The organism is Devosia sp. (assembly GCF_036563435.1).
Taxonomy (GTDB): domain Bacteria; phylum Pseudomonadota; class Alphaproteobacteria; order Rhizobiales; family Devosiaceae; genus Devosia.
The window spans coordinates 1-115,343 of the sequence record NZ_DATCMJ010000018.1 but is presented as its reverse complement, the minus strand read 5'-3'; the positions used below and the strand labels follow the sequence as shown (position 1 = coordinate 115,343).

The 115,343-nt window shown below is 62.1% G+C and carries 84 protein-coding genes, 3 tRNA genes and 2 pseudogenes (1 of these 89 running past the window's edge); 55 read left to right on the top strand and 34 right to left on the bottom strand.

Features of this window, described 5'->3' with window-relative positions; all coding sequences use genetic code 11:
• The 4 genes from VIL88_RS13065 to VIL88_RS13050 form a co-directional block, all read left to right on the top strand.
• A protein-coding gene (locus VIL88_RS13065) for an ABC transporter substrate-binding protein (RefSeq protein WP_331989530.1) crosses the window boundary here: on the top strand, positions 1-795 show its 3' portion. 483 nt of this gene lie to the left of the window's left edge; only the last 795 of its 1,278 coding nucleotides appear in the window; the start codon falls outside the window, past its left edge; it ends in the stop codon at positions 793-795.
• A gap of 179 nt (positions 796-974) precedes the next feature.
• Positions 975-1,048 (top strand) — tRNA-Cys (locus VIL88_RS13060).
• 286 nt (positions 1,049-1,334) lie between these two features.
• Positions 1,335-1,916 carry a DUF4145 domain-containing protein gene (locus VIL88_RS13055; protein WP_331989528.1) on the top strand — a complete coding sequence of 194 codons (582 nt, stop codon included), beginning with the start codon at positions 1,335-1,337 and terminating at the stop codon, positions 1,914-1,916.
• 415 nt (positions 1,917-2,331) lie between these two features.
• Entirely contained in the window at positions 2,332-2,541 is a 210-nt protein-coding gene (locus VIL88_RS13050; RefSeq protein ID WP_331989526.1) for a hypothetical protein, read from the top strand.
• 129 nt (positions 2,542-2,670) lie between these two features.
• Here the strand turns inward: VIL88_RS13050 and VIL88_RS13045 are convergent, their stop codons facing one another.
• On the bottom strand, positions 2,671-2,856 hold the full coding sequence (locus tag VIL88_RS13045) for a hypothetical protein (RefSeq protein WP_331989524.1): 186 nt from the start codon (positions 2,854-2,856) through the stop codon (positions 2,671-2,673).
• 284 nt (positions 2,857-3,140) lie between these two features.
• Here VIL88_RS13045 and VIL88_RS13040 point away from each other — a divergent pair, with 284 nt between their 5' ends.
• The 3 genes from VIL88_RS13040 to VIL88_RS13030 all read left to right on the top strand — a co-directional run bounded on the left by VIL88_RS13040 (position 3,141) and on the right by VIL88_RS13030 (position 6,280).
• The gene (locus tag VIL88_RS13040) at positions 3,141-3,794 is read left to right on the top strand and encodes a protein-L-isoaspartate O-methyltransferase family protein (RefSeq protein ID WP_331990695.1); all 654 of its coding nucleotides are present in this window, start codon (positions 3,141-3,143) and stop codon (positions 3,792-3,794) included.
• 133 nt (positions 3,795-3,927) lie between these two features.
• Positions 3,928-5,307 carry a TolC family outer membrane protein gene (locus tag VIL88_RS13035; RefSeq protein WP_331989522.1) on the top strand — a complete coding sequence of 460 codons (1,380 nt, stop codon included), beginning with the start codon at positions 3,928-3,930 and terminating at the stop codon, positions 5,305-5,307.
• 193 nt (positions 5,308-5,500) lie between these two features.
• A complete protein-coding gene (locus VIL88_RS13030) occupies positions 5,501-6,280 on the top strand; it encodes a DUF2497 domain-containing protein (protein ID WP_331989520.1) in 780 nt (259 codons plus the stop codon).
• 55 nt (positions 6,281-6,335) lie between these two features.
• Here VIL88_RS13030 and VIL88_RS13025 read toward each other — a convergent pair whose 3' ends face one another.
• Entirely contained in the window at positions 6,336-6,644 is a 309-nt protein-coding gene (locus VIL88_RS13025) for a hypothetical protein (RefSeq protein ID WP_331989518.1), read from the bottom strand.
• A gap of 186 nt (positions 6,645-6,830) precedes the next feature.
• Here VIL88_RS13025 and VIL88_RS13020 point away from each other — a divergent pair, with 186 nt between their 5' ends.
• Both VIL88_RS13020 and VIL88_RS13015 read left to right on the top strand, forming a co-directional pair.
• On the top strand, positions 6,831-9,587 hold the full coding sequence (locus VIL88_RS13020) for a valine--tRNA ligase (RefSeq protein ID WP_331989516.1): 2,757 nt from the start codon (positions 6,831-6,833) through the stop codon (positions 9,585-9,587).
• A gap of 36 nt (positions 9,588-9,623) precedes the next feature.
• Positions 9,624-10,631: a CorA family divalent cation transporter gene (locus VIL88_RS13015; RefSeq protein ID WP_331989514.1), complete on the top strand. Its 1,008-nt coding sequence runs from the start codon at positions 9,624-9,626 to the stop codon at positions 10,629-10,631.
• A gap of 15 nt (positions 10,632-10,646) precedes the next feature.
• On the opposite strand, the gene VIL88_RS13010 is transcribed toward VIL88_RS13015, so the two are convergent.
• Positions 10,647-12,494, bottom strand: coding sequence for an ABC transporter ATP-binding protein (locus VIL88_RS13010; protein ID WP_331989512.1), 1,848 nt, complete (start codon positions 12,492-12,494; stop codon positions 10,647-10,649).
• A 548-nt stretch (positions 12,495-13,042) separates the two neighbouring features.
• Here VIL88_RS13010 and VIL88_RS13005 point away from each other — a divergent pair.
• Positions 13,043-13,849 (top strand): tetratricopeptide repeat protein, encoded by an 807-nt coding sequence (locus VIL88_RS13005; RefSeq protein ID WP_331989510.1) that lies wholly within the window; start codon positions 13,043-13,045, stop codon positions 13,847-13,849.
• Between the two features lies 1 nt (position 13,850).
• Here VIL88_RS13005 and xth read toward each other — a convergent pair whose 3' ends face one another.
• From xth to VIL88_RS12990, 3 genes are all read right to left on the bottom strand, one after another.
• Positions 13,851-14,630 (bottom strand): exodeoxyribonuclease III, encoded by a 780-nt coding sequence (gene xth / locus VIL88_RS13000; RefSeq protein ID WP_331989508.1) that lies wholly within the window; start codon positions 14,628-14,630, stop codon positions 13,851-13,853.
• Positions 14,631-14,680: 50 nt separating this feature from the next.
• The gene (locus VIL88_RS12995; RefSeq protein WP_331989506.1) at positions 14,681-15,799 is read right to left on the bottom strand and encodes a serine hydrolase domain-containing protein; all 1,119 of its coding nucleotides are present in this window, start codon (positions 15,797-15,799) and stop codon (positions 14,681-14,683) included.
• Between the two features lie 77 nt (positions 15,800-15,876).
• Complete coding sequence (locus VIL88_RS12990; RefSeq protein WP_331989504.1) at positions 15,877-16,227, bottom strand: iron-sulfur cluster assembly accessory protein; 351 nt, start codon at positions 16,225-16,227, stop codon at positions 15,877-15,879.
• Positions 16,228-16,308: 81 nt separating this feature from the next.
• Here VIL88_RS12990 and VIL88_RS12985 point away from each other — a divergent pair, with 81 nt between their 5' ends.
• The 11 genes from VIL88_RS12985 (at position 16,309) to VIL88_RS12935 (ending at position 28,725) form a co-directional block, all read left to right on the top strand.
• Positions 16,309-17,499, top strand: coding sequence for a deoxyguanosinetriphosphate triphosphohydrolase (locus VIL88_RS12985; RefSeq protein WP_331989502.1), 1,191 nt, complete (start codon positions 16,309-16,311; stop codon positions 17,497-17,499).
• 30 nt (positions 17,500-17,529) lie between these two features.
• Positions 17,530-19,275: an arginine--tRNA ligase gene (argS, locus tag VIL88_RS12980; protein ID WP_331989501.1), complete on the top strand. Its 1,746-nt coding sequence runs from the start codon at positions 17,530-17,532 to the stop codon at positions 19,273-19,275.
• A 100-nt stretch (positions 19,276-19,375) separates the two neighbouring features.
• The gene (locus VIL88_RS12975; protein ID WP_331989499.1) at positions 19,376-21,610 is read left to right on the top strand and encodes a hypothetical protein; all 2,235 of its coding nucleotides are present in this window, start codon (positions 19,376-19,378) and stop codon (positions 21,608-21,610) included.
• A gap of 86 nt (positions 21,611-21,696) precedes the next feature.
• Positions 21,697-22,485: a ScpA family protein gene (locus VIL88_RS12970; protein ID WP_331989497.1), complete on the top strand. Its 789-nt coding sequence runs from the start codon at positions 21,697-21,699 to the stop codon at positions 22,483-22,485.
• Positions 22,478-23,134: an SMC-Scp complex subunit ScpB gene (scpB, locus tag VIL88_RS12965; RefSeq protein WP_331989495.1), complete on the top strand. Its 657-nt coding sequence runs from the start codon at positions 22,478-22,480 to the stop codon at positions 23,132-23,134. The genes VIL88_RS12970 and scpB overlap by 8 nt, the downstream gene beginning before the upstream one ends.
• Positions 23,135-23,288: 154 nt before the next feature.
• Positions 23,289-23,498: a twin-arginine translocase TatA/TatE family subunit gene (gene tatA, locus VIL88_RS12960; protein ID WP_331989493.1), complete on the top strand. Its 210-nt coding sequence runs from the start codon at positions 23,289-23,291 to the stop codon at positions 23,496-23,498.
• A gap of 46 nt (positions 23,499-23,544) precedes the next feature.
• The gene (gene tatB, locus VIL88_RS12955) at positions 23,545-24,228 is read left to right on the top strand and encodes a Sec-independent protein translocase protein TatB (protein WP_331989491.1); all 684 of its coding nucleotides are present in this window, start codon (positions 23,545-23,547) and stop codon (positions 24,226-24,228) included.
• Between the two features lie 2 nt (positions 24,229-24,230).
• Positions 24,231-25,052 (top strand): twin-arginine translocase subunit TatC, encoded by an 822-nt coding sequence (gene tatC, locus VIL88_RS12950; protein ID WP_331989489.1) that lies wholly within the window; start codon positions 24,231-24,233, stop codon positions 25,050-25,052.
• A 119-nt stretch (positions 25,053-25,171) separates the two neighbouring features.
• Positions 25,172-26,503, top strand: coding sequence for a serine--tRNA ligase (gene serS / locus VIL88_RS12945; RefSeq protein ID WP_331989486.1), 1,332 nt, complete (start codon positions 25,172-25,174; stop codon positions 26,501-26,503).
• A complete protein-coding gene (gene surE, locus VIL88_RS12940; protein WP_331989484.1) occupies positions 26,500-27,267 on the top strand; it encodes a 5'/3'-nucleotidase SurE in 768 nt (255 codons plus the stop codon). The genes serS and surE overlap by 4 nt, the downstream gene beginning before the upstream one ends.
• 162 nt (positions 27,268-27,429) lie before the next feature.
• The gene (locus VIL88_RS12935) at positions 27,430-28,725 is read left to right on the top strand and encodes a peptidoglycan DD-metalloendopeptidase family protein (protein WP_331989482.1); all 1,296 of its coding nucleotides are present in this window, start codon (positions 27,430-27,432) and stop codon (positions 28,723-28,725) included.
• Positions 28,726-28,873: 148 nt separating this feature from the next.
• Here the strand turns inward: VIL88_RS12935 and VIL88_RS12930 are convergent, their stop codons facing one another.
• Positions 28,874-29,752 (bottom strand): ATP-binding protein, encoded by an 879-nt coding sequence (locus VIL88_RS12930; protein ID WP_331989480.1) that lies wholly within the window; start codon positions 29,750-29,752, stop codon positions 28,874-28,876.
• 205 nt (positions 29,753-29,957) lie between these two features.
• Between VIL88_RS12930 and yajC the strand changes: the two genes are divergently transcribed.
• The 4 genes from yajC (at position 29,958) to VIL88_RS12910 (ending at position 34,168) form a co-directional block, all read left to right on the top strand.
• On the top strand, positions 29,958-30,311 hold the full coding sequence (gene yajC, locus VIL88_RS12925; protein ID WP_331989478.1) for a preprotein translocase subunit YajC: 354 nt from the start codon (positions 29,958-29,960) through the stop codon (positions 30,309-30,311).
• Between the two features lie 63 nt (positions 30,312-30,374).
• Positions 30,375-32,921 (top strand): protein translocase subunit SecD, encoded by a 2,547-nt coding sequence (gene secD, locus VIL88_RS12920; RefSeq protein ID WP_331989476.1) that lies wholly within the window; start codon positions 30,375-30,377, stop codon positions 32,919-32,921.
• Between the two features lie 14 nt (positions 32,922-32,935).
• Positions 32,936-33,319 (top strand): Mth938-like domain-containing protein, encoded by a 384-nt coding sequence (locus VIL88_RS12915; RefSeq protein WP_331989474.1) that lies wholly within the window; start codon positions 32,936-32,938, stop codon positions 33,317-33,319.
• A complete protein-coding gene (locus tag VIL88_RS12910) occupies positions 33,320-34,168 on the top strand; it encodes a phytoene/squalene synthase family protein (protein WP_331989472.1) in 849 nt (282 codons plus the stop codon).
• 285 nt (positions 34,169-34,453) lie between these two features.
• On the opposite strand, the gene trmFO is transcribed toward VIL88_RS12910, so the two are convergent.
• From trmFO to VIL88_RS12885, 5 genes are all read right to left on the bottom strand, one after another.
• Positions 34,454-35,836 carry a methylenetetrahydrofolate--tRNA-(uracil(54)-C(5))-methyltransferase (FADH(2)-oxidizing) TrmFO gene (trmFO, locus tag VIL88_RS12905; RefSeq protein WP_331989470.1) on the bottom strand — a complete coding sequence of 461 codons (1,383 nt, stop codon included), beginning with the start codon at positions 35,834-35,836 and terminating at the stop codon, positions 34,454-34,456.
• Between the two features lie 144 nt (positions 35,837-35,980).
• Complete coding sequence (locus VIL88_RS12900) at positions 35,981-36,130, bottom strand: DUF1127 domain-containing protein (protein WP_074797262.1); 150 nt, start codon at positions 36,128-36,130, stop codon at positions 35,981-35,983.
• Positions 36,131-36,326: 196 nt separating this feature from the next.
• Complete coding sequence (locus VIL88_RS12895; protein WP_331989464.1) at positions 36,327-36,479, bottom strand: hypothetical protein; 153 nt, start codon at positions 36,477-36,479, stop codon at positions 36,327-36,329.
• 750 nt (positions 36,480-37,229) lie between these two features.
• Positions 37,230-40,124, bottom strand: coding sequence for an excinuclease ABC subunit UvrA (uvrA, locus tag VIL88_RS12890; RefSeq protein WP_331989462.1), 2,895 nt, complete (start codon positions 40,122-40,124; stop codon positions 37,230-37,232).
• A gap of 212 nt (positions 40,125-40,336) precedes the next feature.
• Positions 40,337-40,981 carry a LysE family translocator gene (locus VIL88_RS12885; RefSeq protein WP_331989460.1) on the bottom strand — a complete coding sequence of 215 codons (645 nt, stop codon included), beginning with the start codon at positions 40,979-40,981 and terminating at the stop codon, positions 40,337-40,339.
• Positions 40,982-41,195: 214 nt separating this feature from the next.
• Here VIL88_RS12885 and ssb point away from each other — a divergent pair, with 214 nt between their 5' ends.
• On the top strand, positions 41,196-41,714 hold the full coding sequence (ssb, locus tag VIL88_RS12880; RefSeq protein WP_331989458.1) for a single-stranded DNA-binding protein: 519 nt from the start codon (positions 41,196-41,198) through the stop codon (positions 41,712-41,714).
• Between the two features lie 55 nt (positions 41,715-41,769).
• Here the strand turns inward: ssb and VIL88_RS12875 are convergent, their stop codons facing one another.
• The 3 genes from VIL88_RS12875 to VIL88_RS12865 form a co-directional block, all read right to left on the bottom strand.
• Entirely contained in the window at positions 41,770-42,294 is a 525-nt protein-coding gene (locus tag VIL88_RS12875) for a hypothetical protein (RefSeq protein WP_331989456.1), read from the bottom strand.
• 82 nt (positions 42,295-42,376) lie between these two features.
• Complete coding sequence (locus VIL88_RS12870) at positions 42,377-44,764, bottom strand: efflux RND transporter permease subunit (RefSeq protein ID WP_331989454.1); 2,388 nt, start codon at positions 44,762-44,764, stop codon at positions 42,377-42,379.
• 108 nt (positions 44,765-44,872) lie between these two features.
• Positions 44,873-45,751 carry an NAD(P)H-binding protein gene (locus VIL88_RS12865; protein ID WP_331989452.1) on the bottom strand — a complete coding sequence of 293 codons (879 nt, stop codon included), beginning with the start codon at positions 45,749-45,751 and terminating at the stop codon, positions 44,873-44,875.
• A 144-nt stretch (positions 45,752-45,895) separates the two neighbouring features.
• Between VIL88_RS12865 and VIL88_RS12860 the strand changes: the two genes are divergently transcribed.
• Complete coding sequence (locus tag VIL88_RS12860; RefSeq protein WP_331989450.1) at positions 45,896-46,300, top strand: helix-turn-helix domain-containing protein; 405 nt, start codon at positions 45,896-45,898, stop codon at positions 46,298-46,300.
• On the opposite strand, the gene VIL88_RS12855 is transcribed toward VIL88_RS12860, so the two are convergent.
• Positions 46,297-46,590, bottom strand: a complete 294-nt coding sequence (locus VIL88_RS12855) for a hypothetical protein (RefSeq protein ID WP_331989448.1) — start codon at positions 46,588-46,590, stop codon at positions 46,297-46,299. The genes VIL88_RS12860 and VIL88_RS12855 overlap by 4 nt on opposite strands.
• A gap of 128 nt (positions 46,591-46,718) precedes the next feature.
• Here VIL88_RS12855 and VIL88_RS12850 point away from each other — a divergent pair, with 128 nt between their 5' ends.
• From VIL88_RS12850 to gyrA, 3 genes are all read left to right on the top strand, one after another.
• Entirely contained in the window at positions 46,719-47,306 is a 588-nt protein-coding gene (locus VIL88_RS12850; RefSeq protein ID WP_331989446.1) for a helix-turn-helix domain-containing protein, read from the top strand.
• Positions 47,307-47,317: 11 nt separating this feature from the next.
• The gene (locus tag VIL88_RS12845; RefSeq protein WP_331989444.1) at positions 47,318-48,538 is read left to right on the top strand and encodes an MFS transporter; all 1,221 of its coding nucleotides are present in this window, start codon (positions 47,318-47,320) and stop codon (positions 48,536-48,538) included.
• Positions 48,539-48,624: 86 nt separating this feature from the next.
• Positions 48,625-51,384 carry a DNA gyrase subunit A gene (gene gyrA, locus VIL88_RS12840; RefSeq protein ID WP_331989442.1) on the top strand — a complete coding sequence of 920 codons (2,760 nt, stop codon included), beginning with the start codon at positions 48,625-48,627 and terminating at the stop codon, positions 51,382-51,384.
• A 44-nt stretch (positions 51,385-51,428) separates the two neighbouring features.
• Here the strand turns inward: gyrA and VIL88_RS12835 are convergent, their stop codons facing one another.
• On the bottom strand, positions 51,429-51,686 hold the full coding sequence (locus VIL88_RS12835; RefSeq protein WP_331989440.1) for a DUF2171 domain-containing protein: 258 nt from the start codon (positions 51,684-51,686) through the stop codon (positions 51,429-51,431).
• A 124-nt stretch (positions 51,687-51,810) separates the two neighbouring features.
• On the opposite strand from VIL88_RS12835, the gene coaD reads away from it, so the two are divergent.
• The 4 genes from coaD (at position 51,811) to VIL88_RS12815 (ending at position 54,137) form a co-directional block, all read left to right on the top strand.
• A complete protein-coding gene (gene coaD, locus VIL88_RS12830; protein WP_331989438.1) occupies positions 51,811-52,305 on the top strand; it encodes a pantetheine-phosphate adenylyltransferase in 495 nt (164 codons plus the stop codon).
• The gene (locus VIL88_RS12825) at positions 52,302-52,889 is read left to right on the top strand and encodes a peptidylprolyl isomerase (RefSeq protein ID WP_331989436.1); all 588 of its coding nucleotides are present in this window, start codon (positions 52,302-52,304) and stop codon (positions 52,887-52,889) included. The genes coaD and VIL88_RS12825 overlap by 4 nt, the downstream gene beginning before the upstream one ends.
• Positions 52,890-53,098: 209 nt before the next feature.
• Positions 53,099-53,611: a peptidylprolyl isomerase gene (locus VIL88_RS12820; protein WP_331989434.1), complete on the top strand. Its 513-nt coding sequence runs from the start codon at positions 53,099-53,101 to the stop codon at positions 53,609-53,611.
• 76 nt (positions 53,612-53,687) lie between these two features.
• A complete protein-coding gene (locus VIL88_RS12815) occupies positions 53,688-54,137 on the top strand; it encodes a DMT family transporter (RefSeq protein ID WP_331989432.1) in 450 nt (149 codons plus the stop codon).
• On the opposite strand, the gene uvsE is transcribed toward VIL88_RS12815, so the two are convergent.
• A complete protein-coding gene (gene uvsE / locus VIL88_RS12810; RefSeq protein ID WP_331989430.1) occupies positions 54,134-55,171 on the bottom strand; it encodes a UV DNA damage repair endonuclease UvsE in 1,038 nt (345 codons plus the stop codon). The genes VIL88_RS12815 and uvsE overlap by 4 nt on opposite strands.
• Positions 55,172-55,266: 95 nt before the next feature.
• On the opposite strand from uvsE, the gene queA reads away from it, so the two are divergent.
• The 4 genes from queA (at position 55,267) to map (ending at position 60,010) form a co-directional block, all read left to right on the top strand.
• Positions 55,267-56,325, top strand: a complete 1,059-nt coding sequence (gene queA, locus VIL88_RS12805; protein WP_331989428.1) for a tRNA preQ1(34) S-adenosylmethionine ribosyltransferase-isomerase QueA — start codon at positions 55,267-55,269, stop codon at positions 56,323-56,325.
• A gap of 135 nt (positions 56,326-56,460) precedes the next feature.
• Positions 56,461-57,600, top strand: a complete 1,140-nt coding sequence (gene tgt / locus VIL88_RS12800; RefSeq protein WP_331989426.1) for a tRNA guanosine(34) transglycosylase Tgt — start codon at positions 56,461-56,463, stop codon at positions 57,598-57,600.
• 20 nt (positions 57,601-57,620) lie between these two features.
• On the top strand, positions 57,621-59,258 hold the full coding sequence (pgi, locus tag VIL88_RS12795) for a glucose-6-phosphate isomerase (protein WP_414650138.1): 1,638 nt from the start codon (positions 57,621-57,623) through the stop codon (positions 59,256-59,258).
• Positions 59,255-60,010 carry a type I methionyl aminopeptidase gene (gene map, locus VIL88_RS12790; RefSeq protein ID WP_331989424.1) on the top strand — a complete coding sequence of 252 codons (756 nt, stop codon included), beginning with the start codon at positions 59,255-59,257 and terminating at the stop codon, positions 60,008-60,010. The genes pgi and map overlap by 4 nt, the downstream gene beginning before the upstream one ends.
• Here map and VIL88_RS12785 read toward each other — a convergent pair.
• The 3 genes from VIL88_RS12785 to VIL88_RS12775 all read right to left on the bottom strand — a co-directional run bounded on the left by VIL88_RS12785 (position 60,007) and on the right by VIL88_RS12775 (position 61,488).
• A complete protein-coding gene (locus VIL88_RS12785; RefSeq protein WP_331989422.1) occupies positions 60,007-60,534 on the bottom strand; it encodes a hypothetical protein in 528 nt (175 codons plus the stop codon). The genes map and VIL88_RS12785 overlap by 4 nt on opposite strands.
• A gap of 27 nt (positions 60,535-60,561) precedes the next feature.
• A tRNA-Lys gene (locus VIL88_RS12780) sits at positions 60,562-60,636 on the bottom strand.
• A gap of 81 nt (positions 60,637-60,717) precedes the next feature.
• The gene (locus tag VIL88_RS12775; RefSeq protein ID WP_331989420.1) at positions 60,718-61,488 is read right to left on the bottom strand and encodes a hypothetical protein; all 771 of its coding nucleotides are present in this window, start codon (positions 61,486-61,488) and stop codon (positions 60,718-60,720) included.
• Positions 61,489-61,627: 139 nt separating this feature from the next.
• On the opposite strand from VIL88_RS12775, the gene glmU reads away from it, so the two are divergent.
• Positions 61,628-62,980, top strand: a complete 1,353-nt coding sequence (gene glmU, locus VIL88_RS12770; RefSeq protein ID WP_331989418.1) for a bifunctional UDP-N-acetylglucosamine diphosphorylase/glucosamine-1-phosphate N-acetyltransferase GlmU — start codon at positions 61,628-61,630, stop codon at positions 62,978-62,980.
• 3 nt (positions 62,981-62,983) lie between these two features.
• Positions 62,984-64,810: a glutamine--fructose-6-phosphate transaminase (isomerizing) gene (gene glmS / locus VIL88_RS12765; RefSeq protein WP_331989416.1), complete on the top strand. Its 1,827-nt coding sequence runs from the start codon at positions 62,984-62,986 to the stop codon at positions 64,808-64,810.
• Between the two features lie 140 nt (positions 64,811-64,950).
• Here the strand turns inward: glmS and recG are convergent, their stop codons facing one another.
• Positions 64,951-67,059 (bottom strand): ATP-dependent DNA helicase RecG, encoded by a 2,109-nt coding sequence (gene recG / locus VIL88_RS12760; RefSeq protein ID WP_331989414.1) that lies wholly within the window; start codon positions 67,057-67,059, stop codon positions 64,951-64,953.
• Between the two features lie 301 nt (positions 67,060-67,360).
• On the opposite strand from recG, the gene VIL88_RS12755 reads away from it, so the two are divergent.
• From VIL88_RS12755 to VIL88_RS12745, 3 genes are all read left to right on the top strand, one after another.
• Positions 67,361-67,639, top strand: a complete 279-nt coding sequence (locus VIL88_RS12755) for a succinate dehydrogenase assembly factor 2 (protein ID WP_331989413.1) — start codon at positions 67,361-67,363, stop codon at positions 67,637-67,639.
• Positions 67,636-71,121 carry a transcription-repair coupling factor gene (gene mfd / locus VIL88_RS12750; RefSeq protein ID WP_331989411.1) on the top strand — a complete coding sequence of 1,162 codons (3,486 nt, stop codon included), beginning with the start codon at positions 67,636-67,638 and terminating at the stop codon, positions 71,119-71,121. The genes VIL88_RS12755 and mfd overlap by 4 nt, the downstream gene beginning before the upstream one ends.
• Before the next feature lie 146 nt (positions 71,122-71,267).
• Positions 71,268-72,023 carry an invasion associated locus B family protein gene (locus VIL88_RS12745; RefSeq protein WP_331989409.1) on the top strand — a complete coding sequence of 252 codons (756 nt, stop codon included), beginning with the start codon at positions 71,268-71,270 and terminating at the stop codon, positions 72,021-72,023.
• A gap of 71 nt (positions 72,024-72,094) precedes the next feature.
• Here VIL88_RS12745 and VIL88_RS12740 read toward each other — a convergent pair whose 3' ends face one another.
• Entirely contained in the window at positions 72,095-73,246 is a 1,152-nt protein-coding gene (locus tag VIL88_RS12740) for an FAD-dependent monooxygenase (RefSeq protein ID WP_331989407.1), read from the bottom strand.
• 177 nt (positions 73,247-73,423) lie between these two features.
• On the opposite strand from VIL88_RS12740, the gene VIL88_RS12735 reads away from it, so the two are divergent.
• The 5 genes from VIL88_RS12735 (at position 73,424) to VIL88_RS12715 (ending at position 76,891) form a co-directional block, all read left to right on the top strand.
• Positions 73,424-74,359: a TerC family protein gene (locus VIL88_RS12735; protein WP_331989405.1), complete on the top strand. Its 936-nt coding sequence runs from the start codon at positions 73,424-73,426 to the stop codon at positions 74,357-74,359.
• Complete coding sequence (locus tag VIL88_RS12730; protein ID WP_331989403.1) at positions 74,356-75,327, top strand: quinone oxidoreductase; 972 nt, start codon at positions 74,356-74,358, stop codon at positions 75,325-75,327. The genes VIL88_RS12735 and VIL88_RS12730 overlap by 4 nt, the downstream gene beginning before the upstream one ends.
• A 51-nt stretch (positions 75,328-75,378) precedes the next feature.
• A tRNA-Ser gene (locus VIL88_RS12725) sits at positions 75,379-75,468 on the top strand.
• A gap of 373 nt (positions 75,469-75,841) precedes the next feature.
• The gene (locus VIL88_RS12720) at positions 75,842-76,111 is read left to right on the top strand and encodes a DUF2312 domain-containing protein (RefSeq protein ID WP_331989401.1); all 270 of its coding nucleotides are present in this window, start codon (positions 75,842-75,844) and stop codon (positions 76,109-76,111) included.
• Between the two features lie 513 nt (positions 76,112-76,624).
• Positions 76,625-76,891, top strand: a complete 267-nt coding sequence (locus VIL88_RS12715) for a hypothetical protein (protein ID WP_331989399.1) — start codon at positions 76,625-76,627, stop codon at positions 76,889-76,891.
• 384 nt (positions 76,892-77,275) lie between these two features.
• Here the strand turns inward: VIL88_RS12715 and VIL88_RS12710 are convergent.
• The 3 genes and pseudogenes from VIL88_RS12710 to VIL88_RS12700 form a co-directional block, all read right to left on the bottom strand.
• Positions 77,276-77,896: pseudogene (locus VIL88_RS12710) on the bottom strand (IS3 family transposase); the annotation flags it as partial.
• Positions 77,897-78,107: 211 nt separating this feature from the next.
• Complete coding sequence (locus VIL88_RS12705) at positions 78,108-87,812, bottom strand: calcium-binding protein (RefSeq protein ID WP_331989397.1); 9,705 nt, start codon at positions 87,810-87,812, stop codon at positions 78,108-78,110.
• 443 nt (positions 87,813-88,255) lie between these two features.
• Entirely contained in the window at positions 88,256-88,744 is a 489-nt protein-coding gene (locus tag VIL88_RS12700; protein ID WP_331989395.1) for a hypothetical protein, read from the bottom strand.
• A gap of 1,124 nt (positions 88,745-89,868) precedes the next feature.
• Here VIL88_RS12700 and VIL88_RS12695 point away from each other — a divergent pair.
• A complete protein-coding gene (locus VIL88_RS12695) occupies positions 89,869-90,153 on the top strand; it encodes a hypothetical protein (RefSeq protein ID WP_331989393.1) in 285 nt (94 codons plus the stop codon).
• A gap of 848 nt (positions 90,154-91,001) precedes the next feature.
• Here the strand turns inward: VIL88_RS12695 and VIL88_RS12690 are convergent.
• Positions 91,002-91,187 (bottom strand): hypothetical protein, encoded by a 186-nt coding sequence (locus VIL88_RS12690; protein WP_331989391.1) that lies wholly within the window; start codon positions 91,185-91,187, stop codon positions 91,002-91,004.
• 82 nt (positions 91,188-91,269) lie between these two features.
• Between VIL88_RS12690 and VIL88_RS12685 the strand changes: the two genes are divergently transcribed.
• Complete coding sequence (locus VIL88_RS12685; protein ID WP_331989389.1) at positions 91,270-91,551, top strand: hypothetical protein; 282 nt, start codon at positions 91,270-91,272, stop codon at positions 91,549-91,551.
• Positions 91,552-91,586: 35 nt separating this feature from the next.
• On the opposite strand, the gene VIL88_RS12680 is transcribed toward VIL88_RS12685, so the two are convergent.
• Genes VIL88_RS12680 through VIL88_RS12670 form a run of 3 tightly spaced genes read right to left on the bottom strand, consistent with a single transcriptional unit; the run spans position 91,587 to position 93,801 of the window.
• Positions 91,587-92,003 (bottom strand): hypothetical protein, encoded by a 417-nt coding sequence (locus tag VIL88_RS12680; RefSeq protein ID WP_331989387.1) that lies wholly within the window; start codon positions 92,001-92,003, stop codon positions 91,587-91,589.
• Positions 92,000-93,316 (bottom strand): recombinase family protein, encoded by a 1,317-nt coding sequence (locus tag VIL88_RS12675; protein WP_331989385.1) that lies wholly within the window; start codon positions 93,314-93,316, stop codon positions 92,000-92,002. Before VIL88_RS12675 ends, VIL88_RS12680 begins: the two co-directional genes overlap by 4 nt.
• Positions 93,313-93,801, bottom strand: coding sequence for a DUF2924 domain-containing protein (locus VIL88_RS12670; RefSeq protein WP_331989383.1), 489 nt, complete (start codon positions 93,799-93,801; stop codon positions 93,313-93,315). The genes VIL88_RS12675 and VIL88_RS12670 overlap by 4 nt, the downstream gene beginning before the upstream one ends.
• A gap of 369 nt (positions 93,802-94,170) precedes the next feature.
• Here VIL88_RS12670 and VIL88_RS12665 point away from each other — a divergent pair, with 369 nt between their 5' ends.
• The 4 genes from VIL88_RS12665 to VIL88_RS12650 all read left to right on the top strand — a co-directional run bounded on the left by VIL88_RS12665 (position 94,171) and on the right by VIL88_RS12650 (position 97,041).
• Entirely contained in the window at positions 94,171-94,902 is a 732-nt protein-coding gene (locus tag VIL88_RS12665) for a hypothetical protein (RefSeq protein ID WP_331989381.1), read from the top strand.
• A 134-nt stretch (positions 94,903-95,036) separates the two neighbouring features.
• A complete protein-coding gene (locus VIL88_RS12660; RefSeq protein WP_331989379.1) occupies positions 95,037-95,252 on the top strand; it encodes a helix-turn-helix transcriptional regulator in 216 nt (71 codons plus the stop codon).
• Entirely contained in the window at positions 95,249-95,821 is a 573-nt protein-coding gene (locus VIL88_RS12655; protein ID WP_331989377.1) for a hypothetical protein, read from the top strand. Before VIL88_RS12660 ends, VIL88_RS12655 begins: the two co-directional genes overlap by 4 nt.
• Complete coding sequence (locus tag VIL88_RS12650) at positions 95,818-97,041, top strand: AAA family ATPase (protein WP_331989375.1); 1,224 nt, start codon at positions 95,818-95,820, stop codon at positions 97,039-97,041. Before VIL88_RS12655 ends, VIL88_RS12650 begins: the two co-directional genes overlap by 4 nt.
• A gap of 1,243 nt (positions 97,042-98,284) precedes the next feature.
• On the opposite strand, the gene VIL88_RS12645 is transcribed toward VIL88_RS12650, so the two are convergent.
• The 3 genes from VIL88_RS12645 to VIL88_RS12635 form a co-directional block, all read right to left on the bottom strand.
• A complete protein-coding gene (locus VIL88_RS12645; protein ID WP_331989373.1) occupies positions 98,285-101,731 on the bottom strand; it encodes a TonB-dependent receptor in 3,447 nt (1,148 codons plus the stop codon).
• A 2-nt stretch (positions 101,732-101,733) separates the two neighbouring features.
• Positions 101,734-110,004 (bottom strand): DUF7507 domain-containing protein, encoded by an 8,271-nt coding sequence (locus VIL88_RS12640; RefSeq protein ID WP_331989371.1) that lies wholly within the window; start codon positions 110,002-110,004, stop codon positions 101,734-101,736.
• Positions 110,005-110,221: 217 nt separating this feature from the next.
• Positions 110,222-111,049, bottom strand: coding sequence for an AraC family transcriptional regulator (locus tag VIL88_RS12635; RefSeq protein ID WP_331989369.1), 828 nt, complete (start codon positions 111,047-111,049; stop codon positions 110,222-110,224).
• A 508-nt stretch (positions 111,050-111,557) separates the two neighbouring features.
• On the opposite strand from VIL88_RS12635, the gene VIL88_RS12630 reads away from it, so the two are divergent.
• The gene (locus tag VIL88_RS12630; RefSeq protein ID WP_331989367.1) at positions 111,558-114,512 is read left to right on the top strand and encodes a PAS domain-containing protein; all 2,955 of its coding nucleotides are present in this window, start codon (positions 111,558-111,560) and stop codon (positions 114,510-114,512) included.
• A 580-nt stretch (positions 114,513-115,092) separates the two neighbouring features.
• On the opposite strand, the pseudogene VIL88_RS12625 reads toward VIL88_RS12630, so the two are convergent.
• Positions 115,093-115,343, bottom strand: a pseudogene (locus tag VIL88_RS12625) (response regulator); the annotation flags it as partial.

The window sequence follows — 115,343 nt, the reverse complement described above, 5'->3', positions numbered from 1 at the left end:
GAGTTCATGGCCAACAACGAGAAGATCAAGGAATCGGGCAAGGCTGCTGTTATTCAGACCCTGGGCACCACCTGGACCAGCCAGCTCTTTGTGCTCGGCGATTTCTACAACGTGCTGGCTGCCAATCCGACCTTTGCCGAGGACTACACGGCCGGCAAGGCCAAGTATGCCACGACGCCTGCAGCCGTGAAGGGCTTCGAGCACCAGGCCGAGATCTTCAATGGCGGCTTCCTCAACGAGGACTTCCAGGCCGCCACTATGGAAGAGGGCATCGTCAAGGTCGCGACCGGCGAGGGCGCGCATTATCCGATGCTCACGTTCGCCATCTCCAACATTACCGAGCTGGCACCCGAACATATCCAGGACGTCGGCTTCTTCGCCATTCCCGGCGACGACCCGGAAAAGAACGGCCTGACGGTATGGATGCCCAACGGCTATTACATCCCCAAGACCAGCCAGAACGTCGAAGCGGCCAAGCGCTTCATCGCGTTCATCCAGTCGCCTGAAGGTTGCAAGATCGACATGGAGTCATCCGGCATCTCCGGTCCCTATCTGATCTCGGGCTGCGACCTTCCTGCCGATATTCCGCCCTCGGTCGCCGATCTTCAGAGCTACTTTCAGCAGGAGGGCACCACGGCACCAGCCCTGGAATTCCTCTCGCCCGTCAAGGGACCGGCGCTGGAACAGATCACGGTGGAAGTCGCCTCCGGCGCGCGTACGCCGGCTGACGCGGCCGCTCTCTATGACGAGGACGTCCGCAAGCAGGCACAGCAACTGGGCCTCCCAGGCTGGTAGCTGATCACCGCCTGGTGCCGGGACGTGTGAGCTGAAGTCAAGGCAATAGCTTCGACAATGGTGTGGTGGGAAACGTTCCACCGCACCGCCGGCAGGCATAGGAGGACTGGAGAAAGTTTCCCCTCCACAACGTGGGGTCTTGCATAGGCCTGCTCACTTCAATAGTTACACAGCGGTGAGGCCTCGTGGCGGAGTGGTGACGCAGCGGATTGCAAATCCGTGTACTCCGGTTCAATTCCGGACGAGGCCTCCAACAAATCACTCTTCAAAATCGAAGCGTTGTGCGATTCAGTAGGTCGGCAAACCTGCTGTTTGCCATTTTATGTGCCGGTAAATCTCCAGCATTTCCGGGCGTTTCTCGACAGTTCCGGCGAATCCATGGCACATGAGACGGCACATCAATAAGGGTGGCCAATGTCTAGGATCGTTGCAGAGTGCCCGCGCTGCGGCTCGTCTCGGATGACGTTCAGTGCTCTTGAGGCCGTCCACATAGGAACAGATACGGCTGGAAAGAGAGATACGAACTGTTCTGCATGTGCATGAACTGCTTTCGCTCAACCACATTTGTCGTCAGCCTTAAGGGCCCTGAGTTCGACCAGGTAGTCGTTGAGAAGAAGTTCCTCAAGGTGCCGGCCTCGTTGAACAACTTCTTCGAGGTAGAGCGTTTTTTATCGCTTCGAGATAAGAAGTCAGTCTCCCCCCCGGAACACGTGCCATCTGAAATTGCTGCGGTCTTTCGCGAGGGCGCAACGTGCATGCAGGTGGAATGCTGGAATGCTGCCGGCGTCATGTTTCGCATGTGCCTAGACCTGGCGACACGAGCTATGCTTCCGCGGGCTGGGGAGGAAGGCGGACCCAACCACAGGCAGCGTCGAGACCTAGGTCAGCGACTGCCTTGGCTCTTTGACAACGGCTACCTGCCGGAGGCACTGCGCGAGCTTTCTACTTCTGTTCAGCAGGATGGAAACGATGGCGCCCACCAAGGAACCCTGACCAAGGCGGACAGCGAAGATTTGCTCGACTTCACTGTTGCGCTGCTTGAGCGGCTGTACACGGAGCCGGAACGGCTTCGACTTGCGGCCGAACGCAGAGCGGAGCGAAGGGCACCAAAAGAGCAGTAGTGCGCACTGGCTCTCCCCTGCGTACGAAGTAGAAAACCTTGGCGTTATCCTGCAACTGCGTACCCCGCAAAAGCCCGGAAACGCTCGTGGGTCGCCAATGCGGCCCCGATGGTTCGCATGCAAAATTATCATATAGGAAAAAATCTGCGCGTGAGGTCGCCACGGGTTTAGGCTGAGAGGGGGCTGCGAACTTTGATGCCGCCCCCCGTGCCTTAGTTGATAGCAGTCGGGGTCTGGATGTATGCGCTGCTCAGGTTCTCTGTGATCAGCTCTGCCGTCATGGGGAAGCCCGATGCGTTCGCCACGTTCAAGCGGATCACGTCACCGGCCGTCGATGTTGTCCAGGTCAGCGTTATGCACGCGGTAATAGCACCGCCGATTTGGTTTCGGCCGCTCGAGGGCCTGGCGTTCCATAATGGACGCTCTCGATGAAGCCCTGCTGCCCATCACTGAGGTTGCCAGTAGTGTTACTAAGAAGACCACGCTTGTCGTGGTTGGGGACGACCGCTTTTCTCGTGGTGAGCGCTCAGGCAAATGGGCGCGGGCTGAGCAGCTAATCAGCGAAGGTTACCGGCTCCGTGTGATCTCTGAGACATATTTTCGCGAGTTGATTGCAGACTGCTAGCTTTGTCGGGCCGCACGTGCGTCTGCATGGCTGGGGGGGCGATGGCTCACTTAGTCCCGGTGATTTCCGGGAGAGAGTGTCCATCTACTCCGGTACAACCCAGACGAGGCTTTCATCTCACATTTGTTGTCAGGCTTGTGCCAAGTCGCGCTTGCGGGTGGACTGTTCCGACTCGACCCGGTCAGCCGTCTCCTCGAGGGCTGCGATAAGTCGCACGGCGGTGAGGGCGTTTTCCGGGTGTTCGATCGCTAGAGTCGCCAGCGAGCGGCTTTCGCTGCGCAGGAGGCGCGCAAGTTCATACGGGCGCTCGGACATGAGCGCCATTCCCCTCCAATGCTGCAGAAGCTGGCGCGCCTGGCTTATCCGCTCTTGAGGATGCATGATTGCCTCCACGAGGTTCTTCCGGGACAACAGCGCTGCGATCGGGTTGTTGCGGCCTCTCGGCTGTTATGGTTGCCAATCTCTTGTGGCGATAAGGGGCGTTGAAGCGACCGTGCTATTGGCAAAATGCCGCGCTCGGTACGTCACGACTTGCCAGTGCGGTCCTGCATCGATATTCACGGCCAGCATATGGTTTGGGGCAGGGCGCCGGTTTGAACATGGATTTCGGTCGGGCTAGACAGGCAATGGTGGACGGGCAGCTCCGCCCGGCGGGCATCACGGAAGCCAAACTGCTGTCTCGTTTTGCCACCGTGCCACGCGAGCGGTTCGTGCCGGACCACCGTGAGTCGCTGGCCTATGTCGACGACATTCACTGGTTTGGCCGCGCCGGCGCGAGCCGCTTCATGCCCGCCACGGTGGTGCTCGCGCGGCTGCTGCGGCTGGCCGAGATCGGCGAAAGCGACACCGTCCTCGATCTTGGCGCCACCACGGGCTACGCCACGGCAGTCATTGCCGGACTTGCAGCGGCGGTCACGGGGCTGGAATCGGAGCCGGATCTCGCTGCGCGCGGACAACGGCTGCTGAGCGAACTTGAACTTTCGAACGCCAGCATGAGCAGCGGTGATCTCGCCCAGGTGGCGTCAGATCGCTTCAGCGTCATCTTTGTGCAAGGTATGCTTGATACGGTACCTGCGGCCTTTCTTGGCCTGCTCAAGGAGGGTGGACGGCTGGTTGCGCTGGTGCGCAACGGCCCGGTGGGGCTTGCCAGCGTGATGGTCAAAATGGGCGGTCATGTAACGGCCCGGACGGAGTTCAACGCTTTTCTTCCGCCGCTTCCTGGGATGCAGCGCGAGGAAGAGTTCGTGTTCTGATGCAGATGGTCTTCTGTGTTGCTGAGGAAGCACCATAGCAGATTAAATGCATGCATATGATTGTATCTATTGCCGCGGCTGGTTGTGTACCCCATGTGCCGCGCTTAGAGTTTCGGGGTTATTGGAGGCGGCAATGAGTTTTCGCGTCAAGTTGGTCGCTAGTGCGGTAGCGCTGGGCATGGCAGCGGTGTCGGTAGGCGGGGCGCACGCCCAGTCGATCACCCAGGCGCTGACCATTGCCTATGACCACGCACCGGACCTCCAGGCGGCGCTGCTCGAGGCCAAGTCCTCGGCCGAAAACGTCGCACTCGCCAATGCGGGCAAACGCCCGACCATCGGCGCCTCCGTGGGCGGCACCTATTCGTGGTCTGCCGGCCAGGCCAGTCCCTCCAATCCCAGCGGCGCCTTCACCGGCAGCCAGACCTATACGGCGGGCCTGAGCTACAACCAGACCGTCTTCGACAACTTCCAGACCGAAGCGCAGATCGAACAGGCGCGTGCTGCTGCCGAAGCGGCCGAGCACCAGATCCGCAACACCGAGCAGAACGTGCTGCTGTCGGTCGTCGACGCCTATATGTCCGTGCTGAGCGGCCGCCAGCTGGTGGCGCTCCGGCGCGAGAACGTCGATTTCTTTCAGGCGCAGCTGCAGTCGGCACAGGACCGACTCGATGTTGGCGAAGGCACGCGTATCGACGTTGCCCAGGCGCAGGCGCGACTGGCGCAGGGCGAAGCAGCCTTCCGTGCTGCCCAGAGCAGCCTCGAAATCAGCCAGGCGACCTTCCAGCGCTACGTTGGCGTTGCGCCGCAGAACCTTGACTCGTCACACAATTACGGCCGGCTGATCCCGAACAGCCTGCAGGCCGCGATTGCGGAAGCCGAGGCTGGACACCCGGCGATTCTCTTGGCCAAGGCATCAATCCGCGCGGCCCAGGCCGGCAGTGACGCTGCACAGGCCGGGTTTGGTCCGACCGCAACCGTTACCGGCGATGTAGGGACGGCTTACAACAGCACCGCCGGTTCGCAGGGGCTGAGCGGCAGCCTGGGCTTCCGCATCACCGTGCCGCTCTATGCCGGTGGCGCGTTGGGCGCCAATGTCCGCAAGGCCAACATCGAACAGATCCGGTCGGAAGTAACGGCCATGTCCTCCTATGACCAGATCCGCGAAGCGGTGATCTCGGCCTGGGCGGGCATGCAGAGTGCGGACGCACAGATCGCGGCCGCCAATGCGGCGGTGTCTGCGGGCACCACCGTGCTGGAAGGCGTGATCCAGGAGCGTGACCTCGGTACGCGCACCACGCTCGATGTCCTCAACTCACAGGCCGAACTGGTGACAGCGCGCGAGAGCCTGATCAACGCCTCGTCCAACAAGGTCATGGCGACCTTCTCGCTGCTATCGGCTATGGGGCATCTGACGGCCACCGACCTCGGCTTGGCGGTGGAGGTCAAGACCGCCGTTCCATACAACCAGGCCGTTGAAGACGTCTGGCAGGAACTGCGCACCGTCGCCGAGTAGAGGTCAGCAGCTTTCATCCATCTGTGGTGGCCGGGATTTTCCCGGCTACAACTTTTAGTGGAAGACCCTCTTGCAGGCTCTATGGGCGATTCCTTATCCCGGCCGCTGCGGTTAAGGTAGTGCTAACGAATCAAGGTGGCCGAGTGCGGATGGCTGCCAATGTGGTTTGGGCGCGCATGAGTAAGAGGCACCGATGAACAAGCCGGCAACTAAAGAACCGTCGATGGACGAGATCCTGTCCTCCATCCGGCAGATCATTGCTGACGATGATGCAGCCGGTGCGCCGCGCCGCCCCAGCATCCAGGCCGCGCCGCCACCGATGGAAGCAACGCCTGCCGCCAATTCGCTTGATCGCGACTTGAGCGACATGCTCGATGACATCGAGCCGCTCGCCCTGTCGCCGTCGCAAATCGTCGACAGCGCAGCCGATGACGACGTGGGCGGCTTCAGCTTCGACTCGATCCTTGCCGATACGGCGGTCGAGGAAGAACCTGCGGCACCGGCGCTTGTGGAGCCCGAGGACATTTCGTTCGCGCCCAGCGAACCGGAAGAGGAAGAAGAGCTCCCCGCTTTCGATCCGCCGCCAATGGCGCGCATCATGCCCGAGCCAGAACCCGAGCCCGAGCCGATGCCGCTGCGCATTCCCGAGCCCGCCCCGGAGCCGGCTTTTACGCCGCGGATCGTGCCGCCCGCGCCCGAACCTGCGCCGGTAGCACAGGTGGCACCGCTTCCCGATCCCAAGCTCACCAGCGACATGGCCGACCAGCTGCTGGAGCCAGCCACGCAGGCTGCCGTGCGCAGCTCCATCACCCGGTTGCAGGGCATGGGCATCGGCAATCCCGGTGCGACCATCGAGTCGCTGATGCGCGACATGCTCCGGCCCATGCTCAAGGAATGGCTGGATGAAAACCTGCCATCCGTAGTGGAGCGCATGGTGGAAAAGGAAATCGCCCGCGTGTCGCGCGGCGAATGAGCTGAAGTATATTGCGATTTCAAGGCCCGGCATCGTGCCGGGCTTTGTTTTTGCGCTATGGCGCCTGGTAGGGAACCACAGGCACGGGTCTCGGAAACTGCCAGTTGTCACCGACTTGCGGCAGGCTGTTGAGCCGCTGCTGCAGTTCGAGGTTTTGCAGCCGGCGTTCCATGCCATCGATGTCGAGCTGAAGCTTCTGGCGATTGGTCTCCATCGCCAGTTCCTGCTGCAGGCAGGTGACGCGCAGCTCGTTGATCTTGATTTCTTCGGCCGTGTTGCCCGCAGTCGCCGGCGGACATGCGGCATGCGCGTGGAAGGGGACCAATAGCAGGGGAGCCAGCATCGAGAGAGTGAGCTTTTTCATGGCGCCATGGTGCGCTTTTTGCGCGCTGTAGCAAATCAAAACAACACGACCAGCTGCCGCCGAGGCGTTGCCAAGCTCTAGCTGTTGACCGCGAAGGCGGCATTTGCTTGAAGTCTGCCAATTCTTTTATCCGGCCCGCCCAGCGCAGAGCTGCCCTCGGCGGTGTCTGCTGTTGCGAGTGACCCCATGCTTGAAAAGTCCTATGAGCCCAGCGCTGTCGAAGACCGCGTCTATGCCGACTGGCTCAAGGCCAATGCCTTTGCCGCAGGAGCCGGGGCGGCGCCGGGGGCCGAGACCTTCACCATCGTCATCCCGCCGCCCAACGTGACGGGTTCGCTCCATATCGGGCACGCGCTCAACAACACGATCCAGGACATCCTGGTGCGGTTCAACCGCATGCTGAAAAAGGACGTGCTGTGGCAGCCCGGCACCGACCATGCCGGCATCGCCACGCAGATGATCGTCGAGCGGCAACTGATGGAGCGCCAGCAGCCCGGCCGGCGCGAAATGGGCCGCGACAGGTTCGTCGAACGCGTGTGGGAATGGAAGGCCGAGAGCGGCGGCACGATCATGAACCAGCTCAAGCGTCTCGGCGCTTCGGCCGATTTCAGCCGTGAGCGCTTCACCATGGGGGAGAACGGCGCCGGCGACGACCAGATGGTGCGGGCCGTCATCAAGGTGTTCGTCGAGCTGCACAAGCGGGGGCTGATCTACCGGGCCAAGCGCCTGGTGAACTGGCATCCGGGCCTTGAGACCGCGATTTCGGACCTCGAGGTCGAGAACATCGAGGTCAAGGGCCATATGTGGCACCTGCGCTACCCGCTGGCCGATGGCGTAACCTACGAGTTTCCGATCAAGGACGAGGACGGCAACGTCACCGGCCACGAGACGCGCGACTACATCGTCGTGGCGACGACCCGCCCCGAAACCATGCTGGGCGATAGCGGCATCGCCGTGCATCCGGAGGACGAGCGCTATGCCCCATTGGTGGGCAAGTTCGTGGACCTGCCGCTTGTTGGCCGGCGTATCCCGATCGTTGCCGATGAGTACGCCGACCCCACGCTCGGTACCGGCGCCGTCAAGATCACGCCAGCCCATGACTTCAACGACTTCGAAGTGGGTGTTCGCAACAAGCTTGAACAGATCAACGTCTTCACCACCCGTGCCGCGATCATCGACGCAGACTTCATTCCCGCCAAGTACCGGGGCATGGACCGCTTCGAGGCCCGCAAGGCAATCGTGGCCGACTTGACGGCACTGGCGGAGGAAAATCCGGCGCGCGGCCTCGACCATGTCGAAGACAAGAAGATCATGGTGCCCCACGACGAGAAGAGCAAGCTCGTCGTAATCGAACCGTTCCTGACCGACCAGTGGTGGGTCAAGGCCGATGTGCTGGCACAGCCGGCACTGGCAGCGGTGCGCGAGGGCCGCACCAAGTTCGTACCGCAGCAATACGAGAACACCTATTTCGCCTGGCTCGAGAACATCAAGCCGTGGTGCATCTCGCGCCAGCTCTGGTGGGGCCACCAGATTCCGGCCTGGTATGGACCGGACAACGAGGCCTTTGTCGCTTATGACGAAGCCGATGCTCAGGCACTGGCTGACTCGCATTACGGCAAGCCAACAGCGCTCAAGCGCGACGAGGACGTGCTCGACACCTGGTTCTCGTCGGCGCTGTGGCCCTTCTCGACCCTCGGCTGGCCGGACGAGACTGCCGAGCTCAAGCGCTACTACCCAACCGACGTTCTCGTCACCGGATTCGACATCATCTTCTTCTGGGTCGCCCGGATGATGATGATGGGCCTCGAATTTCTCGACGAGGAGCCCTTCCATACGGTCTACATGCACGCCCTGGTCCGCGACGAAAAGGGCCAGAAGATGAGCAAGACCAAGGGCAACGTCATCGACCCGCTCAAGCTCATCGACGAATACGGCGCCGATGCCACCCGGTTCACCCTGGCGGCCATGGCGGCGCAAGGCCGTGACCTCAAGCTCTCGATTCAGCGCGTCGAGGGCTACCGCAACTTCGTCACCAAGATCTGGAACGCCGCGCGGTTCCTGGAGATGAACGAGTGTCGCCGCGTTGAGGGCTATGATCCCAGGGCCAACCGGCTGCCGCTCAACCGCTGGATCGTCGGCGCCACTGCGCGCGCCGCGGCCGCTGTTACGCAGGGCATCGTCGACTACAAGTTCAATGAAGCCGCCAACTCGGCCTATGACTTCGTCTGGGGCACGTTCTGCGACTGGTATGTGGAATTCGCCAAGCCCGTCTTCATGGGCGAGGACGAGGCGGCGAAGGCTGAAACGCGCGCCACGGCTGCCTGGGCGCTCGACCAGATTCTCACCATCCTCCACCCCTTCATGCCCTTCGTCACCGAAGAGCTCTGGGCCGAGACCGGCAAGTTCGGTGCGCCGCGCACCAGCATGTTGATCCTCAGCGAATGGCCCAAGCTCGACGGCCTAGAAGACGCGGAAGCCGATGCCGAACTTACCTGGCTGATCGACGTCATCACCAATGTCCGTTCGGTTCGCAGCGAGATGAACGTGCCCGCCGGAGCCAAACTGCCGATCGTTGTGGTCGGAGCAGGGGAGACGACTCTCCGGCGCCTGGTGGCGGGAACGTCGCTGATCACCCGCCTTGCTCGTCTCGAAGAGATCTCGCCGCAGACGGAAGTGCCCGGCGAGTCGGCGCAGTTCGTGGTCGGTGAAGCGACCTGGGCGCTGCCGCTGGCTGGTGTCATCGATATCGCGGTGGAAAAGGCGCGCCTGGAAAAGGAAGTTGGCAAGCTCGACGCCGAGATCGCCCAGATCGACAAGAAGCTCAGCAATGAGCAGTTCGTCGCCAAGGCGCCCGAAGAGGTTATCGAAGAGCAGAAGGCCCGTCGCGAAGCTGCCGTGGAACGCCGGCATCATATCCTCGAGGCGCTCAAGCGCTTGAGCTGACGAGATGCAGGCCGAGGCGGCGGGGCGAGGATGACCATGGACGATATTCCACGCGAACCGCCGGCTCGCGCCCTGCGCAACGGCATGGTGGGGGTCGGTGCCGTTCTTGTCTTTGATGGCAAGGGCGGCGTTACCCGTCACCAGAATGGTGGAGACGTACCACCCGTACCGCCTAAGGGCTTCAAGCTCGTGGCCGGAAATTCGCGCTCGCCCGAGTTCAAGGTGTGGCTGCGGGACGAACTCGGCGCCTTCAATGCCGATCTGCTGACGGCGCCGAGTACGCGGGCGCGCTGTACCGTGATGGAAGACAAGGCATTGGTGATGCTGCGTGTGGTGCGGCCCAGCGCGGCGCCGGACGATCTGGGCCGGCAGTTGCTGACGCTGTGGCTTGAAAAGGGCCGGGTGATCATTGCGTCCGAGCTCAATATCCTCGACTTTCTTGGGCTGACGCGCTGGGAGCAGTCGAACTATGCCCCGGTCTCGCCGGCCGATCTCGTGGCGCGGCTGGGCTTGCGGGCAGCCGACCGGCTGGAGCCGCTGCTGGAAAATCTCAGCGACCGGCTCGATGAGATAGAGGAAAAGCTGATCGTCCGGAACACCGCCAAGGCGCAGGACAATCTGGAGCACCTGCGCCGGACCATGATCAACTTCCGGCGCCTGGTCTGGCCGCAGCGGGATGTGCTGAACACGCTCGAAATCGAGGACCTTTCCTTCTTCACCGAGAAGGACCGATTGCGGCTGCGCGAGGCATCGATGCGCTCGTCGCGAATCGGCGATGAACTCCAGGCACTCTCGGAAAGAGCGGTTCTGGTGCGCGAGCAGATCATCGACGACCGGGCCGAGCAGATGAACCGGACCATGCTGATCCTGGCCGCGGTAACGGTGGTGTTCATGCCGCTGACGCTGATCACCGGCGCGCTCGGGATGAATGTCAGCGGCATTCCATTCTCGGACAATCCGCATTCTTTCTGGACCGTATGCGTCGGACTCCTGATCCTGGCGCTTGGTCTCGTCTGGTGGATGCGTGGCCGCCGCTGGCTGTAGCGGCGGCCTTTCCATTCAGATGCTAGCCGAGACCTTATGGAGGGCGGCATAGAGCCCGTCTCTCGCCATCAGCTCGTCATGTGTGCCTTCTTCGCCCACCCCCTGCGGCGTGAGGACGATGATGCGGTCGGCGTGCCGAACGGTTGAGAGCCGGTGCGCGATCACGATGGTCGTGCGCCCGCGGGCGAGGTCCAGCAAGGCCTGCTGCACGGCGCGCTCGCTCTCATTGTCCAGCGCACTAGTGGCTTCGTCAAAGATCAGCACAGAGGGGTTCTTGCGAAAGGCCCGGGCAATGGTCAGCCGCTGCTTCTGCCCGCCGGAAAGGCGTACCCCGCGTTGTCCGATGTCGGTCTGGTAGCCGTGGGGCAGGTCAATGATGAAGTCATGTGCGTTGGCTGCTTTCGCTGCAGCAATGACCTCCTCGTCGGACGCGCCCGGACGCCCATAGCGCAGATTCTCCTCGACCGTGCCGCTGAACAGATAGATATCCTGCTGTACGATGCCGACGCTCTGCCGCAGCGAGCGGAGTGTTACGTCGCGAATGTCCCTGCCATCGATGGTAATCGCGCCGCCTGTTACGTCATAGAAGCGAGGTATCAGGGAACAGAGCGTCGACTTGCCGACGCCTGATGGCCCCACCAAGGCGACGAACTCCCCAGGCTGAATGTCGAGCGACAGGCAATCAAAGACCGGACCAGACCCTACGCCGTAGCTGAAGCTGACATCGCTGAAGCTGATGGCGCCGCGAATGGGACCGATGTCGACGGCGCCGGAACGGTCAACGACCTCGGGCTCTTCTTCGAGGAGCTCCATGGCGCGTACGAAGCCGGTGGCGCCTTCCTGCCATAACCGGATAAAGTTATCGAGGCGCCGCACTGGATCCACGAGGACGCCGACGCACAGGAGAAACGTCAGCATCTCCGGCACCGTCAGATCCGCGGAAAGGATGCGGATGGACCCGGCGACGATGACCATGATGGTCACCAACTGCGCGAAGCCGTCCATGCCCACCCAGAGCAGGGCCTCGCTGCGATAGCCGTCGGCGCGGCTGCGGAAGAAGTGCTGGTTCTCGTTCTCAAATCGGCGCAGCTCTTCATGCTCATTGGCGAAGGACTGGACCACCCGAACGCCACCCAGTGCGTCCTCGACCCGCTCGTTGACCGCGCCAATGCGCTCCTTGCTGGTCTTGAGCGCGACGTTCATGTGGCGGTTGAAGTGCCTTGCATAGGCGACTGCAAAGGGTACCAGCATCGCGATCAGTGCAGCGAGGACCGGATCGATCACGGCCAGCACCGTCATGGCGCCGCCGAACTTGAGCACTGCAATGGCAAGGTCTTCCGGACCGTGATGAAAGAGCTCGCCCAGCCAAAGCGAGTCATTGCTGATCCGGCTCATTAGCTGCCCGACGCGCTGCCGGTCGTAGAAGCTGAAGGATAGTTTTTGGCAGTGTTCGAAAAGCTCGCGCCGGACGTCGGCTTCGATGCGGGCGCCCATCACATGGCCGCGGTAGTCCACGAAGTAGGTGGCCAGCGACTGCACCACGAACACCGCGAGCATCAGTCCGCCCACGATCAGGATCTGCCACAAGGCATTGGGTGCCTGGGCGAGCTCGGGTAGGCGTGAGGTGATGTAGCTGGCGCAGAGCGGCAGGGCGATCGCCGTCGCTGCCACGAGAACCGCGCAAGCGAGGTCGGCAAGAAGCAGCGGAACATAGGGGCGATAGTAGCCCACGAATTTTCGGGCGCGTCTCAGCGCAAGAGCGGGATCGCCGCCCTTGTTGCCTCCTATGCGGCCGATGAAGTGAAGGAGAAGGGTGCTACGGCCGCCGAGTCGCTGCTCCGGCCGCTGATGATGGGAATGCATAAGCAAATATGTCCTGTTGAGGTTTGGCTCCTTTCAGTGGGAACAGGGCTTTCATGGTGCACTCCTTTGATCAGTAGGCGGACTATGGCTCCGATGTTTGGCCGGAGCAAGAACAAGCATCCGGACGCTTCCCGATCGGAGTAACGCGCAGGCCATGTGACGATTCCGCAACAGCGCTGCTGAATCCAGCTTAGATGCTGTGGCGGCAAGAATTTGGCGATGTTTGTCGCCACAATCTCCTCCTAAACAGAGGCCGAGGCATCTGGGGCGGGTGACCTGTGGAACAGGCCGTGCGAGCGGCGACACTACAGTTTTTCCCTTCAGTGTGCAGGCAAGAGCAGCCACCCTCGGGTGGCGGCGGACAAGGTGAGCGAGTTTGGACGGAATCCTTTTCGGCGCCACGCGCCGGGCGGAATCCGGTCACAAACGAAGTTTACCGAAAGATTAACGCCAGCTTTCCTCCGGCTCACGGGGGCATGCTGGAGCAGCAGTGGCTGGCCTGGAATGGTCGGCGCAGTCGCCCGCAGGATGCGGGCAAAAGGAGCAAGATGCGGACCATTAGGGGCGTATCCCTGATTTCCGTGACGATGGGTGTAATCCTCGCCTCGGCGCCGGTCATGCCAGTGCACGCCCAGACGGCGGCGGATGCTGCCATGGACATGGCCAACATGCTCGATGGGGCAGGTGGCGGCGTTTCCGGCGATGATCTGGTAGAAGTGCTCGAGGATGCGGCTGAGGCCGGCCAACCGATGGCGCTGTGGCAACTCGGCAATATGTACGAATCGGGCGAAGGCGTGGACCGCGACCCCGCCAAGGCATTCGGCTATTTCTCCAAGATCGCCGACCCTTACAGCGAAGTCTTCCCCAACGGGACGAATGCGGACATCGTGGCCGAATCCTTCGTGAAGGTCAGTGAGTATTACAAGGACGGCTTGCCAGAGGCGGGGATCAGCGAGAACCTGGCCGAAGCGCACAAGATGCTCCTACATGCCTCCGATATTCTCGGCGATGCCGACGCGCAGTATCGCCTCGCACAGCTCTATATCGAACGGCCCGAATTTGGCGTCCCGCCGCTGATGGCGGCCCGCTACTATTATTCGGCTGCACAGAAGGGCCATTGTGCCGCGCAGGCGCAGCTTGGCCACATGCTGTTCCAGGGGGCCAAGGGCATGGAGCCCAAGCCGATCGACGGGCTGATGTGGATGGCGATTGCGCAACGCACCTGCGTCGGCACGCTGGATGCAGCCTGGGTCGATCAGCTCTATGTCGATGCGAGCGCCCTGGCTTCAGCGGATGAGCGGGATCAGGCCCTGGCACGGGCCCAGACGGTGATACCGCAACTGGGCACGCTTTAGCTCAGAACGAGAAGCGGCCTTCGACCGGCACGTGGTCGCTGGGCTTGTCCCAGCCGCGCACGTCCTTGTGCACCGTAACGTCCTCGAGCCGATCAGCCGCCTGTGGCGAGAGCATCAGGTGGTCAATGCGGATGCCGGCGTTGCGGCGCCAGGCGCCGGCCTGGAAATCCCAGAACGTATAGGCCTCGTCGGAGGTGGTGGCGCGCAATGCGTCGGTGAGGCCGAGATTGACCAGGGTCCGCCATCGCTCCAGGCTCTCCGGGCGGTAGAGCGCATCGCCCCACCAACCCTCAGGATTGTGCGCGTCGATAGGCGCGGGGATCAAGTTGAAGTCGCCCAGGAGCACGAATGGCTCCTCGAGGGCCAGCCGATCCTCCACATAGGCCTCGAGCCGGCGCATCCAATTGAGCTTGTAGGGGTATTTCTCTGAATCGACCGGGTTGCCGTTGGGCAGGTAGATGCCGCAGACGCGGATGGCGCCCGTCTCCACCGAAAAGACGCCCTCGATCAGGCGCGCCTGCTCGTCTGTGTCATCGCCGGGCAGTCCGCGTGAGACTTCATCGAAGGGCAGGAGCGACAGGATGGCCACGCCATTCCAGCTTTTTTGCCCATGTGTCTCGACATTGTAGCCGAGGGCCTCGATCTCGGCGCGCGGAAAGCCTTCATCGACCGTCTTGATCTCCTGCAGCACCACGATGTCGGGCTTTTCCTGCTCGAGCCAGATCAGCAGCAAACCGATGCGGGCCTTGATGCCGTTGATGTTCCAGGTGGCAATGCGCATGAGCGAGTCTCCAGTTCCGGCAGGCTACCTGCCGGCCGGGCGGGCGGCAACTAGCCGAGCGCTGCATAGATGGCGTCACGCACTTCGGTGACATAGTCGCCGTCGGAGCCTTCGGGCCCTGTATTGCTCATCGAAGCGACCGAGAGGCCCCGCGCTGGATCGATGAACCAGTTGTGACCATAAATGCCGCCCCAGCGATTGGTGCCTGGCGAAGCGGGAGTTCCGGCGGTGACCGGATCCTCAAGCCAGGCGCCGAAATAGCTGAACTGCCAGCCTGGGCTTTGCGAATAGGATAGTTGCGGCGTCTGGTTGCCAAGCCCCAGGGCGGTGATCTCCGGCGTCAGAATTGGCCCACCGCCGGTGCGCAGGGCCTCCAGCAGGGCCATGAAGTCGCCCGCAGTGCCGGCCATGCCACCGCCGCCGGACTGAAACGCCTCGGCATCGAGGATCCGACCCGGATCATAGGTCGTGACACCGCCCCACTTGTTGGGCACGATGTGTGGGTCGCCCATGAGCACCGGTCCGTCAGGGCCATCCGCATAGGCCGCAGCCAGGCGCGCCGGATCGGTCACGGTGAAGCGGGTATCTGCCATGTTCAAGGGATCGGCAACATATTTGCGGATGGCGTCTTCAGGCTGACCGCCGACCAGCTGCGCGGCCACGGCGGCCAATACATCGAGTCCTGGTCCATAGGACCAGCCATTTCCGGGCGCGAAGAGCAGGGGCAGATCGGCAAGCCGACGTAGGATCTCTTCGGTGCCGAGACGCCAACGGTTCACGCCCGCCGATTGCTCGGCTTCGGTCAGGATCGACGCGCTGCTCAGGCCAGACACATGCGTCAGCAGCTGATGGATGGTGATCGTGGGTGCTTCACCAGTTGCCATGCGGGGACGGAACTGGGGGAGGTAGGTGGTAATGGGTTCTTGCAGATCCATCTTGCCGTCGTCCACCAGAGCCAGGATGGTTGCGGCAACGATCGGCTTGGTGAGCGAGGACAGCCGAAAAATCGCATCGACAGTCATGGGGCGGTTGTGTTCGCGGTCGGCTAGACCATGGGCCTTCGCATACAGCACTTGGCCGTTCTGGCGGACCATGACGACGGATCCGACGATGCGGTTGTCGGCGATCGCCTTGGTGATTGCGGCGTCGAGCTGCTGCTCCAGGTCCATGCCGACCTCCCTTGCTCAGCATCTGAGGATACAAAAATCCCCGCTGCTGCGGGGATCATGGCGTGTGGGGCTTGTGCTTAGACGGCGAAGCTGGTGCCGCAGCCGCAGGACGCCACCGCGTTGGGGTTCTTGATCTGGAAAGCCTGGCCGATCAGATCATCGACGAAGTCGATCTCGGCGCCGCCCATGAATTCGAGGCTGAGCGAGTCGATCAGCACCGTGGCATCGCCCTTGGACAGAACGATATCGTCCTGAGCTGGTTCTTCCTGTACCAGGTTGTACTCGTACTGGAAGCCGGAGCAGCCGCCACCGGCAACCGAAATGCGCAGCACGGTGCCTGCCGGCTCCTTTGAGAGGATGCGGGCAACGCGCTTGGCAGCGCGATCAGTCAGCACGACTTCGGAAGGGGCAAGTGCGGTTGCGGTCATTTTCATCCAGGCCGTAATGTCATAACGGTTCGCCTAAAATAGGCACCGGCCTCCCAATTGAAAAGGGCTTAAGTATCACCAATGAGCGAGACCGCGCCCTATGCCAGCAAGCCCGAACAGTCCCTCGGTCGGCTGTTCGGCACGGGTCCCAGTCCCACGCGATCCGAGTTCCAGCGCGACCGTGACAGGATCATCCACTCTACCGCGTTCCGGCGCCTGCAGCACAAGACGCAGGTCTTTCTCCAGCACGGCGGACACTTCCGCAACCGGCTGACCCATACGCTGGAAGTGAGTCAGATGGCGCGCTCCATCGCCCGGGCACTGATGCTCAACGAAGACCTGGCAGAGGCGGTGGCGCTGAGCCATGACCTTGGCCACACCCCATTTGGTCATGCCGGTGAGCGGGCGCTGCACCTGGCCATGGCACGCTATGGCGGCTTCGATCACAACATGCAGGCGATCCGGGTGGTGACGCTCCTCGAAAACCGTTACGCCGAGCATGACGGGCTCAACCTCACCTGGGAGACGCTGGAGGGCATTCTCAAGCATAACGGGCCAATGATCGATGCCGACGGGCGTCCGTTCGGCAGTTACGCCCGGGAAGGCCTTCCCTCCGGCATCCACGACATCCAAGCCGTGGCCGACCTGCGCCTTGCAAGTTTCGCATCGCTTGAGGCGCAGGCGGCGGCAATTGCCGACGACGTTGCCTATAATGCCCATGACATTGACGATGCCCTGCGTGCCGGCCTGTTGGCACTGACCGACTTGCTTGACGTGCCCATGGCTGGTCCCATCGTGCGCGAAGTGCGGCAACTCTATCCCGATGTTGCGCCGAAACGGCAGGCCCATGAGGTGCAGCGCCGGATGATCACCCGCAGCATCGAGGACGTGATCCGCACGACTTCCGCCAATATCGCTGAGGCGGGCGTAACTTCGGTCGAGGCGGTGCGGAATGCAGGGCGTACACTGGTCAGCTTCTCACCGGAGATGGCGCAGGCAGAACAGGGGCTGAAGCGCTTTCTGTTAGAGCGTGTCTATCGCCACGAGACGGTGATGCGGCCCGTGCGGCAGAGCGAAGCGGTGGTCGGAGATCTCTTCGAGCGCTACATGACCAGCCGAGACCTGCCGGGGCGCTGGGGCGACAGCGCCAGGGCGGCCGCAGACGACGCAGCACTGGCCCGCGTTGTCGCCGATTTCATCGCGGGCATGACCGACCCTTACGCGCTCGACGAATACGAGCGGCTGTTTGACGCTAGACCGGAATTCCGTTAACCCCGGCCCACTTCAATAGTCAGGTCTCTCATGGACGTTTTTGCCCTCTTTTCCGCGCGTATTGCCCAGGCGATGCAGGTTTTGTTCCCCGAGGCTGGCGCTGACTTGATCGCCCGCATCGTCGTGGAGCCCCCGCGGGATCCGGCGCATGGCGACCTTTCCACAAATGCTGCAATGGTGGTCGCCAAGCCGCTCGGGAAAAACCCGCGCGAGGTGGCAGCGGCGTTGGTGGAACACTTCAAGGCAGACAACGACGTCGTCTCGGTGGAAGTGGCGGGGCCGGGCTTCATCAACTTCCGGCTGGCAGCGCCCATCTGGCACCAGGTGTTGAAGTCGGTCGCGGAGCAGGGCGCCGACTATGGGCGCTCGACGCTCGGCGGCGGCGAGGCGGTTAACATCGAATACGTCTCGGCGAACCCGACCGGACCCATGCATGTGGGGCACACGCGCGGGGCCGTGTTCGGCGATACGCTGGCCGCGCTGATGGCCTATTCCGGCTACAACGTGACGCGAGAATATTACATCAACGACGCTGGCAGCCAGATCGACACCCTCGCCAATTCCACCTTCCTGCGCTATCGCGAGGCACTGGGCGAGACGATCGAGATTCCTCCCGGCTTTTACCCGGGCGACTACCTTGTGCCAGTGGGGCAGGCGCTCAAGGACGAGTTTGGCGACAGCCTGCTCGCCATGCCGGAAGCGGAGCGCACGCCGCTGATCAAGGATCGCGTTCTGGCCGCTATGCTGGACCTGATCAAGGCCGACCTCGCCAAGCTCAATATCCATCACGACGTGTTCTTTTCTGAGCGGACATTGCACGGACAGGGGGGCGACATCGACCTCACGCTCGACTGGCTGCGCGAGAAGGGCATGATTTATGAGGGCCGGCTCGAGCCGCCTAAGGGCAAGACGCCTGATGAATGGGAGGACCGGGAGCAGACCTTGTTCCGCGCCACCGACTATGGCGACGACGTGGACCGGCCGCTGATCAAGTCGGACGGCTCCTACACCTACTTTGCCGCCGACATTGCCTATCACCGCAACAAGTTCCTGCGCGGCTTCAAGCACATGATCAATGTGCTGGGTGCCGACCATTCCGGCTACGTCAAGCGCCTTCAGGCCGCCACCAAGGCAGTCTCGCTCAACGCGGCCGACATGGACGTGCGCATCTGCCAGCTCGTGCGCCTGCTCAAGAACGGTGAGCCGTTCAAGATGAGCAAGCGCTCGGGGGACCTCGTCACCCTGGCCGATGTGGTGGAGGAAGTGGGCGCCGATGCCACCCGCTTCATGCTGATGTACCGCCGCAATGACGCGGCCATGGACTTCGACTTCGCGCTGGTCAAGGAGCAGACCAAGGACAACCCGGTCTTTTACGTGCAGTATGCCCATGCGCGCACCCACTCGATCTTCAAGACGGCCGCGCGCGACCTGCCGAGCCTCGACGTCTCGGCCGCTGCACTGGCCGGAGCCGAGGTCGAGCGCATCGTGACGCCGGCGGAACTGGATCTTGTGCGGGTGCTGGCTGCTTGGCCGCGCACAGTCACGGCAGCAGCGATCGCCCATGAGCCGCACCGGATCGCCTTCTATGCCCATGAGCTGGCGGCGGCGTTCCACAGCTTCTGGGCCAAGGGCAAGGATGATCCGTCGTTACGCTTTGTTAACGTTGACGATCCAAAGCTCACTCTGGCAAGACTCGCACTGGTGGATGCCGTGCGGCAGGTCATCGCCAACGCGCTGGCAATTCTGGGCGTCTCCGCCCCGGTGGAGCTTTCATAATTCGGGCGCAATAGTGTGATGACTCGCGGCCCTGCGCCCGAGTTGCGCTGTAGTATTCGTATTCGAGAGGCGCTGCTTGATGTCAGCGAAACCGCAGCCGATGGCCGGACAATCTGATGCTGATGATCTGATCGCCGAACTGGCCAAGCTCATGGCCCAGGATGCCCGGAGCGAAAAGCCAGCCGAGCCGACTCGCCCCGTCGCGCCAATCCGCATTCCCGGTGGAGATACGCCTCCGCCGGCGCAACCCAAAGCCGAAGGCAATCCGTTTCTTGCAACACCTGCCGCGCCCGTAACGCGCGCAGCGGAGGAACCGTTCCGCTTCGATTTCGGCCTGGTCACGCCCGAAGCGCCCAAGGCTGAACCCGTTGCTCGGGTGGCTGCTCCTCCACCGGCGCCGAGTTCGGCACCAGCGCCTGTGGCGACTCCGACGGTGCCCACGGCGCAGACGCCGGATCCGTCTTTTGCACGTGTGGATCACGACAGCATTGCCGACCTTATCGCCGCCGAGCTGATGAACGATAGCGAGCCCGCTCCCGAGCCGACGCCGTCACCCGCTCCGCAAGGGGCAGTTGAACACGCACCAGTGGCTGCAGCGGAGCAGCCGGCGCCGTTCACCCTGCGACCAGTCGCGCCCGAGGCTCCTCAGGCTGCGCAGCCGCGGCAGGAGCCTCGCGCTCCTGAGCCCCGGCCGGCGGCAGTGCCTGAAGTTGATCGCTTCAAGGTCGCGCCTGTTTTCGGCTTGGGTTCGCCCCAGGCACAGCAATCCGTTGCCCCGGTAGTGACGCCGCAGGTCGCACCCGCCGTTGCAGCACGTCCTGAACGCGCCGAGCCAGCCTTTGCGGCAGAACCAGCTGCGCGGGCCAGGCCGACGGCCATGGATGACACGGTGGGTAGCGATCCCATCGACGAGATCGAAAGCCTGATCGGCAGCGCTATGCGGGTGGAACTCGCCCCAGCGCCGGAGCCAGTGGCTGCGCAGAAGCCGGCGCCGAGTCCCGCCTTGCGCAGCCTGGCCACGCCAACGCTGCCGCCGGCGCAACCGGCACAGCGCCCGGTCTCCAGTGCCGATGAAGCCATCCTTGCTGCGGCCCAGGCTGCCGGCGTAGAGATCGGTTATGTCGAGGCGCCTGAAATTGCCGAGGCCAAGCCGAGGCGGCAACGCCGCGAACGCGCACCGCGCTCGCGCGGCATGATGCGCGCGTTGGCCGGTCCGCTGGTGGCTGTGACCCTGCTTCTGGCAGCGGGCTTCGGCCTTTATTGGGTGCTCGGCCTGGGTGGAGAGAGCGGCCCCGCGCCGCTGCTGACGGCAGATGCAAGTCCAGTCAAGCAGGAGCCCGCAGTGAATGCCGAGGCCGCCGAGCCCCAGCAGTCGGTGGTCTTCAACGAGATCGATGGCGTGGTGCCCGGCGCGGAAGAGCAGCTGGTGTCGCGCGACCAGAGCGACGTCAACGAAGTGACCCAGGTTCCCCCAGCTGCCGAGCCGAGCCAGGAGGGCCTAGCCAATCGCAAGGTCCGGACGGTGACCGTTCGCCCGGATGGCACGATCGTTAGCGGCGATGACAGCGTGGCAGGAAGCAATATCCTGCCTGTGGATCGCCCCAACGTTCCGGAGCTTCCCGGCGTCGACACCAGCACGCCCGAACTGCTGGCCAGCACCGAGCCAGCCGCTGCAACGCCTGCTGCTCCGGCAGCTGACGCCGCCGCCGCTTCTGCTGTGGTACCGGCTACGGGTGCACCCGTCGATCCCGCCGCGGCTCCAGCGGAGCCTGCCGCCGAGCCGACGGTGCCACCAGCAGCCCCGGTGACGCCCGGGGCGACCGTTCCCGCGGTTGACGCGACAGGCAATCCCATCGCTGGCAAGACGGCCACGATCCCGCTCACCCGGCCGACCACCTTCAGAGCTCAAGCACCGAGCGCGCCGACGTCCCCGGTGAATGCCGTCGTGGACACGCCTGTCTCGGGCAACATGCTTCCGCCGCCTCCAGCCACCAACACGCTGGGTGCCGCGCCGGTGGCGCCTGCAACGCCGACCCAAGCTGCCGCAGCGCCTGCCATTCCCGGTGCCGTTGAGGTGGATGCGCTGCCCAACAATGCTCCTGCCTATGCCCAACTGGCTTCTCTCCGCAGCGAGGCCGAGGCGCGCCAGGCGGCGCAGAACCTGGTCAACCGGTTTGGTCCGCTGTTTGGCGGCGCCAACATGGAAGTGCAGCGCGTCGACCTGGGCGAACGTGGCGTCTACTACCGCGTCCGAGTGCCGGCCGGATCGACTCAGGCCGCAGGCAATATCTGCACCAACGTCATCGCCGCCGGCGGGGACTGCGTGCCGATGTAGACTGCCGAAGGGGGCACTGGCGGACACTTGACCGTCTGGCGCCCGGCGGCCAAGGATGACCTATCCTCTCACGCGGCCGATACTGCATGACGACTACCCAAACCGATTGGCTCGATCAGGCGGCTGAGCCAGCCGAAGACGTCATGTATGTGGATGTTGGCGGCTATGAGGGGCCGCTGGACCTGCTGCTTGATCTTGCGCGCCGGCAGAAAGTCGATCTCGCGGCGATCTCCGTCCTTTCGTTGGCCGAGCAGTACCTCGGTTTCATCGAGAGCATCCGCGAGCGGCGCATTGAGGTGGCTGCCGACTATCTGGTGATGGCCGCCTGGCTTGCCTATCTCAAGAGCCGCCTCATGGTGCCGCAAGCGGCCGCCGACGATGAGCCCACGGGCGAGATGCTCGCGGCGATGCTCCAGTTCCGCCTCAAGCGCCTCGCGGCGATGCGACAGGCCGGCGCGCGGTTGATGAGCCGGGCCAGGCTGGGCCGGGACGTATTTGCCCGCGGCATGCCTGAACCGCTCGAGGTGACGCGCTTGAGCCGTTGGGAAGCGTCGCTCTATGACCTGCTCAAGGCTTACTCGACGCAGAGAGAGCGTGGCGTCGTCACGCAATATGCGCCGGTGGAGCGCAATGTTTGGTCGCTTCAGGAGGCGCGGGAGCTGCTGCAGCGCCTGATTGGCGACAGCGCGGATTGGGTTCCGATGGACGCTTACCTGTCGCAGTACCTCGCCACTGCGCCGGAGCCCGCCACCATCAGGGCCTCCAGCTTCGCCTCCAGCCTCGAACTCGTGCGGCTGGGCGAGATCGACCTGCGCCAGACCGAGACCTTTGGTCCGCTGTTCATGCGGCGCCGGCGGGACCGTCGCGATGCGTGACGAAGTGGACGAGGGCGCCGAGGTCGTCGAGCGGCAGCTGCGCATTCTGGAGGCCATTCTCTTTGCCTCAGCCGAGCCGCTTGCGGCCGATGCACTGGCCGAGTACCTCGACAGGGGTGCTCCTATAGCGGAGCGCTTGGATCTGCTCCGGGAGCGCTACGCCGGGCGGGGCGTGAACCTGGTGCAGCGCGGCGGTAAGTGGGCGTTCCGGACTGCGGAGGATCTTCGCTACCTCCTTCAGCGCGAGCAGCAGGAGACGAGGTCTATCCCCCGCGCCGCGCTCGAGACGCTCTCCATCATCGCCTACCACCAGCCGGCGACCCGCGCCGAGATCGAGGAGGTGCGCGGTGTCGCGACCGGCAAGGGCACGATCGACCTGTTGATGGAGGCAGGCTGGATCCGCATGCGGGGGCGCCGTCGCACCCCGGGGCGTCCGGTAACCTATGGCACGACCGACGCCTTTCTCGACCATTTTGGGCTTGAGAGCCTGAGCGACCTGCCGGGGCTGGAGGAACTCAAGGGAGCCGGGCTACTGTCCGGTCAACTACCGCCCACCATGCAGATGCCCTTGCCGTTCGACGGTGCCTTGCGTGAGGACGAAGACCCGATCGAGCCCGACGACGCTGGCGATGATGAGGGTGGAGAGTGAATGTCGCTGCGGCTGGGATCTGGGCTGGCCCTGAGACAACACGCCGCTGGCGGGGCATAACGCCAGCACGTTCTTGTGTTTGCTAACGATTGACCCTATTTCTGACCCATCTTTCGCGTGTAACGCGTTCTGACGGAATACAGGAGAGTAAGAAATGCACGCGCCAGGAATTTGGGGCATTCTCGTCGTCGCAGTCGTGGTCATCCTGCTGTTCGGCCGCGGCAAGATCTCCGGCATGATGGGTGAAGTCGCCTCGGGCATCAAAGCCTTCCAGAAGGGCATGCGCGACGACGACAAGCCGGTGGAGCGCGTGACCACCACCGCCGACGCCGATGTCCGCCCGACCGAAAAGCGCGACGTCTAGCTGATCCTGGCATCCAGCCGGTCCGTCTGCTGCAAGGAATAGAACTATGCTCGGCTTAGGCTGGACAGAGATGATGGTGATCGGCGTCGTGGCGCTGATCGTCATTGGCCCGAAAGACCTGCCGGTCGTGATGAACCGTATCGGCAAGGTCGTGGGGCAGATCCGCAGGATGGGCAACGAGTTCCAGCGCGAGATCAACAAGACGACCGGGCTGGACGAGGTGCGCAACCTGCGCAACTCGATCACGGCTCCCCTGAAGAAGACGAGCGAGGAAATCCGCAAGGAGTTCAACGCCATGACGCCGACAGGACCCAAGCCGAGCGGCGCGTTGCAGCCGACGGAAGCGGGGACGGAGAGCGTCGTCGATGCCATAAAGGTGCAAGCTGGAATGACGACGCCCAAGCCGACTGATCCGACTGCGCCCGCAACCGATGCCACTGTTGAGCCAATCGCCGCCGCGAAGGCCGCCAAGCCCAAGGCTCCGGTCCGAGCCAAGGCTGCGCCGACCCGTCCCGTGCTAACGACGACGCTGCCCACGCTCGACGCCGTACCCAATCCTGCAGAGGCCCAGCCGGTGGCCAAGCCGGCTCGCAAGCCGCGCACTCCCAAGGTTGTTTCGCCCGAGAAGGTCGATGCGCTGCCGACCGAGCCCGCCGACTCCCCTGCAACCAAGACACCCAAGGTGCGCCGTCCGCGCCAGCCTGCTGCGGCCAAGGGTGAAGGTAACTGAGCATGGCAGACGTCAAGCAGATCCCCGGATCGCCGGCCGAGCCGCAGGACGAGCTCGCTGGAAGCGAAGCGCCGCTGCTTGAACACCTGATCGAGCTGCGCAAGCGGCTGATCATCTCGGCCGTGACGATCGTGGCCCTGATGGCCTTCTGCTTCATCTTTGCCAGCACGATCTATGACTGGCTGTTGATGCCGTACCGCAATGCGGTGCCGAACACGAACCTGATCTTCACCGCGCCGCAGGAACTGTTCTTTACCTACCTGAACGTCGCCTTCTTCGGCGCCATCTTCCTTGGCTTCCCGATCATCGCCAGCCAGATCTACATGTTCGTGGCGCCCGGTCTCTACAAGCATGAGCGCAAGGCGTTCCTGCCTTACCTTGTCGCGACGCCCATCTTCTTTGTCGCTGGCGCGGCGCTGGTCTATTTCATCGTGCTGCCGATGGCGCTGCATTTCTTTGCCGGCATGCAGACCGAGGATATCGAGATGCTGGTCAGCGTCAGCGAGTATCTCGGCTTTGCCATGGTGCTGATCCTGGCCTTCGGCATCTGCTTCCAGCTGCCGGTGATCCTGACGCTCCTGGCGCAGATCGATCTCGTGCATGTGGACCTGCTCAAGAAGGGCCGCCGCTACGCCATTGTCGGCATTCTTGTTTTCGCAGCCTTCATCACGCCGCCCGATCCGATTTCCCAGATCGGCCTTGCGCTGCCAATGTACGCCCTTTACGAACTCTCCATCCTTTCCGTGCGGATGATCGAGAAGCGCAGGGCCGCGGCACTTGCAGCCCAGGAAGCCGAGCTAACAGGCTCCTCCGCATCAGAGTAAGGCGCCTTGCGGCCGGCTAACGTTGCCGTGGCGGAAACATCCGCCATGTCACCTGTTGCCCGAATGCGATGCGCACCGTCTTGTTCAAACCAGAGGCGGGCAACGACCCGTAACGACCGATGTTCGATATCAAGTGGATCCGAGCCAATGCCGAAGCCTTCGACGCCGCCGTGTCGCGGCGGAAGGGCGTTGCGGTCCGCTCCGCCGATCTGCTTGCAATCGACGACCGCCGGCGCGAGATCATCGCCCGGCTGAACGATGCGCAGGAAAAGCGAAATGCGCTGTCCAAGCAGATCGGTCAGGCCAAGGCGCAGAAGGACGAGGCCAAGGCTGCCGAATTGATGGCCGAGGTGTCGCGGCTCAAGGAATTCATTCCGCAGGGCGAGGCGGATGAGCGCGCGATTGAAGCCGAACTGCGCAGTGCTTTGTCGGTGATCCCCAATCTCGTTTTTGACGACGTTCCAGACGGCACCGACGAAAGCGACAATGTCGAATATTTTGGGCGCAACGGCACGGCGGAAACCGTCGCGAAGGTCCGCGCCCCGCGCCCGACATTCTCGTTTGCTCCCAAGGAGCATTACGAGATCGGCGAGGCCATGGGGCAGATGGACTTCGAGACGGCGGCCAAGCTTTCCGGCAGCCGCTTTGTCGTGCTGAAAGGGCAGGTGGCCCGGCTCGAACGCGCGCTTGGGCAGTTCATGCTCGATCTGCATACGACCGAACATGGCTATACTGAAGTGCAGCCGCCGCTCCTGGTGCGCGATGAAGCGCTGTTTGGCACCAACCAATTGCCAAAGTTCGAGGAAGACCTGTTCTTTACCCCCCATGGCGATTCCCGGCTCGCGCTGATCCCGACGGCGGAAGTGCCGCTGACCAATTTTGTACGCGAGTCGATTCTGGCCGAGGATGAACTGCCGCTGCGTTTGACGGCCCTGACGCCTTGCTTCCGTTCGGAGGCAGGATCGGCCGGCCGTGATACGCGCGGCATGTTGCGCCAGCATCAGTTCAACAAGGTCGAGATGGTGTCGGTCACCACGCCCGAAACGTCGGTGGACGAGCATGAGCGCATGCTCGCCTGTGCCGAGGCTGTGTTGCAGAAGCTGGGGCTGCACTACCGCGTGATGAACCTCTGCACCGGCGATATCGGTTTTGGCGCCAAACGGACCTATGACCTCGAGGTATGGCTGCCCGGACAGGACACCTATCGCGAGATTTCGTCGGTGTCGGTCTGTGGTGACTTCCAGGCCCGCCGCATGGATGCGCGCTTTCGTCCCGCAGGCGAGAAGCAGGCGCCGCGTTTCGTTCACACGCTGAACGGTTCGGGGACTGCCGTGGGGCGCTGCCTGATCGCCGTCATGGAGAATTATCAGCAGGAGGATGGCTCCGTTGCCATCCCCGAGGCTCTGCGGCCCTATATGGGCGGCCTCACCGCGATCGGCGGGCGGTCGTGAGCCTGCGCATCCTCATCACCAATGACGATGGTGTGGATGCTCCTGGCATCGCCATCATGGCCGATATTGCGCGGGCGTTGAGTGATGATGTCTGGATCGTCGCTCCCGACGGCAATCAGTCGGGAGCGGGTCATCGCTTCACGCTTGGCCGTGAACTGGGCATCGACCAACGCGACGAGCGCACTTTTGCAGTGGTCGGAGGTTCGCCGGCTGACTGCGTGGTTGCCGGAATGACGCATCTGCTGGGGGACAGGCCGGCCGACGTCGTGCTGTCGGGCGTAAATGCCGGGCAGAACCTCGGCGACATCATCAACGCGTCTGGCACGGCGGCGGGAGCACGGGAAGGGGCGTTGCAGGGTGCCATCGGCATCGCCATGAGCCAGGGCATCAACTACGAGCATGGAAGGGAAGTGGACTGGAGCAATTCCAGACGCCACGGTTCCGCTGTCGCCCGATCCATCATCGCGGCGGCGCAGGGCAGGGACCACTACTACAATGTCAACTTCCCGTTCTGCGACCCTGACGAAACCCGTGGCATTGCGGTAGTGCCGCACCAACGCTTCTCGCGCTCGCCCTTCCGCTATTATCCCAGCGACAACGCGGGCAAGTTCTTTGTTGCCATCCCCGAAACGCCGCTGCCGCTCGATCCTGCGGCAGACTTCGAGGTGATGCGGCGCGACGGGTTTGTCACCGTCACGCCGATGCGCCTGCAGCAGACGGACATGGATGTCGCGCGGCAGCTTGAAGGCAAGCTCACGCTGTAGGGGGTGAGTTCTTGATGGCCGCACCGACGCCGGCGTCTTAACCTTACCCAATCCAGAATCCAGCGGCCACGATTTTGCTCAAATCGCATCGGCCTTAAACTCGTCTTTACCTTACCGCCGTAGATTCAAACTCGTGTTGAGTACCTGCGTACGAGTAAGCTGATGAGTATCCGCCTAACCCGTCGGGCGCCCAAAGGTGCCGTTGCAATGACCGGCCTGGTGATTGCCGCTGTGGCCCTTTCCGGGTGTTCCAGTCTCGGTAGCCGTACTTTCGGCGACCAGACGACCACCAGCTCCGTACCGGGGCAATCCCCAAGCAGCTTCAACCAGCCCATGCCCTCCAGCCTCGGTGCGCCGCAGGCCCGGATGGCTGAGAACCAGTTCCTCCCACCCGCCAATGTCGGGGGTGGCTGGAACAGCCAGCCTGCGCCGGCGCAGGCCTGGAACCAGCCGGTGCAAACCGGCTATGTCGCGCCCATGGCGCCAGTGGCGACGGCAGCGCTGCCGCCCGTCCAATCCCAAGACCTTCCTGTACTGAGTAACCAGTCTTCCCAGGGAACCCTGCCCGCCATGCAAGCACAGCCCGCATTCGCCTCGGCCGCACCGATGCCGTCTCCTGCCGTTCTCGGCAGCCTGCCTACCAACAGCTCCGTTCCCTCGATGGCCTCCGCTGCGCCGGCCGCGACCGGCGGGCAGTTCACCCACACCATTGCCAGCGGCGAGTCGCTCTATACGATCGCCCGCCGCTATGAAGTGACGACGCAGGCACTGGTCCAGGCCAACGGCCTCTCCTCGCCGGACAAGATCGTCGTGGGCCAGAAGGTGATCATCCCGGGCCGCGCTGACCTCCTCGCCACCAAGGCTCCGGCACCGGTCCAGGTTGCCAGCGCCACGCCGATGGCGGCTCCTGCCACTCCGGCGGCTGCGCCGACGCTGCCGCAGGCCGCCCCCAACACGCTGCAGGCCGCTGCGCCCGCCGCAACGCCAGCCCCCGCTGCGACCGCGCCGGCTGCACCGGTGCAGGCCGCTCCCGCACAGGCTGCACCGACCCAGGTTGCTGCCGTTCCCACCGCAGAGCCCGCCATGTCGGGCAGCGACAAGTTCCGCTGGCCTGCCAGCGGTCGCGTGATCACCGACTTCGCCTCCTCCAAGGGCACAGGCATCAATATCGAAGTGCCCGAGGGCACACCGGTCAAGGCTGCCGAGAACGGCACCGTGATCTACGTCGGCTCGGGCGTCGAGGGCTATGGCAACCTTGTCCTTGTCCGCCACCCCAATGGCTATGTCTCGGCCTATGCGCATCTTCAGTCGATGAGCGTGGCCAAGGGTGCTGTGGTTAACCGCGGCGACTCCCTCGGCGCGGCCGGCATGACTGGCTCGGTGACCAAGCCGCAACTGCATTTCGAGCTCCGCAAGGGTGCGACACCGGTCGATCCGGTGCCGCTGCTGGCGGGCTGATCCGACGTACTACGAAGCAAAGGCTCCCGCTCTGGTGGGGGCCTTTTTTGTTTAGAGACCTCATGGTGAGCTGTCGAAGCACGAGGTCGCTCGAGCCGACGGTGCCACGACCTCGTCCTTCGACACTCTCAGGATGAGGTCTACTGAACTAAACCGGCTTGCCCATCTCGCCGGCCAGCGTCCGCACCAGCTGGATGGCGACGCGGCCGGAGCGGGCCCCACGGGTGGCGGTCCATTCGATCGCGCGGGCCTTGAGCGTTTCTTCGGGAATGCCGAGATCGTAGTAGTCGGCATAGGCGTTGACCATGGAGAGGAATGTCGGCTGATCGCAGTTGTGGAATCCGAGCCAGAGGCCGAAGCGGTCGGACAGCGAGACCTTTTCCTCGACGGCTTCGCCGGGATTGATGGCCGTGGCGCGTTCGTTCTCGATCATGTCGCGCGGCATCAGGTGGCGGCGGTTGGAGGTCGCATAAAAGAGCACGTTGTCCGGACGGCCTTCCAGGCCTCCATCGAGGATCGTCTTGAGCGACTTGTAGCTGGTTTCGCCACTGTCGAAGCTGAGGTCGTCGCAGAAGATGATGAAGCGGCCCGGGGTCTGGCCGATGCGGCGCATGAGGGCGGGAAGGGTCTCGAGGTCCTCGCGGGCGATCTCGATCAGCACGAGGCGCTGGAAGCCTTCGTCACCCCGTGAGACGATGTCGCCATGTATGGCCTTGACCAGCGAACTCTTGCCCATGCCGCGAGCGCCCCAGAGCAGGGCATTGTTGGCGCCGTGGCCGCGGGCGAATTGTTCGGTATTGCGCAGCAGGATGTCCTGGACGGAGTCGATGCCCTTGAGCATGCGCAGGGGGATGCGGCTGACCTTGGGCACCGGCATCAAGTCTGCGGCATCGCCGTCCCAGTGGTAAGCGTCGGCTGTGCCTAGCGCCGGAATCACTTTCTCAGCTGCCGGCGCCATGGCTTTGAGGGAACGGGCGATTTCACTCAGGGAGGTGGCGATCTCCGCCAGGAATTGTTTGCTCTGCAACTGCGTATCCTCAGGGCCGGCGCCACGATTTGTGACCCCCTGAATGCCTTTGCAATCGCGGGGGTGCAACTGTATAGTCCGGCCGATTTTGAGCGGGGTGCAAGTGCAGTGAGCCCCTTATGCGTCCACTAGCGTCGAAACGCCGATGCTGACGTGGCGCCGTCCCTCCAAAACGCAAAAGAAGAACCGATAGGAGCCTCGCTTTATGTTTGTAACGCCCGCTTATGCCCAGGCAGCCGGTGCAGCCGCCCCCGCAGGTGGCATGGCAGATGTCTTCATCCAGCTGATGCCGATCCTGCTGCTGGTGATCATCTTCTGGTTCCTGATCTTCCGCCCGCAGCAGAAGCGTCTCAAGGCCCAGCAGGCGATGCTTTCGGCCATCAAGCGCGGTGACACCGTGGTGACCACCGGCGGTATCGTCGGAAAGGTGACCAAGGCAGTGGATGGCGAGGACCTCGAGGTCGAGATCGCCACCGGCGTCAAGGTCAAGCTGGTGCGCGGCATGGTTGCCGACGTCCGCTCCAAGGGCGAGCCCGTGAACGACAACAAGCCGGTCTAAGCCCGGCTGACCCGATATTGCCGGCGCCCACGGGCGCCGGCTTTCTGCTTTCAGGACACCTCCATGCAGTCTTCGCCCATTCGTACCGCCATCATCGCCATTGTCGCCCTCCTGGGCGTGCTGTTCGCCGTCCCGAGCTTCCTGCCGCAGGACGTGCGCGACGCCTGGCCGAGTTTCCTGCCCAAGCAGACGGTGGTCCTGGGTCTTGACCTGCAGGGTGGTTCGCACCTGCTGCTGCAGGTCAATGAAGACGGCATCATCACCGAGCGGCTGCAGACGCTGCGCCGCGATGTGCGCAACACGCTGGCCAACCAGAACGGCATCGGCAATCTGATCACCACCGATGCGGCCACGCGGACACTGACCATCGAGCTGACCGACCCGGCGCAACTGGAGGCGGCGCGCACCGCGGTGCAGGCGCTGCAGAACACGATCAGCAATTCGCTGATCGCCGTGGGCGGGGTCAACGAGTTGGCCTTCGGCGAAACGACCGACGGCAAGCTGACGGTGCAATTGACCGAAGAGGGCGTCAACGAGCGCATGTCGGCGCTGGTGGCGCAGTCGATCGAGGTGATCCGCAAGCGCGTTGACGAACTGGGAACCACCGAACCGTCGATCCAGCGCCAGGGCACCAACCGCGTGCTGGTGCAGGTGCCCGGCTTCGGCGACTCGCAGCGCCTCAAGGACATCATCTCGCGCACGGCACGCCTGACCTTCCACATGGTCTATCCCGGCATGAGCGCCGACCAGGCCGAGGCCCAGGGCTTGCCGGCCGGTACCATGATCCTGCCGTCGCAGGATGGCGGACGCGAACTGCTTTATGAAGACATTGCCCTGGGCGGCGAGTCGCTGGTGGATGCGCAGCCGAGCTATGACCAGCAGCGCGCCATGCCGGTGGTGAGCTTCAAGTTCGATACGCGCGGCGCCATCACCTTCGGCCAGATCACGGCGGAAAATGTCGGTAAGCGCTTCGCAATCGTGCTCGACAACCAGGTCATCACAGCGCCGCAGATCCAGCAGCCGATCACTGGTGGTTCCGGGCAGATCAGCGGCAGCTTCACCACCGCCACGGCGAACGATCTTGCCGTGCTGCTGCGCGCCGGCGCCTTGCCGGCCTCGCTCGACGTGGTGGAAGAACGCACGGTCGATGCGAGCCTCGGTGCCGACTCGATCCGCAACGGCCTGACCGCCGGCGTGATCGCTGCGGTACTGGTCGTTGCCTTCATGGTGGCGGCCTATGGCCTCTGGGGCGTCTTCGCCAACGTATCGCTGATCCTCAACATCCTCCTGATCTTTGCGGCGCTCTCCATGCTGGGGGCCACGCTGACGCTGCCCGGTATCGCGGGTATCGTCCTCACCATCGGCATGGCGGTGGACGCCAACGTGCTGATCTATGAGCGCATGCGAGAAGAGCAGCGGGCAGGAAAGTCGCCGATCCAGGCCATAAATGCCGGCTTCGAGCGCGCCTGGGGCACGATCGTCGACTCGCACCTGACCCAGCTGATCGCGGCCATCGTGCTCTACTTCCTGGGTTCCGGCCCGGTTCAGGGCTTCGCCGTGACCCTGGCGCTCGGAATCCTGACCTCGCTCTTCACCTCCTATACCGTCACCTCCTACCAGGTGCATGCCTGGTTCCGCCGGGCACGGCCGAAGACACTCAAGATCCAGCATTTCCGCTTCGTGCCGGACGGGACCAACATCCCGTTCATGAAGATCTCCCGCTACGTCATCGCCTTCTCGATAGTGGCGAGCCTGCTTTCCATCGGCTCAGCATACTTCAAGGGCTTCAACCTGGGGATTGATTTCGTTGGCGGCACGGCCATCGTTATCCAGCACGAGGGCGGCCCGGCCGATGTCGGGCAGGTGCGTGAACTGCTGGACGGCCTCGATCTCGGCGAAATCCAGGTGCAGGGCTTTGGCACGCCGGAAGACGTTCTGGTCCGCGTCCAGGCGCAGGAGGGTGGTCAGGACGCCGACCAGCTGGCCGTGAGCCAGGTGACGCAGGCGCTCGCCACCGAGAACTACACCGTACGCAGCACCGAAGCCGTCAGCGGGACGGTTTCGGGCGAACTGGCGTGGAAGGGCACGATTGCGGTCGTGATCGCGCTAGCGGCGATCCTGGTCTATATCTGGTTCCGCTTTGAATGGCAGTTTGCCCTGGCGGCAATTACCACCACCACGCACGACATCATCATGACCATCGGCCTGTTCTCGATAACGGGGCTGGAGTTCAACCTGACCTCCATCGCGGCGGTCTTGACGCTGGTGGGCCTCAGTTTGAACGAGACCGTGGTGGTGTCGGACCGCGTGCGTGAGAACCTGCGCAAGCATCGCAAGATGCCGCTGCCCGAATTGATCGACCTTTCGATCAACCAGACCATCGTTCGCACCACGATCACGCAGTTCACCGTGTTCCTGGCGCTGATCCCGCTGGTACTGTTCGGTGGCGAGGTGATCCGCAGCTTCACCATAGCCATGACCTTTGGCTGCCTGGTTGGTATGTACTCGTCGATTATCGTCAACGGCCCGATCCTGATCAACTTCGGCCTCAAGCAGAAGGCCGAGGAAGACAAGCCGGTGGCGACCACAGCCGACGGGGCGTCCGTCTGAACGGAGATGGCGGGTTGAGCGAGGACAGGCGCTATCCAAGCCAGGTCGGCATCGACGCCTATGGCAATGGCGGCTTCCGCTTTGCCGGCATGTCGCACCGGGGCGGCCTGCTTTGCCTGCCCAGCGGGATGATGGCATGGCCGGTGACGGCGCCGGGTGAGATCACGCTCGAGTCGCTGGCACCGGTGTTGGCCGCGGCCGATGACATCGACGTCCTGCTGATCGGCCTGGGGGCCGACATCGCGGCCATACCGAAGGCCTTGCGGGAGACGCTGCGTGAGCGGCGGATCATTGTCGAGGCGGTCAATACTGGCAGCGCCATCCGCACCTATAACGTGCTGCTGGCCGAAGAGCGCTCGGTGGCTGCGGCGCTGATCGCCGTGGACAAGGTCCGTTAGATGGCAAGCGACAGCTTCGCGCATGCAGCCGAGGCCCTGCGGCAAGGGGATCGCGACCGGTACCTGTCGACGCTGGTGATCGATGCCGGACATCGCGAGGCGGTGACGGCGCTCTATGCCTTCAACGCCGACGTGGCCGCCATCCGCGACCGGGTGACCAACCCGGCCCCGGGCGAGATCCGGCTGCAATGGTGGAACGACGCGCTGGGCGGGGAGGGGCATGGTGCGGTGCGGCAGAACCCGCTCGCCGATGCCCTGCTGCAGACAACCGAGCGCTATGCGATTCCGGCGGGCACGCTGCTGCGGCTGATCGCGGCGCGGCGGTTCGATCTCTATGACGACCCGATGCCGGACCTCCCCACCTTCGAAGGCTATGCCGGCGAGACGGTGTCGACGCTCTATCAGCTGGCGGTGATGATCCTCAATAACGGGCAGCCGGTCGAGACGGGCGATGCGGCCGGCCATCTTGGCGTGGCTCATGCCTTGATCGGCCACCTGCGCGCCTTCGGGCATGTGTCGTCGCAGGGACGGATCATGCTGCCCTGGTCGATCTTTGCCGCCAATGGCGTGCAGGAGGGCGAAATCTTCGCGCGCAGTGAAAGCGAAGGCATTCATGCGGCGCTGGGGCAGATCGAGGAACTGGCCGAGGAGCATCTGCAAAAGGCCGACGCGGCTATCGCCGAACTGCCCGGGCGACTGAAACCGGCCTTTGCCAGCATCGCCGTCCTTCGGGCGCAACTTGCGCTTTACAGAAACGATGCACAGACCCCCTTTGCTCCGCCGCCCGACGAACCGGACTGGCGCAAGATAACCCGGCTGATGTGGTGGGGGATAAGTCGGGGGCGGTAGGCAGATTTAGTGGGCACGCCCAAAGCCCTTTGCGTGCAGCGCAGCGGGCGTTCTTCCTTGAGATCGCTCCACAGGAGCGATTTGCCCTGTCGGGACAGTCATCACGGTTCGAAGGTCGCTACGCTCCCGCCTCACCATAGGCGCTTCCGGGTAGACATGACCTTGTGGCTCGGGTGGAGCGCTCGGCGCCCCCCACCCCAGCTCTGTTAGGGTCCTTCGGACCCAAGCGGCGCTACCCTCCCCGCAAGGGGGAGGGAGGTTGGGCATGCGCGCCAGTGGCCGTCTTTAGCCCCACGTCTCCAGATCAGCCAAGGCGCGACTGGTGATGGCCCGGCGCTTGGCTTGGGTTTTTTCCGTGCCGCGCCAGCGGCCGACGCCTTCGGGCTTGGTGATGGTCACTTCCGGGAAGAGGCCGAAGTTGACGTTCATGGGCTGGAACGAGCGGGCGCCGCTATAACCTTCGGCTTCGATATGGCCGCCGGTGATGTGGGCGACCAGGGCGCCGAGCGCCGTGGTGATTGGCGGCACTGCCATGGTCTCGCCGCGGGCTTCGGCTGCCGCGAGGCGGCCAGTGATCAGGCCGCAGGCCGCGCTTTCCACATAGCCTTCGACGCCCGTGACCTGCCCGGCGAAGCGGATGCGCGGATCCGCCTTGAGCTTGAGGTCGGGGCCCAGCACCTTGGGCGAGTTGATGAAGGTGTTGCGATGAAGGCCGCCTAGCCGGGCGAACTGCGCGTTTTCGAGACCAGGGATCATGCGGAAGATCTCAGCCTGAACGCCATAGCGCATCTTGGTCTGGAAGCCGACCATGTTCCAGAGCGTCCCCAGGGCATTGTCCTGCCGCAACTGGACGATGGCGTAGCACTTGACGGTGGGGTTGCGCGGATTGGTCAGACCCACCGGCTTCATCGGGCCGTGGCGCAGGGTTTCGACGCCGCGATGGGCCATGACCTCGATGGGCAGGCAGCCGTCGAAATAGGGGACGTGTTCCCATTCCTTGAATTCATGGAGGGGAGCGGACTTCAGCGCCTCCACGAAGGCGAAGTACTGGTCCTTGTCCATGGGGCAGTTGAGGTAGTCGGCGCCCGTGCCTCCCGGTCCGGCCTTGTCGTAGCGCGACTGGGCCCAGACGATGTCCATGTCGATACTGTCCTTGTGGACGATCGGGGCGATGGCATCGAAGAAGGCCAGGGAATCCTCGCCCGTCTTGGCCAGGATCGCCTCGGCCAGGGCGGGTGAGGTCAGCGGGCCGCTGGCGATGATGACGTTTTTCCAGTCCTCGGGCGGCCAGCCGGCGACTTCCTCGCGGATAACCCTGATGTTGGGATGATTGTAGATGGCGCGGGTGACTTCGTCGGAGAAGCCGTGGCGGTCCACTGCCAGGGCACCGCCGGCGGGGAGCTTGTGCAGGTCGGCCGCGCGCATGATCAGCGAGTTGCGGCGCCGCATTTCCTCGTGAAGGAGGCCGACGGCGTTCTGCTCATGGTCGTCGGAGCGGAAGCTGTTGGAGCAGACCAGTTCAGCGAAGCTGTCGGTCGAATGGGCGTCGGTGGGCCGGACGCCGCGCATTTCGTGGACGATGACCTGGGCGCCCGCTTCGGCTGCCTGCCACGCGGCTTCCGAGCCGGCGAGGCCGCCGCCGATGATGTGAATGGGTTCGTTGTGCATGGCGGGGCTTTAGCAAGCGCCATGGTGCTGCGCAACAAACATGCCTGTCAGATCGCCGTCATGCCGGCGAAAAACAAAACAGCCGCATCTCAGAGAGAAGCGGCTGTTCGGTTTGGGTCGACCCGAAGATTAGCGGAGCAAATCTTAGAGGCCAGCAGCATGGTCGCGAGCGATGCGATTGATATCGGTGCGCGAAATGCCCAGGTCGTTGAGCTGACGATTGTCGAGAGCGGCCAGTTCACGAACGGTCTGCTGGTAAGCGGCCCACTTCTTGAAGGTCTTGCGGATGTCCATTTGAAATTCCTTTCGTTTACGAGACTGTATCTAGAGCAGTGCTTGTCCGATGAGCACTGGGTCATTGGTCAAACGGGTCATGCATTTTGCGCAGGGCTTGAGGCGTCTTGGTTCATCTTCGGTTAACACCCGTGTCAAAGCAAAGGCAGCCGGATGGCGATCCGACTGCCCGGGGCAGGCACAAGGGTGAAAAAGATCAACGGTCGAACAGCGACCGCGTCATCTTGGAGAAGTCGGGGCCGGTAAGCCCCAGAAGATCAGCCTCGCGGCTGGACGGGACATCCATTTCCCTGAGCGTCTGCTTGACGTCGACGAGGCGCTTGATACGCCAGACGGCACGGACAAACATGGTCGTACTCCATTCAGGCTTTGAGCGGCAGCGCGACAATGCTCCGATTTGCCGGCGAGCACCATTCGCCGTTTTTCAGGCGCTGCATGCATGTGGCGCATGGCAACTTCAAGCAACGGTCGCAACAGACGTGCGGAAGCGCCGCCTCTGATGCGGTTATCGAGCAGCGATGGCGAGACCGCGGTCTCGAATAGGTAGGAGTGTGAAGTGAGATCGCAGCCTCGCCATCACGCCGGGATTTTTCGCACACGCATCGAGCAGCAAGAAACCACGCCGGAGGTGGATCATGCCACAAGAGCCGAGCTCTCCTGGCCGTGTCCGCAACCTCTCCCCTGGAGAGATCTCTCCCCCGCCGCTGCAGCAAGCCGGTGGTCAGCATCCATGCGCGAGCCTGGCGACCCAGGCTCCCCGACAGTCCCTGCAGCCATCACTCGTCGTGACCGTGCTCTGCTGCAGGCGATGGAGGGATTGTACGCGCGGTTGAGGGGGGGATAAGTTTTGGTGTGGGCGTTGATTGGCCACGGCGTCATTCCCGCGCAGGCGGGAATCTCCCTTGGTCTGGCAGGGGGATTCCCGCTTTCGCGGGCATGACGTGGTGGAAGGCTGGTCTGGTGGGTAGACCCCACCCCACCCCGCCTCCCCCTGGTAGGGGAGGCGTTCGGTCGGTGGGTGGGCGAGACGGTGCCCCACATGCGATCGGCTCCTCCCCCTTCAGGGGGAGGGTGGGTGGGGGCGTCTTGAGCCGAAGCCTTACTCCGCTGCCCGTGTCGCGAAATGGGGGCGGCGTTCCATGACTTCCTTAAGGAACTGGCCGGTATAGGAGCGGCTGACCTGCGCGACGTCCTCGGGCGTGCCGACGGCCACCACTTCGCCGCCGCCGTCGCCGCCTTCGGGACCCATGTCGATGATCCAGTCGGCGGTCTTGATCACCTCGAGATTGTGCTCGATGACGATCACCGTATTGCCACCGTCGACCAGCTCGTGGAGCACTTCGAGGAGCTTGGCCACGTCGTGGAAGTGAAGGCCGGTCGTCGGCTCGTCCAGCATGTAGAGCGTGCGACCGGTGGCGCGCTTGCTCAGTTCCTTGGACAGCTTGACGCGCTGCGCCTCGCCGCCCGAGAGCGTGTTGGCGGGCTGGCCGACCTTCACATAGCCCAAGCCGACGCGCTGGAGCGTTGCGAACTTGTCGCGGATCACCGGCACGGCCGAGAAGAACTCGACGCCTTCGTCGATGGTCATGTCGAGGACGTCGGAGATTGACTTGCCCTTGAACTGGACTTCCAGCGTCTCGCGGTTGTAGCGCTTGCCCTTGCAGACGTCGCAGGTGACGTAAACGTCGGGCAGGAAGTGCATCTCGATCTTGAGAACGCCGTCGCCCTCGCACTTCTCGCAGCGGCCGCCCTTGACGTTGAACGAGAAACGACCCGGTCCGTAACCGCGCGCTTTCGCTTCCGGCAGGCCGGCGAACCACTCGCGCAGGGGCGTGAAGGCACCGGTATAGGTCGCCGGATTGGAGCGCGGCGTGCGGCCGATCGGGGACTGGTCGATGTCGATGACCTTGTCGAGAAATTCGAGGCCGGTCAGCGAGTCATGCGGCGCCGGGACCACGCGGGCGCCGTTGAGGCGGCGGGCAATGGCCTGGTACATGGTGTCGATCATCAGCGTCGACTTGCCGCCGCCCGAAACACCAGTGATGGCGACGAACATGCCGAGCGGTACGTCGACCGAGACGTTCTTGAGGTTGTTGCCGGTGGCGCCCTTGACGCTCAGCGACTTGCCGACCTTGCCTTGGCGGCGCTCGGCCGGCATGGCAATGCCCATGCGGCCGGAAAGGTATTGGCCAGTCAGCGAGTCTGGGTGCTTGAGGATGTCCTCGGGCGTGCCTTCGGCGACGATGTTGCCGCCATGGACGCCGGCACCGGGACCGATGTCGACCACATAGTCGGCGGTCATGATGGCGTCTTCATCGTGTTCGACGACGATCACCGTATTGCCGATGTCGCGCAGGCGGCGAAGGGTTTCGAGCAGTTTGGCATTGTCGCGCTGATGGAGCCCGATGGAGGGCTCGTCGAGGACGTAGAGCACGCCGGTGAGGCCCGAGCCGATCTGCGAGGCGAGGCGAATGCGCTGCGATTCCCCGCCCGACAGGGTGCCAGAATTGCGCGACATGGACAGGTAATCGAGCCCCACGTCGACGAGGAAGTTCAGCCGCTCACGGATCTCCTTGAGGATGCGCTCGCCGATGGTCTGCTGGCTGGGCGTGAGCTTGGCGGGCAGGGCGTTGAACCAGGTCAGGGAGTCGCGGATGGACTTCTCGGTGACCTGGCCCACATGGAGCCCATCGATCTTGACGGCGAGCGCTTCGGGCTTCAGCCGGTAGCCGTTGCAAGCCACGCAGGGCTTGGCGGACATGTATTTTTCGATCTCTTCGCGCATGCCTGCGCTTTCGGTTTCCTTGTAGCGGCGTTCAAGGTTGCCGATCACGCCTTCGAAGACCTTGGAAGTCTTGTACTGGCGGAGGCCATCGTCATAGACGAAGTCGATCTTGGTCTTGTCGGTGCCGTAGAGGACAGCGTGCTGCACGTCGAGCGGCAGCTCGTTCCAGGCGGTGCCGGTCGAGGCGCCATAGTGCTTTACCACGGCAGAGAGGGTCTGCTGGTAGTAGGGCGCCGAGGTCTTCGACCAGGGCAGGATGGCGCCGTCGCGCAGTGACAGCGTTGCATCGGGCACGATCTGGTCGGGATCGATCTTCTGCTCGGTGCCAAGACCGTCGCAGACCGGGCAGGCGCCGAAGGGGTTGTTGAAGGAGAAGAGGCGCGGCTCGACTTCGGCAATGGTGAAGCCCGAAACGGGGCAGGCGAACTTTTCCGAGAAGGTGATCTGGCGGGCGGTGCCGTCCTCGTTCTGCTCGTCGGCGAGTTCCACAAGAGCGATGCCGTCGGCGAGCTTGAGCGCCGTTTCGAAGCTTTCAGCCAGGCGGCCGGAAATGTCGGAGGAGACCACGACGCGGTCTACGACCACTTCGATGTCGTGCTTGAACTTCTTGTCGAGCGCGGGCGCATCCTCGATCTCGTGGTATTCGCCATCGATCTTGACGCGCTGAAAGCCCTTGCGCATCAAGTCGGCCAGTTCCTTCTTGTACTCGCCCTTGCGGCCGCGCGCGATCGGCGCGAGGAGATAGACGCGGGTGCCTTCGGGGAGTTCGAGTACCTTGTCGACCATTTGCGACACGGTCTGAGACTCAATGGGCAGGCCGGTCGCGGGTGAATAGGGCACGCCGACGCGGGCGAACAGCAGGCGCAGATAGTCGTAGATCTCGGTGACGGTGCCCACCGTGGAGCGCGGATTGCGCGAGGTGGTCTTCTGCTCGATGGAAATGGCGGGCGAGAGGCCCTCGATATGCTCCACATCGGGCTTCTGCATCATTTCGAGGAATTGGCGCGCATAGGCCGAAAGGGATTCCACGTAGCGGCGCTGGCCCTCGGCATAGATCGTGTCGAAGGCCAGCGACGACTTGCCCGAGCCGCTGAGCCCCGTCATCACGATCAGCGAGTCTCGCGGCAGCTTGAGGTCGATGCCCTTGAGATTGTGCTCGCGCGCGCCGCGCACGACGATCTCACGATTAAGGCTGGGCTTTGGCGTCATGTTCTAGTCCTTGGGCTCGGTGCGCCAAAGGCAGCACGGCGGCAAAGTCGAAATAGGGCAGGGTCGGGGAACCACCGAAATAGGCGCGACCCTTTTGTCTCGCAAGCGGCTTCGGCGCATGCCAGCCCGCCGCTCCGGTCACCTTAGCGTGTCCCGCAGGCATGCCAAAGCAGGATGTTCCAAGGAACATAAGCGGAACGCGGGGGATTCGGTCAAGGGCCGACATGCTGCGTCACGCCGTGCCAGGCCGTATAAAGAGCAACGAGGATGAAGAGCGCACCGGCAGAGCGGCCGATCCAGATGGTCGCGGCGGGATTGCCGACAAGGGCATCGCGGCCTCGGCTAGCGGCGAGGCCGAGGGCGCCATAGATCAGCATCTGCATGGTGACGGTGAGCAGGCCCAGCACCAGTGCCTGCTGCCAGAGGGGGCCGTATTCCCGGCGCATGAACTGAGGAAACACGGCCAAGACGAAGATATAGGCCTTCGGGTTGAGCAGGCAGGTCACCGTGCCCTGGCGGAACGCCACCCAATAGGAGCGGACGCGGGCCCGGCCGACGCCGTCGACGATTATAGCACTGCGCAGGAGGGTCCAGCCGATCCAGGCCATGTAGGCGGCGCCCAGGACGATCATGACCTGGAAGACGAGGGTGGGCAATTGCGCCAGGGCGCCGACGGCCAGCGCGCCGAACAGCGTGTGGACGGCGCCACCCAGCATGATGCCGCCCAGGGCGGCCATGCCGGCCCTGCGGCCGCCGGTCAGCGCGTTGGCGAGAACAAAGAACATGTCCATGCCCGGCACGGCGATGATGCCGAACAGCAGGATCGAAAAGAGCCAAAGCGACTGCGCATAATCCATGATCCACCCCCGACCGGCCCGTGCTGTGACGCGGGGCTGCTGACAGGCTGTGTCAGCAGTCTTGACGGTCCCACAAATCTGGAACATAACAGGAACAACAGAGTTGTTTACAAGTGCTGCAAGGCGCGGGCGGGCGCTGCGCAAGCGGCCTATACTGGCGCCCTAGGTAAGTGAGGGTTCCGGCGAGCCGGAACTGAATTGGAAGGACGAAGCGATGGCAGGCAGTGTCAACAAGGTGATCCTGGTCGGCAATCTTGGGGCAGACCCGGAGGTGCGCAACCTCCCCAGCGGTGGCAAGGTGGTGAACCTTTCGGTCGCGACCTCCGAGAACTGGAAGGACAAGAATACCGGCGAGCGCCGCGAAAAGACCGAGTGGCACCGCGTGGTGATCTTCTCGGAAGGCCTGGCGCGCGTGGCCGAGAGCTACCTGCGCAAGGGCAGCAAGGTCTATCTCGAGGGCCAGCTGCAGACCCGTAAGTGGCAGGACCAGTCCGGCCAGGACAAGTATTCGACCGAAATCGTGCTGCAGGGCTTCAACAGCAACCTGACGCTGCTTGACGGCCGCGGCGAAGGTGGCGGCGACAATGCCGGCTTTGGCGGCGGCTCAAGCTATGGCGGCGACAATGGCGGCTTCCGCGGCGTGCGTGACAATGCCGGCGGCGGTGGTCAGCGGCCGCGCGCCAATGCGCCCGCTTTCGAGCCCGGCGGCATGGACGACGACATCCCGTTCTAGGAACGGCTGATCGAAAAGGAAACGGGTCGCTCAGGCGGCCCGTTTTGCTTTTCGGCTACTGCTTGGTGAAGGGCACTTCGGCCTGGAGGTAGTCGCCGCTCTCGACATAGACGACCTCGAAGACTACCGAGATGGCGTCTTTCTGCAGGTTGATCTGGGCGGTGATGTTGAGGTCCTTGCCCTCTTCGTCCTGGTCGCGTTCGCGCAGGTTGAAGACGAGACCGCTGCCGCGCTTCTGGCCGACCGCGACGCCGGTGAAGGTGGCGTTGGAGCTCATGGCGGCCTCGTAGCGACGGCTGGCCTCGATATAGGCGATAGTGCCGGCAACCGAGAGCTGCGTGCCGGCCAGGGAGCAGCGGCCGTTATAGTTGACCTTGTCCGCGTTGCCCTGAACCAGCGTCAAGCGGCACACCACAGTTTCGGTATTGGCGCCGATCAGCACGCCGCGGCCGCGCCACTCGCCCAGATAGGACTGGAGCAAAGCGATGTCGGCCGGAGCGGCGAGCACCGGGGCAGCGCCACCCAGAGCAAGAAGCCCGGCGATGGCCGCGGCGCGCCAGAGGGTTGCAAACTTGCTCATCGTCGTCGGTCTCCAGCACAGGCGGCAGAATCGGTCGGGCGGTATGTAATCTGCGGCGCAATTTCCCCGCAAGGCGGCAGTTTCAGGCGGCCGAATGTCCCTCGGTGCCGCCCAGGCCGGTGATGGTGTCGCCGGTCGGATCGTCGGGCGTGGGATCGTGATCGGCGGTGCCGACGCGAATGCCGGCCAGCGGGGCAAAGAACTTGCCGCCGGCAACGAGGAGCGCGGGCAGGATGAAGAGGTCGCCGATCACCGCAAAGCCGAGGGTCGAGACGAAAAGGGTACCGAACAGCGCCACCTGTGGGAGGTCGGAAAAGACCACGATGATGACCCCGGCGCAAAGGATCACGGTGGTGCCGATGATGGCGCCGCCGATGCGATCCAGCGTGTGACGGACGGCTTCGAGGTGGGAGCGGCCTTCTTCGCGCCGGGCGTGGAGGTAGTGGGAGAGGAAGTGGACGGTATCGTCGACGGCGATGCCGAAGGCGATGGTCAGCGCGATGACGGTGGTGAGTTCGAGCCCCTGCCCGCTGAAGTAGAGCCAGGCTTCGGTGCCCAGCACCGGAAAGAGGTTGGGAATGGCCGAGGCCAGCGCCACCCGGTAGGACTGAAAGGCGAAGCCGATGAGGCCGAGATTAATCAGAACCGACAGCGTCAGATCGAGCTGCAGGCCGCTCACGATCTGGTCGGTGGCAAAGGTGATGAGGACCCGGAGGCCGCCGATCTCAGCGCCCTCGACCCCGGCCGCCGCGATCTCGCCGCTGACGTCGTCCACCAGCTGCTTGAGGTAGTCGGATTCGATGATGGTGGGCATGAAGCCGGTGATCAGCGCCTGGTCGCCGCTGTCGGTGATGAAGCGCTTGCGCATGAAGGGGCCGACCGAGTCGAACACCTCTTCGCGCGAGAAGCCGCTCTCGGTGTAATCCACGATGCTGGCGCCCGAGATGACCTTGTTCTCCCCGATATGCTTTTCGAGGATCCGGTGCACCGTGCGGATCTTTTCGAAGTCGGCGTCGCTGACGTTCGGATCGGCGCCGGACAGCGGCACGCGGATATAGATGGGCGCGACGCCGCCGACGCCCGCATCAATGTCGGCTGAGGTGGAGAGGGCGGCGGAGTCGGTGGCGACGAAATCCTCAAAGGCGAAGTGCGGCTTGATGAGGCCGTAGGGGATAAAGAGCAGCAGCGTCACCACAGCGGCGAAGATCGAGATCTGGCGGCCGAAGCGGCTGGCGAAGAACCAGGCCACCGGCAGTGGCGCAGTCAGCATCAGGCTCGAGCGGCGGGGCGGCTGAAAACCAAGCCGGATCACGGCTTTGAGCAGCAGCGGCAGGAAGGTCATCAGGCAGACGAAGAGGAGAAAGGTGCCGATGGCGCCCGAGATGGCGAGCTCGCGGATGCCACGGCCGGGCGTGAGCGCCAGGGAGGCGAAGCTCACAAAGGTGGTCAGCATGGTCAGCGCCGCGGCGGGGCCGACGAGCTTGACCGTGGCATCCACCGCCTTGTTGGGCTCCATGCCGTCGCGCCAATACGCCAGCCAGTTGAAGACGAAGAACATGGACTCGGCAAAGCTGATCACAAGGACCAGCGTGGTGACGATGATGGTGAGGAAGGAGAAGGAGCCGAAGAGGAAGAGAATGATCCCCGTCGACCACATCACCGCCAAAACCGGCGTGGCGGCGACCAGGAGGGCGCCTGGCAGCGAGCGGAGCGCCAGAAGCGCAATTATCGAACCGAGGCCGAAGCCCCAGAGGGTGAACTTGACCTGGTCATCGAGAGCGGCATTGACCATCTCGGAGGTCCAGAGCGGGGGACCCGTGAGTTCGATCGAAATATTGTCGTCGGCATAGAAGGCGATGGTCTCGCGGACGCTCTCGATCATGGCGCGGCTGCCTTGGCCGCGCGTCATCTCCTGATTGGGGAAGAGGATCAGCACCACGCCGCCGAGATCGGGCGTGATGAGATTGCGCATCATGGGATCGTTCTGCTGCAGGTCGCTGAGGGCGCGGGCCACGTCGGCGAAATTGTCCAGCCCTTCGGGGACGGCAGGCACAGAACCGCCGCCTTCGATCGGGCGGCGCACGGTGAATGGGGACATTGTGCCCACGACATATTCGTTGAGCTCGAGATCGAAGGCGAGTTCGCGCACGCGCTCCAGCGTCTCCGGCTCGGTCAGGCGCGGCGAGGAGACCAGGACATAGATGTCGTTCTCGAAGGTGCCGAAGGTCTGCGAGAGCGCGTCGTAGGCGTCGTAGTGCTCGCCGGAATTGGCATAGACGCGCAGGAGATCGCCATCGACATTGGCGCGGGGGATCTGCGTAGCGCAGAGCGCGGAAAAGACGAGGACGGCGATCGCCACGAGGCGGGGGCGGCGCAGGGTCAGAAGACCCACATGTTCGAGGCCAAAGCCGATCGAACGGTCACGCGTGAAGCGCGACCACAGACGGCCGAACACAGAACCAGAAGTCACGCCACCCGACTCCGCCACAGGGTCAATTTGGCGCCACTGGTACGGCTTTGTTTTCCGGCAGTCCAGCCGCGCAGAAGGGGCCTTGCCCGGCTTCTGCGCGGCTGTTGGTTAGCCGGCGAGGGTAGCCTTGTTGGCGGTCATGAAGCTTTCAAGCGTTTGGGGACGGCGGCCGGAGAAGCGCTCGACCGTGTCGGTGACCACGGCGTGGAAACCCTGTGCCGCATCGAGGTCAAAGGCGACCAGGAGCGTGGCCATGAATGGCGGCACGCCGGCGGCTTGGAGACCACCCTGCAGCTGCTCGCCGGAGAGGCCGATGCGGGTGACCGGCTTGCCGGTCAGCTTGGTGTAGAGCGCGGCGACCTCTTCCTGCGTGACCGGAGCAGGGCCGGTGACATCGACGATTTCCTTACCGGTCGCTGAGAGGAGCGCGCCGGCGGCAGTGCGGGCGGCATCGGCGCGGGTCACGTAGTTGCGGCCGCCGCCATTGGTGGCGTCGAACAGCTGCCCACTGGCCAGGGTCGGACCAGCCGTGAGCACGGTCATGTCAGCATAGATGTGGTTGCGCAGTAGGGTGAAATCGAGCCCGGACGCGGCGACGGCCTGTTCGGTCCAGAAGTGGTCGGCAATGCCGCCGGCGTCGCTGTTGGGGCGGGCATTGGGCGCCGAGGTATAGGCTAGGTACTTAACCCCGGCAGCCTTGGCGGCCGCGACGGCATTGGTTTGCTGCTGGGTGCGATTAGCGGCGACGGTGCTGACGATCAGCGCGCGCTCGATGCCGGCAAAGGCCGAGGCAAGAGAGGCGGCGTCGTCGAAATCGAGGCGGCGCACCTCGACGCCCTTGGCGGCGAGATCAGCCAGCTGTGCCGGATCCCGCGTTCCGGCCACCACCTTGGTCGCGCCGCGCGCGAGCAGCTCCTCGACCACCTGCCGGCCGAGATGACCGCCGGCGCCGGTGACCAGAAGGGTGGAATCCTTGAATTGCGTCATTGTGCTCTCCTGCTCTAACCAACTCGTCCTTGCTGAACATGCTTCAGGAGAGTAAGTATCCATCAGAGAGTGACATCTAGGCGGCTTTCCGGGCGGATGAAAGAGGGCACTTTCGGCGCATAAAGGCACCACGGAGTAACCACCATGCGGAACATCGCCGAAGAGGCTGCGCTCTACATCGAACGCTGGAACAATGCTCCGGAGGGACCGCTGAGCGACTGCCCAGTGCGCGGCGTGCTCGACAAGATCAGCGACAAATGGAGCATGCTGCTGGTGATGACGCTGGCGAGCGGGCCGAAGCGCTTCAACCAGCTGCGGCGCGAAGTGCCTGACATTTCGCAGAAGATGCTGACCCAGACGCTGCGCGACCTGCAGCGCGACGGAATGGTGGCGCGCCGCGTGTTCGACACCAAGCCTCCCTCCGTGGAGTACCGGCTGACCGAGCTGGGACAATCCATCATCGTGCCCTTCGGTCAGTTGATCCACTGGGCCAGTGAAAATCATCCGCGCATAGATGCGGCGCGCAGCGAGTTCGACCAAACCGTCTAGGACGGAAAGATCCGGGGCTTGGGTATCCGGAGCTTGGGAGCGGCTGGGCGGCGTTGACGTTCCTCTGCCTTCAATGCGCGAATGATCCCGCGGATGCGGCGGACCACACCGACGCCGATGCCGTCGAGCTTCAACAGCTCGGCGCCTTCCATCTTGTCGATCTCGCCCAAGGTGCGCAGGCCTGCAGACTGGAGCCGCTTGCCGATTCCGTCCTCCTCGCGAAGGTCGATCACCGCAATGTTCCGCCATGTCTCGGCGCCGCGCAGCCAGGCGCGATAGGTGTCTGCCATGGCACTCCATAACCGGCAGCAGCAGAATTGCCTAGGCGCAAGGTCAGCCTCCAGCGGACAGCGGATCACAAACAAATGTTTGCAAAGATTTGTTTGCGGTCGTATACTGAGGTCCCGGAGGCTGCGCGATGACCCAACGACGGCAGATCAGCAAGGTCGAACCCAATCCTACTGCGCTCAAGGCGCTGGCGCATCCGGTGCGGCTGCGCATGCTTGCATTGTTGCGCATCGACGGGCCCGCGACAGCGTCTGGCCTGGCGCAGCGGCTAGGGCTGAATTCGGGAGCGACCAGCTACCATCTGCGGCAGCTGGCGCAGCATGGATTCATCGAGGAAGACACCGAGCGCGGCAGCAGGCGTGATCGCTGGTGGCGGGCGAGCCACGAGTCGACAAGCTTCATGACGAACGACGCCGAAGGCGAGGCACTCGACAGCGGCATTGCCTTCGGGCAGGCGGCGCTCAACTGGCAGATGCAGCAAATGCAGGGTGCCTTGCGGGAATATGCCGGCTTGCCATCGCCGTGGCGGAAGGCTTCGACCATCAGCGACTATGCCATTCCCATGACGGCCGAAGCGGCCGCCGAGCTTGTGAGGAAGCTGGAGGCCTTGCTCGAGGAAGCGCAGGCCGCCGCGCCCCGTCTGGGGGCGCCGCTGCCGGATGGAATGCGGCCATTCGCCATCATCCTTCATGCAGCGCCCTATGTGACGGAGCCGTAGGGGGAGACGGAATGAGGGTGCACCGCTCCTTCGCCGCCCTCGCTGGTGCCACGGTCCTGTCGACCACCGGCACGCGCTTTTCGGCGATTGCCATTCCCTGGCTGGTCTTGACCACGACCGGCAGCCCGGTGCTGACCGGGCTTGCCGGGTTCGCCGAGATGCTGCCCTATGTCGTGGCCAAGGCCTTCGGTGGGCCGCTGATCGACCGGATCGGCGCACAGCGCATCTCGATCTGGTGCGACCTACTCTCTGCCGTGGCGGTGACGCTGGTGCCCCTCCTGTTCTGGGCAGGATGGCTGTCTATCTGGGTGCTGTTGCCGGCGGTTGCCGTGATCGGGGTGATGCGGGCACCCTCCGACGCGGCCAAGCAGGCGCTGGTGCCAATGGTTGCAGCACTGGGGCAGGTGCCCATGGAGCGGGTGACCGGGGTCATGGGTGCCAGCGATCGCCTCGCCGGGACATTGGGCGCTGCCAGCGCGGGCGCCTTGATCGCCTGGCTAGGTCCTGCGCCGGCGCTCCTCGTTAACGCGGCAGCCTTCGTCTTGTCTGCTCTTGTGATCACTTTCGGCATGTCGGCGCAGGGTACCGCCAAGCCCAGGTCGGGGGAGGGCTATGCCACAGAACTGGCGGCGGGATGGGACGTGCTGCGCCGCGACGCGGTACTGGTCAGCATGGTGCTGATGATCGCTGTGACCAACCTGTTCGACATGGCCTATGCCATCGTGCTGCTGCCGGTCTGGGTGCGTTCATCGGGACTGGACGTCTCCTGGGTCGGCATCCTTCTGGCGACCTTTTCGGCCGGCGCCATAGCCGGAGCGGCTATTGCCGCTGCCGTTGGCGAGCGGCTGCCGCGGCTGCTGCTTTATACTTTCGGCTTCTTTTGCTGCGGCCCTATGGCCATGGGTGTGCTGGCGCTCAACCTGCCGCTGCCCGCGGTCGTCGCGGTTCTGCTGTTTGGCGGCCTAGCCGCCGGGTTCATCAATCCCATTATCGGCGTCATCCTGTTCGAGCGCATCCCAGAGGCCATGGTGGGGCGGGTCATCGCGCTCGTCGGCGCCCTGACCTGGTCGCTGATGCCGCTGGGCGGGCTGTTCGGCGGGCTTCTGGTGGATCGATGGGGGATCAGCGCGGCACTGGGGATCACGGCTGTGCTCTATTTGACGGCGGCCTTTGCACCGCTGGTCGTGCCCAGCTTCCGGCAGATGAAGCGGCAGCCGGCGGCCCAGTTCTAGTGTCCACAGCTCTGGGCGGGTAAAACTCGCATTTTTCCCCGAGAACCCCTATCTATTGGGGAACCAAACCAACGTAGAATCAATCAGTGACCGATACGCCCGAGAACGGAGCCGGCGCCCTGCCGCCATCCGACATTTCGCAGATCTCCATCACCGACGAGATGCGCAAGAGCTACCTCGATTACGCCATGAGCGTGATCGTGAGCCGCGCGTTGCCGGACGTGCGCGACGGCCTCAAGCCCGTGCACCGGCGCATCCTGTTCTCGATGAACGAGAACGGCTACGAGTACAACAAGCCCTACCGCAAGTCGGCCCGCGTGGTCGGCGACGTTATCGGTAAGTACCATCCCCACGGCGACGGCGCGGTCTATATGGCCTTGGTGCGCATGGCGCAGGATTTCTCGATGGGCGAGCTGCTGATCGAGGGCCAGGGCAATTTCGGTTCGGTCGACGGCGATATGCCAGCGGCCATGCGCTATACCGAAGTGCGCATGCAGCGCATCACCAACTCGCTGCTTGATGACCTCGACAAGGACACGGTGAACTTCCGTGACAACTATGACGGCTCCGAGCGCGAGCCGACCGTGTTGCCGGCGCGCTTCCCCAACATGCTGGTCAATGGCGGCAGCGGAATCGCGGTGGGCATGGCCACCAATGTGCCCACCCACAACCTCAGCGAGACCATCGAGGCCGCTTTGGTGCTGCTCGACAACGAGACGGCGACGACCGAGGACCTCCTCGAGGTTCTGCCGGGGCCGGACTTCCCGACCGGCGGCATCATCCTTGGGCGTGCTGGCATCCGTGCCGCCTATGAGACCGGCCGCGGCTCGATCCTGGTGCGCGGCCGCGTTGCGGTGGAGGAAATTCGCAAGGAACGCGAAGCCATCATCATCACCGAACTGCCCTATCAGGTAAACAAGGCGACGCTGGTCGAAAAGATCGCCGAACTGGTGCGCGAGAAGCGCATCGAGGGCATTGCCGACATGCGCGATGAATCCTCGCGCGAAGGCATGCGGGTGGTGATCGAGATCAAGCGCGACGCGCTGGCTGACGTGGTGCTGAACCAGCTCTACCGCTTCACCGCGCTGCAGTCGTCCTTTGGCTGCAACTTCGTGGCGCTCAATGGCGGCAAGCCGCAATTGATGAACCTGCGCGAGATGTTGCAGGCATTTATTGATTTCCGTCATGAAGTGGTTACGCGTCGCGCCCGCTTCCTCCTCAACAAGGCTCGCGACCGCGCTCATATCCTCGTCGGCCTCGCCGTGGCCGTCGCCAATATCGACGAAGTCATTGCCCTGATCCGCACGGCGCCCGATCCGGCGACGGCGCGCGAGCAGTTGATGACCCGCCGCTGGCCGGCGCAGGACGTGGCGCCGCTGATCAAGCTGATCGACGACCCGCGCCACCGCATCAACGAGGACGGCACGTTCAACCTCTCCGAGGAACAGGCTCGCGCCATTCTCGAGCTGCGCCTGGCGCGCCTCACGGCGCTTGGGCGCGATGAAATCGGCGACGAGCTCAATGGGCTTGGCACCGAGATCGAGGACTACCTCGAAATCCTGCGCTCGCGCGAACGCGTGGTGGAGATCATCCGCACCGAACTGACCGAGATCAAGGAACAGTTCGGCACGCCGCGCCGCACTGAGATTTCGGATGTCGCGGGTGACTTCGACGACGAGGACCTGATTGCCCGGGAGGACATGGTGGTGACCGTGTCGCACGAGGGCTACATCAAGCGCGTGCCGCTTTCGACATACCGGGCGCAGAACCGCGGCGGCAAGGGCCGTTCGGGCATGGCGACGCGCGAGGAGGATTTCGTGTCCCGCCTCTTCGTGGCCAATACCCACACGCCGGTGCTGTTCTTCACCGATCGCGGCATTGCCTACAAACTCAAGGTGTGGCGCCTGCCGCTGGCGCAGGCCAATGCGCGTGGCAAGGCCCTGATCAACATCCTGCCGCTCGAGCAGGGCGAGCGGCTGACCACCATCATGCCGCTGCCCGAGGATGAATCGAGCTGGGCCAACCTGGACATCATGTTCGCCACGACGCGCGGTACCGTGCGCCGCAACTCGCTGGCCGACTTCATCGAGGTGCGCCAGAACGGCAAGATCGCCATGAAGCTCGACGAGGGCGACCAGATCGTCGGCGTCGAGACGGCGACCGCCAATGACGACGTCCTGCTGACCACCGCACTGGGCCAGGCCATCCGCTTCCGTACCGACGACGTGCGTCTGTTCAAGGGCCGCGACTCGATGGGCGTGCGCGGCATCCAGCTGGCCGAGGGCGACAAGGTCATCTCCATGGCCGTGATCAACCATTCCGATGCCACTGCCGAGCAGCGCGCAGCCTATCTCAAGATGAGCCGTGCGGTGCGTGGCGAGGGCGCCGAGGAAGAGACCAGTTCGGACGAGGGCGATGTGGTCGCCGGCGACCTGCCGCAGGAACTCTATGCGCAAATGAGCGCGTCCGAGCAGTTCATCCTGACCATCAGCGAGAACGGCTATGGCAAGCGGACCTCGAGCCACGAATACCGGATCACCGGCCGTGGCGGCAAAGGCATCGTGGCCATGGCGGTTAACAAGCGCAACGGTCACCTCGTCGCCAGCTTCCCGGTGGAAGACAGCGACCAGATCATGCTGATCAGCAATGGTGGGCAGACCATCCGCCTGCCGGTGGGCGGCGACAAGCCGATCCGCATCGTCTCGCGTGGTTCACAGGGCGTGATCGTGTTCGACACGGCAGAGGGTGAGAAGGTGGTCTCGGTCGAGCATATCAGCGAGCCCGAGGGCGATGAGCCGGGCGAGATCGAGGGCGGCGGCGAGCCGATCGCCCCAGCTGGAGAATAGGGAAGGGGCGCTGCGGCGCCCCTTTTTTTAGCCTGGAGGGCGGGTCAGGCCTGCTGGCCGCCCTCTTCTTCCTCGAACGTCACGGCAACATCGGCATTGGCGGAGAGGCGCACCTTGTCGCCCTCCACTTCGGCCACGAGGCCGAGCGAAATATAGTGGTGATGGCCCTCGTGATGACCTTCGCCGCTGTCCTTCCTGGTCAGCTTGATTCTGTCGCCTTCCACATGGTCGACGGTACCGACGTGAACGCCATCGGCGCCGATGACTTCGGCATGTTCCTTGATCTGTTGGGCAATGGACATAGGGATCTCCTGTTGGGTTCGGAGGTAACGCGCCAGGTGGGCGTTTGCTGCGTCTGAGGCGCCACAAACCTTGCCTTGAACCTACCCCCATGACACAACCCCAGCGACAACAAGGGAGGATGTCATGGGCAAGCTGGTCGGGTTCTATCCGGGTTCGTTCGATCCGCTGACCAATGGGCATCTGGATGTGATCGAGCGCGCCTGCAAGCTGGTCGACACGCTTGTGGTGGCGGTCGGGATCAGCGCCACCAAGAAGAACCCGCTATTCGCCCATGAGGACAGAATCGCCATTCTCGATCAGGTGCTGGCGCCGGTGGGAAAGCGCACCGATACCGAGTTTCGGATTGTCGATTTCTCCGGGCTGATGGTCAATGCCGCGCGCGAACACGGCGCCAAGCTGATCATCCGCGGCCTGCGCGACACAACGGACTACAATTACGAAATGCAGATGGTGGGCATGAACGCGCAGATGGCGCCGGACCTTCAGACCGTTTTCCTGCCTTCCAGCCCGCCGGTTCGGCATATCTCGGCCACATTGGTGCGGCAGATCGCAGAAATGGGCGGCGATATCTCCGCCTTTGTACCGCAAATTGTCCTCAAGGCCCTGAGAAACAAATGACCGTTATCACCCGCCGCCTGTTTGGCGCCCTCGTTGTCGGCGCCATGGCGCTGTCCTCGGCTCCCGGCTTTGCCCAGAGCGGCACGCCGCACCTCATCCTGACGCTGGAAGACGGCACCGTGGACATCGAGCTGCTGCCTAGCCTGGCACCCAAGCATGTCGAACGCATCGTGGCGCTGACCGGGCAGGGCGCCTATGACGGCGTGGTGTTCCACCGCGTGATCGAGGGCTTCATGGCCCAGACCGGCGATGTCCAGTATGGCAAAAGCGGCGCGGAAGGCTTCGATCTGCAGCGCGCCGGCATGGGCGGCTCCGACCTGCCTGATGTTGAGGCCGAGTTCAACGCGGAGAGCTTTGGCCGTGGCGTGCTGGGTGCAGCCCGTTCGCAGGACCCGAACTCGTTCAACTCGCAGTTCTTTATCACCACGGCCGATGCCAGCTTCCTTGACGGGCAGTATACCGTGTTTGGCAAGGTCGTTTCGGGCATGGAATTCGTCGATGCCCTGGAAAAGGGCCCGCAGGAAAAGAACGGCGCGGTCGAGAACCCCGACAAGATCGTTTCGGCCAAGATCGAGTATAAGTAGCGATCTTGGGAGGTAGGTTGCCTACCAGACGCTGAACGCTACCCTCGGGCAAAACCTGAGGCGACTTCACTGCGGAAGCCTTGAAAATGCAGAGCCCTCGGGTCGAGCCCGAGGGTGACGATCGAGGTGGGGGCGCCGCTCCCGCCTTGCACCCAACCTACATTGGCCTTACATCCGGCCCACGATTTCTCAACCGAAAGAGCTGACCCATGGCCTATGCCGATCCGGAAAACACCCTCGTCATCGAAACCACCAAGGGCAACGTTGTCATCGAGATGCGCCCCGACCTGGCCCCCGGCCACGTCGAGCACATCAAGAAGCTGGTGCGTGAAGGTGCCTATGACGGCGTGGTGTTCCACCGCGTGATCGACGGCTTCATGGCCCAGACCGGCGACGTGCAGTTCGGCAATTCCAATCTGCCCGAGTTCAACCCCGGCCGTACCGGCACCGGCGGTTCGAAGTATGATGACCTCAAGGCCGAGTTCAACGCCGAGCCGCATGTCCGCGGCACCGCGTCGATGGCGCGTTCGCAGAGCCCGAACTCGGCCAATTCGCAGTTCTTCATCTGCTTCGACGATGCCCGGTTCCTCGACAAGCAGTACACCGTCTGGGGCAAGGTCATCGAAGGCATGGAGAATGTCGACCAGATCAAGCGTGGCGAGCCGGTGATCAACCCGGACAAGATGGTCTCGGTCAAGGTCGCGGCCGATATCGCCGCCTAAGCCCGACTCGTGGCAAGAGCTTGGACCCTCGGGCAGTGCCCGGGGGTCTTTTCTTTGACGGGAGCGGCGCTTGCGCATGGACACTCTTCTTTGGGCGCTGATGGGCGTGGTCGCCGGTGCCTGTATTGCCACCCAGGCGCCGATCAATGCGCAGCTGGGGCGTAGCCTCGGCGTGCCGATTGCGGCGGCCGGCGTGTCCTTTGTCGCCGGCGCCATCCTGCTATGGGCGATTGCGCTGATCTACAGCAACGTCACGGCCACCCCGATCAACTTCGGTGCCCCGGCACCATGGACCTTTGTGGCCGGCGGCGTGCTCGGCGCCTTTTACGTCTTCTCCAATATCATGCTGACGCCGATGATCGGCGCCGCTGCGGTGATGGCGCTCTCGGTCGCGGGGCAGCTGGTCGGCGGCATGGTGCTCGACAAGGTGGGCTTCATGGGCATGGCGGTGCGCGAGATCAGCATGGGCCACATCGCCGGCGCCGTGCTGCTGGTGAGCGGCGCGCTGATGATCCGCCTTCTTTAGGCGGGCTCCTGCTCGAGGATCGCGGCTTCTTCGGCGTCGAGCTGAGCCTGCGATGCCGCGCCCAAGCCGAAGCGCTGCGCCACATCGGGTGCATAGCGCACGAGATCTGGCCTGAGCTTGATCAGGGCCAGGTCCTTGCTCTTGGCTTCCAGCATGACGTCGAAGTCGAGCCCCTCCACCACCCGCATGAAGGTGATGAACTCGAACGGGTTCACGAAATCGGCGTGGCCGGTCCAGACGGGGGCGGCATTGACCGTGACGTTCTTGCCGGTCTTCCGGTCCTTGCGGACCAGCTGGCGCAGCTCGGTCCGTGGCGAGGAGAAATGGACTTTGGGGCGCACGCCTTCGGGCCAGGTGTGCAAGATACGCTCCAGGGTCTGGCGCATGTCGGCTTGCTCGGGGTTGAGGCACCAGAAGTGCTGGTGATCAAAGATCAGGCGCACGCCGGTATGGTCGTGCAGCCAGAGAACGTCTTGGGCGGAGAAACGCAGGTCGTCGTGTTCCAGAACCAGGCGCCGCCGCACCGGTTCAGGCAGCGTGGTCCAGGTGTCCGCCCAGCGGGCGCGTGCCGCGTCCTTGTCCTCGTAGACGCCGCCGACATGAACCACGAGCACCGCTTCGGGTCCGAGCCCCATGGCATCCAGCATCTCGGCCTGGGACAGGAGGTCCCAGGTGCTCTTGCGCACCAGTTCCGGATCGGGGCTGTTGAGCACGATGAACTGGCTGGGATGGAAGGACAGCCGCAGTCCAAGCCGCCGCGCCTTTTCACCGGCTGCCGCCAGTTCGGCGGCGCTTTCCCGGACCATGGCGTGGAACTGGGGCATGTCCGGGTGGGTGGCATAGGGCGCCAGGTCCGACGACATGCGGTACATGTCGATCTTGTGCTGCGCCAGGTAATCGAAGATCTGGTCGAGATAGCCGAGGGAGACCTTGAGATGCGGTGCGCTGGTTGAGCGCCTGGCATCGTGGCTCTTGAGCTCTGGATTGCCAAGGATCTTGACGGGCACGCCAAGGCGCAGGGGAGTTTGGGTCATCGGATCACCTCTGGGGAGGCAATGCAGGCTCACGGCTTGTGTTCCCGGATGGGTTGAGCGTTTCGTCGCGGCGGAAGCCATGCTAACGGGAGGCCATGCGTGTATCCGACTTCGATTTCGAGCTGCCCGAGCAGCTGATTGCCCTCCATCCCGCCGAGCCGCGCGATTCCGCCCGCCTGCTGCTGGTAGACCCCCGCAAGGGTCTGACCGACCTCCACATCCCCGACCTGCTCGGGCTGCTTAACGCCGGCGACGTCCTCGTGGTCAACGACACCAGGGTCCTGCCCGCCGAGCTTCGCGGCACGCGGGTGCGCGGGGAGAACCGGGCCAATGTATCGTTCAACCTCCACAAGCGGGTGGATGCCCACACCTGGCGCGCCTTTGCCCGTCCGGCCAAGAAGCTTGCCGTGGGCGATCGGCTGGAGCTTGCCAATGGGCAGGCCAATGCGCTGGTGGCAGAAGTCGCCGGTCGGGGTGATACGGGGGAGGTGACGCTACGTTTTGCGCTGGGCGGCGCGCAGCTTGACGAGGCAATCAAGTCGCATGGCGCCATGCCCTTGCCGCCCTATATCGGCGCCAAGCGGGGCGTCGAGGAACGCGATCTCGTTGACTACCAGACGGTCTATGCCGCCGAGGATGGCGCCGTCGCAGCCCCCACGGCTGGCCTGCATTTCACCGAGAAGCTGCTGCAGGACCTGACCGACAAAGGCGTCAGCATCGAGAGGGTGACCCTGCATGTTGGCGCAGGAACCTTCCTGCCCATGAAGGTGGACGATACCGAAGACCACGTGATGCATTCCGAATGGGGCGAGATCGACGCGGCGACAGTGGCGCGCATCCGCGCCAGGCAGGCAGAAGGCGGGCGGGTGGTCGCGGTGGGCACGACGAGCCTTCGGCTGCTGGAGACCGCGTCACGCAGCGGTGTGTTGGCGCCGTTTTCGGGCGACACCGATATCTTCATCACGCCGGGCTTCCAGTTCCACACCGTGGATGCGCTGATGACCAACTTCCACCTCCCCAAGTCGACGCTGTTCATGCTGGTGAGTGCCTTTGCGGGCATGGGGGTAATGAAGAACGCCTATGCTCATGCGATACGCGAGGGTTACCGGTTCTATTCATACGGGGACGGATCGCTGCTGTTGCGGGCGGAGTAGCGGGACGAGGGGCTTTGAACCTCTATCTTCTCCCACGGGACGTCACCCTCGGGCCGAGCCCGAGGGTGACGATCGAGCGTGGGGAGCGCCTACGGGCCCTTTCTTCCTTTTGCCCAACCCGCTATGACCGCGCGCATGAACGCCCAAGCAAAACAAGTCAACTTCACCCTTTCCGCCACCGACGGCATGGCGCGGCGTGGCCGCATCGACACGCCGCGTGGCGACATCCAGACGCCCGCCTTTATGCCGGTGGGCACGGCCGGCACGGTCAAGGCCATGTATCCCGACCAGGTGCGGGAGACCGGCGCCGATATTCTTCTCGGCAATACCTATCACCTGATGTTGCGGCCGGGCGCGGAGCGGGTGGCCGCGCAGGGAGGCCTGCATGACTTCATGGATTGGCAGCGCCCGATCCTCACCGATAGCGGCGGCTTTCAGGTCATGTCGCTGGCGCAGCTGCGCAAGTTGACCGAACACGGCGTCACGTTCCGCTCCCATATCGACGGGTCGAGCCATGAGTTGACGCCCGAGCGCTCGATCGAAATCCAGACGCTGCTCGACAGCGACATCATCATGCAGCTCGACGAATGCCTGAAGCTGCCGGCTGAGCGCAAGGAGATGGAGCGCGCCATGCAGCTGTCGCTGCGCTGGGCCGAGCGCTCCAAGACGGCGTTCAACAACCAGCTCAACCGGGCGCTCTTCGGCATCGTACAGGGCGGCGACGATGCAGAGCTGCGGCGGCAGTCGGCCGAGGGGCTGAAGTCGATCGGCTTCGATGGTTATGCCGTGGGCGGCCTGGCCGTGGGCGAGCCGCAGGAGGTGATGTTCCGGGTGATCGAGGAAATCACGCCGGAACTGCCGACCGACCGGCCGCGGTACCTGATGGGCGTGGGCAAGCCGGACGACATTCTGGGCGGCATCGGTCGCGGCATCGACATGTTCGACTGCGTGCATCCGACGCGCGCCGGACGGCATGGGCACGTTTATACGCGGTTCGGCGTCATCAACCTGAAAAATGCACGGCATCGGGATGATCACCGGCCGATCGACGAGCGGTCACCTAATCCGAACTGCCGTCGCTGGAGCCGCGCCTACCTGCACCACCTCGTTAAGACAGAAGAGATTTTGGGCGCGATGATCCTTTCCCAGATCAACCTGGCCTATTATCAAGAGCTGGTGCAAGGCTGCCGCGCTGCTATCGAGGGTGGCCGGTTCGACGATTTTGCCGCCGAGACCCGCGCGGCCTGGACTGCCGGCGACCTGCCGGTTCTCTGATCAACACGAGGTTTCCCGAAATGGCTAAGTCTGGACGCAAGGCGAGTTTCGCGAGCCTGGGCAAGCACCGCAAGCGGCTCGAGGACCAGCCCATGCGGGTGCAGTTCGCCGTCGATCCGAACCGCTTCCGGCGCTATTCGGCGACCGGCGCGGGCATCCTGCTCGACTATTCGAAGAACCGCATCGACGAAGACGTGATGGCCGCGCTGTTCGACCTGGCGCGGGCAGCCGGCGTCGAGGACCGGCGCGATCAGATGTGCGAGGGCGAGCACATCAACATCACCGAAGACCGCGCCGTGATGCACATGGCGCTGCGCTACCAGGGCGACAAGCCGGTGCCGGTGGACGGCAAGGACGTGATGCCCGATGTGCGCGCTGTGCTGTCGGCAATCGCCAACTATACCGATGCCGTGCGCTCGGGGCAGATCCGCGGGCATGGCGGCGAGCAGTTCACCGATGTGGTCAATATCGGCATCGGCGGTTCGGACCTTGGGCCCGCCATGGTGACGCTGGCGCTGGAGCCCTATACGCGGCCAGACCTGCGCGCCCACTATGTCTCGAACGTCGACGGCGCCCATATCCATGACGTGCTCAAGCGCCTCGATCCCAAGAAGACGCTGTTTATCGTCGCGTCGAAAACCTTCACGACCGACGAGACCATGACCAATGCCAATTCGGCGCGGGAATGGATCGCCGACACGCTGGGCGAGGAGGCGGTGCCCAACCACTTCGCCGCCGTTTCGACCAACATTCCTGCCTGCGCCAAGTTCGGCATCCGCGAGGATCGTATCTTCGGCTTCTGGGACTGGGTTGGCGGGCGCTACTCGGTTTGGTCGGCCATCGGCCTGCCGATCGCTCTGGCCGTGGGCTACGACAATTTCGAGAAGTTCCTCCAGGGTGCCGATGCCATGGACCGGCACTTCCTGTCGGCGCCGCTTGAAAGCAACCTGCCGGTGATCATGGCGCTGCTGGGCGTCTGGTATCGCAACGTCTGGGGGTTCTCGACCCATGCCGTGCTGCCCTACGACCAGCGGCTGTCGCGCTTTGCCGCCTATCTGCAGCAGCAGGACATGGAGTCCAACGGCAAGTCGGTGACGCTGAGCGGCAAGCCGGTGGGCTGGTCGACCGGCCCGATCGTCTGGGGCGAGCCCGGCACGAATGGGCAGCATGCCTTTTACCAGCTGATCCACCAGGGCACCGACGTGATCCCGGTGGACTTCCTGATCGCCGCGCGTCCGCATGAGCAGTTGCCGCCGCACCATGACAAGCTTGTCGCCAATGTGCTGGCCCAGTCCGAGGCGCTGATGCTGGGCAAGACCGAGGAAGAGGTCGTGGCCGAGCTCAAGGCGCAAGGGCTGGACAAGGCCAGGATCAAGGAGCTGACCCCGCACAAGGTGTTCCCCGGCAACCGTCCGTCCAACACCCTGTTCTATGAGCAGCTGACGCCCGAGACGCTGGGCTCGCTGGTCGCGCTTTATGAGCACAAGGTGTTCACCCAGGGCGTGATCTGGAACGTCAACTCCTACGACCAGTGGGGCGTGGAACTGGGCAAGCAACTGGCCAAGGCGCTGCTGCCCAAGGTCGAGGGCAAGCAGAGCGGCGAGGGACATGACAGCTCCACCCAGGGGCTGCTCGCATACTACCTGGAACACAAGTGACCATCACCACCGAAGAACAGCTCGAGCGGCTCAAGGCCATCGGGCGCATCTGCGCCATCACCCGCGACGCCATGGCATCGGCCATGCGTCCCGGCATGACCACTCTCGAGCTCGACGAGATCGGTGCTAAGCTCCTGGCTGAGCATGGTGCCCGCTCGGCGCCGATCATCACCTATGATTTTCCGGGGGCGACCTGCATCTCGGTCAATGAAGAGATCGCCCACGGCATTCCGGGTGACCGGCTGCTGAAGGAAGGCGACCTGGTCAATATCGACGTCTCGGCGGAAAAGGACGGCGTATTCGCCGATTGCGGCGCTTCCTTTGTTTTGGGCGAGGGCGACAAGCGGCTGCACAATCTCTGCCGCGACGGCAAGAAGGCCATGTGGGCCGGCATCAACGCCGTCAAGGCGGGGGCGCCGCTGGCCGATATCGGGGACGCCATCGGCAAGTTCGCCAAGAAGGGCGGCTATACGCTGATCCGCAACCTTGCCAGCCATGGCGTGGGCGACAGCCTCCATGACGAGCCGGGCGAAATCGCCACCTGGCCGGACCGCTCCGACCGCCGCCGCATGACCAACGGCCTGGTGTTCACGATCGAGCCGTTCCTGTCGCTGGGCGGCAAGATGGCCGACCAGAAGTCCGATGATGACGAATGGACGCTGGTGAGCCGTCCGAGCGCGCCCTGCGTTCAGTATGAGCATACGGTTGTGGCAACGCCGCGCGGTGCCGTGGTGGTGACGCTGGCGGCCTAGAGCCAGACCAGCAGCATGGGGCCGGCAAGGATCATTGCCGCCCCCGCGAGGAAGCGGAGCTTGCCGAACTGGCGCAGGTTCTGCACGCTCAGCAGGCTCGACAGCACCATGAAGCCGGCGAGAACCAGGATGGTTGGGGTCAACGGTCCAAGCGTAAAGGCCGTGCGTTCCGTCAGCTGCAGGAACACCATATGCCCGACGATGAAGCCGAGCAGGGCGGTGATCACGACAGCTACGGCCTTGGAGGCGATCAGCAGCGCCATGTCGATGGAGCGGCTGGTCAGCAGCAGGGCAATGCCGGCCGAGGTTACATGGGCGGCGGCCAGGGTGGTGAAGATCTGGTTGTTGGCGAGGAGCGGCACCATTTCGGGCGGTGCGCTGAGCGGTAGCGACCCCACCATGGGCAGGTCCGCGCCATAGGTGGACAGGAGCAGGATCACGTAGAGCATGACCAAGGTGCCGACGGCAAACACCAGTGCCGTGGTGGCCAGCACTTTCAGCAGGTCGGTAAAATCCTGGGACACGTCAGCGCTCTGATGAAATGAAGGGATTGGTATGCCGGGAGGGGGTCGAACCCTCGACCATTCGATTAAAAGTCGAATGCTCTACCACTGAGCTACCGGCACGCACCAAACCAGACTTGCTGCTGGCGACGCGGCGGAACATAGCCACGTGGCCCTGACTGTCAACCGCAATTGCGCCAAAGCTCATGGGTTGAGTGGCGTTCCGGTGAACGGGACCGGCATGCAGGCGACCGATATGCGCTCCACTCGGCCGCATAGGGTGGTGGCATCGGCGAGTTGTTCAATGGGACCGACCACGATGCGTTTTTCGTCACTTTCCGATTGGTCGGCGAGACGGGGCGCCATGCCCAGGAGCAGTGGTCCGAGCTTCATGTCGAGATCGCGCCAGGCCTCGCTTGCCGCCGCGCCGTCGACCGCCGGTCCGAGCGCCACGCCATAGGCACTCTCCGCCATTGCAGTCTCGACGGGGGCGGGGAGGGGCTGCGTCGGTGCCGCCGCGTCGCTGCCGGGCAGGGGCTGCGTTCGCACCATCACCGAGCCGCCTTCTGCCGGAGCCGTTTCGCCGGCTGGCTGCTGGATGGAGGCGGTGACATTGGCAAGGTCGACCGGTACGCCACTGGCAACGCTTTCGAGCAGGGGCGGCAGGCTGACCTCCAGGGCGCCGACGCGGCGGGTGACTTCGTTGTTCTGCTGTTCGCCGAGGTTGAAGCGGTTGGTCAGCACACCGTTTTCGCGGCGCAATTCCTGCGTTTCGGAACGCAACTGCGCCACCTGGACGCGCAGTTGCTCGACGGACGCCCCTTCGATGCGGGTCCGGTGCAGGCCCGATAGCAGCGACTGCGGCATCAGAGCCGAGACATTGGCGCTCAGCACCGCAAGGGCCGCCAGCACCAGGGCAACAATGCCCCAGGTGGTTACGTCCGATTGCCGGAACTGTTCCGATGCTTTAGCCAAGGCGAAACCCCGATGGTGCCGTCGAATCAGGCGTTACATCCTTGTTGACCATGACGTGCTGGTTACCAATTCGCCAAGAGTTCATGCGACAATGCTGTGCAAATGGGGCATCTAGACTGCGCGTGCCGGAGACCTGCCGATGACTGAACTTCTGTCGATCATTCTCGCCGCGGGCGAAGGCACCCGCATGCGGTCCGCAACGCCCAAGGTGCTGCACCCGGTGGGCGGCTTTCCGATCATCGGACACGTGGCGCAGGCAGCGCGTGCGGCGGGTTCGACGCAGATCGCGCTGGTGACCGGCCCCAGGCACCAGGCCATCCGCGACGGCATCTCTGCCATCGACGCGACCATCCATCATTTTGAGCAGACCGTTGCCAAGGGCACGGCGCATGCCGCCTCAATGGCACGGGAGCTCTTCGAGAAGGCGGAGGGCTATGTAGCGGTGGTCTACGGGGATCACCCGCTACTTCGGGGCGAGAACTTCCGCGCCGTGTTGGACCGGCTCGACGCCGGCTGGGATGTGGCGATTCTGGGTTTCGAGCCTAACGATCCCACGGGCTATGGCCGGTTCATCACCGATGGCGAACGGTTGTTGGCCATTCGTGAGCACAAGGATGCCTCCGAGGAGGAGCGCCGGATCGGGCTCTGCAATGCTTGCATCCTGGCGTTCCGCGCCGAAGTGTTCCGAGAACTGATAGACAAGGTCGACAGTAACAATGCGCAGGGTGAGTTCTATGTCACCGACCTAGTCGAGCTGGCTAATGCCGCGGGCAAGAAGGTCGGCTATGGCGTGGCGCCCGAAAACGACGTCATGGGCGTTAATGACCGGAGCCAGTTGGCGCGCGCGGAGAAACTGTTCCAGGAAGTGCGGCGCGACGATTTCATGAAGGCCGGCGTGACGCTCAAGGATCCGGACAGCGTCTGGTTCTCCTACGACACCGAACTGGGGCGTGACGTGACGATCTATCCCAATGTGGTGTTCGGACCTGGGGTCAAGATCGGCGACAATGTGGAGGTCAGGGCCTTCTGCGACATCGAGGATGCCGTGATCGGCGAGGGCGCTTCTATCGGTCCTTTCGCCCGCATTCGCGGCGGCGCGGAACTGGGCCCCGATGTGCACCTGGGCAATTTTGTTGAGGTGAAGAAGTCGCGCATTGGCGAAGGTACCAAGGCCGGGCACCTGAGCTATCTCGGCGATGCGGAGATCGGGGCCAAGACCAATATCGGCGCCGGCACCATCACCTGCAATTATGACGGCGTGAACAAGGACAAGACCGTAATCGGCGACGATGTCTTCATCGGCTCCAACGCGTCGCTGGTGGCGCCGGTGACGATCGGCGACGGCGCCTATACGGCATCCGGCAGCGTGATCACCGAAGATGTACCGGCAGACGCGGTGGCCTTCGGCCGGGCGCGACAGGAAAACAAAGCGGGCTATGCGCCCAAGCTTCGCGAGAAGGCGCTCGCCAAAAAAGCGGCCAAGGGGAAATAGAGCATGTGCGGCATTGTGGGCATTGTTGGCAGCGAACCGGTTGCCACCCGTTTGGTGGATGCGCTGAAGCGCCTTGAATATCGCGGCTATGACAGCGCCGGCGTGGCAACGCTGGAAGGCGGCGACATCGCCCGCCGCCGCGCCGAGGGCAAGCTGGGAAACCTCGCGACAAAGCTCAACATGGAGCCGCTGAGCGGGCAGATCGGCATCGGTCATACCCGTTGGGCCACCCACGGCGCGCCGACGGAAACTAATGCCCATCCGCACGCCACCGATCGCGTGGCTGTGGTTCACAACGGCATTATCGAGAACTATCGCGAGATGCTGGCCGATCTGGCCAAGGACGGCTACCTGCCCAAGAGCGATACCGATACGGAATCGGTAGCGCTGTGGGTCAGCCGCGAACTGGCCAATGGTGCCGATCCGGAACAGGCCGTTGCGCGGACGCTCAAGAAGCTGCAGGGCGCCTTTGCCCTGGCCTTTCTGTTCAAGGGCGAGGAGGCGCTCCTGATCGCAGCCCGTCGCGGTGCGCCGTTGGCGATCGGGTATGGTGAGACCGAGATGTATCTGGGGTCCGACGCCATGGCGCTGGCGCCGTTCACCTCGCGCCTGACCTATCTCGAAGACGGCGACTGGGCGGTCATCACCCCCAATGGCGTCACCATTCGCGATGGCAAGGACGCTATCGTCCAACGCGAGCAGCAGATTTCCCAGGCGTCGGCGCTCTTGGTGGACAAGGGCAACCACCGGCATTTCATGGCCAAGGAAATCTACGAGCAGCCCGAGACCATCTCCCATACGTTGAGCCACTATGTGGACATGGGCGCCGAAAAGGTGGCGATCCGTGAGACGCTGCCTTTCGACTTCAAGGACCTGACGCGCCTCACCATTAGCGCCTGCGGCACGGCTTACTTGGCGGGTGCAGTGGCCAAATACTGGTTCGAGCGCTATGCGCGGCTGCCCGTGGATATCGATGTGGCCTCCGAATTCCGCTATCGCGAGCCGCCGCTCGACAAGGGCGGCCTGTCCCTGTTCATTTCCCAGTCCGGCGAAACGGCCGATACACTAGCGGCGCTGCGTTATTGCGTGAGCCAAGGCCAGCACGTCGCCTCGCTGGTCAATACGATCGAATCCACCATCGCGCGAGAATCCGGCGTGGTGTTCCCGATCCTCTGCGGCCCCGAAATCGGCGTCGCCTCCACCAAGGCGCTGACGGCGCAACTGACGGCTCTGGCCAGCCTGGCCATTGCGGCCGGCCGCGCCCGGGGCGTGCTCGATGCCGAACAGGAGGCGGACCTGGTGCGCAGCCTTATCCATCTGCCCGCGGCCGTGTCGGAGGCGCTGGGGACGGAGGGCCAGGTGATGGAGATCGCCAAGCGCCTCTCCAAGGCAAAGGACGTGCTCTATCTCGGGCGCGGCCCGATGTTCCCCATCGCCATGGAAGGGGCGCTGAAGCTCAAGGAAATCAGCTATATCCACGCCGAAGGCTATGCAGCGGGTGAACTCAAGCATGGCCCGATCGCCCTAGTCGACGAGGACATGCCGGTCATCGTCGTGGCGCCCTCGGACGAGTTGGTCGACAAGACCTTGAGCAACATGCAGGAAGTGGCAGCGCGCGGCGGCAAGATCATCCTGATCACCGATGCCGAGGGTGCGCAGACGGTGGGTCACGGCGTCGCCGACATCATCGAGATCCCGCACGTGTCGAGCTTCGTGGCGCCGATCCTCGCAACGATCCCGGTACAATTGCTGGCCTACCATACGGCCGTGTTCATGGGGACGGACGTGGACCAGCCGCGGAATCTGGCGAAGTCGGTGACGGTGGAATAGAGCGTCGCGCGTCGGCAGGACCACCGGCGGACGTCACCCTCGGGCTTAACCCGAGGGCGTTGCACTTGATCAGCGTCGGTAAGTGAATAGCCCTCGGGTCAGGCCCAAGGGTGACGATCGGGGGTGCGAGGGTACCTGCGTTATCCCGCCCGGATGAGCGGGATCGCCAGGTCCTTCCTAAACAGATAGAGCAGCGTGCGGGCGGCTTCGCCTTCGGGACCGGCGAGGCCTGGATTGCGCTGGAGCATGGCCTTTGCTGCGTCGTGGGCATAGTCGAGCAGGTGCCGGTGCACGTCGGGCACGGCGAGGCGATAGCCGGGCATGCCGGATTGGCGCGTGCCGAGGACATCGCCCTGACCGCGCAGTTCGAGGTCGCGTTCGGCGATCTCGAAACCGTCTTCGGTGGACTTGATGGTGTCGAGACGGGCTCTGGCGGTTTCGCTGAGCGGCTCCTTGTAGAGCAGGAGGCAAGCGGAGCGTTGCGAGCCGCGGCCGACGCGGCCGCGCAGCTGGTGCAGCTGGGCGAGGCCGAAGCGCTCGGCGTGCTCGATGATCATGATGGAGGCGTTGGGCACGTCGACGCCCACTTCGATCACCGTGGTGGCGACGAGGAGCTTGAGCTCGTTGGCGGCAAAGCGCTGCATCACCTCCTGCTTGGCCGCAGCGCTCATGCGGCCATGCACCAAGGCGACCCCGTCGCCGAAGACTTTTTGAAGCTCGGCAAAGCGGTCTTCGGCGGCGACCACTTCGAGATGCTCGCTTTCCTCCACCAGAGGGCAAACCCAGAAGGCCTGGGCACCTTCGCCGAGGCGGGCCTGGAGGCGGGAAACCACGCGGCTGTAGTCGTTGATCGAGAGCACGGCCGTGTCGATCGGCTGGCGGCCGCGCGGCTTTTCGCGCAGGACGCTGACGGCCATGTCGCCGAAATGGGTGAGGACCAGGGTGCGTGGAATAGGCGTCGCGGTCATCACCAACAGGTCGGTGTGGCGGCCCTTATCGGAAAGCGCGAGGCGCTGGTGGACGCCGAAGCGGTGCTGTTCGTCGACGACCGTGAGGCCAAGGTTGTGGAACTCGACGCCGGACTGGAACAGGGCGTGGGTGCCGACGACGATGGTCGTGTCGCCGTTGGCGATGCCGGCGAGCTTGGCGCGGCGTTCGGCGGCGGGCATCTTGCCGGTGAGGAGTTCGCAGCCCACGCCGGCAGCGTCGCAAAGCGGTTTGAGCGTCTTAAAGTGCTGAGAGGCCAGCAATTCCGTCGGCGCCATCAGGGCGGACTGGGCGCCGCTTTCAGCTACTGCAGCCATCGCCATGAGCGCCACAACGGTCTTGCCGGCGCCCACGTCACCCTGGAGCAGGCGCGACATGCGGTCGTACGAGGCGAGGTCGGCGCGTATCTCATCGACAGCGTTTTGCTGCCCTTGTGTGAGTGCAAATGGTAACACATTGCTAACACGTTGGGTGATGTCGCCGGTAAAGCTGCGGGAGATGCCGCGCACGCCGGTAACGGTCGAGCGGATCAGCTGCAAGGTGAGCTGGCCGGCGAGATATTCGTCATAGGCGAGACGCTGGCGAGCAGGGGCCCACAGCTGGGCTTCGTCGGGATTGGTCGGCAGATGCACCATGCGCATGGCATCGGCAAAGCTCGGCCACGTGCGTTCGGCCATGGTGGCCGGATCGATCCATTCGGGAAGCGCCGGTAGTCCGTCCACCACCTGGCGGACGAGCTTGGCCAGGGCCTTGGAGCTCAGCCCTTGCGTCAGCGGGTAAACCGGCTCTACCAGGGGCAGGGTGGCGAACTTGTCTGCCTCGACGATGTAGTCGGGATGCGTGATCTGCTTTTCGCCGTTGAAGAAGCCGATCTGTCCGGAAACGAAGCGCTCTTCGCCGATGGGCAGGGCCTTTTCCACCCAGCCGCCCTGGGCACGGAAGAAGACCAGCTGGACTTCGCCGGTGTCGTCATGGGCGAAGACGCGATGCGGTACGTGCGGCTTGCCGCGTGGCGGCGGCTGGTGCCGGTCGACATGGAGCTTCAGCGTGACGATCTGGTTGAGATAGGCCTCGGCGATGCCCACCTGCCGGCGGCGATCGACCACCCCGGACGGCATGTGCATCAGGATGTCGAGCGCGATCGCTTCCTGACCCTCGGGCGCCCCGAAATAGCGGGTGAGCAGCGCCGCCAGCTTGTCGCCCACGCCCTTGATGGAGTGGAGGGAGGCAAAGAGTGGCGAGAGGGTTTCGGGGCGGGACAAGCGATTCTCCTTGATGGGGAAAATGGCACGAATGCTGATGGAGTTTGAACAGCGATAGTGCAGTCGACACCCTCCCCCTTGCGGGGAGGATCAAGGGTGGGGGATAGGAGTCACGATATCCGGGCTCTCGCACCCCCACCCGGCTCGATCACGGACTTAGCGAAGAGCTAAGTCCTATCTCGCTCTCCCTCCCCGCAAGGGGGAGGGTAGCCGACTCAGGATTCTGTGGCTGACAAGCCATAACAATCACAGTAAACAGAGCGTCCAAATCGGGAACGAAATCAGGATCATGGTGCGTCAAATGACTGCCGGTGAAGACATTTCCATGCGCCGCAAGAAGTTGCGCTATCGTGCCTGGCACCGCGGGACCAAGGAGATGGACCTGATCCTGGGGCCCTATGCCGACCAGCATACCGAGGCCATGAACGAGGCGGAACTCGATCGGCTCGAAGCGCTTATGGATGAAGAGGACCCGCCGCTGCTCAAATGGGTGATGGGCCAGGAGGAGCCGCCGGCCCATGTCGATCGCGAATTTCTCGCCCATCTCATTGCTGACCACCAAGCGCGGCTGAACCCATGAACGAAATCGTCGCCCAGCGCCCCACGCGCACCATCAGCAATGTCCCCGATGGCATGCAGCCCATGGTGCTTGCCGGGCTGGTGCAGAAGCGGGTGGAGGCAGCGCCCGATGACGCAGCCAGCATCGTCTTCGTGGCGCGCGACGGGCGCCGGTTGCAGCGGATGGCCGATATCCTGACGGCCATGCTGCCTGGGCATACGATCCTGACACTGCCGGCCTGGGATTGCCTGCCCTATGACCGCGTCTCGCCCAACAACGTGACCATCGCGGCGCGGATGAACACGCTTGCGGCGCTGACCAGCGGGACCAAGGGCGCGGTGGTGCTGACCGCGGTCAACGCCCTGATCCAGAAGCTGCCGCCGCGGGATGTGGTGGAGACCATGTCCTTCTCGGCGGCGACGGGACGGGTGGTCGACAGCAGTAAGCTGATCGCCTGGGCGTCCAACAATGGCTACCTGCGCGTGCCGACCGTGCGCGAGAGCGGCGAATACGCAGTCCGCGGCGGATTGGTGGACCTGTTTCCCGCAAGTGCCGAGGCGCCGCTGCGTTTCGACTTCTTCGGCAGCCAGCTGGAATCCATCCGCAGCTTCGATCCGGATTCGCAGCGCACCACGGGCACGCTCAAGCGCGTGGACCTGACGCCCATGAGCGAGGTGGTGCTGACGGAAGACACCATCAGGCGGTTCCGGCAGAACTATACGGCGGCCTTCGGCGGCAATACCGTCGATGATACGCTCTACGCCTCGGTCAGCGGCGGCTCGCGCTATTCGGGCACCGAGCACTGGCTGCCCTTCTTCTATGACCATCTCGACACGCTGGCTGACTATGTCGGTGATGCGCCTTTCGTCTTCGACGAGCAGGCAGTGGAAGCATATGGCGACCGCGCCACGCAGGTGAAGGACTACTATGACGCGCGCGAGGCGGCGCGGCTGGCGCCTGTGGTGGCCGGGGCAGGGGCGCCCTACAAGCCGATCAAGCCCGAACTGCTTTACGCGGTGGACGAGCATCCCTATGCGCTGGCAGGCGCTAGCGTGGTGCAGCTCAGCCAGTTCATGGCGCCCAACACCAAGGCCAGTGACGATGCCGGCGGGCGCATTGCCCCAAGCTTTGCCGCCGAACGCCAAGCCTCGGACGTCAACCTGTTCCAAGCCGTGGTCGATCGTCTGCTGACGGAGCGCCGCAACGGGCGACGGGCGGTAATCGCCAGCTGGAGCGCCGGTACGCGCGACCGCATGGCTCAGGTGCTCAAGGACCATGGGCTCACCAATCCGCGCCTGGCGGAAAACTGGCGCGATGCCGAAACGACCAGCGCGGCAACCACGTCGCTGGTGGTGCTGCCGCTCGAAACGGGTTTTGAAACCAAGGACCTTCTGGTTCTGTCCGAACAGGACATTTTGGGTGAGCGGATCCTGCGGCCGCAACGCAAGAAGAAGGCCTCTGATGCGCTGACAGAGGCTGCGAGCCTTGCCGCCGGCGACCTCGTCGTCCACGTAGACCACGGTATCGGCCGGTTTCTTGGGCTCAAGGTGGTCGAGGCGGGCGGCGCTCCGCATGAATGCGTCGAGCTCGAATATGGCGGCGAAACCAAGCTCTACCTGCCGGTCGAGAATATCGAGCTGCTGACCCGCTATGGCAGCGACGACGGCAACGTGACGCTGGACAAGCTGGGCGGCGTCGCCTGGCAGGCCAAGAAGGGCAAGCTCAAGAAGCGCATCCGCGAAATGGCGGAGCAGTTGATCAAGATCGCGGCGGCGCGCCTCTTGACCAAGGCCGAGGTCATCGAGCTCAACCCAGGCGCCTATGACGAATTCGCCGCGCGCTTCCCCTATGAGGAAACCGAGGACCAGCTTGCCGCCATCGAAGCGGTGTTCGACGACATCACCTCCGGCCGCGTCATGGATCGGCTGGTGTGCGGCGACGTCGGCTTCGGCAAGACCGAGGTGGCGCTGCGTGCCGCCTTTGCCGTGGCGCTGAGCGGCAAGCAGGTGGCCGTGGTGGTGCCCACGACGCTTCTGGCACGGCAGCACTTCAAGACCTTTGCCGAACGCTTCGCCGGCCTGCCGGTCAGGGTGCGGCATGCCTCGCGCATGGTCAGTGCGGCCGAGCTCAAGGCAACCAAGGAAGGCCTGGCCGATGGCCAGGTCGACATCGTGGTCGGCACCCATGCGCTCCTGAGCAAGACCATCAAGTTCCACAACCTCGGCCTCGTGATCGTGGACGAGGAGCAGCATTTCGGCGTGGGCCACAAGGAGCGCCTCAAGGAGCTCAAGGCCAATGTGCATGTGCTGACGCTGACGGCGACGCCAATTCCGCGTACGCTGCAGCTGGCGCTGACCGGCGTCCGCGACCTGTCGCTGCTGGCGACGCCGCCGGTGGACCGCCTCGCAATCCGCACCTTCATTGCGCCCTTCGACCCGCTATCGATCCGCGAGGCGCTGCTGCGCGAAAAGTACCGCGGCGGCCAAAGCTTCTATGTGGTGCCGCGCATCAAGGACCAGCACGAGATTGCCGAGTTCCTCAAGGCGCAGGTGCCGGAGGTCAGCTTCGTGGTGGCCAATGGGCAGATGGCGCCGGGCGAACTCGACGACATCATGAATGCCTTCTACGACAACAAGTTCGACGTGCTTGTTGCCACGACGATTGTGGAGTCGGGCCTCGATATTCCCAACGCCAATACGCTGATCGTGCACCGCGCCGATCATTTCGGGCTGGCCCAGCTCTACCAGATCCGCGGCCGCATCGGTCGCGCCAAGGCACGCGCCTATGCGCTCTTCACCGTGCCGGCCGACAAGAAGCTGACCGATACGGCGGAGCGCCGCCTCGGTGTGCTCCAGTCGCTCGAATCGCTGGGCGCCGGCTTCCAGCTGGCCAGCCACGACCTCGATATCCGCGGGGCGGGCAATCTCCTCGGAGACGAGCAGTCCGGCCACATCCGCGAAGTCGGCTACGAGCTCTACCAGTCCATGCTGGAAGAAGCGGTCGCCAGCCTAAAGAACGGTGACGAGGATTATGACGACAAGCACGAGTGGAGCCCGCAGATCTCGCTGGGCATGCCGGTGATGATTCCCGAACACTACATTCCCGACCTGCAGCTGCGCATGCAGCTCTATCGGCGCCTGGGCGACCTGACCGAAGTGCGGGACATCGACGCGGCCGGTGCCGAGCTCATCGACCGCTTCGGGCCGCTGCCCGAGGAGGTCGAGGCGCTGCTCAAGGTCATCCTGGTCAAGGCGCTGTGCCGCAAGGCCAACGTCGAGAAGGTGGATGCCGGGCCCAAGGGCGCGGTGATCACGCTGCGCGGGAACGAGTTCCCCAACCCGGCCGCTTTGGTCAAGCTGGTGAGCGACCCCGCCAACCAGGTCCGTATCAAACCCGATCAGAAACTCGTGTTCGCCCGCAATTGGCCGACGCCGAACGACCGGTTAAAAGGCGCTGCCGCAATCCTCTCACGTCTAGCAAAACTGGCGGAAAACGCGGCCTGAGCCAGCCGTATAAACCCTGTCCGGCCATAATCCTTTCGCAAGGAGTGTCGGTCATGTTATTGCCCGAATTCAGCACTTGAAGGGCAGTTCAATTCACGCGGTGGCATCAGGCCATCCGGGACCGCCAAAGAAGCCAAGGAAATTCTATGAACATCAGGAAACCTATTGTTGCTGGTTTCGCGGTGGCCGCGCTCATGCTGTCCCCGCTCTCGGCCTTCGCTCAGGACGCTGCCCCTGCGGAAGCTCCGGCTGCCGAGGCGCCGGCTGCAGATGCTCCCGCGGCCGATGCCGCAGCGGTCCCCAATGCCGGCAACGCCAATCCGAGCCAGAACTGGCTCAAGGTTTGCGATCCGCTGCCCGATGGCCAGCAGGCTTGCATCATGCGCCAGGTGGTCCTGGCCAACGGCAATTTCCTCGGTTCCTTCCTGCTGCGCGATGATCCGGGCCAGGAATCGCGCCTCCTCGCCGTGGCCGCCGTGCCGCTCGGCGTGCTGCTGCCCTTCGGCCTGACCTGGCAGATCGACAATGCCAAGCCGGTCCGCGTACCCTATATGCTGTGCGATCCCACCTCCTGCGCCACGCAGCTGGTGATCAACGAGCAGTATGTGAACTCCCTCAAGAAAGGCAGCACGCTCAAGCTCACCGCCAAGAACCGGCAGAATCAGGATCTCACCATCGAGATCACCCTAGCCGGCTTCACTGCTGCCTATGACGGCGAAGCTGCGCTGACCTTCGACGAATTCCGCCAGGAAACTTCGGGCGAGAATGCGCTGGAGCAGGTGCTGCAGGACCGTGCCGAGTCGCTGCGCCAGCAGCTCAATGGTGGTGCTGCTCCTGCCGATGGTGCGGCACCCGCTGCCGACCCTGCTGCGGCACCGGCCGAAGCCCCTGCTGCGCAGTAAGCCAGTCGAACAGATCAGAAAAAGGCGCGGGAGACCGCGCCTTTTTTGTTTGTGCCAGAGCGTGAGGGAGGTCAGCGGCGGCCCATGCCTACGGCGAAGGCCTGCTTGCGCAGTACTGGCGCGAGCTTGAGCGCCCAAAGACCACCGGCGCGCAGGGCCTGCGCCGGGATCATTTCGGCCAGAAGCGAGCGGAAGAGGGTGTCGACCATGCCACCGGTCCGCGCCAGATCATTGGCACGGCGGCGTGCATAGTCGCGGCTGACCACATGGGCCCAGTCCGGCGCGCTACGGTCGACGGTAGCGAGAGCGCTGGCAAGATCGGCCACGTCCCGCAGGCCGAGGTTAAGGCCCTGCGCTCCGATCGGGGGGAAGGCGTGGGCGGCTTCGCCCACAAGCACCACGCCCTCGGTTCCGGCACGGTCGACCGTCAGGTTGCTGAGCGGGAAGACGAAGGCCGGACTTACGAGCGAAATGCGGCCGAACAGGCGCTGCGACTTTTCCTGCAGCAGGGCGAGCAGGGACTCGGGAGAGCCCTCCCTGGCGGCAACAAGAACCTGGTGATCGTCGATCCAGACGAGGTTTGCACGATTGCCGCCAGCCGGTACCAGGGTGAAAGGTCCCTGCGGATAATGGAATTCGATCGAGGTGCCGCCGATGGGGCGGCCGAGATCGAGGTCACAGACCAGGGCCGACTGGGTGAAGGCGGTTTCGCGGGCGACAAGCCCTGCGGCGCCGCGGACGAGCGACTTCTTGCCGTCGGCACCCACGATCAGCGGGGCCTGGAGACGTGAGCCATCGGCCAGCGTCGCAGTGCCCGCCTCGAGCGTTGCGAGGCTTGCTGCCTCGACGCGAAGATTTGGCAATTCATGCGCCACGGCCTGGAAGCGCTCCATCAGGCGCATATTGGCGAAATTCCAGCCAAAGGCGGCGAGGCCAGCCTCGGCTGCGTCGAACAGCGTTTCGGGCGCCCGGATCAACCGGTTGGTGGCGTCGATGATGCGGATCTGGGTGAGCGGGTGGCCGATCTCTTCGGGGTCGTTCACGAGGCCCGCTGACTGGAGATATTCAACGCTCGGCATCATCAGGGCCGACGTGCGGCGGTCGGGCGGAGCGGGGGGAGCCAGATGGATCGTCTCGAGCCCGGCCTGCGCCACGGCGATGGCTGCGGCCATGCCTGCAAGGCCGCCACCGACAACAAGGGCATCTGCGTCTGGCTGGCTCATGGTTCCTCGCGGTCTGCGTCGCATCTGCCTACAAGCTATCACCGCGTGGGCCGCGCCGGCCAGTGGCGGGGGAGCGACCTTGTGCCGCCTGTGTGGCAGCAGAAAAGCCTGTGCAGGGACTTTCCTCCCCCGCGGCCGCCACTTAGATATGTTTGCTCAATCAAGAGGGAGTGAACGATGCTTGAACTGCTCGCCGATCCAAATGTCTGGGTCGCCTTTGCCACGCTGACGATCATGGAGATCGTGCTGGGCATCGACAACATCGTGTTCATCTCGGTGCTGGTGTCGCGCCTGCCGCGCGAGCAGGCAGAGTTCGCCCGCAAGCTCGGCATCGGCCTGGCGCTGGCCTTCCGAATCGTCCTCCTGTTCCTGATCAGCTGGATCGTGCAGTTGCAGGACCCCGTCTTCTCGGCCCTGGGCCACGACTTCTCGTGGAAGGACATCATCCTCGTCGCTGGTGGCGGCTTCCTGATCTACAAGGCCACCCATGAAATGCATGCGGCAATCGAGGACGACCACGAGGTCGGTCTGGCCGATGCCGCCAAGGCGACGCTGCAGGCGATCCTGCTGCAGATCGTTTTGATCGACATGGTGTTTTCCATCGACTCGATCATCACGGCGGTGGGCATGGTGCCCGCCGACCAGGTCTTCGTCATGGTTGCGGCCGTGCTGGTGGCGGTTGCGGTGATGTTTGTGGCCTCGGGCCCGATCGCCAAGTTCGTGGCCGATCACCCCACCACCAAGATGCTGGCGCTGTCCTTCCTCCTTCTGATCGGCGTGACGCTGGTGGCCGACGGCTTCGGCTTCCATATCCCCAAAGGCTACATCTATTCGGCCATGGCCTTCTCGGTGCTGGTGGAGGCGGTCAACATCTTCGCCAAGCAGCGCAAGCTCAAAAAGAGCGGTGCGCACAAGCCGAGCTTCACCCCCTTCACGGGTGATACGGGCTCCGTGTCTTCGGCCGCGGCTGTAGCGGCAGTGACCGGCAAGGGCGTTGCTACGCCTGCGGCGCCCCTAGTCACGGCCGCACCGGTGCGTCCGCGCACGACCCCGCAGTCCCGGGCGCAGTCGCGGCCCAAGTCGGCGCCACGCAAGCCGAAGTCGCCGCTGTGACCCGCGTCGTCGCCGTCCACAAGACGGGTGGGCCGGAGGTCATGACGTTGGAGGACTGGCCGCTGGCCAGTCCCGGCGCCGGCGAGGTCGCGATCCGGCAGACGGCCATTGGCCTCAACTTCATCGATACCTACCAGCGCTCGGGGCTTTATCCGGTCACCTTGCCCTTTGTCGCGGGCAGCGAAGGGGCTGGCGTGGTGACGGCTGTAGGGGAGGGCGTCAGCGGGTTCGAGGTGGGTGACCGCGTCGCCTATCAGGGCCAGCTCGGTGCCTATGCCGAGGAGCGGCTGGTTTCGGCGGAAAAACTCGTGCCCGTTCCCGATGGGGTGGATGACCGCACGGCTGCGGCCGTGATGCTCAAGGGCCTGACGGCGTTCTATCTCCTGTTCAAGACCTGGCCGGTGCAACGAGGCGAGACCATCCTCTGGCATGCGGCGGCCGGCGGCGTCGGCCTGATCGCCACGCAATGGGCCAAGGCGCTCGGTGCCACGGTGATCGGGACTGCCGGCAGCGACAGCAAGGTGCAACTGGCCAAGGCGCATGGTTGCGACCATGTCATCAACTACAACCAGGAAGACTTCGCCGAGCGGGTGCGGGAGCTTACCGGGGGCAGGGGCGTCGACGTGGTCTATGACGGCGTGGGCAAGTCGACATTCGAAAAGTCGCTCGACTGCCTGCGGCCGCGTGGGCTCATGGTGAGCTTCGGCAATGCCTCCGGCGTCGTATCGATCCCTGACATCACCCTCCTGATGCGCAAAGGTTCGCTTTACGTCACGCGGCCCACCACGGCGCATTACTTCGCCACGCGGGAGGCGCTGCTCGAGGGCACGACGGCGCTGTTCGGCGCCATCGAAAGCGGCGCCATCCAGGTCGAGATTGGCCGCAGCTTTCCGCTTGGCGAGGCTGCCGCAGCCCACCAGGCGCTCGAGGCCCGCGAGACGACCGGCTCGGTCGTGCTCCTGCCCTGATAGCGGCCGGGCTGGACAGCCCGGTCCACTATCGCTAAAGGCTGACCTCACGGGTAGATGGCAGAGTGGTTGATTGCTCCGGTCTTGAAAACCGGCGAACGTGCAAGCGTTCCGGGGGTTCGAATCCCTCTCTACCCGCCACTCCTCCAGCAACCAATATTCTCCGAGCCGTAGGGCAGGGGTAAGAACCCCAGCCTTCGCCGCCTTTGCGGCCGGACCTGTTGACTATCGACGTAACCGGAGGAGCCCAAAGGCTCTCTCCACCCCGGTTGTTCTCTAAAGCTGGTGACTTCGGCGACTTGGTATCCAGACAAGAATGCATTCATTCGCAACAGGTTAGCGCGAGCGACTATCCTGAATTGGAACCGCTCCACTCGGACAACGAAAGCTCCTGCATTCGAAATCCACCGGGTGCTTCGCAATAGCTGTGAAGTACCAAGCGGCCCTGGTGGATGGTTTACGCTTCATCAACCCGCTCCCTTGAGATTGCTCACTTCAATGCAAAGGAGCCACCATGAATGACGTTGGGATTGCAGGCGGCCGCATCCGCTCGTTCGTCGAACGTATCGAGCACATTGAAGCCGAGATCGCTGAGCTGAACGAAGGCAAGAAGGAAGTCTTCGCTGAAGCCAAGGGCGAAGGCTTCGACATCAAGGTGATCAAGGAGATCATCAAACTGCGCAAGCAGGATCAGGACGAGCGAGACGAGCAGGAAACTCTCCTCGATCTCTACATGAAGGCCATGGACAGCGCCTCCGTCGCTGACGAAGCTCAGGCTGCATAATTCAACTGCGCTGGGCTGGCAGACAGCCCAGCGCATCCAATTTGGTCACCGCTTCATACCCGTGCAGGCAAGCTATTCGTCCGCTGAGCGCCCATTCCGGCCGTTCAGGCAGGGCATCGACTTCCTGAAACCGGTCAGTCCGGTTAGCGTCTCGCCAACGTCGAAAACGGGGTGGAAAGCGAAATGGCCCTTCCGGGCGCGATAGAGTACGCTGCCCTATTCGCTTGGCCATAGAGCGCGCTGCTATGGTCCTGTCCATGAAAAGGAAGCGACAGATGCAGGTCGACGGATCGTGTCACTGCGGGGCTATAACCTTTGAAGCCAACATTGATCCGGACAAAGTTCGCATATGCCACTGCGGCGATGTCAGCAACTGTCTGGCACTGCCTTTCGTGTCATGGTTCCATGCTCGGAGAGTGACTTCCGTCTGCTGGCACATGCGCCCTGTGTGAGATACACAAGTGAGATGCCCAGCCAACAGGCTACAAGAGGCATTGCTCTGAAGGAGCTCCAATGAACAATCGAAACACCATCATCGGCGTCGTTGCGATCGTCGCACTCGTGCTGATCGTCGTCCTCATAATGAACAACCGCAGCGGCGGCGGTGTCAGCGTCTCGACCACAACGCCTGCCGCCACCACCACCGAAACACCAGCAGCTACTCCGGCGCCGGCAGCACCCGCTGCAACCGCCCCTGCATCGACTACGACCGAAACAGCTCCGGCAGCTACTCCCGCGCCTGCTGAGACGACCACGCCAGTTGCGCCCGCAGCTCAGTAAGCTCGTGTCTCTCAAGGTGGCGGCCGTTAAGGTCGCCGCCCTCTTATTTGATAGCCGCTCGACAATCGCGCCAAAGCGGCTTCGAGTAGCGACAGTCCGGCAGGTCTGTGGAAGCGGCCGGACTGAAACGCGCCCCATTCCGGTCATTCCTCTCGTCTTTTTTGATTCTCCAAGGGCGGACGCGCTGAAGACTTTGCCGGCACAGCCTTTGCGGTGCATCGTTATCTGGCTAGTTTCTGGAATTGACGAGCACTCAATTGACCGATCAATCCCGGTTGCCATTATCTGAGCTGGGTCAGACTTGTGGACCGAAGTGTCGATGCCCTAACCTGCGCCCCATGTTCCCTCCGGTTTTGAGGAGAGTCCATTGGTTGATGTTTGGCCCTATGCGGCCTGCTTTTCCAGTGCCAGTCGCGTGGCGAACTCATTGGGCGTGAGGTTGCCCAGCGAGGAGTGCGGTCTTTGGCTGTTGTAGTCCTCCTTCCATGCGCTGATCCGGTCCCGCGCCTCGGGTAACGACGAGAGCAGGGTCTCATTGAGGCATTCGTCGCGGAAGCTGCCGTTGAAGCTCTGGATGAAGCCGTTCTGCATTGGCTTGCCGGGAGCGATGTAGTGCCAGTCGATCTGCCGGTCTTCGGACCAGCGCAGGATCGCCATGCTGGTGAACTCGGTGCCATTGTCGCTGACCACCGTAAGAGGTGGACCGCGCCTGGCGATGATGGCGTCAAGTTCGCGCACCACTCGTCCACCGGACAGCGATGTATCGGCAACCAAAGCCAGGCACTCCCGCGTGTGGTCGTCCACCACGGTCAGCACCCGGAAACGGCGACCATCGGTGAAGGCATCGCTGACGAAGTCCAGGCTCCAGCGCTGGTTGGGCCGATCTGGCACCAGCATTGGCCGCCGCGTGCCCAGAGCCCGTTTGCGACCGCCGCGCTTGCGGACCTGAAGCTTCTCCTCGCCATAGAGCCACCTGAGCTTCTTGATGTTCATCGCGATCCCCTGTCAGCATCAGCAGGTTGGACATCAGGCTGACGATGAACAGGGCAATCAGTGGCGACGCCGGAACAATTGCGTTTTCGGCGGGCCAAACGGCCAGCCGCACTGACGTTGAAGGTAGAGCGGTCGCACTCATGGATTAGATTGGCGCGAAATCGAAGATAGCAGTTGGACCATGGGATCCCTGCAAGGCGGGCGCGGAGGCTAAAAAATCGCGCTATACAAATCGAAAATCGTCCGCTGAAAGCTGGCTCAGGCTCACCCCATAGAGCTTGACATGAACGCCGCCATCGAAATTGATCACGCTAAAACCTGAAACAGACCAGTCTACGGCATTCGCCATCAGCTCGGCGAAAGTCGAAACACTTTGCCCGTGTAGTTCGATGACATCGCCGTTCGCTGTCCCGCCGTGCGCCTCGAAGTCAGAGATGCCGTCGTTACCGTCTCCTAGCCTGAAGACGAAGATATCGTTGCCACTGCCGCCGGAAAGCCAGTCGTAGTCTGTATCCGTGCCGCCCTCGAGAATGTCGTCTCCGTCACCGCCCGTGAGAGTGTCGATGCCTGTGCCCCCCTTAAGAATATCCATACCGCGGCTACCCTGGAGAATATCGTTGCCTGCACCACCCATCAGTGTGTCATCGCCATAGGAACCATCAAGGGAATCATTGCCGTCTTCGCCGGAAAGTATGTTGTTCCCTTCATTGCCAGAAATACGATTTGCGAGACTATTGCCAATACCAGTACTGTTTCCGCTGGACCAGTTGAGCATAAGATTTTCTAAGTTGGCACCAAGGGTATAGCTCGCGAGATTCGAAGTTACTTGGTCTATCCCCTCGCCAGCGTCCTCAACGATCACATCTTGGGCGTCACTTAGTTTATAAGAGTCATCTCCCAAGCCACCGATCATAATGTCGGCGCCTGCGTCCCCTTGCATCGAGTCCCGGCCGTCACCACCGATAAGCGTGTCGTCTCCGTCACCACCCCATAAAACGTCGTCGCCTTCATGGCCATTGAGCGTATTGGACGCAGCGTTCCCCACAATGGTGTTGTTGAGATTGTTTCCGGTTCCGTCGATCACATTTGACCAAAGGAGGCGCAACGCTTCCACATTTTCGCTCAGGACGTATGTGACTGATGACTGAACCTCGTCATCACCCTCATTGGCGTATTCAGAGACCAAGTCCCAAGCGTCATCGACGTAATAGACATCGTTTCCGAGACCACCAATCATGGTGTCGGCGCCGGCCCCACCGTCAAGGATATCTCCGTCAGCACCGCCAACCAGGGTGTCATTGCCCTGACCTCCGTACAACCTATCGCTGCCGACGCCGCCCTCCAGGACGTTGTCGGCGATGTTGCCGGTCAGTCGGTTCGCTAAATTGTTCCCGGTACCGTTGATCGCGCCGCTGCCGGTCAATATCAAATTCTCGACGTTGCCTAATACGCTGAGGCTAAAACTGAACGAGGCCTTTACCACGTCGGTTCCAGTGCCGAACTCGTCCACTACGTCGCCAGCATTGTCCACCACGTAGGTATTGTTGCCATCACCCCCGATCAGAGTGTCTGCGCCAGCGCCTCCATCCAACACATCGTCGCCGGCCCCGCCATTCAAGACGTTGTTGGCGCTGTTGCCGGTCAGCACGTTCGCGAGGCTATTGCCAGTGCCATTGATCGTACCACTGCCCGTCAAGGTTAGGTTTTCAACGTTGCTGCCCAAAATAAACGAGACAGAACTCTGCACGTGATCCGTGCCAGTGCCGGAGGTCTCTTCCACTACGTCGCCAGTGTTGTCCACCACGTAGGTGTCATTGCCATCACCCCCGATCAGAGTGTCCGCGCCAGCGCCTCCATCCAACACATCGTTGCCGCCCCCACCATTCAAGACGTTGTTCGCGCTGTTGGCGGTCAGCACGTTCGCAAGGCTGTTGCCAGTGCCGTTGATCGCACCACTGCCCGTCAAGGTCAGGTTTTCAACGTTGCTGCCTAAGATAAACGAAACAGAACTCTGCACTTGATCCGTGCCAGTGCCGAAGGTCTCGTCGACCATATCGCCGGCATCGTCCACGACGTAGGTGTCGTTGCCATAACCGCCGATCAGAATGTCCGCTCCAGCTCCGCCATCAAGCACGTTATTCCCGGAATTGCCCGTTAGAACGTTGGCCTGCAGGTTACCAGTGGCGTTGATCGACGCCGCCCCCGTGAGGGAGAGGTTCTCCACAGTGCTCAGGGTGGCGATGGAATACGTTAGGGACGTCTGCACGGTGTCGCTGCCCGTACCGCTCTCGACAACGATATCGCCGAGGCTGTCAACAACGTAAACATCGTTGCCGTCGCCGCCGATGAGTGTGTCAGCGCCGCCCCCCCCGTCCAGCCTGTTGCTGCCCCCGTTGCCCGTCAGAATGTTCTCAAGGCCATTACCGGTGCCGTTAATCGAAGCGGTGCCGGTCAGCGTCAGCCGTTCAACATTGGCGCCCAGAGCGTAGCTCACCGACGCCTGGACCGTGTCGGTGCCCTCGTTGGCGTTTTCGGTCACCACATCTCCGGCAGTATCCACCATGTAAAAGTCGTCGCCGATCCCGCCTGTCAGCGTGTCGATGCCGGCGCCTCCATCAAGCGTGTCATTGCCGGCACCGCCGTTGAGTATGTTTGCCCCTCCATTACCGGTAAGGACGTTGTTAAGGTTGTTGCCGGTCCCGTTGATCGCAGAATATCCAACGAGGATCAGATTCTCTAGATTAGCACCCAGAGCGTAGCTTATGGACGAACTTACAAGGTCGGTCCCCTCGCTCGCGCCCTCTGTCACAACATCACCCGTGGCATCTACGACGTAGATGTCGTTGCCGGTGCCACCGACCAAAGTGTCGTTGCCCGCACCGCCGTCGAGCCTGTCATGACCACCGCCACCAGTCAGGGTGTTGGATGCTCCATTGCCGGTTATGGCGTTGTCCAGGCTGTTGCCGGTGCCGGTGATCGCGGCCGCGCCGGTAAGCACCAAATGTTCGAGGTTGCTGCCCAACGTGTAGGTGATGGATGACTTAACGACATCCGCACCCTCATTGGCGTTTTCCGTGACAACATCGCCAACGTTGTCCACGACATAAGTGTCGTTACCCTTGCCGCCGATCATGGTATCGGCGCCGGCGCCGCCGTCCAGGGTGTCGTTACCAGCAGCACCGCCCAGCGTCTCGTTAGTTGCGCCACCCGTGATTGCATACGCCAGCTCGTTGCCATCGGCGCTGACCGTAGTTGTCACACTCTGCTTCAAGGTCCAGTTTCTGCCGTAGTCGCTAACCGTCTTGACCTTGCTGCCATCCGATCGGATCAGTAAGGTCTCGAAATGCTCGACGTACCCGTCGTTGGTAACCTCCTCCCTCCTCAGCGACACGGTGTTGCCATCGGCGCTGATCGTCTGCGTCGCACTTGCAACCACTGTCCCGCTTGCATTCGTGTCGGAGATAACGCCGACCTGCGAACCGTCGATGTTGGTCGTCCAGGTTTCGGTGTGCTCGTAGGTGCCGTTGCCATCATAATCGGCCTGCACCGTGCGAGAGTTGCCGTCGGCACTGACAGTGGTAAGCGTGGTTGCCGCCACGGTCTTGTGGGTGGAGGCGATTGCCGAGCTCCATACAATATCGCCAACCGGCGGCGCGAAGGCCCGTGCCGCTGTGTTGTCGGTGGTCATCGTCATGATGGAGCCGTCGATCTTGGTGACGGTGGTCGAGGTCTCGTCCACCGATCCGTTACCGTCAACGTCAACTGTCGCGGTGACCGTGTTGCCATCGGCGCTGACCGATGTGGCAGCCGTCTGCAGCAACACCGGTGAGATTGCCGTCGCGACGTTGTTGACGATGTCGCTGATTTTGTAGATTCGCAGCGTCGTGCTGGTCGAACCGTCGGCGTTCGCGATATTGGTTCTTGTGGTCGAGCGGTCATTGAGACCGTCGCCGTCCAGATCTCGCAGCGACGTAACGGTCAGCCCGTCGGCACTGGTGGTCGTCATCAGCTTGCCGGTCAGGGCCGCGTTCGACCCGAACTCTGAGACCACGGTCGTCGAACTGCCATCGACCCAGCGGGTCGTTAGCTCTGACTGGTCCGTGATACCGTCGCCATCGGCGTCGCGGGTTGTCGTTACGGTGCGACCGTCAGCGCTGACCTGAACGACGGTTTTGTCCTTGAGCCCCCCGCCGGTGAGGATGGCCGTCCAGTGCACGGTGCTGGTCGTCGTGATCGTCGAACCGTCCGCCAGTGTATCGCGGGCGATGGTCTGAACTTCCTCATAACTGCCCGACCCATCCATGTCCTTCTGGATGGTGGTGGTCCGTCCATCGGCGCTGGTGTTCGTCACCGCCTTGGACATCAGTGCCCCAATCGTTCCGGTATTGGTGAGGGTCTCGGTGGTCGAACCGTTGACGTTCTTCACCAAGACATCGGTTGACGTCTGAGAATAGCTCCCGGTGCCGCCAGTGTCCCACTGCTTTGTAGTGCTGAGCCCGTCGGCGCTGGTCGTCACTGCATAACGGCTCTTGAGCGTTGCGCCGACGAAGTTGCTGATCGTCTCGGTACGGGAGCCATTGGCGTTGAGCACTGTGACGTCGGTCTGGCTCGCCCCGAAGCTACCTGAGCCGGTGAGGTCGTACTGCGTGGTGGTCGACAGGCCGTCGGCACTGGTGGTGATGACGGCCTTCTCGTTGAGCGTCACCGCGTATGCTGGGTCGGCCGAGGAGGCGACGCCGCCACTGAGCGTCGAGTTGGAGGTCATCCGCACGCGGCTGCCATCGGCATTGAGGATGACGACCTCGGTGGTCTGATTCTCGGCGAGACCGTTGCCATCGGCGTCATAGCGGATGGCGCGCGACAGCCCATCGGCGCTGACGGTCTCGTAGTGGCCACTAAGCGACCCATAGAGCCTCCCGGCTGCCGACTGGACAGTCCCGTCCATGCTGGAGGTCAAGACCGAACCATCCGCACGCACCGTTTGAACGACAGTCTGATCGACCGCGCCATCGCCATAGATATCCCTAGTAGTGGTGACGCTGCGGTCGTCGGCGCTGGTGATGACGGTGGACCGGTCGTGTAGCGAGCCATTGGCGTTGAGGGTCGAGATGGTCCGGGTCGTCGTGCCGTCCGCAGCAATGGTAGTCACATCGGTTTGGCTGCCAGTGAAGCTCCCGCTACCCGTCGCGTCCCATTGCGTGCTGATCGACAGACCGTCGGCGCTGGTCGTGACGACGGTCTTCTCCTTGAGGCTGCCATTGGCATTGAAGCTGGAGAGCGTTCGGGTCTTCGAGCCGTCGGCATTGAGTACGATCACGTCAGTTTGCGACTGGTCCGTCGTGCCATTGCCGTCGAGATCGGTGCTGACGCTAGTCGAAAGCCCGGTGCCTGACACCGTCTTGATCGAACGCGAGGCGAGCAGGCCCGCACTGGTGTAGTCGGAGGCTGTAGTGACGACGGAGCCATCGGCATTATTGGCGGACGAGATGACGGTATCATCGACCGTGTTGCCGTCGTGATCGATGGCGATGCTGGAAGACAGCCCATTGCCAGCGGTGGTCGCCACCGTCCGGGCAACAAGAATCCCACTGGCGCTGTAGGTCGACGCGGTGGTCGTCTTCGAGCCATCCATGTTGAACACCACGACGCTGGTTTCGACGGTGTCGGCGGTCGTGTGATTGCCGAGGTAGATCGATTTCGTCGTGCTCAGACCGTCATCGCTGACTCCAGTCACCGTTCTTCCAGTCTGGATCGTTCCGTCACCATTGTAGCTCGCGACGGTCTGGGTTTTCGAACCATCGGCGTTGAACACTGTGCCACTGGTAGTCTTGGCATCGAAGATTCCGTCACCATTGGCGTCGATTTGGGTCGTCGTCGAGAGCCCATTGGCGCTTACGTCAACGAGTGTGCGGCCGACCTGGTTGATCGCGGCCGTGCCGGAGCCCTGGTACTCGGTCGTCGTTGTGGTGATCGTGCCGTCGCTGTTTAGCGTCTTGGCTGTGACCGCCGTGACATCAGTGACAGTATCGCCATTGGCATCCTCACTCGTCGTCACCGTCAGCCCATCGGCACTGACTATCGCTGTGGAGTTGCCGAGCAGCGTCGCCCCGTCCAGGGAATAGTGCAAGTTGGTCTGCGTCTTCGAGCCATCGGCATTCGAGACCGTGGTGACGGTGCTCTCGGGCAGGGTATTGCTGTTGACATAACTCTTGACCGTCGTCGTCAACCGATCGGCGCTGATATCGGTGATGGCACGGCCCGTCTGCAGTAGGTTGGTGCCGGCAAACGCCGTTACCGTTTGCGTCGTCGATCCGTTCGCATTGAGGACGGTAACGCTGGTAGCCTTTTGATGCGGCGAGGTAGATGCGTTAAGGTAACGCAACTCCGTGACGGATAGGCCGTCGGCGCTGGTCGTCACTGCGACTTTGCCGAGCTGAACGGTCCCCGCACCATTCCGCAGGATTTCCGTTACCGTCGAGGATCCGTCGGCGTTGACCACCTTGGTTGAGGTACTGGTTGCATCAATGGTGTCGTCGCCATTCTGGTCGAGTTGGGTGGTCCGACTCAAGCCATTGGCGCTGGTCGTTGTAATCGATCGGGACAGCAGCGTGCTTCCGTCCGGCGAATAGACCGCGCTCGTCTCAACCGACTCGCCCGAGATGAGAGCGACGGTCTGCGCCCGGTCGGTGATGCCATCGCCGTCACTATCGACATTGATCGTCCGGGTTTTGCCGTCTGCGCTCCAGGTCGACACCGACCTGTGTAGCACCGTGCCATTACCGCTCGTGGCGGTGATCGTCTGGGTCGTGGAACCGTCGCCACCAAAGGTTTTGACGTCGGTGGTTACAAGGTCGTCGTCATTGTCGCCATCGACGTCAATCCGGATCGTCTTGCTGTGTCCGTCGGCGCTGAGGTCGGTCACCGAGCGGTCGCGCAGCGACGCGTTGCCATTGATATGGCTCGTGGTCGTCGTCGTGCTGCCATCGGCATTGCGGACGATCACGCTGCCGGTGGTGAGATCGGTCGTTGCATTGCCGTCGAGGTCGCTGACGACGTTTTTGATGCTGCCATCGGCCGAGCGGGCGGTCGCCGTGCTGCCAATCCGATGAGCCGCCGTCGTGCCGTCCCCGGCGTAGCTGGTCACAGTTTCAGTCCGGGTGCCGTCGGCGGCAACCGACGTCGTCTCGACGCGCGTGCCATTGATAACGCCATTGCCAGTCAGTTCGACCTGCACGATCTTGCTGAGACCATCGGCCGTGGTGATCGTGGTGACCTCGTCGTGCGTGGAACCGTTGGCGTTGACGGTCCTAACGGTCACGGTCTGCGTGCCGTTTGGAGCGGTAACGCGTGTTTCTACGCGATCGAAAATGGTACCCGAGCCGTTCGAATCGAGACTGACCGTAATGGTCCTGCCATCCGCACTGGTCTGGCGCTCTTCACGCGAGACGAGCACGGTGCCGCTGCCATCATAGGCGAGCACGCTCTCTGTGACCGATCCGTCGGCATTGTTGACCTTGGTGATGGTCTGCACGCGGTCGTTGACGGCATCGCCATTGTCGTCGAATGCCACGTTGCGGGTCAGCCCATCCGCACTTGTCGTCACCACTGTCTTCTTTTCGAGATTGCCCGCAGTATTGCGGGCAATGGTCTCGATCGCCGTTGATCCATTGGGGTTGGTGGTGACCGTTTCGGTGACCAGATAGCCGTCTATGTCGAACTTGAGAGTGGCGTCGCCCAGCAGCCCCGTGGTGCCATCGCTCTTGGTATATTGAGCGGTACCCAGCAGCTTGGAGCCGTCGGAATAAACCACTTCCTGGTTGTTGGTGACCAGGTCTAGGCCGGTAATCCCAAGCTGGGCCAGAGTCTTGAGCGTGCGAGTGCCATTGGCTTCCGTGACCAGAACCTTGAACAGCGACCAATCCTGGTCCGCTGCTGTCAGCCGGCCATCGTGATTTGTGTCGAAAACATTGCGCAGCGCCTCGAGGTCGGAGCGCGCCGTACTGTCCCATTGGGTGAAGTCGATTTCATTGGCGCGGTTGATCAACCCGTCATTGCCGCTATCACGCACCAGCACGCCATCGCCCGCGCTGGCCCAGGCCGTGCGATGCTGTAGACCGTCGTTCAACACGTCCAGAAATGTACTGGATGAGGACAGCGGGGTAATTTCAATGCCGTCTCCATCGAGATCGAGCAACACGGGCTTTCCGGATGAAGAGCCGGATGACGAGGAGTCCGACGATGAGCTCGAGGAACTGGATGAGGAAGGAGACTTCGGGGTGCCATGGTCGCTCTGGCTCGATTTGCTCCCGCCGGAATCGCTGGCGGTCGCGCCAGGCTTTGCATAATGGTCAAAATTACCCGTGGACGAATTATACTTCGCCACCACGTCACCAGGACTGTAAGGATTATTGTGCGGATCTACGATCTCTCCGCCCGGGGCGGCGGTCGTGTAACCCGTCTTCTGATTGGTGACCGAGCCATCCGCATTGACCACAGATGTGTAGCCGCTGCCGCTGGCAAACACGGTTCCAGCTGGCACAACCTTGCCCGATGCAAGGGTAACGCTCGGGCCGGTTCCTGTTTCCTGCCAATGCGCAAAAGCGCCGAGGTTTGCTGCATCATATTGCTTGGAGGGGGAAATGGGACCGTAGACCGCCTCTGCGGCGTCAATGGATTTGAGCTTCGCGCCCGCAAAGTTTGACGCCGGGCTCGTGTAGCCAGTATCATGATTGGTAACGGAGCCGTTCGGATTGACCGTGAGCCTATCGCCCGCGGCATTGGTGTGGTCTCCGATCGTGATGTCCTTGCCGGACGCAGTGAACACTGATGCGTTGTGAACGCGCACACCACCAGCAATATAGGTGTGGTAGTCCTCGACCTCGAAGTTGTAGGTCTTCCATCCCTTCTTGTAGACTTGCGCGAGGGCGAGATTGCCGACGATTGCAGAGACATAGCCTTCCGCTTGCTCGTAGAGGTTTGCGGTCGCTTCGGTATAGTGGATGTATTCGCCGGTCACTCTCGTGGTCGTGCCATCAGCAAGCACAATCTGGCTATCGGTGCGGAGGATATGCTCAATAGTCCGGAACTTGCCGAAGGCGTCTAGGAAGTGGTGGCCCGGGGTGACAGTCAGGCCGTTCGAGAGGACAATCCAAGTATCGGTGACGTTTTGGAAAATCTCCAGAACCACCTTTCCTTCGAGATTATAATGAAGACCGCAGAACGAAGCTACCACGTCCCCAACAGCTATCTCAGAAATTGTCTTGGCACTGCCGTCAGACCCACATATCAACGTAGCTCCAACGAAGCATTGGGGTGTTTCAAAGATTTGTATGCTAGTTTTTTTGTGGTGAAGCTCGCCATTGCTTTGATAAAGCTCAGAGAACTCGACGGTTCCATCCCAGTGGTCCGCCCAGTCCTGGTATATCGCTGTTAGCTCACCAGGTGATAGCAGGGACTTTTCAAAGCCAGGCACCCCAACGCCAACATTGAGTTGTCCGGAATTGATATTAGCCCCGATCAACTCCAATGCAGTTCTGGCATATCTGTTCGAATTGGTCAGATTGAATACGTACTCTATGTTCTCCTCATCTATCCTTTCATTCATTTTACTAAAGAGACCGGCCACTCCATAGACATCATTGGTGGTTCCGGATGCTATTATCTGCCGAGTATGAGGCGCCGTAAGCCCGAAGAGGTAATTGCCTGGAATCAAATGGCCCGCAATTCGGTCACTGGTTTCCCACGGCATGCCAAAAGGGCTGATTAGGCTGCCTTTCGTCGCTAGTCCGTTTAGCTCAAAGATGACACTACCATTGTCAACACCAGCAACCACAATGTGTCCTGCTAAATCTATGTTCAGTCCATTGAGTAGCGGAATACCTGAATTTGCAGTATTAATAGGAAATGTGCCTATCCAAAGCTCGGCCATTGAATTATTTCCAGGTTGCAGTTTGAACAACGATGCTTCCATGTTGGAAGCACAGGATCGCTTTCTCCAACACGTTGGAGATTGCCAGGCCTTTTGTATCTTTAGTTGCGTCCACGTAAACACAACCGTCTAGATGGTCACTAACGGAAAATGTGACGCTCCATTCGTAATTAATAGGCGTCCACTGCATTGCTTGCACCTTGCTCTGAAATGTTCCGGTGCAGCTTTCGTATGACCTAAGAATTAGCTCTAGTTTTTCTATAGAAATGGGGAGTGAGTTCCAGTCATTATGCGCTATTGTAGTATGAATAACGCTGGCGTCACACTTCCCTATCGGTAGAGTATATTCGCTAGATAACGCGGATGCAGGGAAGCAGACGGCAGTTAAAGTGCCAGCTGAGGCCGAGAGGTGGCGCGCAAAATTGAATATTGACCTCCACCCATCAATTCGTTTCACCATAGTAGTTCCCCCCATACGTCCGATAACCAAGCCGCCGCAGAAGTCGGTCCGTGCGCTCCGGCTCCACTCCTGAAGTCACATGCACGTGCACTTCCTCGGCAAGCTGTGCCCTGGCCCACTCGTTCAATATTCGGAGTAGCTTGATGGTGATCCGACCGCCCAGCGTCGTGGCGCGTATGGGTTTGGAGACATAAAGCGCATAGACGGTGACCATCCTTCCGCCCTCGCCAAGATAGTAATCGCCGGCGCCGGCATTGAGCATGCCAACCGTCCTGCCGTTGTGCTGCACATAGAGGGCAAGCGTGTCGTTGGGACTGCTGATGGCCTTGGAGAAGACGCGGATGAACTTGCGTTCCGAAAACGGAATATGCGCGTATCGGCTCTCGGCGTGATACTCGAGGGCAATGTCGCGCACGGCCAGGATGTCTTCCTGCCGGATAGCCCGGAAGACCTTGAGGCCGCCCGAGCTCATTAATGCGGGCTCGACATGCGACCGACCCACGCCACTTCCGCCCTCTGCGCCCTCAGACAATGCCCGCCCCCTTGATGCGCGTGCCGTCAGATAGCCACAGAAAATAGTGCCGAACAAGCTGAGGCTGTAGCTTTCGATACGTTTCCTCAGTTATCAATTGAGTTTTCCTGCTAGAGACAACAATGCTCGACCGCACCGACGACTACCGGACATCCGGCAGGCCCACTCCGCACCGATAATGAAGTTCTTCGCGACACCCGACGACGATCGCCCTATTCGGTCTCCGGAGCGCGGACCAAAGGGCTGATCGTTGCTTTCCGGCTTCGTGCACCGTTCGACTATAGCCAGCGGCCCCTTTGCGATAGGCCCATGGGCTGGGCGGACCGATGAAGTCTGCTTCGGCCTTAGCTGTGGTCTACAACGGGGTGGGCAACTGAAGCGGAGTTCGACAGGATCGTTCCTTACGGGCACCACTAAGAACTCAAGCTACCGCGCCCTTTCCTGAACCCGCGTAATGCTCCACCTCAGCAGTCGCCGTCCGACTTCGATGTGACGACGCCCCCCTCTCGAAGGTCAGAAGTTTAGCCGCAAGTGCCTGTGGGGCAGGGCAGGGGTTGCGGAGCACACCGTCAAGCACCTGGCCCGGTTTATTGATTGCGGCCACGCGTCCGCTTGTGGTGAAGGGCGGCAGTGTCGTCAATGGCCGCGAAGCAGAAATGTCCGTGCCGTGCGAATGCGGCCCAGTGCGGCCACCTACAGCTTGTATGATACTAGCCTTTCAATCGCCGCCTTTTTGGCTCGCAGTGTCACGTCACCGTACCCGTCAGAAGCCTGCGACCAGTGTGGCCCTGAATTGCGTCAACTACTCGAGGATTAAGGCTTGCTTCACGAGCCAGCGTTTTGAAGCGATGACGCCATCCATGGTTGGGAGATACCCGGTCCGGGATCAGGCCAAGTGCTCGAAGCCACTTTGCTACGCGATTGTAGACTGCCTGCGACCATTGCCATTAAGTCGCAAGGTAAGCTGGAGCTTTATCGTCTCTCTACGATGATGACCTTCGAGAGATCTGGCAGATACATCAAATGAAGAAGTGGATTAAGGCTACCGAGTCCGCTGCGGTTCCTTGGTTCTTTCTTTGCAGAACCGAGGCGCCAAACTTTTGGTTGCGCGGGTATTTGCGGCGATGTGCGAAGGCAAGGCAGTTGGGAGGGATTTCATCAAGGGCAGGAGCGTCGTAAATGTTCAGATGAACCCAATGAAAGTGGCGCGCCTGCTAGAGACAAACTTCGAAAGAATGAATAGGATTTGCGAAAAATACAACTATTCTGAAAAAGATATTCGTCGCATGTCCTTCGATGCAGTCAAAGGTTTTGGGTCGGATGAGGTGCCGTTTACGCGTGAAGAATAATGTAGCAGACCGCCAATTATTGATGGAAGATATACATGTACCGCTCGGAACGCTTTCTGGGTGAATCGTTCGACGGATCAAGTTACGTACGATCGGAGGTCAAGTCCCCCCTAGGGGGGCAAGAGTCGTAGCCAAATGAGTGTAGATGCTCGGGCAGGTCTGCTATACGTCGAGACAAGCCATCCGTTCGTGAGGGTATGCGCTAGCGTATGCATGTCGCGAGAGTTCAGAGTGTGAGCGTTTGGGGACAACAGTCCAGAAAATGCAAGTTCTTGCGACTGTAGCCCCAATGGACGGGTTGATTTTACCCACCCCAATACTCAGACGGAAGCGAGCTTCGATTTCGCGCCCTCTGGGGCGTCCGTTGTGGTTGCCTCGTGTCCGATACTTCACTTGTCGGTAGAAAAGCAGCCATTCTGCTGCCGGGGCCCCTTTGCAGTCGCGGGTCGTACGAAGCCCTGCCTGCAAGGGAGAGTCTGAGCTGCTCTAGGTCGGATTGTTGCGGCGCCTGCCATTGATTGGGTCGCCGCACCAGGGGCAGCGGAAAATCGCCACCCCCTCGTTGAGGGCGAAGAACCCGTCTCCGCTGACAGGGAGCATGTAGAACAGATTGCCAGGCTGCTCACCTTCTCCGACCAGGCTTGTACTGACGAAGACCAGCTTCTGCTCGACTGCCTCGGCTAAGCGTCCACAGGAACAGACTGGGCGTTCGGCCCAAGTGAAGCTCCCCCACACATCGTCTGAGCTGACATCTACGTTTTGGAATGCTCCCAAGCTTTCCTCCTATGCGCTAGCAGGCAGGTTCCTGCTTGTCGCGCTGACCGCCACGGCTGACCATCTGCCTCGGATCAGCTCACCGACGTGAACAGCGCCAGAGCGTGCAGAGTTGCTCCGACGAACATCGCGATGACCGCTGTGGGTGCGGTCGCTACCCCAAGGCTCAACGGCCCGATGACGCCTGCGACCAGCACCGCGACTGCGAGTGCATTGAGGAACTGAGCCACTGTTCGTCTGGTTTCCCGGTTCATTTTCATTGTCATCTCCTTGCTGCGCCAACAGAGTAATGGCGCCGGCAGGGGCGGGGATTACTTCGACGGGCTGGGTGAGGAGCGCCTTATGAAAGATCTAGTGGACCGGCTGAGCGCACAGCTTACCGAGCGATACGTTCAGTACCTCGAGACCTTCATGGTGGACCTTTGGAGCGAGCATGGCTTCATCGAGTTCCGCTCAGGGTTCAGCCTGCGCAGCGATCATGCGCTGAGATCGTTCACAGTCAAAGTGGAAGCAGATGCGGGAGAGACGGATGGCGAGCGGGAGCTCCTGATCGCCGTCGTATTCGACGAGATTGAAGAGCAGATCGATCTAGCGATCGCTGCAAACGAGATGGTGGTCAACTGAGCAACCTCGGCCATCGATGGTAAGCCCAGAGGTGATTAGGGCGAGGCAGCGGGGCTTCCTAGACTGACATCTTCCCACAAAATAGGACGGTCGCGCATAAGATCTTGAAGTGTCAGCGTCTCGCTCTGTCGCCCATTGAGGAGGCGTTCGACGACAGCGGGCGGCAGGAGCGAGATTCGGAGCACACGGCTGACGTATGAGCGGTTGATCTTCTCAGCATCAGCCATTTCGGCGACTGTTGCATAGACCCCGGTCTCGAGAAGCTTCCGCCATCTAAACGCCCTAGCGAGTGCTTTGACGAGGGTATTGTCGATCCGTTGCCGGGTTGGGGCGGTGATCTCGCCGCCAGCAGGCGAGAGCACCAGCTTTCGGCCACCGCGCTTTCGGATGGTCAGTGGCACGGTGATGGAAACAGTGGCGCTAGGCTGCGTTTCATTTGCCCTGATGCTCATGCTGCCTTCCTTGCGTGCGCTTCAGCGGGCAGTTCGTCCAACAAGCCGCTCAGCCCCTCGCGCCGGATATGAATGGTGGCGCCCTTAGTGCTCAGGTCCACGCGCTCAACCAGCAACTGTATGATCCGCGTCTGCTCCGCCGGGAAGAGTTCATCCCAAAGGGCAACGAACCGCTGGAGCGCCTCGCGAACGGTGTCGTCACTCAGGTCTGCATTCTGCCGTTGTGCCATCGCCGTAGTTTCTGCCACGATTTCCGGGCTCCTTAGAACAGCTCGCATTTGATCGATGACGGCGCCTTCAATCTCAGCAGCTGCGATGCGGCGGATGGGGCATGTGTCTGGCGACAGCTTGAGCACCGAAGTGGTCACGTAGTACCGATAGAGCTTGCCGCGGCGCCTAGTGTGCGTCGGCGTCATGGCGAGGCCGTTCGGTGCGAACAAAAGTCCCTTGAGCAAAGCAGGGGTCTGTGCCCTGGTCTTGCAGGCGCGGATGCGCGGCCCTTCGGCCATGATCGAGTGTACTTTGTCCCAAAGCTCGCGGGAAATGATGGCCTGATGCTCGCCCCGATAGGCAGTGCCTTTATGGACCGCGTCTCCAATATACACGCGGTTGCTCATCATCTTGTACAGCACCCCCTTGTCGAGGAGCTTGCCAGATCGCGTTCGCACATTTTGTTGCTGCAGCTCCTGCGCCAGCAGTGTGGCCGAGCCCAGCTTGAGGAACCGCTCGAATACTGTTCTGACGATCGCTGCCTCAGCCTCATCAATGAGGAGCTTCCGGTTCTCCACCCGATAGCCTAGCGGTACATTCCCACCCATCCACATGCCCTTCTTGCGCGAGGCTGCCACCTTGTCCCGCACGCGCTCTCCGATGACCTCTCGTTCAAATTGGGCAAAGGATAGGAGAATGTTGAGCGTCAGCCGTCCCATGGAGGTCGTGGTGTTGAACGACTGGGTGACGGAGACGAAGGTCACGCCGTGCTTGTCGAACACATCCACCAGCTTGGAGAAGTCCAAGAGGGAGCGGGAGAGGCGGTCGATCTTGTAGACGACTACAACGTCGACCAAGCCGTCCTCGATGTCCTTCATCAGGCGCCTGAGGGCAGGGCGGTCGAGGTTGCCTCCCGAGAAGCCACCATCATCATAGTCATCCCGCACCGGGATCCAGCCTTCAGGCTTTTGGCTGGCAATGTAGGCATGGCATGCCTCCCGCTGCGCATCGAGCGAGTTGAAGGCCATGTCCAAACCCTCCTCGGAGCTCTTGCGGGTGTAGACGGCACACCGCAGCCGGCGGATCGGCACTTGAGAGTTCATGCCTTGCTCCTCTGGTTCTTGAGGCCGAAAAAGGTCCAGCCATTCCAGCGGGTGCCGGTGATCCGCCGGGCGATGGCCGAGAGGGATTGGTAGGGCTGACCGCAGTAGTCAAAGCCCTTGTCGGTAACGGTAACCGTGTGCTCAATGCCCTGCCACTCCCGCAGCAGCCGCGTGCCAGCGATTGGTAAGAGATTGGCTGAGCGTTTCCGCACCACTGCTTTGCCACCATCCAGCTCTTCGCCAAGCTCTTCCAAGCGCCGGATGGTCTCTGGCTTGAGCCCACCATAGACAAGCTCCTGGATTCGGTAGGTGAGACGGCTCTCGAGGAACTTGCGGTTGTAGGGTGGCGGCTCGGTGCCGAACAACGTGCGCCACTTGGTCTTGAGCTCGATAATGGACAGCGTCTTGAGCTCGGCAATCTGGCGCAGAACGCTCTCACGCCGCCCGTCGTCTGTCGGTCTAATCATGGTTGCAGCTGGGCTCATGCATGGTCTCTGGATTGATCGTCCGGCACACACATGCGTGCTGCGCCACATCTATCCACTCCAGCATCTGCTGACTTCGGAGAGAGTTCGGTTGACTGTGCCGAGTGCAGGCGCATCAAACCGAGCGATAGGATTTCCGCCACTTCGGTGAGCCGCTCCTGAGCTGCCATTCTGTTGGGGTGCAGCGGGTTCATCTGTTGCCTCCTGTGGGAAGCATGATGCTGCTTGCTACCAAAAAACACAAATAAATCAGATACTTAGCGTAGTTTTGCGGCTACAAAAGTCTCATGGCGCAGAGCTGAGAAAACGCGCGAAAAAGACTCCACGACCGTTATCGTTGCCTATATGTTCTGGTGACGGAGGTTGTGAATGTTTGAGCTTTTCCCACGCGCTACAGCCTATAGGCTCGCAGAGGCACTGCACCGGTATGGTGATCCGGAGCTGGCAGCGTGGCTGGACCAAAACGCCAGCTTGAGTGATGACGAGGTACTGAGACTAAGACCCAAAAAGCAGGAACAACTGCTCAGGTCGATCGATGACGACATCCGCGATGGGTGCCTGATAGCTACGGCCTTCCAGAAGCCGATAACAATCAGCAGTCAGCGGGAGCGCATCTCGTTTGACATATGGGAGATCCTGCGGATCGATGTCACTCATGCGTCAGCCTCAGTCGGTGCCTTGGAGCTTTCAGACATCAAGATACAGGAGAACGTTTGGGCGTCGCGCGTGTACGGGTTGACCCACAGCAGAGCAAACTCGGCCGCTGATCATATGCCGGAAGCTGACCAGGAAGCACCAGAAATCTCACTCAGTGAAGACCTGGTGTGCTTGCGGATAGGATCAGCGAGCTGGCGCCTCACCGGTGAAATTCAGCAGGAGATCATCCGGCAGCTGGTTGAGGCGTTTCCTAATGCGCTGAAAACCGCAAGGGTGCTTTCAAAGGCGGGCTCGAATGCCGATACCATCCCGAAGGCATTTACCGGCAGTCCGAATTGGCCAACCCTTCAGCACTATGTTGAGAGGTTTGATGGCAATTGCCGATTGCTAGCGGTACCACAGCAGCCAGCAGCAGCTTTTGACCACATCGTAAGAGAGGGGTAAGACATACGTAAGAGCCATGGCGCTTCCGCTCTTACTTGGTCTTCCGTGCTCTTGCGCCGCCTCTGGCTGGCACTCTAACGTCCTAAACAAGCACGGTTTCGCTCAGGTTCAATCCCGAACCTGAGGAAACAAACATGACTACTCAGCACTTGGACCAACGCCAGCTTGCATGTCGCTGGAACATCAGCCCCCGTACTCTTGAGCGGTGGCGCTGGCAGAACGACGGCCCCAGCTACATCAAGATCGGCGGCCGCGTCTGCTATCGTCTGGAAGACGTGGAAGCGTACGAAGGCGCTCAATTGCACCCTATTGGCCCAACCGCTAGCGGCAGCGGGGAGGGCGCTCGATGATAAGTATCGACAATGTGCTGCTCGCTGCGCGGGAGGAGTTCTACGATCGCGCCGACGCCCACCCTGAATTCATCCACTACGTCTGTCACCACGGGCTCGAACTCGGCCGCATAAGCGGTTTCGCGGGTGCTATGGGGATCGTACCGGTGGTAGACTGCGGAAGTGGGCGCTTCGACTTCGACGCGCCTAGCGAGATGATACAAGCCTTCATCTGTGAGGCTTACGCTGAAGACGGTGAGACAGTCATCGACCTGGTGGCCTGGCCGGTCGATCGCCCAAAGCACGTCATGACGATGTTCGGCCGAGCGCCGATCCTCGGGCTATGGGAGGCGTTCAACCCCGCCTCCTATTACGGCGGAAAGCCGCTTCAGATGCACCGAACGCCTTTGGAGTGGCTGAAGGCAGGGTGCCGTGGCGCGGCTGTGGTGCGGCCAGTTCTCGCGGCCAGACTGCTGTTCGAACTGGAGGGGGCAGTCGCAGCAGCTGACCAGCGGCACGCACAGGAACTTCATCAGATCATCAGCATGGTCATTCCCAAAGGCAAAGTCGTTGTACCGAGGGCAGCGTGAGCGGCGCGGCCGTGTCCCAGGGTTACGATGTCTACGAGCCAGGGGATCAGCCTGTCAGGTCGGCTGCACCCACGGGACGCAAGCCGGTTGTGGCGACGCCGTATGTCTGGACACCACCAGCCGCCATCCCTACACGAAAGTGGCTCTACGGCCGGCACCTGCTGCGCAAGTTCGTCAGCGCTACCGTGGCGCCGGGTGGCGTCGGCAAAACGTCGCTCGGCATCGCCGAGTCACTGGCAATGGTCTCGGCCAAGGACCTGCTCGGTCACACTCTGCCGAAAGCCGGCAAGCTCAAGGTCTGGTATCTGAACCTTGAAGACCCTCGAGAGGAGACCACGCGCCAGATCCAGGCGGCGGCGCTGCACTATGGCCTAGTCCCTGATGATGTGGGCGACCGGTTGTACGTGGACAGCGGTCGCGAGCAGGAGTTTGTTATCGCTGAAGCTAAGGGCAACTTTGCGCTGATCTGCGCCCCAGTTGTGGACTCCATCATCGAACAGATCCGCACACATCGCCTGGACTGCGTCGTAGTCGATCCGTTCGTTTCAAGCCACGCCGTCAGCGAGAACGACAACGCGGCGATGGACCTGGTCGTCAAGCAGTGGGGCAAGGTGGCGGAGGCAGGCAACTGCGCCATCCATCTTGTCCATCACACCAGAAAGATGTCCGGAGATGTCGAGGTAACGGCCGAGAGCTCGCGTGGGGCTAAGGCGCTGACTGATGGGTGTCGCTCAGTGCGCGCAATCAACCGGATGACACGGGAGGAAGGCGAGAGGGCAGGAGTGGGCAATCACCGGCTCCACTTCCGCACCTACAACGATAAGGCCAACTTGGCACCGCCGGCGGAACAGTCTGAGTGGTACCAGTTGGAAAGCGTCAGCCTAGGGAATGGCGGAGACGATGCCAGCGACGAAGTGGGTGTCGTGACGACGTGGTCGTGGCCTGACCCGTTCGACAGCGTAAATGCGTCCCACCTCCCCAAGGTCCAGGCAAAGATCAAGGTGGGAGAATGGAAGGAGAGCTCACAGGCGTCGAACTGGGCGGGCTTTGCGGTCGCCGAAGTACTCGGGATGGATCCCTATGACCCTGCGGACAAAGCCAAGATTCGAGCTCTTCTCAAGGAGTGGATCAAGAACGGCGCGCTACTTATCGAGAGGCGAGCTGGGGCAAACCGACACATGAGCCCTTATGTCGTTGCGTCTGCTGAAGATTGCCCGTGATGCGCCACCTTGTCGAAGTAGCGCAAACAGGTGACGCAGGTGGCGCTTCGGCCATCAGTGCGCTACCTGCGCTACTTGCGCCACCTCCTTTATAGAGGTGGCAAGGTAGCGCAGCGGCGCAGGACCGCCACCAGATTTGACTACCTTGCGGCCTCAGAGCTTTCCGTCCGATCGATGGCTAGTCGCAGTTATCACCACCCGCGAACCATTTTTACGCTGGTCACATCTCGTCTGGTGGAAGAGCTAAGCGGTGAGTTCACCCCAGTCCGCATCCCATTCAACTCCCTCTAGCCGGATGAACACCTCGCAACCACTGCGTTGAGCAATCTTTTCGGCGACTGCTAGTTGAGCAGGAACGGGGAAAGCGCCTTCTGATACGAAGAGATACTCAGCTCCCTCGGTAGCTGGGCCAGCGCGGTGCAACATCGCCACGGGCCCAAGCTGCCCCGGGTAGATGCGGACTCTGATTGCTTCTTGAGTCAGTTCGGAGGGTTCAACGACGTAGCGGGACATCAAAGTTAGCCTGTCTGGAATGTTTAAGACTGCAGCCTGCTCGCAGGATGAGCGATCCCCAGCCCTGTGACAACGAAGGAACTCGACTCAACGAGGCTGATCTTAGATCCAAGTGTCCGTGAGGGTTCCTCCGCGGTAGGTGACGACAAGTGCAATGTAGTCCTGCTGGTCTCTAGGATTGAAAACTCGTTCGACCACCGTCCACACGTCACGGCTTGTAGGATCTTGTCGATCCAGACTCGTGGGTACTCCCGGGTTCAAGATTGTGTCTCCCAGCGATGGGACCACGCCACCGAAGTCCTTTAGCGACATGTCTAGTTTCCCATCTTCGGTGTGACCGGCTGCATCGCGGAAGTAAATTCGGATAGTGGTCTCAGACATGAGGTCCTCCTGAGAGGATCAAAGCATAGGGGCGGGGGGGTGTCAAAACTCCACACCCTGTCGCTTCCTAGACCCGCGTCCCCCTCACGCGCAGATTTTTTCCCGCCTATAAAAAAACGCGCGCGAGCGAAGGTGGCTAGAGCGGGGGAGGCGGGGCCGATTGGCGACGAGATAAGTCGGCCGTCGGTTGGTAGCTGGAAGGGCAGGTTAGGGGTGGGTTGCAGACCGGCTGCTCCTGGTTGATCTAGCCAGTAAGCAGACGTTCGTCGAGAGGCCAAGCGCCCTCACTATCCCAAGGCCGTCACATGAGCCATCGTGCTGCTCGATGGCAGGCTTGGTGATCACTTCACTAGAATTTCGCGGTCATATTTAGGAACACCCCCTGATCGTCGAACGTCAGGTCGCTAAGGTCATCGGTGAAACGTCCGAAATTGTAGCCGACACCAAGTGTCACTTCGTCACTGATATCGTAGGAGACCGCGGCAAGGGCACCCAGATCGGTGGTCGCGGTTTCCTGCTGGTAGAGAGCCCGCGCCTCAAGCATCACGCTCCAGTCTTCCAGCACTTCAAGGTCCGCCCTGATTACCCCAAGGTGTACCGTCGATGCTGCGAAGTCTTCAACGGCCCTGGATCTCGAGACCTCGCCGATCCGCAGGCCGTATTTCGCCCCTACAGTTAAGGTAGGTGTCAGGTCGTAATTGGCATCAACACTGAGGATATGGCTGCGCTGCGCAGGCCCGAGCACGCTTCCGCCACGCGACACCTGGTCGGGACCGGGAAGATCGTAGAGGTAGGTATAGCGGAAGATTGCGTTCAGGCGATCATGGTTCACCGGTCGATAGGCAGCGCCGATAGTTGCTTCAACATAGTCCCCGTCTAGAATGGCGTTTTGATCCGAGCGGCTGAACAACCCGTCCACCCCAGCCAGAACCCGCCAGTCGTCGCTGGTTTGAACCGAAACGCCCGACTGCAGCAGCGCGGTCACCCGATCCCTGGAGCCATCGGCAGAGTCTTCAAGCCGCAACTCACCTCGACTGCTCCAATCGACGCCATCATCCTGGTATCCAAGACCCACCGATATGGCGTGCCGCTCAAAGTCGGAGCCGAAATCATCTGCGATATGTCCGGTCTCATAGGTGGCTGAACCGGTCCAAAGCGCGTCAGGCTTGAAGTTGACGCCATAGAGGGCTGTTGTGGTACCGGCGTCGGAAAACAGCCCGTAGCTGTTCTCCGCATGCACCGAGAGAGCCTCGTTGATCCGCTGCTCCGTGCCAAGTATCAGCCCGCTGACGGACCGCTTTTGCATGAAGAAGTCGTCGCGGGTCTCGCTCAGGACCCGTATGCCCAGATACGAGCGCTTGCCGGGTTCGGCCTCGTAGCTGAGCCCCGCCACCGCCTGGGGACCTGTGGAGCCAACCGAAGCCTCGCCATAAAGCGTCCAGTCCGTGCCAAGCTTGACGTCGGCGCCCGCGCCGACGCGATCATTGCGCCCATAACCAAGGCTGTGCATGAGCGTTGCCTGGCCAAAGCCGTAGACGGTGAGATCATCGTTGGGGCTGTAGGCAATGCGGGTGCCAAAATCGGTCCGATGACCGCTGGTGCCAGGCGGACCACCTGGGGCAAACCCATTGCGATGCAAGAGGCCCAGACTGACGGTCAGATCCTGCTGAAGCGTGTAAACCACTTCGGCAGCCAGCTCGTCGCGGCGCGCCCCGGTAGCATTGCTGATGTGGTCGAAGTCGAGAGCTATGGCGAGATCTGGGGTGATCTCGGCATCAACGAAACCGTTGAACACCAGCGTATCGTGCTGCGCCTGCAGGTCGCCGGTTGAGAACCCGGCCTGTCTGCCTTCCAGGGTGAAGCCTGCAACGGCTTTGAACGTGTCCTGGAGCAGATCGTCGAGCGCCGCCTGACCGTGAATGCGGTAGGCGTACGCCCCCGCCGCAGGGGTCGCGGCGGGCTGCTGCACATAGGTCAGGCCCCCATCCGTCGAGAGCCAGCTTGAGGCCGCTGTACCCTCGCTGCGCAGAAGCTCCGCTTCAAGATAGGTCTGCTCTGTCGGCGCAACGCGGACATTGGCTCCATAGACCCGCAAGTCCTGGTCGTCCTCCGTCTTTTCTCTCATGCCGACAGCGCCGAAGGTGACTATGTCGCCCAGCCGCACAGTGCCGCTTCCACCATAGGCGAACTCGTCGAGTTCGGCATTGGGGGGGCTGAATTCGTATTGAGCCACGACATTTACCACATCGTTGCTAGATGACTGCACGGCACTGTCAGATCGCTGGCTGGAACTGAGGGGCCGGGCGAGGATAACGACGCCTTGCATATAGTTGATCGAATAATCCACCCCCGGGCGCAGGCGCGTCGTCGAGATGACGAGGCCAGTCACCGCGTCGCGGTGCTCGATAGTGATCGTTTCCGACCCCGGCACGATATCCTGTCGGCGGAGCACATAGGCTGAGCCGCCAGTGCCGCGGAGCACGTCCCTAGCTGGCAGGGTGCCCGGCTGGGCAGCATAGAGGCTGGCTTGGTAGACCGGGGCGCCATTCGGCGTCACCTTTTCTGACTCAACTTGTGCGGCGGCCCCATAGAGCACCCGCTCGGTGCGCAGCAGGTCGCTGTTGCCGACAACGGTACGGAAGTTGCCCCACATCACGCTGTTCGGCCCGCGTTCGAGCCGCACATAGAGCTTGCCGCGCGTGGGCGCATCGTCCACCAGAGCAGAGTCATCGCCATAGACGGGATAGTACTGGTCCGGATCAATGCGGCGCAGCACGGCCTGCGGATCGGTCGACAGGATGCCGGTAAACATCTGGTCGAGCGGCCCCTCCCCCGTATCGCCAGAAGCCGTCAGCAGATACTCGCCCTTGATCTTGCCCTTGAGGTAAAAGGCCGCTCGCCCCTTGGCATAGAGGCTGTCGAACTCGCCGGGCTTGGCCGCCACGATATCGCCGTCGCTCCACCGCTTGCCCACTGTGAGATCGGCCATGCCCACATAGAACCATTCATCAGTCGGGATGTTGATGTCACGGTTGAACACCACCGCCTGACCACTGGGCGCATCCACAGCAATGGAGAGGCTGTGATCGCCGGGCGGAAGAATGCGCTTGATGACGAATGCGCCGGTGGCGTCCACGGGCACGCTTTCGCCAAGGAATACGGCACGACCGTCCGGCGGCAAGCTGGTGCCGTGCACGGTGACAGTCCCGCCATAGATGGAGATGTTGCGGACGGCCGTGCGGTCATCACCCCACACAGGAAGCACTTCACCCACCGCGGCAGCTACCTCGCTGCGGTGCAGTGGCAATGGCTTTGTCTGATCGTAGCGGCCGTCGCGGTCATAGACCCTACCGACAAAGTAGAACTCGCCAACGCCTCCGCCCGGCACTGACCAACCGATCTCTCGTCCGGGCTGCCCCGGAAGCACCGCCAGCAATGCATCGCTTTGCGCATCGTGTATGCGCACCTCGGCGCGGTCTATCCAGGCGGCATAATTGGTATCGATCATGAAATTGACCGCCTCACCGACGCGATAGACAGACTGGCGTTCGACCGGCAGCACATTGAGGCTCGGGGCCGCATCAAGTCCATCGAATGTGACCTGGATGTCCATCCGGTCGAGCGCTGTGTCGACCTGGCGCTTCGGATCGGCGGGTGCAGGATCGCCGGCTACATGAGTGCCGTCGACGGAGATCGAAAAACCCATTTGGGCCAGCGCCGGACTTGCTAATCCAAGGGTCAGAACCGAGCTGGTGGCGAGAGCAATTGCGCGAAAGCCATGGACGTTGATTTTCATGCTCAGCGCTCCACCACAAGATCAGCATTGATGACGAGCCGATATGGTTCACCTGCTCTGCGCCAGCGTTCACGGACTAGCGCGGTCATATGGTCGAGACGCTGCTGGCCTAGCCCGCCTTCCGCATTTTCCGTGTAGATGATGGTCAGCGCTGTCGTATGTTCGGCGAGCAATGACACCAGTTGGCCGACGCCCTCCTCCAGGGCAGGCGTTGGCGCGATTGAGCCACCGACAAAGGCGGACGCGTCAAGGGTAAGACGGACTTCGCGGCCGATGGAGATACCGAAGTTCATCTCGGTCATCTTGCCTGCAGTCAGCCGGACCATGGCGGGGTTGTCCGTCGTCATGGAGAAGCCAGTCGGCAGTGTGCGCTCGTCCAGTTTCAGCACAAAGTTCGAGCCGATATCGGCATCGGGCAGATCGGCACAGGGTACCGAATAGCGGCCGAAGGCGTCGGTCGTGATCAAGGTGCCGCGAACCGTTGCGAGTCTGGCTCCAGGTATGCCGGGCTCTCCCTCGTCCTGGTAACCGTCGCGGTCGAGGTCGTTGAAGACCTTGCCGATGACCTCACTGCAATCGAAGATCGCTTCAGCCTCGATGCGGATGTCGGCATGCGCTGAAGGTGCTAACGGCGTACCAAGAGCATCAACCCCCAACGCGCTATTGCGGTAGGTTCCCGGCTGAGCGGTCGGCAAAGCCCGCAGCACCAGCCCGATCTCGATCGTTGAGTTGGGTCCAAGCGGCAGATCGGCGAAACTGACCTCCGGCCCGACGAACACCGGCGTAACCGGCGTGGCATTGACCGTTGCCGAACCTTCGACGAAGGCAAAGCCAGACGGCATGCTGTCGGTGATGGTCACGAGACCCACATCCGCCAGAGAATTGTTCGTCACCGTGATCACAAAGGCCGCCGTTTCTCCCCGGCGGATGTTAGAGACCAGCGCACGTTTCTGTATGGTCACGTCGGCGGGTTGTTGCATCGGGATCGCAAGCACAGCCGTATCCTCGATGGCATCGACTGCTTCAGGCGCCCCGATTACGGCCGAGAAATACATGGCTGTCGCGTCTGCAGTGTTGCTCACACCATCGGCAATACCGGCCGCGTTGTTGATGTCTTCTTGGGTGAGTGCATAGCTCGTTCTGAACGACGCATGCTCGCCTGGCGCCAGCGGGAGCGGTGGGGGCTCAATCGGTGCGAGTGCACCGGTCGCCTTATGCCCGTCAAAGGTAATCCCCTGCTCGCGTGGAGTGACTTCTGTCAGCGGCACATTGCCGGTGTTTGTCACGATGAGTTCGTACTCGATGACATCACCGACACGCACATAGCCTCCGCCATTAGCGAAGCTGCCAGTTTTGACGAGAGCGAGGCTCGGTTTTGCCGGCTCAACAGGAACCTCGGTGGGCTGATCGGTGTCGATCGTCGGTCCGGACAGATCCGTTACTTGTTGCGGGCCGCTGCCAGCGTCGTAGGTGCCATTGACGGTTGCCTGGTTCAGGACCTGCTTCGCCCCGATGTCGGCGATGTCGATGGCATAGGTGGACGTGAACAAGGCAGAAGTTTCGCCGGGAGCGAGATCGGGGACGCTGAAGGTGTTGGGCGTCAGCCGCGCCAGTGGGTCGCTGATCTGGACACCGGTCAAGGGAAGATTGCCGGTATTGGTCACCGTGAAGCTATAGGTGATCTCCTCGCCCACCACGGCCGGATCGCTCAGCCCCGACGCTGCGGTCTTGACGATTGCGATCCCCGGCTGGCGAACAAGCGGGACCACGACCTCATTCGAGGAGACCGGCGTCACCGGTCCAACCGGATCGGCGAAGCTTGCGGTCGCCCGGTTACGCACGTCTCCAGCAAAGATATCGGACTGCTTGACCGGATAGGTGGCCGTGACTGTGACGGCGTTAGCGGCGCCCGGCAGCAGCACGGGGATCGTGGTCGGCGAAGTCATGACCAGGTCGGGCAGCGGATCAGCGATCGCAACATTGGTGAGCGTCTGATTGCCGGTATTGGTCACGAGGAACTCATAGGCAATCTCGTCGCCCGCTTGCGGTGGGTTCGCCAGGGCGGGTACTGCTGACTTGACGATGCTGAGCGAGGTGGTTCGCGTCAGCGGCAGGGGCGTAGGCGTGTCGTTGCCGATCGCCGTGCCCGAGATGTCCGAGACAGTTTGAGGCCCGCCAGGACCGGGGCCAGTGCCGTCCACTCGCGCCGAATTGGCGAACTGGCCTGCGTCGATATCTGCTTGCTTGAGGACATAGGTGGCAGTGAACGCGTCCGTATTGAGCGCACCGGGGGCTAGCGGGCCGGACCAGTTCCCAGGATTGTGTACAGTCACATCGCTCACCAGGTCCGTTATTGCGATGTCATTGAGCGTGACGTTGCCGGTATTCTGAATGGCGAACCCATAGGTGATCACGTCGCCTTCCTGCGGCGGCGTGCTCAATGCTGCGCTGGTGATCGTCTTGATGAGACTGATCTGAGGCGCCTGGTTGAGGCTGGTTGTCGTCGGATCGTCGGTGCCGAAGGTGGTGCCGCCTTGGTCAGTTACCGTGCCGGTGGGATCGACGGTTGATCTGCCTGTGGTGACCGCAGTGTTGACCACTGTGCCGGCATCGATATCGGTGGTCTTGAGGGGATAACGCGCGGTCACCGTGATTTCGGTGCCTGTGGCGGTACCCGCCTCGTTCTGCGGCTGCAGGACAACCGTGCTGAGAGCCGTTGCGTCAGCCGTATCAACTACGACGCCAGGTAGCAGGTCGACTAAGGTAACATTATCCAGCGGAACGTTGCCGGTGTTGCGGATGGTGATTGCGTAGACGATCTCCTCGCCGGCGACCGGTGGGCTAGACAGCCCAGAAATATCGCCAATCTTTCGCAGGCCAATATCGGGTGTCTGCGGCGGAAGCGTAACCTGCTCGGATGCGTTGACCGGCGTCTGGGGACCAGTTGGGTCGTTGAAAGTGATGGTTGCGGTGTTGTCGACCACCCCGCTGTTGATGTCTTGCTGTCGTAGCGGGGCAGTGATGGTGAAGTCGGCCGATGCGCCTGGTGCGAGGCTTGTGAGAGAGGCGGGCGCAACCACCGCTCCCGGGAAGGGGTCGGTGACGACGAGATTGCTGAGCGTTGTATTGCCGGTGTTCGTCGCGGTCACTGTCCAGGTGACCATGGTGCCCGCGCGGGGTACGGGCGGAATGGTGCTGGCCAGAGTCTTGTCGAGGGTCAGTGAAGATTGCCGGTACAGCGGTGTCTGCACCGAACTTGTTGGCGTGGTTATGGGAGTGCTACCTGGACCATAAACTGCGCCAGCGGTTGCACTGTTTTGTGCCACGCCAGCATCAATATCTGTCTGCGTTACGGGATAGTCGGCATAGACCGTGCTCGATGCCCCTGGAGCCAACGTGCCGATGTTGAAGGCGCCCGCCGGGTCGGGAGCAACCCCCGGCAGCGAGTCGGTGATCGTCACGCTGTTCAGGGTGGTGTTGCCCGTGTTGGTAACGGTGAAGCGGTAGCGCACCACATCGCCCACGCTGGTGCGCGGATTGCCGACGTCAGCAGCGGATTCCAGCGCTTTAATCAGCGTCAGCCCGGGATTGCTCAGCGCCGGAACGGTCGCATTGTCGGATGCAGTGGCGTTCAGCGACGAGCCGTTACTGCTGTTCGTGCCCCACCGCCCAGAAACCGAAGCCGTATTCGGCCGCGAGCCATTGTCGAGATCGGCCTGCGTAAGGAAGTAATAAGCGGTGAAGGTCGTGCTGTCGGCTTGCCCAGGATCGAGGCGTGGAATGGGCGTCGTGCTTAGGCCCTGTAGGCCACTTCCGGTCAGTGGATCCGTCACCAGCACATTGAGCAGCGGCGTGTTGCCGGTGTTGGTCACGGTGAACGTGTAGTCGACGCGGTCGCCCACGCTGGCGCCGTCGGCTCCTAGAGTGGGCGTTGCGGCCTTATCAATGGTGACGTTCGGGGAAACGGTAGGCGTAGTCGTCGTCGGAGTGTTGTTGCCCGCTTCGTCGGCTATCCCATCACTGTCCGGATCGGGATTGGAGTTGTTGTGCGAGATGTCGCTCAACGGGTCGGACGAGTTCTGTCCGGTTCCCGATACGCTCGCTTGGTTGGTGTGCGGCGGCGGCGGGCTAATGCGGGGCAATTGGGGGCTGACGTGAACCGTATAGCTGACCGTGCCGGTAGCACCGGCGGCCAGCGTCCCCCCGGAAACCAGAGTGTTTGCCCCTGCTCCGTTGAAGCCCGTGTCCAGTGTGCCGAAGGCGCCGCCTGTCACGGAGGTGACATCGTATTGTCCCTCCGCTGGCGCACCCCCGCCGCTATAGGTGCCGAAGTTCTGCGAGGCGCCGTTGAGCACGTCGGTGACGGTGATGCTGTTTATCGGCTCGAGGCTGAGGTTTTCGACCGTGAGCGTATAGGGGATGAGGTAGCTGCCATCGTTCTGATATGAGATTGCCCCGGCAACCTTGCCAATGCCGATGCGAGGCACGGGAACCCGGGTGAAATCCTGATCGATCGAGGCAAACGAATTGGTGATGACTATGCCGGCGATCCTGTTGACTCCGGTCGCTGTCGGGTTTGCCGTCGGCGGATTGTTAGGCCCCGGGAGCGCCTTGCCGTCGACGAGGTGCGGCTCGCTGATTGCGCCGTAGGAGACGTTGTAAGTGCCAGGCGGCAGGGTGAGAAAGCTGTAGTTGCCGGAGGCGTCAGTGGTGGTGGTGGCGGTGATGGTCGCGTTGTCGTGGGTAGCCGTCCCGGTGGCCGTCATGGTGATTCCGGCAATGCCGGTGTCCACGACATCTTGAACGTCACTGGCGTTGAAGTCGCGGTAGAGCGTGCCGCTGATGCTGCTGCCGAGAACGGTAGTAACCACACCGGTGGCAGTGTTGTCGCTTGCGTCTTGTTCGAACGACAGCGTGCTGACTGTCGCCGTGTTCTGTGCAGAGGCGGCAGCAGTTGACGTGATCTTGGTCCAAAGCGTCACCGTCGCCACGGCACCGGGTGGCATGTCGCCCAGTTCACACGAGATCGTGCGCCCACCGACCGCGCCCGAACAGGTCCCGGCGGTGGTCGCTGGGACCCTGGTTAGTTCCATGCCGACCGGCAGCGTGTCTGCCAGCGTCGTCCATTCGGCCACGCCGAGGCCGCCACCAGCCCGGTTGGTGACCGTGATTGCCCACGAGAATTCCTCCCGTAGGTCGACTATTGGCTCGCTCGGAACCTTCTCCACCAAGAGGTTCGCGCGCTCGCGCACTGTCGTGTCTTCGTAAGACGTGTTGTTGTCGACAGGAGCTTCGAACCCGGCAGCCGTCTCATCTGAGGTTACGGATACATTGTTGGTGTGGCGCCCGCGCGCGACGCCCTCCATGGCCACTGTCACCTGGATCTGCGTGTTGGCCGGCAAGTGGGCGTTATTACACGTCATCGTGCCTCCCGGCACGGTGGTGCTTTGCCCGTTCAAGGTGCATGTCACGCCAGACGGAGCAGTGAAGCGCGGATTAGCCAAACCGGTGGTCGGCAAGGTGTTCAGGACGCTCAGGTCGAACGCGTCGGACGGTCCGCTGTTGCGGACCGTAATCGAGTAGCTTGTGTCCCTGTTGATCTCGAGCGGATCGACAGTGTCGACGATGCTAACGATCAGGTCGAGCTCGGGCGGCGCTACGCTGAGCGTGAGCGCTGCCTGGTTGTTCGCCTGGTCCGGCTCGGCGGTAGTGGTTGAAACGGTGACGTTGTTGGTGATGCTGGTATTGGCGACGCCGGTGATTGGGACGGCCCGCACCGTCACGGTCTGCTGTGAACCGTTGGTGATCGTGCCGAGATTGCAGGTGAGCGTCTGGTTGCCGGGGCCCGTCGTAGTATTGATGCCCGGCGTCGTCGCACAGCTGCCGCGACTTGGAGTTGCGCTTTGGAACAACAGCCCGGCCGGCAGCGTATCGGTGATCGTTACATTGTCGGCGTTACTGAGGCCATTGAGCGGCACGCTTGCCGTCAGGACGTAGATCAATTCCTGACCAGCTTTGGCACCCGTCGACGACGAAGGGCTGGTCTTGGCGACTGTCACATCCGTACGCGAAACGACGGTGTAGCCGACGCTGGCATCGTTGTTGCCGGTGTTGTTGTCTGGCGTGGTGGTCGAGAAGGCAGTTGCCGTATTGGTCTTGGCACCCTGGCTGCCGGCCCTTACCGCCACAGACACACGGGGGCAATTGACGCCAGCCGTGCAGGCGGGCAGTGTGTCGATCATGCACTGCAGATTACGTGAATAGCCGCTGCTCGTTGGTGTGCTGCAGGTCAAGCCTGTTGCAACACCGGGTGTTGCGACAATAGAGACGGCGCTTGGCCCGGGCTCTCCACCGCCAGCAGTGGCGACGATGTCATTAAGCCGGTCGTCGAGCACTACATTGAGCGCTTGGGCAGGCCCTGTGTTGACGATCTCGATCTCAAACGTGACGGGTTCACCCGAGTTGACCGTCGTTGCACTGGTGACGGTCTTGCTGACGCTGATGTCCGCCCAGTTGGGGCCGTCCGCGCTGGTCAGGCCCGAGTTAGTCGTGTTGTTGCTCGGCTCGGCGTCCTCGCCCTGATCCCAGTTCGGAAACGAGACCGTCATGCCATTCGAGATGGAACCCGCTGCGGTTACCTCTGTGGTCAGCACGATGGCATCGGTTTGCTGCGTCGGCGCCAGGGGCGAAGAGGCGGTGTAGATGTTGGTCGTGCAGGTGAAGTCAACGCCCGGGCCACCAACGAGTGGAAGTACCTGAGAACAACTCCAGCCGCTTGGCACGCTGGCAGCCGTCAGGGTCAGGCCAGCCGGAAGATGGTCGGTGATCGTCAGCGGTCCTGAGAAACCCGCATTGCCGTCGTTGCGGGTTCTCAGCCGGAATTCGTATGAGTTTCCGACGGTCACGAGGCCCCGCGGCGGCCCTGCCTTCAGCGCAACGAGATCGACAGTGGGCTCGGCGATGAAGGCCTCGCCGTCATTTCCGGAATTGTTAGCACCGGCATCGGCGTTCTCATTGGGCGAGGTGATGGTCACCAAATTGGTCACACCGACCGTGGGCGCTGTCGGGCCGATCGCTTCGACGGTGACGGCAATCGGGGCCGTGAATGTCGTTCCCGCGCCAGAAGCATAGCTGCAATTGATAGCCTGCCCGTTCGGCGGCGGACAGGTCCAGCCCGAACCAGCTGTCGGAGCCACACTGAGGATCTGGTAGTTGGCCGGCACGAGATCTTCGATGCTGGCAGCAGCCGGCGCCACACCGACATAGCGTGGGTCTATAATGAAGGTCACCGTGTCGCCCACGAGGATTAGACCTGTCGGCGCCCGTGTCTTGCCGACGCTGACGTCCGTGCCTGGTGTCACGGTGATGTCGGTGGTGGCGCTATCATTGTCGTTGACGCCATCGCGCGGTGTGGTGGTGTCAACCTCGGCGGCGACCGTGATGGTGGAGGCGTTTGATGTCGTAACCTGCGAAGAGAAGTCGAGCTCAACGTCGGCTCCGACCGAGATAGGGCCAGCGATGTTGCAGGTAATGATGTCGTTTGCGATGGAGCAGCCTGCCGGCATGGTGACATTGCGCGACAGCCCCAAAGGCAGAGAGATCACGAGCGTCGCACCATCCGCAGGGTACGGACCAGCGTTCCTGACCGTTGCGCTGAACTGCGCCATCGAGCCTGCCTGCACGACGGCCGGAACGGCAACCAGCGTCACTGACAGGTCCGCACCCCGCTGCACGGTGGTCTGACGGCTGAAGGTCGGTCCTGGGTTTGGGATCGTTCCCCTAAGGGTGACCGTGCCCTCTTGCTTGGGACGGAGGTTTACTGTCCCGGTATGAGCCGCACTCGGCGAAAGCACAGGGACATCGCAGGTAACGGTAGCCGGCTGCCCCGTTCCTGGGCTGGATACGCAGTTGCTGAACCCCATGACATCGATGAAATCCGCCGTGGCCGGTATGTCGAAGGTTATGGTAGTTGCCGGTGTAGCAACGTTGTCGTTGTTGTCGATGCGCACGGTGTAGGGAAGCAATGCCCCAGCAGGAATGGGGTTGTATCCGGTGTTCGTTATGTTCAGCGTCCACCCGCCGGTCGTTTGCGCTTGCACAGTCGTCACGGTGAGCGGAGCGGAGAACAACAGGGCCGCGACCAGGGCAAATGGGCGAACAGAGGCTGTGCCGCCGCGGGCATCTTGTTTGCCCTGACGCTTGGTCGAACCAGGCTGACGCAGGGCACGGATGCCTGCCTGCACCGCATTGTGCAAATCAGAACGTATTGACATTGGCGGGCCCCGTTGCACTTGGTCGACGGGCCGCTCGCGACAAAAAAACATGTGCGCCCGAAATGCAGGGCCTGAAGACCCACTCCTTCCGTTAGGCCTGATTCACGTGTAGGGCGTATTTCGAAAATTAGGTCGATCGTGTCAAAATCTGATCGGTTGGCCGCAATTAAGTGTCGGAAACTGTTATCGAAATCTTAATACTTATCGCCTCAACAGCTCACCGGTTCAAGCGCAGCATGGCAGGCGTCACGCCGCGATGCTTACGCATGGTCGACGTAAAATGACTTTGACTGCTGAAGCCAGTCGCATACGCAATTTGTGCAATCGAGAGCTCCGGCGTGTGGAGTAACGCCTCAGCCATATCTAGCCTTAGCCGGAGTATGTGCTGATGCGGAGGCTCGCCGTAGGATTCGGCAAAAGCCCTCATGAAAGAGCTCGGAGCCATGTCGCAGAGCTTCGCCAGCTCAGCCACTTTGAGCTTGTGTCCGAGGTGGCTTCTGATGAAATCGTCGAGCAGCCGTCTTTTGTAAGGCGATAAACCCGCTCTAGCTGTGGTGAATCTAGAGCCGACATACTTCCGGAGGATGCTTACTCCAAGAACCGTGAGGAGCGCGTCCACAACCAGAGAATTGGCTCGCTCAGCATGGCTCAATTCAGACTGGAGCGCCTGCGCGATCCTTAGCGCCGTCTGATCTACGGTAGGAAACGGAAGAGGGGTGAGTTCCGGCAGTCCTCTGTCGAACTCGTGTGCAGCGAGTTGTTCGAGCTGTCCCGGCTCAAATGACACTACGATGTTCTCGCGCGCGTTTGTCCATTCCGTGGCGCTTTCAACCTCCGAAGGACTAACCACAAGCATGCCGGCTGGAGCATCGAAGGCCTTCAGCCTATCGCTGGCAAACGCTGAACGAATGCCAGGCGAAGGAGATAGCATGACCGCAACGAAATCGCTTTGGGACTTGAACCGCTGCTGACCAGGGGGACGATATGAATAGACCACTCCCCCATTGGGCACCATCATCCGAGGGCCGGCGTCAGCGGGGATCAAGGTCGCTATGTCCCTACTAGCAACGCTGTCATCACCAAGCCTAGGGGCAGAAGAGGGCATGGTAGGTCCGATCAAAATCTTCCACGTGGATGCTTTAGCGCGTTGTCGTATGATTTGAAGGGTTTACTTCTTGTAGGTCATTGTGAAAGTCGGCTCCGCGATGCTTGGATAAGTAGGGAAGCCCCCAGAATTTCTGCGATTTTCCTCACCCCCTGTGGGAACCGGGCCATGTGCAAAGCTGCCATGTTCGCGAACGGCAGGTAGGCCAATCATGCATTTTTGCACGGAGTATTCGTCACTATGATGACACCGACCAGAACACCACCTAGGTTCAGTGTTGTGTAATTACTCTGCCAAAGTCGCGAGCTTGCCTCGTTTCGATGTCCCGCTTCGACGGCCCGAGGTGGTCAGGAACAGCCGCGGCTGCCGGAACGAACCACCGGCTTTAGCTTTCTAGAACTCCCAACGACTTCAAGGCTGGCTATTGCAACCTTCACTCGAGCCGAACGTGAGAATACTGGAAGGTCAGGGCGAACTGCGGGGGCGCATGCGCGATCATGACTGGTCTGGAAGTTCATTTGGACATCCTGATCGCTGGCCTATGGCATTGAAGCTTTACGCGGGCCTGATGCTCGACGCCCAGCAAGCGATGTTTATCGCCTGGGGAGAGGAGCTGACGTTTCTATACAACGACAAGTACGCTCCCATACTTGGAGCGAAGCACCCCCACGCCCTCGGTCTACCGTTCGCAGATGTCTGGTCGGACATCTGGGAACAAATCAAGCCGCTCGTGGATAGCACAATGGCTGGCGAAGCGAGTTGGCATGAGGACCTTCTGATCCCCATGCGCCGCAATGGGTATCTTGAGGATGCCTGGTTCAGCTTTTCCTATACCCCTATTCGAGACGAAAACGGCCGAGTTGCCGGCATGCTCTGTGCAGCGACTGAAACGACCGGAAAGGTTCTTGCGCAACGCCAGCAACTTGGCGAGCGAGAGCGTCTTCGCCAGATGTTTGAGCAGGCTCCTGGTTTGATGGCACTGCTGCGCGAACCGAGTCACACGTTTGAACTGGTCAACCCGGCGTATCAGGAACTCATGGCCGGCAAAGACCTGATCGGCAAACCGGTGCGGGAAGCTCTGCCGGAGCTCGAGGGTCAGGGGTTCTTTGAGCTGTTGGACAATGTCTATGCCACGGGAGAGCCATTTATTGGTGAAGCTGTCCCTGTCCGAATGAAAGGGCCGCAGAGCGGCAGGATGGAAGAACGCTACTTCGACTTCGTTTACCAGCCAATCAAGGGTACAGATGGAAAGACTACTGGCATCTTCGTTGAAGGCTTTGATGTCACCGAAGCACGGGCTTCGGTGGAGGCTCTGAAGGAAGAGAGCTACGCGCTGGAGGTACTCAATGCCACTGCCGCCAAAGTGGCCGGATACCTGGACATCGACACCCTGGTTCAAGGGGTCGTTGACGCTGGGGTGGAACTGACCGGTGCACAGTTTGGCGCATTCTTCTACAATCGGGTCGACGCCTCAGGCGAGAGCTACACCCTATATACTCTTTCAGGTGCGCCTGCAGAGGCATTCTCGTCCTATCCTCTGCCCCGCAATACCCATGTTTTCGCCCCAACGTTCAACGGTGAAGGTGTTGTCCGCTCCGACGATATTCTCCAGGATCTGCGCTATGGTCGTAACGCTCCGCACAAGGGCATGCCGGAGGGTCATCTTCCAGTACGCAGCTACCTTGCGGTTCCAGTCAGATCGCGTTCTGGTGACGTGATCGGGGGGCTGTTCTTTGGACACGCTGAGACGGGTGTGTTCACGGAGCGAGCAGAGCGACTAACGGTCGGGCTTGCAGCGCAAGCCGCCACGGCCATGGATAATGCGCAGCTTTTTGAGAAGGCCCAGCATCTCAATCAAACGCTTGAGGTTCAAGTCGCGGAGCGGACAGCGGATCGCGACCGCATGTGGCGGCTCTCCACTGACATCATGCTGGTTGCTCGCTTCGACGGCTCCATCACAGCTGTAAACCCCGCATGGATGACCGTTATCGGCTGGCGGGAAGACGAGCTAATCGGCAGCAACTTCTTCGACCTCGTTCATCCCGAGGATCTTGCGAGCACACACGCAGAAGCTGGGCGACTTGCTCAAGGCCTTACCACGCTGCGATTTGAGAACCGGTACCGCCACAAGGATGGTTCGTATCGATGGATCTCCTGGATCGCGGTCCCAGACGACCACTTCGTCCACGCGGTAGGCCGCGATGTTACAAATGAGAAGCAGGCCGCGGAGGAGCTCCGGCAGGCTGAGGATGCGTTGCACCAGGTCCAAAAGATGGAGACTGTTGGACAGCTTACCGGCGGTGTGGCCCACGACTTCAACAACCTGCTGCAGGTGGTTACTGGGAACCTGGACATGTTGATCCGCCGCTTGCCGGAAGACGAGCTACGACTCCGCCGTTCGGCTGAAAACGCCATGGCCGGTGCAAAACGGGCGGCAACGCTGACGCAGCGCCTACTAGCGTTTTCTCGGCGTCAGCCGCTGGCGCCAACACCCATTCAGCCAAACAAGTTGGTTGCAGGAATGTCCGAACTGTTGCACCGGACCCTTGGAGAGATAATCGAGCTGGAAACAGTGCTTGCTTCAGGCCTCTGGCGTGTAGAGGCCGACGCTAACCAGCTTGAAAACGCTATCCTCAATCTAGCAGTGAATGCTCGGGACGCGATGCTCGACGGTGGCAAGCTGACCATCGAAACAGCCAACAGCCACATAGACCGTCTGTACGCCGTAAAGAACGCCGAGGTTGCGCCCGGCCAATACGTTCTGATCTCCGTTTCCGATACTGGCACTGGGATGGATGAAGACACCCTCCAGCGCGTCTTCGAGCCTTTTTTTACCACCAAGGAAGTTGGAAAGGGCACCGGCCTTGGACTGTCAATGGTCTACGGTTTCGTCAAGCAATCCGGTGGGCACGTAAAGGTCTATTCAGAACTCGGCCACGGAACCACCGTGAAGATCTACTTACCTCGACTTGTGGGCGAAGAGCCGGACGAGGAAGCATCTCAGGCCCAGGCAATTCCGGATGGGGAAGGCACGGAAACTATTCTGGTCTGCGAAGATGACCCCGAAGTTCGTTCTTTCTCGGTGGAGATGCTGCAGGAACTAGGCTACCGCGTCCTTGACGCAGCAGATGGCCCGGCTGCTCTTCGTATTTTCGAGCAACAGCCCGACGCCGTCGACCTTCTTTTTACTGACGTTGTTCTGCCCCATGGAATGACGGGGGCCGTTCTCGTGGAACAGGCTCGATCAATCCGGCCAACTTTGAAAGTGCTGTTTACTACCGGGTATGCTCGGAACGCAATTGTGCATCATGGGCGGCTGGATGCAGGCGTTGAGTTGATCACAAAACCTTTTTCTTACGCAGAGCTTGCAGCGCGAGTGAGAGAAATCCTGGATAGGCCGTAATCGAGAGCACCAAAGATGGGGCAGCAAGCGGCTCACTTCCACTTGCTGCCCTAAGGATGCGCTCCGAGCCAATAGAGCACGCTAGATAATACCGGACACAAGCTGACCAATCGCTGAAGCAGCCTGTCAGGCAGACGCGGGCCCTTTTGACAGCGACGGAATTGCAAAACTCATGAACCAGTACCCAACGGACCTTACGATCGGCAATGTCAGCTCGTCGTAAGCCGCCCTTGGTGAAGGTCTCGCTAAGAGGGCTGAGATGTCACTTATCAGAAACATGGCGCCTGCTATCGCTGCTGCGTTAGCAGACGCAGAGCGTAATATAATTCGCGCTTGGGATTTGCAGCGGCGCCACCGAGCTGCGCCCGACGCCAAGGTGGTATCCGATGAACAAGCTGATCAGTGAGCAGCGTTGCTTGAAGAACTTGCAGAGTATTAACTGCAGATGAGTGTCAGGATGCACTCCGGCTCGCAAGCACCGTGCGAACCCAGCTGGCTCTAGCGCACGGCTGCAGTTGATGTGCTACCTGCTGCTACCTACGAGCTTGTATCAGGCTTGATGGTACTGCACGCCCAGGCACTAAGCGGGAGAAGAATGGCGTGGAGCTTTCGTCATCAGCCAAGCAACGGCTTCTACGAGTTCGCTCATCGCGAAAGGCTTCAGCAGCATCAGGCTGTTGGGAACCCCTCGAGAGGACCAATCGCCACCCTTGTCGCCGCTGCAGTAGACAACCGGGATGTCAGGCCTTAGCTCCCGTGCCCGTTTTCCGACGTCCCAGCCGGACAGAGATCCGGGCATACGGATGTCGGTAACGACAGCTTCAAAGCTCT

Excerpts from the sequence above, each read along its gene's own strand:
- VIL88_RS13055 (WP_331989528.1), top strand. The coding sequence starts at position 1,335 with ATGAACTGCTTTCGCTCAACCACATTTGTCGTCAGCCTTAAGGGCCCT.
- VIL88_RS13050 (WP_331989526.1), top strand. The coding sequence starts at position 2,332 with ATGGACGCTCTCGATGAAGCCCTGCTGCCCATCACTGAGGTTGCCAGT.
- VIL88_RS13045 (WP_331989524.1), bottom strand. The coding sequence starts at position 2,856 with ATGTCCGAGCGCCCGTATGAACTTGCGCGCCTCCTGCGCAGCGAAAGC.
- VIL88_RS13040 (WP_331990695.1), top strand. The coding sequence starts at position 3,141 with ATGGATTTCGGTCGGGCTAGACAGGCAATGGTGGACGGGCAGCTCCGC.
- VIL88_RS13035 (WP_331989522.1), top strand. The coding sequence starts at position 3,928 with ATGAGTTTTCGCGTCAAGTTGGTCGCTAGTGCGGTAGCGCTGGGCATG.
- VIL88_RS13030 (WP_331989520.1), top strand. The coding sequence starts at position 5,501 with ATGAACAAGCCGGCAACTAAAGAACCGTCGATGGACGAGATCCTGTCC.
- VIL88_RS13025 (WP_331989518.1), bottom strand. The coding sequence starts at position 6,644 with ATGAAAAAGCTCACTCTCTCGATGCTGGCTCCCCTGCTATTGGTCCCC.
- VIL88_RS13020 (WP_331989516.1), top strand. The coding sequence starts at position 6,831 with ATGCTTGAAAAGTCCTATGAGCCCAGCGCTGTCGAAGACCGCGTCTAT.
- VIL88_RS13015 (WP_331989514.1), top strand. The coding sequence starts at position 9,624 with ATGGACGATATTCCACGCGAACCGCCGGCTCGCGCCCTGCGCAACGGC.
- VIL88_RS13010 (WP_331989512.1), bottom strand. The coding sequence starts at position 12,494 with ATGCATTCCCATCATCAGCGGCCGGAGCAGCGACTCGGCGGCCGTAGC.
- VIL88_RS13005 (WP_331989510.1), top strand. The coding sequence starts at position 13,043 with ATGCGGACCATTAGGGGCGTATCCCTGATTTCCGTGACGATGGGTGTA.
- xth (WP_331989508.1), bottom strand. The coding sequence starts at position 14,630 with ATGCGCATTGCCACCTGGAACATCAACGGCATCAAGGCCCGCATCGGT.
- VIL88_RS12995 (WP_331989506.1), bottom strand. The coding sequence starts at position 15,799 with ATGGACCTGGAGCAGCAGCTCGACGCCGCAATCACCAAGGCGATCGCC.
- VIL88_RS12990 (WP_331989504.1), bottom strand. The coding sequence starts at position 16,227 with ATGACCGCAACCGCACTTGCCCCTTCCGAAGTCGTGCTGACTGATCGC.
- VIL88_RS12985 (WP_331989502.1), top strand. The coding sequence starts at position 16,309 with ATGAGCGAGACCGCGCCCTATGCCAGCAAGCCCGAACAGTCCCTCGGT.
- argS (WP_331989501.1), top strand. The coding sequence starts at position 17,530 with ATGGACGTTTTTGCCCTCTTTTCCGCGCGTATTGCCCAGGCGATGCAG.
- VIL88_RS12975 (WP_331989499.1), top strand. The coding sequence starts at position 19,376 with ATGGCCGGACAATCTGATGCTGATGATCTGATCGCCGAACTGGCCAAG.
- VIL88_RS12970 (WP_331989497.1), top strand. The coding sequence starts at position 21,697 with ATGACGACTACCCAAACCGATTGGCTCGATCAGGCGGCTGAGCCAGCC.
- scpB (WP_331989495.1), top strand. The coding sequence starts at position 22,478 with ATGCGTGACGAAGTGGACGAGGGCGCCGAGGTCGTCGAGCGGCAGCTG.
- tatA (WP_331989493.1), top strand. The coding sequence starts at position 23,289 with ATGCACGCGCCAGGAATTTGGGGCATTCTCGTCGTCGCAGTCGTGGTC.
- tatB (WP_331989491.1), top strand. The coding sequence starts at position 23,545 with ATGCTCGGCTTAGGCTGGACAGAGATGATGGTGATCGGCGTCGTGGCG.
- tatC (WP_331989489.1), top strand. The coding sequence starts at position 24,231 with ATGGCAGACGTCAAGCAGATCCCCGGATCGCCGGCCGAGCCGCAGGAC.
- serS (WP_331989486.1), top strand. The coding sequence starts at position 25,172 with ATGTTCGATATCAAGTGGATCCGAGCCAATGCCGAAGCCTTCGACGCC.
- VIL88_RS12935 (WP_331989482.1), top strand. The coding sequence starts at position 27,430 with ATGAGTATCCGCCTAACCCGTCGGGCGCCCAAAGGTGCCGTTGCAATG.
- yajC (WP_331989478.1), top strand. The coding sequence starts at position 29,958 with ATGTTTGTAACGCCCGCTTATGCCCAGGCAGCCGGTGCAGCCGCCCCC.
- secD (WP_331989476.1), top strand. The coding sequence starts at position 30,375 with ATGCAGTCTTCGCCCATTCGTACCGCCATCATCGCCATTGTCGCCCTC.
- VIL88_RS12910 (WP_331989472.1), top strand. The coding sequence starts at position 33,320 with ATGGCAAGCGACAGCTTCGCGCATGCAGCCGAGGCCCTGCGGCAAGGG.
- trmFO (WP_331989470.1), bottom strand. The coding sequence starts at position 35,836 with ATGCACAACGAACCCATTCACATCATCGGCGGCGGCCTCGCCGGCTCG.
- VIL88_RS12900 (WP_074797262.1), bottom strand. The coding sequence starts at position 36,130 with ATGGACATCCGCAAGACCTTCAAGAAGTGGGCCGCTTACCAGCAGACC.
- VIL88_RS12895 (WP_331989464.1), bottom strand. The coding sequence starts at position 36,479 with ATGTTTGTCCGTGCCGTCTGGCGTATCAAGCGCCTCGTCGACGTCAAG.
- uvrA (WP_331989462.1), bottom strand. The coding sequence starts at position 40,124 with ATGACGCCAAAGCCCAGCCTTAATCGTGAGATCGTCGTGCGCGGCGCG.
- VIL88_RS12885 (WP_331989460.1), bottom strand. The coding sequence starts at position 40,981 with ATGGATTATGCGCAGTCGCTTTGGCTCTTTTCGATCCTGCTGTTCGGC.
- ssb (WP_331989458.1), top strand. The coding sequence starts at position 41,196 with ATGGCAGGCAGTGTCAACAAGGTGATCCTGGTCGGCAATCTTGGGGCA.
- VIL88_RS12875 (WP_331989456.1), bottom strand. The coding sequence starts at position 42,294 with ATGAGCAAGTTTGCAACCCTCTGGCGCGCCGCGGCCATCGCCGGGCTT.
- VIL88_RS12865 (WP_331989452.1), bottom strand. The coding sequence starts at position 45,751 with ATGACGCAATTCAAGGATTCCACCCTTCTGGTCACCGGCGCCGGCGGT.
- VIL88_RS12860 (WP_331989450.1), top strand. The coding sequence starts at position 45,896 with ATGCGGAACATCGCCGAAGAGGCTGCGCTCTACATCGAACGCTGGAAC.
- VIL88_RS12855 (WP_331989448.1), bottom strand. The coding sequence starts at position 46,590 with ATGGCAGACACCTATCGCGCCTGGCTGCGCGGCGCCGAGACATGGCGG.
- VIL88_RS12850 (WP_331989446.1), top strand. The coding sequence starts at position 46,719 with ATGACCCAACGACGGCAGATCAGCAAGGTCGAACCCAATCCTACTGCG.
- VIL88_RS12845 (WP_331989444.1), top strand. The coding sequence starts at position 47,318 with ATGAGGGTGCACCGCTCCTTCGCCGCCCTCGCTGGTGCCACGGTCCTG.
- VIL88_RS12835 (WP_331989440.1), bottom strand. The coding sequence starts at position 51,686 with ATGTCCATTGCCCAACAGATCAAGGAACATGCCGAAGTCATCGGCGCC.
- coaD (WP_331989438.1), top strand. The coding sequence starts at position 51,811 with ATGGGCAAGCTGGTCGGGTTCTATCCGGGTTCGTTCGATCCGCTGACC.
- VIL88_RS12825 (WP_331989436.1), top strand. The coding sequence starts at position 52,302 with ATGACCGTTATCACCCGCCGCCTGTTTGGCGCCCTCGTTGTCGGCGCC.
- VIL88_RS12820 (WP_331989434.1), top strand. The coding sequence starts at position 53,099 with ATGGCCTATGCCGATCCGGAAAACACCCTCGTCATCGAAACCACCAAG.
- VIL88_RS12815 (WP_331989432.1), top strand. The coding sequence starts at position 53,688 with ATGGACACTCTTCTTTGGGCGCTGATGGGCGTGGTCGCCGGTGCCTGT.
- uvsE (WP_331989430.1), bottom strand. The coding sequence starts at position 55,171 with ATGACCCAAACTCCCCTGCGCCTTGGCGTGCCCGTCAAGATCCTTGGC.
- queA (WP_331989428.1), top strand. The coding sequence starts at position 55,267 with ATGCGTGTATCCGACTTCGATTTCGAGCTGCCCGAGCAGCTGATTGCC.
- tgt (WP_331989426.1), top strand. The coding sequence starts at position 56,461 with ATGAACGCCCAAGCAAAACAAGTCAACTTCACCCTTTCCGCCACCGAC.
- pgi (WP_414650138.1), top strand. The coding sequence starts at position 57,621 with ATGGCTAAGTCTGGACGCAAGGCGAGTTTCGCGAGCCTGGGCAAGCAC.
- glmU (WP_331989418.1), top strand. The coding sequence starts at position 61,628 with ATGACTGAACTTCTGTCGATCATTCTCGCCGCGGGCGAAGGCACCCGC.
- glmS (WP_331989416.1), top strand. The coding sequence starts at position 62,984 with ATGTGCGGCATTGTGGGCATTGTTGGCAGCGAACCGGTTGCCACCCGT.
- VIL88_RS12755 (WP_331989413.1), top strand. The coding sequence starts at position 67,361 with ATGACTGCCGGTGAAGACATTTCCATGCGCCGCAAGAAGTTGCGCTAT.
- mfd (WP_331989411.1), top strand. The coding sequence starts at position 67,636 with ATGAACGAAATCGTCGCCCAGCGCCCCACGCGCACCATCAGCAATGTC.
- VIL88_RS12745 (WP_331989409.1), top strand. The coding sequence starts at position 71,268 with ATGAACATCAGGAAACCTATTGTTGCTGGTTTCGCGGTGGCCGCGCTC.
- VIL88_RS12740 (WP_331989407.1), bottom strand. The coding sequence starts at position 73,246 with ATGAGCCAGCCAGACGCAGATGCCCTTGTTGTCGGTGGCGGCCTTGCA.
- VIL88_RS12735 (WP_331989405.1), top strand. The coding sequence starts at position 73,424 with ATGCTTGAACTGCTCGCCGATCCAAATGTCTGGGTCGCCTTTGCCACG.
- VIL88_RS12720 (WP_331989401.1), top strand. The coding sequence starts at position 75,842 with ATGAATGACGTTGGGATTGCAGGCGGCCGCATCCGCTCGTTCGTCGAA.
- VIL88_RS12715 (WP_331989399.1), top strand. The coding sequence starts at position 76,625 with ATGAACAATCGAAACACCATCATCGGCGTCGTTGCGATCGTCGCACTC.
- VIL88_RS12705 (WP_331989397.1), bottom strand. The coding sequence starts at position 87,812 with ATGGCCGAGCTTTGGATAGGCACATTTCCTATTAATACTGCAAATTCA.
- VIL88_RS12700 (WP_331989395.1), bottom strand. The coding sequence starts at position 88,744 with ATGAGCTCGGGCGGCCTCAAGGTCTTCCGGGCTATCCGGCAGGAAGAC.
- VIL88_RS12690 (WP_331989391.1), bottom strand. The coding sequence starts at position 91,187 with ATGAAAATGAACCGGGAAACCAGACGAACAGTGGCTCAGTTCCTCAAT.
- VIL88_RS12685 (WP_331989389.1), top strand. The coding sequence starts at position 91,270 with ATGAAAGATCTAGTGGACCGGCTGAGCGCACAGCTTACCGAGCGATAC.
- VIL88_RS12680 (WP_331989387.1), bottom strand. The coding sequence starts at position 92,003 with ATGAGCATCAGGGCAAATGAAACGCAGCCTAGCGCCACTGTTTCCATC.
- VIL88_RS12675 (WP_331989385.1), bottom strand. The coding sequence starts at position 93,316 with ATGAACTCTCAAGTGCCGATCCGCCGGCTGCGGTGTGCCGTCTACACC.
- VIL88_RS12670 (WP_331989383.1), bottom strand. The coding sequence starts at position 93,801 with ATGAGCCCAGCTGCAACCATGATTAGACCGACAGACGACGGGCGGCGT.
- VIL88_RS12665 (WP_331989381.1), top strand. The coding sequence starts at position 94,171 with ATGTTTGAGCTTTTCCCACGCGCTACAGCCTATAGGCTCGCAGAGGCA.
- VIL88_RS12660 (WP_331989379.1), top strand. The coding sequence starts at position 95,037 with ATGACTACTCAGCACTTGGACCAACGCCAGCTTGCATGTCGCTGGAAC.
- VIL88_RS12655 (WP_331989377.1), top strand. The coding sequence starts at position 95,249 with ATGATAAGTATCGACAATGTGCTGCTCGCTGCGCGGGAGGAGTTCTAC.
- VIL88_RS12645 (WP_331989373.1), bottom strand. The coding sequence starts at position 101,731 with ATGAAAATCAACGTCCATGGCTTTCGCGCAATTGCTCTCGCCACCAGC.
- VIL88_RS12640 (WP_331989371.1), bottom strand. The coding sequence starts at position 110,004 with ATGTCAATACGTTCTGATTTGCACAATGCGGTGCAGGCAGGCATCCGT.